The organism is Streptomyces sp. NBC_01669 (assembly GCF_026339735.1).
Taxonomy (GTDB): Bacteria; Actinomycetota; Actinomycetes; order Streptomycetales; family Streptomycetaceae; genus Streptomyces; species Streptomyces yanii.
Map to the genome: position 1 here is coordinate 343,959 of NZ_JAPEQG010000001.1, position 115,343 is coordinate 459,301.

Here is a 115,343-nt window from a genome sequence, read left to right on the forward strand (position 1 = left end):
AGGTGCACTGGCCCAAGGAGCTCTCCCGTACCCTCACCGCACGCGCGGTGATCGGCCCGCCGGACGACGAGAACGGCGGCGACGGCGAATCCCGAAACGGGCGGTCCGCGTCGGACACCCCGTCGTTCCTGTCCGCCGACGCGCTGCTGGCGTTCAACTGGCGGTTCGCACTCGGCGACCAGAAGCTGAGCCGCGCCGAACTGGACTGCCTGGCCGAGGCCAGCAGGCCGATCGTCCGGCTGCGCGACCAGTGGGTGCTCGTCGACCCCGAGGAGGGGCGCCGCGCCCGCGAGGCGCAGGACCGCAAGGTCACCCCGATCGACGCACTCGGCGCCGTACTGACCGGTTCCGCCGAGGTCGACGGCCGCAGGGTCGACGTACAGGCGACGGGCTGGCTCGCCCAGCTGCGCTCCAGGCTCGCCGATCCCGAGTCGGGCGAGCAGCAGACGATCGGTCAGCCCGCCGCGCTCGCCGCGACGCTGCGGGACTATCAGCTGCGCGGTCTGAACTGGCTGCACACGATGACCTCGCTCGGCCTCGGTGGCTGTCTGGCCGACGACATGGGGCTGGGCAAGACCATCACGCTCATCGCCCTGCATCTGCACCGGCAGAGCGTCGACGAGGCGGCCGGACCGACCCTGGTGGTCTGCCCGGCCTCGCTGATGGGCAACTGGCAACGGGAGATCGAGAAGTTCGCCCCCGGCACACCGGTGCGCCGCTTCCACGGCGCGTCCCGCAGCCTGGAGGACCTGGGGGACGGCGAGTTCGTCCTCACCACGTACGGCACGATGCGGCTCGACGCGGCAAGGCTCGCCGAGGCCGGGTGGTCCATGGTGGTCGCCGACGAGGCGCAGCACGTCAAGAACCCGTACTCGGCCACCGCGAAGCAGCTGCGGACGATCGGCGCGCGAGCGCGGGTGGCACTCACCGGCACCCCGGTGGAGAACAACCTCTCCGAACTGTGGGCGATCCTCGACTGGACGACACCCGGGCTGCTGGGCCGGCTCGGCACGTTCCGCACCCGGTACGCGCGGGCCGTGGAGGGCGGCAGCGACCCGGCGGCGGCCGATCGGCTCGCCGCGCTGGTCCGGCCGTTCCTGCTACGGCGGCGCAAGTCCGATCCGGGCATCGCTCCGGAACTGCCGCCGAAGACGGAGACGGACCGCGCGGTGTCGCTGACGGCGGAGCAGACCGGCCTGTACGAGGCGGTGGTACGGGAAACCCTGGCCGAGATCTCCGGCGCAGACGGGTTCGCCCGGCGCGGCCTGGTGATGAAACTGCTGACGGCGCTGAAGCAGATCTGCAACCACCCGGCGCACTACCTCAAGGAGGAGCGGCCCCGGATCGCGGACCGTTCGGGGAAGCTGGAGCTCCTGGACGAACTGCTCGACACGATCCTCGCGGAGGATGCGAGCGTTCTCGTGTTCACCCAGTACGTGCAGATGGCGCGGCTGCTCGAACAGCATCTGGCAGCGCGCGGAGTGCGTACCCAGTTCCTGCACGGGGGCACGCCGATCACCGAACGCGAGGCCATGGTGGACCGGTTCCAAGCCGGCGAGGCCCCCGTCTTCCTGCTGTCGCTGAAAGCGGCGGGCACGGGGCTCAACCTCACCCGGGCCGGCCATGTCGTGCACTTCGACCGCTGGTGGAACCCAGCGGTGGAAGCACAGGCCACCGACCGTGCGTACCGCATCGGGCAGACCCAGCCGGTGCAGGTGCACCGACTGATCGCCGAGGGAACGATCGAGGACCGGATCGCCGACATGCTGGCCCGCAAAAAGAGTCTCGCGGATGCCGTGCTCGGTTCCGGCGAGTCGGCGCTGACAGAACTCACCGATGCGGAACTGGCGGATCTGGTGGAGTTGCGAGGGGGCGCGCGATGAGTGACGGCTACGGGAACGACGCATACGGGATCGACGGGTACGCATCCGACGACGTCGCCGATGAGGAGTCGGCACCGGCGCAGGAACGCACCTTTGCCGCCCTGCCGCCGGCGCGGGGCCGCGGTTTCGCCGAGTCCTGGTGGGGCCGCGCATGGGTGAAGGCCCTCGAGGACACGGCGCTGGACGGCGAGCAGGTCAAGCAGGGGCGCCGGTTCGCCCGCGAGGGGCGGGTCGGCGCGGTCTCCGTGCGGCCCGGTCGGATCACCGCGGTCGTCCAGGACCGGGACTCGACCGCATACCGCAGTGATGTGCTGCTTCAGCAGCTGAACGAGGAGGAGTGGGACCGGTTCCTGGACATGGCGGTCGACCGGGCCGGGCACATCGCCGCGCTGCTCGACCGGGAGATGCCACCGCACCTGGTGGAGGACGCGGCAGCCGCCGGAGTGGATCTGCTGCCGGGTATCGGAGATCTGGATCCTGAGTGCACGTGCGAGACGTGGGACCACTGTCCGCACTCCGCCGCCCTCTGCTACCAGGTCGCGCGGCTGCTGGACCAGGACCCGTTCGTACTCCTGCTGATGCGCGGGCGCGGCGAGCGGCGGCTGCTCGACGAGCTCCAGGTGCGGATCGCGGTCCGTGCCGCGGAGCGGGAACCCGCTGAGCCCTCCGCTGCGGAGAACCGTCGGGCGCGCGGTGTACGGGCGGACGAGACGTTCGCCGCGCGGGACATCCTGCCCCCGCTGCCCGCTCCCCCGCCGCTGCCCGCGGAGCCCGGTCCCACCCCGTCGCTGCACACGGAGACCGAACCGGAGCCAGGTCTCGACCCGGCGGCACTGGAGGTCCTGGTGACGGACAGTGCGGTACGCGCCTACCGGATGCTGGCGGATGCCCTTGCCCCGGGTCACGAACAGCAGCCGGTGCAGCACGAGTTGACGCCTGAGCAGGACGCGGTGAGGCTGGTCGCCGACGCTCGTCCCGAGCCCTGGATCGTGACCCGGCTGAGCACCGGATCCGGGCGGCAGCGGGCCGAACTCGACGCGGCGGTGCGAGCTTGGGGTTATGGCGGGGCGGCCGCGCTTGCGGTGCTCGACGAGGAATGGGCGCCCGATCCGGGGTCCCTCGCCAGGGCCCGTGCGCGGCTCGCCGAGGCATGGGAGGACGGCGAGCGCCCGCAGTTGCGGGCGGCGGGCAACCGCTGGACCGTTGCGGGTGGCGGCGTACAGCTGCGGTACGGGCGGGACGGGCGCTGGTGGCCGTACCGCAAGGAGCGCGGTCGCTGGAACCCTGCGGGACCGGCGGACGACGATCCGGCGGCGGTGCTGGCGGGCGCGCTCGGCGACGGTCTCGCGCAGGTGGGCGACGGAGGATGTGCCGGGGATGAGGGCAGTGGTCGGCGAGCGTTGCAGCAGCCAGGCCAGGGCGACCTGCTGCGGTGAGGCGTCCAGGCGGGCGGCGACCGTGGTGGGTGCCCCGGACTGGAGCGGACCGAAGCCGCCGAGTGGGAAGAACGAGGCGAAAGCGAAGCTCTCGGCGGCACACCGGTCGCCGAGGGCGTCGTCCTGCACGGTTGGCGAGGTGTAGAGGTTCTGCACGGTGGCGACGGGGGCGATGGCCTGCGCCTCGGTGAGCTGGGCGACGGAGACACCGCCGAGGCCGAGGTGACGGATCAGGCCCTGCTGCCGAAGTTCGGTCGGAGCGCCGAATTGTTCGGCGATGGACTCGTCGTTGCTGCCTTCGGGCGAGGCCCCCAACTTCCGTTCCCCCTAACGATTTTCGGCGCCCTACTGTCTTCCGCCACCCGCGCGACGCCCGTACGGTAGGGCGCGCGAGACGCTCGGCCGTACATCGGACAACGCATTCCGGTCAGCGGACCAGAGGGGGTCACGGGGTGTCGGGGGAATCGGGTTCGGTGCTGTTGCGCGACGCCGTAGGGCTGCGCGAAGTTCTTTTCCAGAGCATCACGGCGATGGCGCCCGCCGCAGCCATCGCCGCATCCATCCCGTCGGGAGCCGCGTTCGCCGGCGGCAGTCTGCCGTTGTCCGTGCTGGTGGCGCTGGTGGCCTGTCTGTTCACCGCGTCGTGCGTCGCGGAGCTGGCCCGCCATCTGCCCGCGGCCGGTTCGGTCGCCACATACTCCGCGCAGGGCCTGCATCCGGCCGTCGGCTTCCTCGTCGGCTGGGGCTATGTCTTCGTCGAGGCGCTGGTGCCCGCGCTGCTGTTGCTGCAGCTCGGCTTCACGACGGCGGGCACGCTGCACCAGGAGTGGTCGTCCTACCCGGCGGACCTGTGGTGGCCGTGGTCGCTGCTGGGCGCAGTGATCATCGCACTCGCCGGCTACTTCGGGGTACGGGCGTCCGCGCGATTCGGCACCGTCCTCGGCATCTTCGAAGTGCTGGTCTTCGTCGCATTCGCGGTGCTGCTGATCGGGCAGGCCGGCTCGGACAACACGCTGTCGGTGTTCGGTACGTCGCACACCGCGGACGGCTTCGACGGGATCAGCGGCATCTTTGCCGGCTCGGTCTACACCGTGCTGGCGTTCGCGGGCTTCGAGGCGGCGGCGCCGCTCGCCGAGGAGACGAAGAACCCGCGGCGCACCATGCGACGGGCGGTGCTCGGTGCCGCGCTGTCGATCGGCCTGGTGTACGTCCTCACCACGTACGCCATGTCCGTGTACTTCGGGCCCGACCGGTTCGCCGGGTTCGGCTCCTCGGGGGCGGCGTCATGGGAAGGCGTGGCGCGCGCCTCGTTCGGGCTGTTCTGGGTCCTTCTCTTCCTCGCCGTCGTCAACTCGACCGTGGCCAATGCCAATGCGTGCGCGAACGTGTCGACGCGCACGGCCTTCGCCCTCGGCCGAATCGGCGTGTTCCCGCACGCGTTCGCGCGGCTTCATCCGCGCCGCCGCTCGCCCGTCACCGGTGTGGCCGTGCAGTTCGTGATCGCTGTCGGCGCGGCGCTCGGGCTCGGCTTCGGCTATGACCCGGTGACCGCGTTCATCCTCCTGGCGACCGTCATCGTCACCGTGATCATCGGCGTGTACATCGTCGTCAACCTGGCCTGCGCCGGGTACTTCCTGCGCCGGCGTCGCGAGGCGTTCAATCCCGTACTTCATCTTCTCTTCCCGGTACTGGGCATCGCGGCGTTCGTACCGGCGCTGCTGACGGCCGCCGGGATTCCGGCCTTCGACTTCGTCTCGGAGCTCAGCGCCCCCGTTTCGTACGCGGGGCCGGTCGTCGGTATCTGGATGCTCATCGGCGTCGTTGTACTGGTGGTGCTGGTGCGCAGACATCCGGAGCGGGTGGCCCAGACCGGACGGATCCATCTGGACGAGGCCCCGGAGGCCGTCGTCGACATCGGAACAGGAGCAGAACAGCGATGAGCGACCCGCGGATCCTGACCGTGCGCCCCAAGGAGGGCGAGTACGCATGGACCTTCGGCGGTGCGGCGCCGGTGGCCCGGATCGAGCCCGGCACCTTCCTCGATATGTACACGGAGGACTGCTTCGCAGGCCGGGTGCGCTCCGAGAAGGACCTGGTCTCCGCCGTCTGCGAGTTCCCGTTCCTCAACCCGCAGACCGGTCCCTTCCATGTGGTCGGGGCGGAGCAGGGCGACACCGTCGCGGTGCACTTCGTGTCGATCGAACCGGCCAGGGACTGGGCGGCGTCCACGACCGTGCCGCTGTTCGGGGCCCTGACCTCCACCCATACGACAGCGTCGTTGCAGGCCCCGCTGCCGGAGGTGGTGTGGATGTGGCAGCTGGACCGGGCTCGCCGCACCTGCCTGTTCAGCGCCCGGGACAGCGACATCCAGGTCGAGCTGCCGATGGATCCGATGCACGGCACCGTGGGGGTGGCTCCCGCCAATCTGGAGGTGCGGTCCGCGCTGGTTCCCGACGCGCACGGCGGGAACATGGACACGCCCGAGATGCGGGCCGGGGTCACCTGCTATCTGGGCGTCAATGTCGAGGGCGCGCTGCTGAGTCTGGGCGACGGACACGCCCGTCAGGGCGAGGGCGAGACCTGCGGGGTCGCGGTGGAGTGCGCGATGAACACCGTGGTCCTCGTCGAGCTGCTGAAGGGAGTGTCGACGCCGTGGCCGCGGATCGAATCGGACACCCATCTCATCTCCACCGGCTCCGCTCGCCCTCTCGAAGACGCCTTTCGCATCTCGCAGTTGGACCTGGTGCAGTGGCTGGCACGCGACTACGGGCTTTCCGAGCTCGACGCGTACCAACTGGTCAGCCAGGCCGGTGAAGCGCCGCTGGCGAACGTCTGCGACACCAACTACACCTGCGTGGCGAAGATTCGCAAGGAGTGGCTGCCCGCGGGCGATCCTCATCGTGGACTGCACCGACACCTCCGCGAGACCGCCGCCCTGCTCCCCACCCCCTGACTCCGCACCCCGTACACCGTCTCCCTACCCCTCCCCCCACAGGAGCGTTGATGCACCGCAGAAGAATTCTCCAGGGCGCCGCGGTGACCGCCGCGGCGGCACTGCTGCCGGCTTCCACCCGCGCCATGGCTTCAGCTGCGGCGGGCAGCACCGACTACCCGCTCGCGCACTGGACGCCCGCGTCCACGTCGAACTACACGGCGTCGACGCGCCCCTCGGCCTATCCGGTGCAGTACGTGATCATCCATGTCACGCAGGAGACGTTCTCGGACACGGTCGGCATCTTCCAGAATCCGGCGAAGCAGGTCTCCGCGCACTATGTGGTGCGTTCGGCGGACGGGTACGTCGCGCAGTGCGTACGGGAGCAGAACATCGCCTGGCATGCGGGCAACTGGGACTACAACACCCGCAGCGTCGGCATCGAGCACGAGGGCTGGGTCGACCAGCCGTCGTACTTCACCAACGCCCTGTACGAGCAGTCGGCTCTGCTGACCGCATCGGTGTGCGACCGCTACGGCATCCCCAAGGACCGCGCGCACATCCTCGGCCACGCCCAGGTCCCGGGCACCGATCACACCGACCCCGGCCCCCACTGGGACTGGGTGCGCTACATCCGCCTCGTCAACCTCTACAGCACCGGCTGACCCGCTGCCGGTCCGATGACTCCCCGCACCGAGGTTGTCGCAGAGCCCGGCTGCGACGACGATGGGGATGCACGAGCCCCCCGGACGGGAGAGTGAGTTGACGGACCCCTGGGTGGCGCTGACAGCCGACACCGACCCCGGCGAACGGCTGGGCGAAATGCGCCACGCACACGAGGTATTCACCACCGCCGGACGGCTGGAACGGCCGGTACGTTCCGTGGTCGGCGAGTCGTGGCGGCGCTCCGCGCGGGCCCGGGTCAGCCCGGACGGTGCGGCCCTGGTCGAGCTGGGCCCGGACGAACTCGGACCGTACCGGGAGGGACATCCCCTCGCCCGCGCCATGCCGGTGATCCGTGAACTGATGGGTGCGTACGCGACGGACGGCGAACATCTTCTTGCGGTGTGCGACGCGCACGGCCGACTGCTCTGGGTCGAGGGGCACGCGACGACCCGCCGACGCGCCGGCCGGATGAACTTCGTGGAGGGTGCCCGCTGGTCCGAGTCCGTGGCCGGGACGAATGCTCCGGGGACCGCGATCGCCGTGGACCGTCCGGTCCAGGTGTTCGCCGCCGAGCACTTCCTGCGCCCGGTCCAGCAGTGGACGTGCGCCGCGGCGCCGCTGCACGACCCGCACACGGGACGGGTGCTGGGCGCCGTCGACATCACCGGCGGCAATCGGCTCGCCCATCCGCACAGCCTGGCGTTCGTCCAGGCAGTGGCACGCGCCGCCGAGTCCCAGCTCGCCCTGCTCGCGCCCGAGCCAGCCAGGGAGTCCGTACAGCTGAGCGCGCTCGGCCGGGACGAGGCTCTGCTCGTCGCGGGCGGCCGCAAGATCCGGCTCAGCAGGCGGCACAGCGAGATCCTGGTGGCACTCGCGCGTCACCCGGAGGGCCTCGGAGGCGACGAACTGCTGGTCGAGCTGTACGAGGACGAGACGGTGACCCCGGTGACGCTGCGGGCCGAACTCTCCCGGCTGCGCAGGCTGCTCGGCCCCGAACTGCTGCTTTCCCGCCCCTACCGGTTCGCCGCTCCGGTCGACGCCGACTTCGACGGCGTGGCCCGCAGACTGGCGTCCGGTGCGTTGGCGGCGGCGCTCAGCGCGTACGCGGGGCCGCTGCTGCCGGGCTCGCAGGCGCCGTCCGTCGTCCGGCTGCGACGCCGTCTCGACGATCAGCTGCGGGCCTCGCTGATCGCGCGCGGCGACCCGGGGCTGCTGGCGGACTGGGCATACAGTCCCTGGGGCGAGGACGACCTGCCCGTGTGGCAGGCGCTCGCCGCGGCGGCACCTCCCGGGCAGCGGCCGGCGCTGCTGGCACGGGCCCGCACGCTCGACGCCGAACAGCGCTGACACCTCTGCCGTCCGGCGCAACGAGGTTGCAACGTTCCCGTCCCTAGCCTCGCGCCGAGGGCCGTCCAACGGCGGGCGGCACCGGATCCGGGAGGCCACAGAGATGACCCGTTACGCTGCGCCGGGCACCGAGGACGCCATCGTCTCGTACGAGTCCCGCTACGACCACTGGATCGGCGGCGCGTACGTCCCGCCGGCCCTCGGCCAGTACTTCGAGAACCCGAGCCCCGTCAACGGGCGCCCGTTCACCGAGGTCGCCCGCGGCACCGCCGAGGACGTCGAGCGCGCCCTGGACGCGGCCCACGCCGCCGCCCCCGCCTGGGGCGCCACCGCGGCCGGTGAGCGCGCCTCCGTCCTCAACCGGATCGCGGACCGGATGGAGGCGCACCTCGAGGAGTTGGCCGTCGCCGAGAGCTGGGACAACGGCAAGCCGGTACGGGAGACCCTGGCTGCCGACATCCCGCTCGCGATCGACCACTTCCGTTACTTCGCGGGCGCGTTGCGCGCCCAGGAGGGCTCGCTCAGCGAGATCGACGACGACACCGTCGCATATCACTTCCACGAGCCGCTCGGCGTGGTCGCCCAGATCATCCCGTGGAACTTCCCGATCCTGATGGCGACGTGGAAACTCGCCCCGGCGCTCGCCGCGGGCAACGCGGTGGTCCTCAAGCCCGCGGAGCAGACCCCGGCCTCGATCCATGTGTGGCTGAGCCTGGTCGCCGATCTGCTGCCGCCGGGTGTCGTCAACATCGTCAACGGCTTCGGCGCGGAGGCGGGCAAGCCCCTCGCCTCCAGCCCGCGCGTCGCGAAGATCGCCTTCACCGGCGAGACCACGACGGGGCGGCTGATCATGCAGTACGCCTCCGAGAACATCAAGCCGGTGACGCTGGAACTGGGCGGCAAGTCCCCGAACATCTTCTTCGACGACGTCTGGTCGGCCGACGACGACTTCCGTGACAAGGCCCTCGAAGGGTTCACCATGTTCGCCCTCAACCAGGGCGAGGTCTGCACCTGTCCGTCGCGGGCGCTCATCCAGCGCGGACACTACAGCGAGTTCCTGGAGGCGGGCATCGCCCGCACCGAGAAGATCGTGCCCGGCCACCCGCTGGACACGGACACGATGATCGGCGCCCAGGCCTCCAACGACCAGTTGCAGAAGATCCTTTCGTATCTGGACATCGGTCAGCAGGAGGGTGCGAAGGTTCTGTCGGGCGGACAGCGGATCGAGTACGACGGAGAACTGGCGGGCGGCTACTACGTCCAGCCGACGATCTTCGAGGGCGACAACCGGATGCGGGTCTTCCAGGAGGAGATCTTCGGCCCGGTCGTCGCTGTGACCTCCTTCTCGGACTTCGACGACGCGATCAAGACGGCGAACGACACGCTGTACGGGCTCGGGGCGGGTGTCTGGACCCGGGACATCAACACCGCGTACCGGGCGGGCCGGTCGATCCAGGCGGGCCGGGTCTGGACGAACTGCTACCACGCGTACCCGGCTCACGCCGCCTTCGGCGGCTACAAGCAGTCCGGTATCGGCAGGGAGAACCACAAGATGATGCTTGAGCACTATCAGCAGACGAAGAACATTCTTTGTTCTTACAGCCCCAAGAAACTTGGGTTCTTCTAGAGCCTGAAGTCGGTTGCCTGGAGGCATCGTTGCGCTCCAGGCAACCCGACACGGTAGCTACCCACTGTAATCAATGAGGTTCTTCGCGTTACTGTCTGGCATCCAAGGCAGTTGAGGCGAAGGATTTCGACCTGGAGCCACTGGAGTCCTACCCGGGACCGAGCGGGCTGTGGCACTGCCGCCACCTCGCGTGCGGCCGCGACGTCGAAATCAGGTTGAGCAACCTCAGGCGCGGCCTTCGGGCCTGCCCGTACTGCTCTCCTCCCCAGGTGGCCGACGCCGCTGGCCCGCGGACGAAGCCGAGGCCTTCATGCGCGCCGCCGACCTGGAACCGCTCGAACCGTACGCCGGGCGTCGCGACAAGGCGTGGCGGTGTCGCTGCAACGGCTGTGGGCTGGAGACGTCACACCGAGTCTGGGCGGCATTCTGGCGGGCCAGGGCGGCTGTCGGCACTGTGCCGACGTGAGGGCGGCAGCGGGCAGAAAGACCGGCCCGGACACATGCGCGCGGCTGGGCTGGAGCCGCTGGAGCCCTATGCCACCTCGGTGACTGCGTGGCGGTGCCGTTGCACAACCTGCGGCAACGAGGTCTCCCCGACGCTCGTGAAGATCCGTGCTGGTGGAGGCTGGAGGCGACTCCGCCGTTGGTGGGTCACCGCGGTTAGCTCAGCCGGCCTCGTCGAGCAGTTGCTGGAACGCCTTGTTGACGCGTAGTGCCTTTTGGATGTCTTTGACCGTTGCGTCGGGGGCGGCGCGGAGGTAATTGCACGCTGTGGCCTGGTGGGCGACGACGAAATCCTTGATGCTGGGGTCCTTGATCCCCGGGTAGTCCTCGGTGTGTTGCAGGACAGCGTCGAAGGTGTCGGGGATCAGCGCGGCGAAGTCGTCGATGTACGCGTCCCAGTTGCCGTCGAAGTTGCTGGCGAACAGGAGGCGGGTGTCGTCGTCGAAGAGCACCCACCGTAGGTCGTGGAGGGTGCCGATGCGGTCGGTCAGCACCCTTCGCTTGTCGTGGTCTACCCCTTTGAAGAAGTCGCGGATTTGCTGTGCGTGGCCGGGCTTGACGTTGAAGAAGAGGGTGAACTCGTTGGTTTTGCCTTCCTTCAGGCCGGGGCGGCTGGGGGTCTGTGTGTTCGCGGTCATGTCGGGAATCCCTTCTCGGAGCACCTCAGGAGTGTTGGTCGCTGCCACGGATGGAATCGGCTGTTCGGCCCGCGGCGTGGCTCAGGTGTCACGTTCGGCAATCCACTTCAGAGCGCGGATGCTGGGCATGAAGAGGTATTCGCCTCCTTTGGTCACGGCGAAGCGGGGCAGTTGCTGGAGGCGGCGGCGAACGGGCCGTTTGGGGATCGTGAAGGTGCCTGTGCCGTCGTTGCTTCCCACGATCGGGTCTTTCTCGTCGCCGAGGCCGACGAAGTCGCCGTCGTTGGCCCACTGGGTTTTGAGGAACTCGAACTGCCGGACGAGGTCGGTTCCCATGAAGATGAACACGATGCCGCGCTCGGCGCCGTCGTCGTCCAGCTCTCCCTCGGGGAGCATGGGGCCGTAGGGGGTGCCCCGGCGCAGGGCTCGGTGCAGTTTCACGTCCACCAGGGAGTCGGCCAGGGCGTCGCGCGGGTTCATCCGCCGGATGTGGGCGCCGAGCGGACAGCGCAGGCCGGCCGGATCCTGCTCGTGGTAGGTGAAGTCGTTGACGCGGTGCGGATCGGTGGCGATGGCCGGCTCGTCGTGGTCGGGAGCGAGTACCAGGGGTGCCCCGCTGGGCCAGCGACCGACCATCTTGGCTGCGAGGAGCTCTTCTTCTTCGGGGGAGGAGGCGTTGTCCTTGAGATAGCGGCGGTACTCGGCGACCCGCAGATGGAGTTTGCGGAAGGCCACGTAGGTACCGTTGCGGCTCAGGACGTCGGGCTGGGGCATGAGCGTGATCCGCCCCATCTCGTTGGCATAGCCCAGGAGGAACTCGCCGGCCTTGATGGTGGGGCCGAAGCCTGGCAGGTAGCCGTAGTCACCGCCGCCCATTCGCTGGGCGAGGCTGGCCACGCCGGAGCCCTCGATATCGGGCTCGCCGATCCCGTCCACGAAGCCCAGGTGGGTGCGTTTGGTCGGCAGCGCCGAGGCGTCCAGTCGGTAGATGACCGACACGCCGGGCAGGTCCCTGAGTGTCTCGCGGGCCGTCTCCAGCAGGGACTCCATCGCGGTGGCGTCCGGGGCGAACACGGATACCGCGACATGGACGTCCGCGCTGCCCAGCGGAGCATCCCAATGCTCGGGACTGCTGTCACCGGTGTCTCCCAGCCGTTCGGCACGGGCAGCCATGCCCTCGCAGAAGGCGTCGGGGAAGCTGTCCAGCGATTCCTGCGGCACGCCGAGAGCCCGCAGCCCGGAGTAGCTCAGCGCGACGCTCAGCCACGCGCGGTTGGGAGGGTCCCACCATTGGGTCGCCGAGGCGACGTGGGGTACCAGGCGGGCCAGCATCTGCCGGCCGTCGTCGGGATCATCGATACGTAGCAGGAAGTACGCGCCCGTGAAGGGCGTAGGGCGCAGCCTGAGCAGAGTGCCCTGGATGTCGTCCAGCTCCAGCACCTGCTCCTCGGCCTGGCCTGCGCTGTCTGCCATCGTGTTCCGTCTCCGTGTCGTGGTGGAACCGGGCCGTGCCCGGCGGTGGCTACGGGCCGAGGCTCAGTGGTGAGGGACCGCGTTCTTCAGTGGCAGCACCTCGTCCGCGCTGCGGGGCTCACGCCGTTCTTGCTGGTTGAGGCGGTGGCGCAGGAGGGAGGAGTGGCGGTAGACCTCCTTGCGGGCCCGCATGATGCTGCCCAGCGGCCGGTGCGCGTCCGGCACTCGCCAGGGAGTGAAGGACAGGGCGTCCATGCGCCGGAGGTTGTCCTCCCCGGAGATGTCCTGCTGGGGGAAGTGGAGCTTGGCCACCGTGACGTACGGGGACAGATGCTCGGGCCACTCGACCGTGAGGTCCTCCACCGGCATCCGCTCCAGGTCGGCACACAGCTGCACCTGGATGTCGAACGCGTAGGGCCTCTCACGAAGCTCGGCCACCAGGGCCGGCCGGAAGACCTCTTCCGCGGAGGTGAGGTCCATGCGGCGCTCGGCCACCGTGGCCGCGCAGTCGGGGTCGGGGGCAACGCGCACCTTGGCGATGTAGTCGCCGTGCCGGACCGCACCCATCGTCGTGTAGGTCGACAGCAGCACGTTCACCAAGGGCCGCTGCGAGACGATGAGGAAGGTCAGGAACTCCTCCCACACCCAGTCGTCCTCGCCGAGTGTTCCCTTTCCGGTGACATAGTCGCGGTAGAAACGGTACCGGCCGCGCTTGCCTTCCGCGAAATACTCCCCGGCCCTGAGGAACAGGTCCTGAATAAACAGGTAGTGCTGCACGCTGTTGCAGAAGAAGACCGGCGCGTTGATGGTGTTGTAGTCGAACGTCCGGCTGCCGGGCTCGTCCTCCAACAGCGTCGGACCCTCGATGTCGAAGATCTTCAGCGCCAGCCCTGTCGCACGTCCCAAACGCGCGTCGGCCCCGGCGTGAGGGGACCCGTTGGAGAACCGCACGAGCGCATCGTGCCTGCCCGGGTTAGCGTAGATGCCCTGGGCGTACTCCTCGGGCAGCCCATCGAGGATCTCCACCTCCCCCCTCACCAGCCCGTAGCCCTTGGCATGCGCGTCGCGGACCGCCTGCCCGGTACCTCCGGTCGTGACCGACCCGGTGATGTAGCCCTCCGTCTTGGCGATCACTTTCTGCACGTTCTCGTCAAAGCCGGGCTCGTCGATCTCCACATCTGGCGTGTAAGGGATGAACCGCAGAGACATGACTCGACCGTCTCCATTCTTTTCACCGAAGTACACTCGGGGCGCGCAGTGCTTTTGTGCAGTGCCTTTGCTCGGGCTCGGGCTCCCGGCAGTCTCCTGCCGAATACTGCCTCTCCAGACCGTTGGCGCACGTCTGGGACGCGGTCATGCGCGGAATTCTGGGCGCCGCGACAATCTCGCCGACCGGCGTGCTCACGCGGCGGAAGACAACGCCCGGTCCGCCAGGCGGCCTGACATGCTTCATCGTAGGCACGTCGGAAATACAGGCGCGCGTTGAACACGTCCGTCGGCGAGCAGTGCTGAATCACCCGGAACGCGCACCCTCAGCTGGGCATAACGAACATTCTCGCAGCCCCTCACGGCGCCGGTCACTCACCCGTTCGTCTCCGCCACCGTGCTTCGGGGCCGACGCCACCTGACGATGTGCGTGAGGGCCAAGCCGGGTACACGGGACGGTCACCTGGGCTCGCGATCAGGCATCCCTGACGTGGCCCCGGCCACCGGTCCCCGTCAGACCGATCCCTACGACCACGCGCGGAGGCCGCCTTGGGACACGCTGTTGGTGATGTGCTGGGCCTGGCAGCCGCTGTCGCGGTCAGCCCACTTCCCATCGTGGCCATGATCCTCATCCTGGCCACACCGGGCGGACGCCTCAACGGATCATTATTCGCCCTCGGCTGGGTCCTGGGACTTGCGGCACTGGGTGCGATCATGCTGGTGATCGGCGGCTCCGCCGGAGCCTCCGCTCACAAGCAGCCGGCCACCTGGGTGGGCGGCCTCAAGCTCGCCCTGGGTGTACTGCTGCTGCTCTTGGGTGCCTGGCAGTGGCGGCGCCGCCCCGCCGACCCCTCCCAGGCTCAGCTGCCGAAATGGATGGCCGCGATCGACCGCTTCACCCCGATCAAGATCCTGGGACTGGGACTGGCTCTCTCGGCCGCCAATCTCAAGAACGCCCCACTCACCATCGCTGCCGGTGCCTCGATCAGCTCAGCCGGGATTCCCGTCCCGCAGCAGATCGGGACGCTCGCCGTGTTCGTGATCATCGCGTCCCTCGGGGTGCTCGCGCCGCTGACCGTCTACCTGATCATGGGAGAGCGGGCAAAGAGCATGCTTAGCTCCTGGCGGGACTGGGCCGTACAGCACAACGTCGCCGTGATGGCCGTCCTGTTCTTCGTCCTCGGCCTGAAACTGTTCGGGGACGGCATCAGCATCCTCGCCACCTGAGTACGGCTGATTGTCCTGGTGGGCGTGCTCTGGCTTGCTTGTGCTGTTCTCGGCCTCCATGCCTTGCTCCTCGGACGCGTGCTGGGCCGATGGCTACAGCGGCATGTTCGGCAACCGAGACTCTGGGAGCGGGTGCCCTGCTCGTTGCGTGCAGCGGGTTTGAGCGTCCGTCGCTTCTCGTAGTCGGAATCGGCCTCATCGCCTTGGGGCACGTAGTGAAGCCAGCCTCATGATCGACCGTCAGCTCTCAACGTGTCCGTGTCTTGTGCGGCGCGGCGGACGATGCCGAAGGCTGACCCGGCTGTCGGCACGTGCCAGAGCCGTGCCACATCGTGCGGTCAACCATGGTCAACGGCGGTTTGCCGCAGTCGAGATGTACCGCTGGCCGGGCCCTCGCCGAACCCGGGGTGACCTGCGCGCCTTCCACGAAAAACCCCAGCCGATCATGTCTGGGGGTCTTTGACACCAGATCTGACATCAGCGCCGGGACTACGTGTCGGGCGTCATGCAGTCGGATTACCCGTAGGTCCGCGTTCTTGGCCGCGACTTCGACGCCCCGTCCCTGGGGGTGCCGGTTTCGGGCGTCAGTAGCCGGTGCCGCGCTTGACCTGGGCCCGCTCGATCTCGGTGGTCGCACCCTTGTGGTCCAAGGTGCTGCACGCGTCGGCGATATCCCGGCTCAGGCGCTCGATCTGCTCACGGCTCAGGGTCTCCTTGACCAGTGCACGAAGGATCTTCACCCGCTCCGCGTTGGGCGGGAGCGTGTACGCCGGCACCATCCAGCCGCGCTCGGCCGAGAGCTGCCAGGCGATGTCGGACTCGTCGTAGGCGTGCTTGCCGGCAAGGCGGAAAGCGACCAGCGGCAACTGCTCGAGGCCGCTGCCGATCACTTCGAAGCGGCCACTGCTACGCAGGTTATCCGCCAACGCGTGGGCGTTCTTCTGCATCGTCTCCATGACGTAGGTGTAGCCCTGGCGCCCCAGCCGCACGAAGTTGTAGTACTGGGCGAGCACCATCGCCGCGCCGGTCGAGAAGTTCAGCGTGAACGTCGCGTCGGTCTTTCCCAGGTAGTTCTCGTGGAACACGAGGTCCTTGGCCAGGTCGGACTCCTCGCGGAAGACCAGCCAGCCGATGCCGGGGTAGACCAGGCCGTACTTGTGTCCCGATACGTTGATCGAGCGGACCTGCTCGAGCCGGAAGTCCCATTTCGAGTCGGGGTAGAGGAAGGGCCACACGAAGCCGCCGCTGGCGCCGTCAACGTGGATCGGGATGTCGAGGTCCCGCTCCTTGCGGATGCCCCGCAGGAGCTTGTCGATCCCGACGACGTCGTCCTTGTGGCCGGTGAACGTGGTGCCGAGGACGGCGACGACGCCGATCGTGTTCTCGTCGAGGTGGGGTTCCACGTCCTCCGGGCCGATCGTGTACTTGCCCTCGGCAAGCGGCACGATCCGCGGCTCGACGTCGAAGTAGCGGCAGAACTTCTCCCACACGACGTGGACGTCGCCGCCGAAGACCAGGTTGGGCCGGTCGGCCGACAGGTTGGCCGCCTGGCGGCGCTCCCGCCACTTCCACCTCAGCGACAGCGCGCCGAGCATGATCGCCTCGGACGATCCCTGAGTCCGACATCCGGTGGTCTTGCCCGGCGCGTGGAAGAGGTCGGCGAGCATGCGCACGCAGCGCTGCTCGATCTCGGCGGAGATGGGATACTCCGCGTGGTCGATGAAGTTGCGGTGGAGGTTCTCGGCGATGATCCGTTGCGCCTCCGGCTCCATCCAGGTGGTAACGAACGTGGCGAGGTTGCGCTGTGGGTCGCCCTCCATGGCGAGGTCCTCATCCAGCAGCCTCATGGCGTCCGTCGCGGTCATGCCCTCCTCGGGGAAGGTCTCCGAGGGAGCAGGCGCGGTCAGGAAACGGTTGCCGAACAGAGCCGCGGCGTCGCTCTTGGTCATACCGGCGACTCAACCACGTCCGGAGCGGGAGCCATTCCGAGGACTTGTAGATGGGGCTCGGGATGCACGCGAACGGCGTACCTTCCCGAGTGATCGACGACGCTCGCCAGCCGCACGGAAGTCCGCGTTCCGGTGGTTGGACGGTGGAGGAAGCCGCAGGAGCCACCTCTTGAGACTCTAAGCAACAGGTCAGAGTCGTGGTCGCAGATTCGGTTTACGCAGCCAAGTGCCGGACCAGTCCGACCAGTGTGAGCACCCAGGCGGCGACGGCGATCCAGAGCAGTACCTGGCCCGGCGTCCGCAGCCAGCCGACGGCCGCGGCGTCAGTGACGGCGACGGACAGCGTGGCGACGGCCGTCGTGCCCATCGGGAAGACCGTCGCCCAGCGCCCCATGTCGTAGTGCGGACGCAGCCAGCGCACCTCGGCAAAGCCGAGGACGACGTACCAGCACACGGACAGCGCGAGCATGGCCAGCATGAGCGGACGCAGCGCGTCGTGCAGAGCGGTGCTGCGCCAGGCGGGCACGGCCAGCAATTTCGCCCCGGCGAGCGCGGAGATCGCCAGCGTCCCGCCCGCCACCCACTGGTCGCCCGTGCCGGACCGCACCTGGCCGCGATCGAAGCGGAGGCAGGCGAGCGCGTAGAGCGCCAGCCCGAGCACGAAGCAGCCCAGCGTCGGCCAGGCGAGCCACCCGGACGGCAGCGATACGACCAGCGTTCCGCTCAGCACGGCCAGGCCCTGCGTCGCCACACACACCAGGAACACCGTGCCCGGCAAGTGCCGCCGCCAGTGCCGCAGCACCGACGTCAGCAGCACCGGCCACATCAGTACCGCGACGACCAGCGCGGCGACGGCGACACCCGACCATCCCTGTAGTGCGGTATCACGTCACGTTGCGTGCTTCGGATGTCGTCAGGGGCGGGTGTCTTCAGGGACCGCACGGGGAATCTCGCGCTTGAGGATCTTGCCGGTGGCGCCCTTGGGGAGAGCATCGAGGATCCAGACTTCACGGGGGTACTTGTAGGGAGCGACGCGTGCCCGTACGAACTCACGTAGCTCGTCCGCCGTGGCCTCGTTGCCGGGGTGCAGGGCGATGGCGGCGACGATCTCCTCGCCGAGGGTGGGGTGGGGGATGCCGATCACGGCGGCTTCGGCGACTGCGGGGTGCTCGTAGAGGACTTCCTCGATCTCGCGGGGGTAGACGTTGTAACCGCCGCGGATGATCAGGTCCTTCTTGCGGTCGACGATGAAGTAGTAGCCGTCCTCGTCGACGGTGGCGAGGTCGCCGGTGCGCAGCCAGCCATCGACGATGGTCTCGGCGGTGGCCTCGGGGCGGCCCCAGTAACCCTTCATGGTGTTGTGGCCGCGGACGCAGAGTTCGCCGACGCCGTCCTTCTCGTCGATCAGGCACAGCTCGACGCCCTCGATCGGGGTGCCGATGGAACCTGCCTTGCGCGGGCGTTCCGGGTGGTTGAAGGAGGCGACGGGCGAGGTCTCGGACATGCCGAAGCCCTCGAGTACGGGGCAGTCGAAGGCTGCCTCGAACGCGTGCAGGACCTCGACGGGCAGCGAGGCGCCACCGGAGGCGCACAGCCGCAGGGTGGAGGCGTCGTGGGCGCCGGGCTGTTGTGCGTCTGCGGCGAGCATGGCGGCGTACATCGTCGGCACGCCCTCGAAGACGGTGACCTCCCGCTGCTGGATGGTCTGCAGGGCCAGGGCGGGGTCGAAGCGGGGCGTCAGGGTGAGGCGGGCGCCGCTGGTCACTGCGGCGTTCATGGCGCAGGTCTGGCCGAAGGCGTGGAAGAGCGGCAGGCAGCCCAGCAGGACGTCCTCCGGGCTGAGCCGGAGCAATGGCGTCGCGATGATCTCAGAGTTGCGGACCAGGTTGGCGTGGGTGAGCTCGGCGCCCTTGGGAACTCCGGTGGTGCCGGAGGTGTAGAGGATGACCGCGGTGTCCTGCTCCTCGCGGCTCCGCTCGGGCGCGGGCACCGGGTGGGTGGCGAGCAGCTGGGTGAGCGAGCCGGGCCCGACAGGCACTACGTCGGCGGCAGTTCCCTGAGCCCCCGCAGTGGCCTCCTCCACGACCGGAGCGAAGGCGAACAGCAGCACGGCGCCCGAGTCACCCAGGTAGTGGGCGACTTCGCGCGACTTGAGGAGCGGGTTCATCGGTACGACGACGGCGCCGGCGCGCAGCGTGCCGTAGTACAGGGCGGGGAACTCCAGCAGGTTAGGCAGCATCAGACCGACCCGGTCGCCGGGGGTGACGCCGCGGTCGGCGAGCAGCGCGGCCACCCGGCCGGCGAGCGTGTCGAGTTCGGTGTAGGTGAGCGAGTGGTCGCCGAGTTCGACGGCGATACGGTGGCCGTGCGCTGTGGCGGTACGGCTGAGGAGGTCGGCGAGGTTCATCTTCGGCCTCTCGTCTGATGGTGGCGGTTTGGGGGTGGTGGGGTGCGGGCGGGGTCAGCCGCGCAGCGCGGAGGCGAAGATGGCGGGGAGTTTGGCGATCGTCGGTGCGGTGGTGAAGCGGGTGACGCGTTCGATGGTGGTCCGGGCGGTGCGGTTGGTGACGAAGTACGGGGGGCGCGGGGACAGCGACGGGGAGCCGGTGAACAGACCGCGCGGGGCGGGGGCGAAGGGCGCGCGCAGCACGGTCTTCTCGATGTCCTCGAGCATGAAGGCGTTGTGGACGAAGCCGATGCCGCTGCCGATGTCCTGGCGGGTGTGGCCGGGGTGGGCGCCCCAGGGGGTGTAGCCGAGCAGGAATCCGATCGCGGACCAGCAGTTGACGCCGAGGGTTCCGTAGCGCAGGTCGGCGACGGCTGCCTGCACGGCGGTGCGGTGGTCCTTCTCGGTCCTGGGGTGGACGATGAGGGTCGCGCCGAGTGTCCCGGGGAGTTTGTCGTTGGCGAAGTCGACGGCGTGGCGCAGGAATTCGCTCGCGGTCGCGCCGGGCACGCGGACCACGCCCAGTGCGCTGCCGAAGACCTCGTCGGTGATCAGCATGTCGTCGTGGTCGGTGATGTCCGGGACCAGGATGCGGCAGTCTCCGTCGCCGTGGGTCTCGGCCTTGGGGTGGGCCTTGAGGACCGCGCCGAGGCGGTGGGCGGCGCCGGGGTAGTAGTCGGTGCGGGGCGGTAGTTCGCGCAGCACCTTCCGGATCTCCTCGAGCAGTCGCTCGGTGCCGTCCCACTCCGCCGGCAGGACCAGGATCTGGCTGGCGATGCAGTTGTGGCCGGAGTTGTTCATCTTGCTGGTGACGATGTGCTCGGCCTGGAAGCGGAAGTCCGCCGCGCTCCAGGGGCCGGGGGCCACAATGCAGGGGCTGACCCCGCCCAGCTCGCTGGAGAACGGCTTGCCGATCAGCGGCCTGTCTTCGCGGCGGCGCTCGGCCGCCTGTTCGTCGGTGCCCCACACGATGGCGTCGTGGGTGCGGTCGCTGCCGGTGACGTGGATGGCGTCGACGCCCTCGTGCGCGGCGAGGTAGCCGCCCTCGGCCGCACCGCCGTCGATGAAGCGCACCCAGCCGCGTTCGACGAACTCGGCGAAGACGTGCTCGAAGTGCGGGCGGAGATAGGCGTTGACCGGGTTCATCTTCGCGACGACGACCTGGCCCTCGGCGTAGAGCTTGTGGAGGATGTCGAGCGCGGTGATGGCGGCGACGTTGCCCGCACCCAGGACCAGGGCGACGGCAGGGCGTCCGGGCCGGCCGCGGTACTCGCCGGCGGCCCGGTCCCGTACCCGCTGTGCGGTGATGCCTGAGCGCATCCACACCTGGGCGGTGAACCCGTTGAGCAGCAGGGTGTCCCAGCCGGTGGCGGGGAAGACGTCGACCCGGGTGCGGCCGTCGCGCACGTGCACGGCCCCGGCCTCGACCGGCTCCTTGCCCGCCGCGATCCGGCGCAGCACATGCAAGCAGGCACTGACGTTCTGGGCGAGTGCCCACGGGGCGCCGGCCCAGTCCTCGGCCACCCATGGGGAGTCGGGTCCGTATCCCTTGGCGCGGGCGCCGGCTGCGGCCATGTCCGCGGCGCCGTCGACGATCCGCGGCATCAACCGCTCCAGCAGCGCGATCCGTTCGGCGATCGTGGTGGTGGTCCACGACGCGGCGCCTTCGCGCAGTTCGGCGAGGGCCTGGTCCAGCAGTTCGGTGTCGATGGCAGGGGTGGTCACAGGTGCGCTCCTGGGGCAGCAGGGGTGGAGGGGTAGCCGGGCGGGTACCGGCGGATCAGGCGCCCAGACGAGCGGCGTCGTGAGACGGGTCGATCAGGGTGAAGGCCACGAGCGCTCCCACCAGCAGCAGGACACCGGAGAGCAGAACGGCGCTCTGCTACCCCGTCACGCCCCGGCCGTCGTCGGACAGCTGGTCGACGGCGGGGGCGATGAGGCCCGCGGTAGTGACCACGGCGTTCACATACCGAAGGCGACGGTGGTGACCGCGACGGTCGGGAACGCTCCGCCCAGGCCGAAGCCCACCACCAGCAGCGCGGTCTTCGCCCCGGCACCGTCCACCAGCGGCAGGGCCAGGCAGGCGGCCGCACCGAGCAGCAGCAGGCTGCCGCCGACCCGGCCACGCGCCCAGCGGCTGCTGACTCCGCGGCGTATCAGCCAGCCGGTGAGCCCGGCCTGGCCGAGCAGCACGAGTGCGCTCAGCGCCCAGGGCCGGGCCAACGGTGCCAGTGCGGAAGCAACCCGCGCTCGTACGTCAGTCCAAAATCCGCCCGGCCCGTTGGCCGTTGGCCGTTGGAACAACCGTGCGGTGCGGATCAGCGTCGGGGCGTGATCGTAGGCGGTTATCTACTCCGTAGGCGGGAGAATGCCGAGCTGCCGGGCGAAGTCTGCGCCGTCCCAGTAGATCGTGTTCTGGCGGATGCGCAGCTGGTCGTCCCACTCGGCGACCGAGACAGCCCGCAGCCCCTCAAACCGTCGGCCCGTCGCTTCGATGCCGAGGAAAGGCGCCCCTGTGAAGGTCCCGCTGGCATGCCACTGGACCGTGGTCCACGAGCCGTCGGACAGGATGCGTTCGGTCTCGACCTCCATGTCGGGGAACGCGGCCAGGAGCTCGGTGAAGAAGCCTACGATCGCGTCCAGGCCGCGGAACTCTCCGACCGCGACGAATGTGTCTACGGCGTCGGGGCTCCACATCTGCTCAGCGTTATCGAGTTCGTGGCGGCCGATCCCCTCGAACAAGGAGCGTGCCGCCTCCGCGGGTGTGGTGGGCTGGGTGATGCTGCTCGACTCCATCGCCTGCTCCTTCTCAATCTCAATATCGATCGGGGTCTCTTCGCGCTCACGCGATCCCGATTTCGTCATGCCGATAACGGTGCCAGCGCCGACGTGACCTGCGCTCGTACGTCAGTCCAAAATCCGCCCGGACCGTTGGCCGTTGGATCAACGCGGCGCCGGGGCATGCTTGTGCACAAGCCAGAACAGCTGTCCCCTGAGCGGACATGGGCCGACGTCCTGGCCCTGCGCAACGGCTCCGGTTTCAGGGCGGTCGCCAGGTTCGGGCGCGCCTACCAGTGCCGCGCCAAACCCACGGACCCTGTCACCATCGGCTGGAGCGAGCGCGACCGCATCCTGCCCCTGCACGTGGCTGACCTGGCCCGCGAGCGGATTGCCCAGGCCGAACACGTGACACTGCCCGGCTGCGGGCACATGTCCATGAGTGACGACCCGGCACTCATCACTTCCGTCACCCTGGACACCATCGCAGCAGCAGCAAAGCCGTGACGTCACGCGCTGCCGACGTCAGGGGTCGCCGAGCAATCCGAGGCGAGGCGTGACTGCGGCCGTGCGGTGCCGGTGAGCCGGCCGCGGTTGGCCTGCCCACCGGCACCGCACGGCCGGCCCGTCACTGCCGGGACATGGCGATCCGCCAGCGCTCCTCGACCGGGATCAGGTGCTCGGGGTTGTCCGCGGCAGCGTCCACGTCTATCTGCACCCACCGGATCTGGCCGGTGAAGTCGTTGCCGCGCGCCGGGTACTCCGGCGTGACGGGCGAGCCCGACTCGCGGCCCACGTGGGTCGTCTCGTCCAGGGAGAACACCAACGCCTGGGTCACCGGCAGCTGCCCGCGGCCCACCTCGGCACCGTCGACGTGGAGCGTGACGGTGCCGCCCTTGGCCAGCCCGGGGCCGTCGTAGTCGAACTCCATCCGCACCTGGTGCTCGCCGGCCGGAAGCTTGTCCTGCGAGCCGACGTAGAAGTGCTGCAGACCCACCAGGTTGTAGCAGTAGCGCAGTCGGCCGTCGCGGACGTAGAGGCTCCAGCCGCCGGCCAGACCGCCCTGGGACAGGATGACGCCCTCAGCGCCATCCTCGGGGACCACGACCTGCGCGGTAACGGCGTGGCTCCTGTTCTTGATGTTGATGACCGAGCTCTCGTTGAGGTGCCCCATGCCCGGGAAGAGCACCTGGGTGTTCCCGCGGACGAGCTGCGGCCGGCCGGCCAGGTCGGGGTTGAACCGCTCGGCGGCCCGGTCGTCCAGCGGCAGCACTCCGTGCTTGGTCGCCTCGATGAGCCACAGCCGCTGCAGCTTGTGGAGCATCTCGGGCTGCTCGGCTGCCAGATTGCGGGACTGCGTCCAGTCGTCGGGGCCGTACAGCTCCCACACGTCGTCGTCGAAGGCCACCAACTGCGCTCCCAGCAGCTCCCAGGGGGTGCGGTGCTTGGTGACCGCGGTCCAGCCACGGTGGTAGATACCGCGATTGCCGCCGATCTCGAAGTACTGCGTCTGGTGCCGCTCGGGCTCGCCGGCATCGTCGAAGGAGTAGCCCATGCTCACGCCCTCGATGGGGGCCTGGGTGACCCCGTGCACCGTGGTGGGCTCGGGCAGCCCGGCCGCCTCCAGGATGGTCGGCGCGACGTCGATGACGTGGGAGAACTGGTCGCGAACCTCGCCGGAGGCGGTGATGCGGGCGGGCCAGTGCACGATGGTGCCGTTGCGGGTGCCGCCCCAGTGCGAGGCCGCCTGCTTGGTCCACTGGTAGGGCGTGCACATCGCGTGCGCCCAGCCGACCGCGTAGTGGTTGTAGGCGCTGGGGGTGCCGAACTCGTCCATCTTGGCGCGCAGGAACTCCGTCGACTCCAGTGCACTGAGGCCGTTGAAGTTGATCGTCTCGTTGAAGCTGCCGTGATGGGTGCCCTCGGCCGAGGCGCCGTTGTCGCCGATGATGTAGTAGATCAGCGTGTCGTCGAGCAGTTCCAGATCGTCGAGGGTCTGCACCAGTCGCCCGATCTGGGCGTCGGTGTGGGCCAGGAACCCGGCGTACACCTCCATCTGACGGGTCAGCACCGGCTTGAGGTCCTCGGGCATCTCGTCCCAGTGCGGGATCTCCGGGTTGAACGCGGTCAGTTCGGCGTCGGCCGGGATCACGCCGAGCTGCTTCTGCCGCTCGAAGATCTCCTCGCGCAGCGCGTCCCAGCCCGCGTCGAAACGGCCCGCGTACCGGTCGGACCACTCCTTGGGGGCATGGTGCGGGGCGTGGGTCGCGCCGGGCGCGAAGTACAGGAAGAACGGCCGGTCGGGCTGCAGCGCGTGCTGGCGGCGGATCCAGTCCACGCTGCGGTCGGCCAGATCCTTGGTCAGGTGGTAGCCCTCCTCCGGGGTGCGCGCGGGCTCCACCGGGGTGGTGCCCTCGTACAGCGCGGGGTAGTACTGGTTGGTCTCCCCGCCGACGAACCCGTAGAAGTACTCGAAGCCGCTGCCGGTCGGCCAGCGGTCGAACGGGCCGGCCGGGCTGGTCTCCCACACCGGCACCTCGTGGCACTTGCCGAACTGCGCGGTGGCGTAGCCGTTGAGCCGCAGCGTCTCGGCCAGCGGCGCCTTGGTGTTGGGCCGCATCGTGTTGTATCCGGGCGCGGAGGTGGCCAGTTCGGTGATGGCGCCCATGCCGACCGAGTGGTGGTTGCGGCCGGTCAGCAACGCCTGCCGGGTCGGCGAGCACAGCGCGGTGGTGTGGAACCGGTTGTAGCGCAGCCCGCCGTCGGCCAGCCGCTGCGCCGCGGGGGTGTCGATCGGGCCGCCGAACACGCTGGAGGCGCCGAAGCCCACATCGTCGAGCAGGATCACCAGCACGTTCGGCGCGCCCGCCGGCGGCCGCAACGGCGTGATCGGTGCAAACGACGTCTCCGGATCCCGGGCGTCATACGTGGTCAGCCCGGGCCGGGGCCGGTCGGGCATGGGCAGGGCGGTGCGAGGGAGATCGTCTTGCGAGGGCACGGGGCCCCTCCTGTTCCGGGGGTGGATGAGGCGACGGCGCCGACTGTCCGGGCGTGTAGTCCCCGGCTCCGGCACCGTGGTGGTGGGTGAGCAGGGACACGGCGGCTCCCGGCGTGCCGCCAGACGAGGCGGGCCGAGCGAGGGGCTCATGTCCCGGGTACGGGTGGTGTGGTGTGCGCCGTCCGATGAGGAACCGGGCGGTGGGGAGGTCACGGCCGCAGCGCGGCTGCCAGTTCGGTGGTGAGTGCAACGCAGCCGTGGCGGATCATAGCTGCCGCGACCTGCGGGGTCTTGACGACTCCTGGCGTGGATGGGACTTTAACGGAACTCGAAGTAATGCATCTAGAGGGTCCGCATGTGACCGCAGTAACGGTCACGTCGCACATCGCCAACTAAGCCCGGCGGCTCGGCACCGCCGCCTGCCGATGGCAGAAAAGTCAGGCGACGGCCCGATCCTCGTACTCCGCAAGTCCCGCACAGCTAGGTAATACCGATGAGTGAAGTGCCCACCGCGACCACGACTCCCCCGGGCCACGCCCCGCAGCAGCAGACTGACGACATGGTGTGGATTCCCGGTGGCCGGTTCACCATGGGGTCGGACCACCACTACCCCGAGGAGGCACCGGCCCACGCCGTAAGCGTCGACGGTTTCTGGATCGACCCGCATCCGGTCACCAACGCTCAGTTCCGGGCCTTCGTCGAGGCCACCGGGTACCGGACGATCGCCGAGCGCCCTGCGGACCCGTCGATGTATCCGGGCGCCGACCCGGCCGCGCTGGCGCCGGCTTCGGCGGTGTTCACGCCGCCTTCGCATCCGGTGGACCTGCGGTACCCGTATCAGTGGTGGTCCTACGTGCCCGGCGCGAACTGGCGGCACCCGGGTGGGCCGGAGACGTCGCTGCACGACCGCCTCGATCATCCGGTCACCCACGTGGCATGGGAGGATGCGCTCGCCTACGCGCAGTGGGCCGGCAAGCAGATCCCCACCGAGGCCGAGTGGGAATACGCCGCGCGCGGCGGCCTCCCCGACAGCGAGTTCGCCTGGGGCGACGAGCTCAACCCGGGCGGCCGGTACCTGGCCAACACCTGGCAGGGCGAGTTCCCGCACGAGAACCTGGAGCTGGACGGCTACACCGGCACCTCACCGGTCGGGGCGTTCCCGGCCAACGCCTACGGCCTGTACGACATGATCGGCAACGTGTGGGAATGGACGTCCGACTGGTACGCCGATCACCGGCGCCTCGCGACCAACACGCCGACCTGCTGCGGAACACCACGGCCACGCGTCAACCCGGCCGGCGGCGAGGAGGCGGACAGCGCCGAACCCGGCCAACCCCACCTGCGCATCCCCCGCAAGGTGATGAAGGGCGGCTCGCACCTGTGCGCGCCGAACTACTGCCGCCGCTACCGACCCTCCGCACGACTGCCCCAGCCGATAGACACCTCCACGTGCCACCTGGGCTTCCGCTGCATCGTCCGCCCTGCAGACTTTCCCGCTCGACAAGGGAGTGTCATGAATGAGCTTGATCTGTGACGCTTGCATGATCGGGAAGACCTGACGGCGTCCTGCACGGCGTCCTGCCAGATGAACGTCCACCCTCAGGCCGAGACGCTGATTCGCACCGCGCAGTTGTTTCAGAGGCCAACGGGCCGGCCGGATTTCGGACTGCCGTACAAGCGCAGGTCACGTCGGCTCTGGCACCGTTGTCGGCCTGACGACACCAGCGGCGCTTACGCGCGAAGAGGCACCAATCGAGATCGAGAGTGACGGCATCGAATTCCGCATGCAGGAGATCGGCAACGCCATGACGGCGGCATTCGTTCGGCTGCCGGCCGCGGGGCGGACCTGGGTTGAGCGCTGATCGGACAGCCCGACGATCTTTGTCAGTGTCCTCACCGGGGGTACATTCAAAAAGGGCGGGTCGCGTCGAGGACCAGGGACGGCGACGAGGTCTACGAGGCGGGACCGGCCTTCTATTGGGCGCCGGGACACACGCCGCATGCGCTCGAGGACGCTGAGTACGCGGAATTCTCGCCGACCAGCGAGTTCAACGCGCTCATCGATCACTTCAAGGCGCAGGCCGGCTGAGATCGCAGCGGCGGAGTGCAGCATTGTTCGGACGCCCAAGAAGCGTGGCCACCCACCGTCACAGCGAGAGTCAGAGGCGTCGAATTGTCGGAGAACCGGTCGGAAGCGTTGACTGCCTGGGCACAGGACTTCAGCAAGATGGCCGCGCAGGACGCCCTGGTGGACTCCTTCACAGAGCAGGTCGACGCCGTCATCACCAAGCAGATCCCCGAGATCGCCGACGATCCCATCCTCGTCCAGGACTTGCACCGCAGCACCCGCGCGGAGTGGCGCGAGTTCGTTGCGAGCCTCAGCGAGGACCACCGCCTCGTGCGGCCCGGCCAGGGCGCCGACCTGGCCCGGTCCCTGGCCCGGCGCGGCTTGGACCTCGGGATCCTGTTGAAGGTGTACCGGGTCGCCCAGCAGAGCGTCTTCCAGTTCCTCACCGAGATCATCGACGGGGCGAGCGAAGACGCTCCCGCGCGTGACGAGATCCTCGTCTTCCTTTGGGGTCTCGGCGGGCAGTGGATGGCCGACGCCGTGGAAAGCCTGATCGAGACGTACTACGAGGAGCGTCGGCGACTGCGCGACGACGCCGCCGTACGCCGCGCCGAGACCATCGAAGCGCTGCTCGGTGACGCGCCGCCCAGTGCGGACGATGCAACGCGCCAACTGGACCACCCCCTGTCGCACTGGCAGACGGCCTACGTCGTCTGGGCGCCCGAGGCCGGCTCGTCCACGACCGAGGCCATGCTGGACGTCGCGAATGCCGTCGCCCAGGCGCTCGGCGCCTCACGACCACTGACGATGGTCGCCGGCAGCCGCGACCTCTGGTGCTGGGTCGCCACGCCCCACGAGCCGGACCTCGCCCAGCTCCCCGGCCTCGCGTCGGCACTCCAGCAAGCCGGCATGCAGGCGGCGATCGGCCGGCCTGGTCCGGGGATCCAGGGTTTCCGAACGAGCCACGCGGAAGCCCGTGCCGCCGAGAGCCTGGCCCTCAAGGCTGCACACGGTCGAGCCCTGGTGCGCTTTGACGAGGAGGAGTTGCTCATCCTCGTTTCAGCACAGGAAACGCTGATGCGACGGGTGGTGGCCCGGGAGGTCGGTCCACTCTGCGGTGCCGACAAGAACCTCGCACTGCTCCGCGAGACCGTCCTGGCATACCTGACAACCTTGAGCATTGAGGCGACGGCCGAACAGCTGTTCGTGCACAAGAACACGGTGCGCTACCGCATCGCCCGGGCCGAGGAGTTGCTCGGGCACCCGCTGTCGCAGCGCTCGACTCAAGTCGAGCTCGCACTGCGATGGGTCTCGCTCTTCGGTGCTCCTTCCGACGCGACCTGATCCGCACCCCGAGTTGTTCCAGCGGCCAATGGACAGTGTCTGTTTCGGACGGAGGCACGAGCGCACGTGACGTCGGCGCTGGCACCGTTGCGGGTACGACAAGACCCGGACTGGCCGGCCGGGTCTTCCTCGTGCAACACCTCCCGACTCGCCACCTAGAACCGTGACCCATGGACTCAGTGATCGCCTCTGTCTTCCTGCCGGCAGCCCTTGCGGTCGTCATGCTCGGCCTCGGACTGTCTTTGACCGTCGACGACTTCGCCCGCACCGCCCGCCAGCCGCGCGCGGTGGCGGTGGCGCTCACGCTGCAGCTGCTCGTCCTGCCCGCACTGTGCTTCGGGCTGGTCGTGGCGTTTGACCTCCCCCCAGTGCTGGCGGTCGGGATGATGCTGCTCGCGGCTTCTCCGGGAGGCACCGTCGCCAACCTGTTCAGCCACCTGTTCCACGGCGACGTTGCCCTCAACATCACGCTCACCGCCATCAACTCGGTGATCGCCGTGGTGACCGTCCCGCTGGTGACCAACTTCGCGCTGGCGTACTTCGCACCCGACCTCGGTGCGGGGCAGCTCACGCTGCAATTCGGAAAGATGCTCCAAGTGTTCGTGATCGTGCTGGTTCCCGTCGGGATCGGCATGATCCTGCGTTGGTCCAGCCCCGCCTTCGCCGACCGCATGGACCGTCCTGTGCGGATCGCCTCGGCCCTGGTGCTGGCCCTGGCCGTCCTCGGCACCGCGTACAACGAGCGAGCCCACGTCCTCGGCTACGTCACCTCGGTCGGCGTGGTGGCGTTGATCTTCTGCCTGGCCAGTCTGACGCTCGGCTTCGTCGTGCCGCAAGCGATGGGGGTGGAGCCCGGCCAAGCCGTCGCGGCCGCCTTCGAGATCGGAGCGCACAACGCGGCCCTCGCCATCACCATCGCCGTCGGCGTCCTGAACAGCGTCCCGCTCGCTGTTCCCGCAGCGGTCTACGGATTGGCGATGTTCCCTTGCACCGCCGCTGTCGGCTGGCTGATCACCCGCGGCAGCTCAAGGCCGTCGGCCGTCAAGTCCGCCTCGGCGGCCGACACTTACCCCTGAGATGCTGCACCGAGCGGAACCGAAACGCCCGCGGAGACACACGGTGTGCGTGGCCCTGCCGAAGCGCACCTTCACACTCCCCATTGCCGAGCGGTTCCACGCGCTGATCGAGATTCAGGCCGCGCCGACTGTGCCGCACGCGGTCAGGTGCGGCCACCATGCCAGGGCGTCAGCGCCGGCCCGGATGGCCTACAACAACAGCCCCGCGCCCGGCCGCCGGCACCTGCCGACCAATGACCGATGCTGCCGTTCCCTGACCGCCTACTGTGAGGCATTCGCCGAGGCCGCGGCTCGCGCCGTTCTGACGGCAGTCGGCGCACTGGCTGCGGGGGTGTAACTGAATCTGCCGATGACTGCCCTGAGCGCGATGCGCGAGGAACCTTGTCGTTGGCTCGAAAATGACTTCGAGAAGGGCTGCCGATGGAAACGCACGTCTCCGAATCCATAGAGATCGCTGTACCGCCGAGCGTCGTGTACACAGCGGTGACGGACGTGGCCGACATGGGCCGCTGGAGCCCCGAATGCATCGGCGCCGACGTCAAGGGCGACGGCCTGCAGGAGGTCCGGCCCGGGATGAAGTTCACCGGCCACAACCGCTCCGCCAAGCGCCCCTGGTCGACCCAGTGCACCGTGATGGCAGCGGAGCCAGGCGAGCGGTTCGCCTTCCTCGCCCGTGGGGTAGGGCTGCGGGTCGCGATCTGGACCTACCGGTTCGAGCCGCTCGACTTCGGCCAGGCGACCAAGGTCACCGAGACCTGGACCGACCAGCGCGGCTGGTTCATGCACTTCATCAGCCCCAGGGTCAGCGGCATCCGCGACCGGGCCACCCACAACCGCCAGACCATGAAGGTCACCCTCCAGCGCCTCAAGGAGACGCTGGAGGAGGAGCACCAGCCCACCTGATAGCCGCTGCCACTTGCGCCAGAGGGGCGTGCGTCCACAACGGGCCGCACGCCCCTGCCGCCCTAACTGTTCGCCACGCCCAACGCACGGACGTGTATTGGCGAATGCTCTCGTGCGCCTACGTTGCCGACAGCTACTGCCGTCACCATCGAGCCCCAACGAGCAACGACCCGATCTCGGGAATCACGAGCCGTTAGACCCTTCTTGGGGTTCTGACCAGCAATGACGTGACTAGCCATTGGGGTGGGAGGCGTCCCGTCGTGCCCGGCGTTGACCGCTGCTGTCCGGTCCAACTGGCACGGATGTGGCACGTTTCTCGGGCTGCGCGACAACCCCGACCTTGCGCCGTTGTGGGCCGTCGCGGCGACGTCCGCTGGACTGACGCCCGCTCGCCCGTCGGGCAGCGCGTTGCAGTTGCAGCTCGCTCCACTGCTGCACAGTGTGGGGGGATGGGTGATAGTGCGCCGTCCGAGGGCGGGCTAGCCGGCTGGTGGGTGGAGCTGCCCCCGGGAGCAGGAACAGCGGTGATGGCGACCGGGATCATCTCCATCGGGCTGCACCTGGTCGGACAGGAAGCGCTCTCATGGATCCTGCTCGTCCTCGCCTCCATCGCGTGGCTCGCGCTCGCCGTCGACTTCGCGCGGCAGCTGCTGCGCGATCGGGACCGGTGGAAGGCCGAGGCGGAAACGCCGGCCGCGCTGACCGCAGTGGCCGCGACGACCATCCTCGGGACCTGGGTCGCACTACAGGGATGGTCGGGTCTCGCCGTCGCCGCGCTGGTCGTCGCGGTACTGATCTGGCCGGTGCTACTGACGTCGGTGCTGCGGCACTGGCGGCGGCACTTGCCGGGCACGGTGTTCCTGGTGTGTGTGGCGACGCAGGGCCTGGCCGTGCTGAGCGGAACGCTGGTCGTATCGCTGCCGTCCGGGTGGCTCGCCTGGCCGACACTGGGCTGCTTCGTGCTCGGGCTGGCGCTCTACGCGCTCGCCTGCCTCCGCTTCGATCGCGGCCAGGTGCGGTCCGGCACGGGCGACCAGTGGGTGGCGGGCGGGACGCTGGCGATCTCCGCGCTCGCCGGGGCGAAATTGCTGGCCGTGCCCGCCTGGCGCAGCACCGCTCTGCACGACGCGCTGCGTCCGCTCATGCTGGCCATGCTCGCGCTGTCCGTGTGCTGGTACGCCGTCCTCGGCTTTGCCGAGGTGCGCTGGCTGCGTCCGCACTACGACATGGGGCGCTGGGCGACGGTCTTCCCGATGGGCACGACGGCCGTCGCCACCCTGTCCGTCGCCGTCACTGACGCCGCGGCCGTCGGCTGGCTGCGGACGCCGGGCCAGGTACTGCTCTGGATCGCCGTCGCCGCCTGGGTGCTCACACTGGTCGGACTGATCCGGCACTTGGCCGCGTACTCCCGGTGACCTGTGCCGGGACGGCGGCAGGGGGTCTGTCTGGGCACCCCTGGAGCGGCGGTACACACTCTGTTCGTCTGGTGCCACGCCCGCGCTTCTGCTGGCCGGCGCGGTTGTCCACGATGCCCTGCCGCTCTTGGCCGCGCCCGACGGGGTGGTGCACCGGTGTGAGGGGTGGTCCGGCAAGTCAGCTCCGACACACGCCTGAACGGCTCATCCGACCGGGCACGTGGCCGCCTTACGCGCCAGGATCGGTACAACATTCGGACCAGAGACGAGGATGGTCATGCTGCAGCGCACCCGACACAAGAACCGGACCGAGATCACCTTCGTCCTTTCGCCTGACCACCCCTCCCAGGAAGTGAGTGTGGTCGGCGACTTCAACGATTGGCGCCCGGGGGCACACCCCTTGACTCGCCGACCCGACGGCACTCGGGCCGTGACTGTCTCACTACCCAGGGCCACACGCTTCGGCTTCCGCTACCTCGGCCACGGCGACTACTGGTTCGACGAGGAAGGCGCGGACGGGCACGACGGCACCAACAACTACGTACAGACCTGATTGCACCCGCGTGAGGGCGGTTCCCATGAACCCGCGGGTACTGAAGGCACCAGCCGCACTGTCCCGGCACAGCACCAGACGGTGTGCAGCAACCCTGGACTGAAGCACGTTGCTGCTGCTCGGGCGAAGAGAACAGTATTTGCCCCAGCGTCGACCGCCGTCGGGCGGTGGTCCCACGGGCAGGCTCGACATGTATGGACCAGCAGCAGCTCCGGAAACTGGCGCAGCAGCTGCAGGTGCTCGCCATCCCCACCACACCTGCCGGCCCGTTCGATCTGCTGCTGGGGAGGTGCCGGCCCAAACGGGCCCGTCTGCCGTGACACTGGTTCTGTGGGGCCCGATCACTCCAGGGCAGCGAGCGGGAGACGCCTGGATGGAGTCGACCATGAACGCACGGAAGGACACCACAGCGCGCCGAGGCGGGCCGGACACTGACCGCGGCGCTCGGTTGGTGCTGGATGAGCAGGGCCTGATTGCTGAGTGGAATCAGGCGGCACGGGAGCTGCTCGGGTATCCGGCGGAGGAGGTTCTGGGCCGCCCGGTGGCGAGGCTGCTGGCCCGAGAGCAGCCGGCCTCCCCAGCCGCAACAGCGGGAGCGACTGTGACCGCACGGCACCGGGACGGACACCGGCTCGATATCCGCGCCAGTGTGTCTGCCCTGCCGGGCGAGGGCGCGGCCGTGCGCTGGTGCGTACTGCTCGACCCAGCAGAGGGAACCGATGCCGAGATGGTCGACGCGGCGCTGCTCACAGCGCTGCTGACCGAGTCCCCCCTCGGGGTGCAGGTCCTGGACCCCGAACTGCGGTTCGTCCGGCTGAACCTTGCCGGGCCGGGACTGCGGGGGGCGGTGAGCCACGAGGCCATCGGGCGCCGCGCTCGCGAAGTGGCTCCGGGCATGGTCGACGACGAAACGGAGCGCAGACTCCGGTCGGTGGTGGAGACGGGCCGGCCGATGACCTTCGGCCACGTCGGCCGCCCTCCGGCCGACCCCGACCACGATCACGCCTACGACGTGAGCTTCCTGCCCCTGAAGGACCCGACCGGCACCATCCACGGGGTGGTCGTCGCCTCACAGGACGTGACCGAGCGGCAACAGGCACAGGCCCGTTTGAATCTGCTGGTGGAGGCGGGCACACGGATAGGCACGACGCTGGACGTGATGACAACGGCCGAGGAACTGGCCGAGGTCGCGGCACCGGCCCTTGCCGACATCGCGGCGGTGGAGGTCCTCGACGACGTACTCGAGGGCGAGGCACCGCCGCCCGGCCCGGTGAGCTCCGAGGCGCTGCTGCGGCGGGCCGGCTTCCGTGCCGCCGCAGGGCTGGACGCGACGCCCGCCTACAGTCCCGGCGAGGTGATCCCCGGCTACCCGCCGTCCTTCACCGCGTGCCTGGCCGACCTGCAACCCCGTCTGATTCGTGAACTACAGGTCGACCACGAGTGGATCGTCCACGACCCCCGTCGCGCAGAGCTGCTGCGCCGGGCCGGCGCGCATTCGACGATGGTGGTACCGCTCACCGCCCGCGGGGTGGTGCTCGGCCTGGCCAGCTTCTACCGAACGCAGACACCCGACCCGTTCGAAGAGGACGACCTCGCCCTCGCCGTCGAAATCGGTGCCCGGGCGGCCGTGTGCCTGGACAACGCCCGCCAGTACACCCGCGAGCGTAACGCCGCCCTCACCCTGCAACGCAGCCTGCTCCCACAGACCGTCCCCGTCCAGAACGCCGTCGAGGTGGCCTGGCGCCACGAGTCCACCCGCGGCAGCGGGGACTGGTTCGACGTCATCCCGCTGTCCGGGGCACGGGTGGCCCTGGTAGTGGGACACCTGGTCGGGCACGGCATGCAAGCAGCAGCAGACATGGGCCGGCTGCGCACCGCCATCAATACCCTGGCCGCGCAGGACCCGACCCCCGACGACCTGCTCGCCCAACTCCACGACCTGGCGTCCGGACCGACCGGCGAACACGCCCACCTGGCCGATGGCGATTGTGCCGGCGCACACCTGGCAGGAGTCACCTGCGTGTATGCGGTCTACGACCCCATCTCCCGCCGCTGCACCTTCGCTCGGGCCGGCCACCCCGCACCAGTGATCGTTCACCCCAACGGCTCTGTCGAGGTCCCCGACGTCCCTGTCGGTCCACCCCTGGGAAGCGACCATCCGCCGTACGAGACCACCGAGGTGGAACTTCCGGTGGGCAGCACTATCGCCCTGTCGACCAGCAGCCTCGCCCAATCCGACCAATCACCCGAGGGGGCGGCCCGTCTGTGGCGGATCCTCGGCAACCCCCACCGGTCTCTCAAGGACACCTGCGACGCCATAGTCCGAGAACACCAAGGCCGCGGCGAGGAGAGCACAGTGCTGCTGCTGGCACGCACCCGGAGCCTGGGCGCCGACCAGGTCTCGACCTGGACTCTGCCCAACGACCCCGCACTCGTCACCACCGCCCGCACCCTGGCCGTACGCCAACTGACCCACTGGGACCTCCAGGAACTCGAGTTCACCACCGAACTGATCGTCAGTGAACTGGTCACCAACGCCATCCGCTACGCCACCGGCCCCATCCAGCTGCGCCTGATCCACGACCTCACCCTCATCTGCGAAGTCACCGACGACAGCAGCACCGCCCCGCACCTGCGCCACGCGTACGAAACCGACGAGGGCGGCCGCGGCCTCTTCCTCATCGCCCAACTCACCCGCCGCTGGGGCACCCGCTACACCGCCCGAGGCAAGACCATCTGGGCCGAACAGGCCCTCCCATCGGGACTGTAAATCGCTCCGGCGTAACTCCTGATCAAGGAACCATGCTGCGCCGCACCTCGGGGCGACCGATTGGCTTCCCCTCGCCCTCGCGGAGGCACCCGTAGTCGGCTGCGATACCCACGTGACGGTTCGAGTCCGGCCTCAGACGGGACCCATCAAGGTACGTCGTCTCGTGCAGCCGCAGTCTGAGGATCCCGAAGGAGCCGACCCGCATTTACCACGGTCTTCGACAGCTCACTACGACTGCCGGACGGCCGCATCGCCGTCGGCGACGTTGAGCAACTGCCCCGCATACCGGGTGGGCGACCGTGGCGAGTTCAAGGTGCATGTCGCAGTGGACTCCCCAGGCGCCGACGCTCGCGTCACGACGTCACGATCATCCGAAGCATCATCTGACGAGGCGGGACCGCCCGTGGTCGCAAGCCGGCGACTCAGCGTTCACTCATCTCCAACAGCAAGATCGCGATCTACAGCTGGAGTATTTCCCGGCGAGGAGCACGCTTCGTCGTGCGCTTGTGGCACTCCGCACTCGTCGCCGAACGCCCTGGCGGCGAGCGGGCGGATTATGACCACGGCTTCGGCGAGCAGGCCGGGCGGTCCCTACCCGGGCTGGGTTGCATCCGACCAGAACCCTCAGTCGCCCCAAGATCCGGGCCATTCCCGGGCCAAGTCTCGCCCCAAGACCACCAAGGAAGCCGTTTTCGCTGGTCAACAGCGGTGCGAATCGTGTACCACCAGCAGACGAAGAACCTCCTGGTGTCGTACTCGCCGAAGAAGCTCGGCTTCTTCTAGACACAGAAAAAGGGCGCCTGACCAGGCAAGATGCCCGTCAGGCGCCCTCCGCAGCGCACGACTGAGCGGTAAGTCGAGATGCGCCCTTACTCCCAATATCTCCCACTGGTATCCCAGCTCTGACCAGCAGTTCCGGGGCATTTCCGGGCCAAGGTCCCGCTAAGTCGCCCTCCGCGTCGCCCATCGGCGCCTCCCACCAGCGCCGTCATCCGTCCACTCCTTACATGCAGTCACCACACCACCCTTCAGGTCCAGAAGTCCCCAGCCGCTCGTTGGCAGGCGGCACTGAGATTTCTGCAGGTGGATGACCTCCGCCGGACGCATGGCGGCGTAGTACATGCAGCCGAAGAAGGCGTACAGGTGAGGGCCACGGCCCGGTAGGGCCTTGACGGCGGCAAGAAGTCGGGCGACCTGAGCCGGGTTCGGTACGCAGTCGGGATCGACTTCGTCAGCGACTTCCAGTCCCGTCCAGCGAAGGCCGTTCAGCGGGTTCTGTGCGAAGTATCCGCGTTCGACGGCTACTCCGAACACCTCGTTGACCGCTGCCCTCTTTCGGTTCACAGTCTTGGCGGCGGCAGCCGCCCCGTCGACCTTCCGGCACAGGGCGTCGAGCCCCCGCCGCAGTACGTCCGGCTCCTCCAACTCGCTGACAGGCAGCGAGTGGCGCTGCAGCCAGTCCAGGGCGGCCTGCCACTCCCCCGGGCATCGGCGTTCCAGGCATTCCTGTTGAAGGCCCACGAGTACAGCGCGCGTCGCAGTAGGCGAGGCGCCCGGTAGACGGCCCCTGGTTCAACGGAGGCCGGAGTGATAGTCGCCAAGGCGTCTGCAAGGGTGCGGCGCGTATTTCCTGGGGTGCGGTCCCACCATTGCTCGATGTACTCCCGGGCCAGAACGTACCAAGTGGTCCGCTGCTTCAACGCCCGGATTTCGGAGGCCGGCAGACCTGACTGGGTGTCGAAGGGTTCACCGTCGCGAGCGGCGGTCATCAGCTCGGAGCGCCGACTCTCCGCGAGCCCTTCGGTGAGGAAGGACTCGGACTTCTCACGTCCACTAACCGTCCAACGGACCTCAAATCCCTTGCGCCGATCCGGCCGCTCGCGGATCTCCCAGAACCGGACCTTGTAACTCATCGCCATGCAGGCGTATCCCTTTCACACGCCTCCCACCACGCGTCCAGGTCGGCGCGGCGACAGCGCAATTCACCATTGGGCAGCTTGATCATTCGGGGTGCCTGACCGCGAGCGCGTAGGCGGTAGAAGGCCGACGGACTCATCCCGATTTCCGCTAGGACCTCGGCGAGCTTGAGCGCAGGTGGACGAGCCATTGATGTTTCCTCGGGCATTCCAGATTTGTCGGCCGCCCAAGCGGCAGCGCGCGACTCGCACCCACCGTTGTGTCCGCCGCGCAATGATCGGCGGTCGTCGGCCGGCGACGGCAGGGAGGTAGAACCCTCTTCCTCCTTTCTCCGGGTAGCAGAAAGCCCGTTCGAGGCCGGTCGAGCGACGGCTGTTACAGAATTCCGTGCCGGTCTCGCAAGGGTGAGCCGTGGTGCGCGCGGGTTGACGTGGCGCGCGCTGTGCCGGGTGTGCCGGTATCGAGCGGGTGGATGCAGTGGTCAGTGATTGACGGGCACCCGGGTAGTTGAATGCGTGCCAAATACATGCGTGCGTGACGGAAATGTCTGCATTTCGTAACACGTAATGAGGCGCGTGCCACAAATCGGGCGATCGGGCCAAAGTGTGCGCTCTCGGCGTCACGCCGGGACCGATCAACGCTCGGGCCGCACGGTCCGGGCCTAGCCGGGATGTCATGCGGCCGGCGTGGGCCTCCCGAGGGGAGGAACAGTGCGGGGGGCGTGGGCCTCCCGGGAGGAGGAACAGTGTTGGGCGAACACGTCGAGCCACTGGGGACCTGGGGGGTTCGGTGCGGCAAGGGGGACTAGTCAGCCCGTTTTCGTCGGCGCGCGAGCGTCTGGCGAACGGCGCGATCAGACAGCCCGCTATCGAATGGGAGCAGCGGTACCGCCGTGCCGTGATCACCAGCGATACCGTGGCCACCGCCTTCGTGGTGGCGGCCATCGGCAACTTCTTCGGGGCCCGGGACGCGGCCAACTGGCATGAGAAGTGGGGAATTCTCGCATTCGGCACCGAGCTGCTGGTACTGGGGGCGCTTGCGGTGAGCCGGTCGTGGGCTCCGGCCGTACTCGGCCAGGGCGCCGAGGAATTCCGCCGGCTCGGACGCTCACTGTTCGCGGCGACCGTCGTACTGGCGCTCGGCGGGATCGCCCTCACCTCGCGCAACATCAAGCTCTGGATCTTCGTCGCAATCCCCGCGATCGCGCTCATCACCGTGACGGAGCGGTATCTGCTGCGCCTCTGGCTGCACAAACAGCGGAAGGAAGGACGGTGCCTGCGACCGGTGCTCGCTGCCGGGAGCCTGGCCACCGTCAGCGACCTGGTCACCCGAACCCGCAAGTTCCCGCACCTCGGCTGGCGGGTGGATGCGGTGTGCACGACGGACGGTCTCGGGCTCGACGGTGACCAACTGGACGGAGTGCCGGTCGTCGGCCGACTGGCGGATGTCGCGGGCCACGTCCACCGCGACGGCTACCGTGTCGTCGCGGTCACACCGGACCCGCACTGGTCACCGGACCGGCTGCAGCGGCTTGCTTGGAACCTCGAAGGCAGCGACGCCGAGATGGTCGTGGCCCCCGTGCTGATGGAGGTGGCCGGCCCGCGGCTGCGCATCGACGCGGTGCTCGGGATCCCGCTGCTGCGGGTCAGCATGCCGACCTTCACCGGGGGCCGCCGGGCGGTCAAAGGGGTCGTCGACCGGATGGGCGCGGCGATCCTGCTGATCCTTTTCGCGCCGCTGATGGTGTTCGTCGGGCTGCTCGTGCTGGTGGACAGTCGGGGTGGGGTGTTCTACCGCCAGCGCAGGGTCGGCAAGGACGGCCGCGAGTTCACCATTCTCAAGTTCCGCACCATGGTCGCCGGGGCTGACGGGGCACGCGCCGAGCTGGCCGACCGCAACGAGGGCGCCGGCCTGCTGTTCAAGCTCCGCCGGGATCCGCGGGTGACCCGGGTGGGAGCAGTGCTGCGCCGGTACTCGATGGACGAGCTCCCGCAGCTTTTCAACGTGCTCACCGGATCGATGTCGCTCGTCGGTCCGCGGCCTCCGTTGCCGGGGGAGTCCGCTGCGTACGGCCCGGACATCCGGCGGCGGCTGCTGGTCAAGCCCGGACTCACCGGCCTGTGGCAGATCAGCGGACGCAGCGACCTGGCGTGGGAGGAGGCGGTCAGGCTGGATCTGCGGTACGTGGAGGACTGGTCGCTCGCCCTGGACACAGTGATCTTGTGGAAGACGCTGCGTGCGGTGCTCTACGGGCAGGGGGCCTACTGATGCGCGGGGGTCGCCGTCCGGCCGACGCCCGGACCGCAGGCCGGGAGGGCCTGCCTGGGGAGAGGAACGGGTCATGAGAGTCAGCGTTTTCGGGCTCGGCTACGTGGGCTGCGTGTCGGCCGCGTGCCTGGCCAGCATGGGTCACGAGGTCATCGGGGTGGACGTGAACCAGGTGAAGGTCGACCTGGTCAACGACGGCAAGGCCCCGGTGGTCGAGGAGCGTATCGGCGAGCTCATCGCCGAGGTCGTGCGGACCGGAGCGTTGCGCGCTACCCGCGACGTCCGCGAGGCGATCATGGGCAGCGAGGTGTCGCTGGTCTGCGTGGGCACGCCGTCGGAGCCCAACGGGAGCCTGTGCACCACGTACTTGGAGCGGGTCACCGAGCAGATCGGCGCCGCGCTGGCCGAGCGGAGTGGGCGGCACACCGTCGTGTTCCGCAGCACCATGATCCCGGGCACCTGCCTGAACCTGCTGGTACCGATCCTGGAGAAGTACGTCGGCGGCACGGCCGGGGTGGACATCGGGGTCGCGGTCAACCCGGAGTTCCTGCGCGAGGGCACGAGCGTGCGGGACTTCTTCGACCCGCCCAAGACCGTCATCGGCGAGCTCGACCCGGCAAGCGGCGATGCGGTGTTGGCGCTGTACGACGGCCTGCCCGGCGAGGTGTTCCGGGTACCGGTCCCGACGGCCGAGGCGATCAAATACGCGGACAACGCGTTCCACGGCCTCAAGATCGGCTTCGCGAACGAGCTGGGCGCGGTGTGCCAGGCGCTCGGGGTGGACTCGCACCAGGTGATGGACGTGTTCCTGGCCGACCGCAAGCTGAACATCAGCCCCGCCTACCTACGGCCCGGCTTCGCCTTCGGCGGCTCCTGCCTGCCCAAGGACCTGCGCAGCCTGGTCCACACGGCGCAGCGGGCCAACGTCTCGGTGCCCATCCTCTCCCACGTGCTGCCCTCCAACTCCGACCATCTGCAGCGCGCGGTGGAGCTGGTCGAGCGCACCGGCAAGCGCCGGGCGGGCCTGTTCGGGTTGTCCTTCAAACCCGGCACCGACGACCTCCGCGAGAGCCCGCTCGTCGAGCTGGCCGAGAGGCTCTTCGGCAAGGGTTACGACCTGCGGATCTACGACGCCAACGTGAGCCTCTCCCGGCTGCTCGGCGCGAACCGCGAGTACATCGAGACCCGGCTGCCGCACCTCGCGCAGCTGCTCGCGGATTCCGTCGACGAGGTGCTTGAGCACGCCGAGGTGTGCCTCGTCGGGACCAGGGATCCGGCCGTGCTGTCGGCGCTGCCCCATGGCGCCGACGGCCCGGTGATTGTCGACCTCATCCACCTTCCCGACGCCGAGACGCGCCGGGCCGAACCGGGGTACATGGGCCTTGCTTGGTAACACGACCAGCGGCGACCGGGCGGACCGGCGCGCGCTGATCCTGGTGGAGAACCTGTCGGTGCCGTTCGACCGGCGGGTGTGGCAGGAGTGCACGACACTGCGCGACGCGGGCTGGAAGGTGCACGTCATTTGTCCCCAGGGGAGTAAGCGGGACACGGAGCCGGAGGCGGAGATCGACGAGGTGCGGATCCACCGCTACCCGTTGCGCGCGGCCACCGGAGGGCCGGCCGGCTACCTGCGGGAGTACGGAACGGCGTTGTGGCACACGGTCCGGCTGGCCCGCAAGGTCGGCCCGGTCGACGTGGTGCACGCCTGCAACCCGCCGGACCTGCTGTTCCTACCCTCGCTGTGGATGAAGCGGCGCGGGGCGCGGTTCGTCTTCGACCAGCACGACCTGGTACCCGAGCTGTACCTCTCCCGGTTCGACCGCGGCGAGGATCTGCTCTATCGCGCCGTGTGCGCGCTGGAACGGCTGACCTACCGGGCCGCGGACGTCGTGCTCGCCACGAACGAGAGCTACCGGGACGTCGCGATGCGCCGTGGCGGTCGACGCCCTGAGGACGTCTTCGTGGTACGCAGCGCGCCCGCGGTCGAGCGGTTCCAACCGGTGCCGCCCGAGCCGGAGTTGAAGCGCGGCAAGCCTCATCTGCTCTGCTACCTCGGCGTCATGGGCCCTCAGGACGGCGTCGACTACGCCTTGCGGGCCCTCGCGAAGCTGCGTGACGAGTTCGGGCGGACCGACTGGCATGCGGTGTTCGTCGGCGCCGGCGACACCTTCGACGCGATGGTGGAGCTGTCCCGGCGGCTCGGGCTCGTCGAGCAGGTGCAGTTCACCGGGCGCATTCCGGACGCCGACCTGGTGCGCTACCTGTCCACCGCGGACGTGTGCCTTTCCCCCGACCCGCACAATCCGCTCAACGACGTATCGACCATGAACAAGGTCCTGGAGTACATGGCCATGAGCCGGCCGATCGTCTCGTTCGACCTCCGGGAGGCGCGAGTCTCCGCCGGTGACGCCGCCGTCTACGCGCCCGCCAACGACGAAGCTGCATTCGCTGAGCTCATCGCGCTGCTCCTTGACGATCCGGAGAAGCGGGCCCGGATGGGCAAGATCGGCCAGGAGCGGGTCGGCGGACCGCTTTCCTGGCGGAACTCGCAAGCGTCGCTGCTCGCCGCCTACGCCGCTGCCTGCGGTGACCACACTCCGGTGTCGGCGGGCAAGACGGTCCGAACAGGGAAGAGGACGCGGCGTTGAACGATGACACGATCCGCCTGGTCACCATCGGGCGGATTCTCCGCCGGCGCTGGCGGCTTCTCGCCGTCCTCACCGTGGTGGGCGCGCTCGTCGGCTACGGCGCCTCGGTGCTGCTGTTTCCGCCGCGATACACGGCGTCGGCATCGGTACTGTTGCCTGGGCAGTGGGAAGAGCGCGAGCTGCTGACCCAGGTGGACATCGCGACCAGTTCCTCGGTGGCCGACCGCGCGGCCGCCACGCTCGGCTGGCAGGGCGTCAGCGGCGCCGACCTGCGGGACCGAGTGAGCGCCAAGGCCGCTGACGGGAACATCATCAAGATCTCGGGCACGGCTGACACCCCCGAGCGCGCGCAGCAGCTCTCCGACCGGATGGCCCAGCAGTTCGTCAGCTACGCCGCGCGGATCGCAGGCGGCAGCACCGACTCCGACGCGGCGTCGGGGACCGAGGCGCTGCGGAAGCAGGTGGCGGAGACCAATCGCCGCATCACCGACCTGGCCAATGCGGCCGATCCGGGGCAGACCGTGGAGAGCGTGCAGACCCGCACCGAGCTCGAGAAGCTGCGCACCTCGCTGCAGGAGGCCATGAACAAGCTGGACCAGGTCGACCCGGCCGCCACCAAGGTCAACATGGTCGTCATGGGACCGGCGGCCCGGCCGACCGGCGAGGCGCCGCCGACGCGGATGCAGCTCATCGTCGCCGGGGCGCTGCTGTTCTTCCTGGTCGCGGTCATCGGCCATCTCACCGCCTCACGGATGAATCGCCGATTGCGCACCGAACCGGAGATCGCCGCGGCGCTGGGCTCGGCGCTGCTGGGTACCGTCGACGTACCCGGTGAACGGCCCGCGCACCGACCGGAAGACCGTGGCCCGCGGGCCCGGATCCGCCGGCTGCTGGGCGTCGACATCCGGTGGGACCTACCGACCCCGCAGACGTCCGGCGACGAGGCCAGCAGGCAGATCCGCTACCGGCGGGTGTGCGCCCGCCTCCGGGACCAGCTGCCGGCCCCCCGGCGGCTGCTGGTTGTCGTCCCGGACGGCGACGAGATCGCCCGCCGGGCCGCCGGGCAGCTCGTCGCCGAGGCCGAGAGCGATCCTTCCCCAAGCTCTTCGAGCAGGGGATACCCCATGCTGCGGGTGGCGGGGGTTTCGGTGTCCCAGCCGATGGTCCCGGACCGCGACAACGAGTCCGGCGTCCTGATCGTGCTCAGCGCGGGCAGCTGGACCGCAGGGGACCTCGCCGGCATCGCCGAGGCGTGTGCGGACGCCGAGCACGAGATCGTCGGCATCGTCCTCGCCGGCACGGTCCGGGTCAGTTCGACGCGGTCCGCCGGCCATCCATGGGATGCCGCCGTGCCGGCGCTCGCGATTGGCGACGCAACGGGAGGTTCAAGGTGACGACGAATACATCTTCGGAGTCGTCTGCCGCCGCTCCGCTGCTGGACCTGCAGGCGCTGGTGGTGGCGGTGCGGAGGCGCCGCCGCCTCTGGTGCTCCATGGCGCTGCTGGGACTGCTCGTCGGCGCCGCGGTGGCGGTCCTGCTGCCATCGCCGCCGACCGCGGTGACCAAGGTGCTGGTCGCGCATCAGGAGGACCAGCCGAACGACCCCGGAACGCTGATCCGCACCGACGTCGCGCTGCTGCAAACCACGCGGATCGCCGACAAGGCCCTGAAGTCCCTCGACTCCCCGGAAAAACCAGAGAACTTCATGCAGGACTACGGGGCCATCGGCTTGACCAACAACCTGCTGCAGATCACTGTGACAGGTGACAGCGACGCGGAAACGGTGACCCGCGCCAAGGCGCTGGCCGATGCGTTCGTCGCGGACCATGTGAGGCGGATGCAGGAAGCCGCGAACGCCGAGTCCAAGGCCCTGCTCGACCAGCGTGACCGAATGCGGGACGAACTCGCCAAGGTCAACAAGGCCATCGGAAACGGATCGCCGGAGAGTGGGCCGACGGCGTCGTCCGACCTGGAGTCGCTCTTCACCCGCCGGGCCGAACTCACTTCGCGGATCACCGATTTCGGCCAGCGCGCCGCGGAGGCACGCATCGGCACGCCCCAGCTCATCGCCGGCACACAGATCGTGGACGCCCCGCGCGCGGTGCGGCACTCCCTGCCCAGGGCCGCTGCCACCAACGCCGCGATCGGGCTCGTCCTCGGGCTCGTCCTCGGGCTCGCGGTGGCCGCGGTCGGCACGGTGGTGGCGGACCGCCCCGTGCTGCGCAGGGAGATCGCGGCGAACCTGGGCGCCTCGGTCATCGCGGAGCTGCCCCGCCGGTCGGGCAGGCTGTGGCAGCGCCGACGGATCCGGGCGGCACGCGAACGGCTCACCGCGTCACTGGCCCGCACCGTGCGCGGCTCCGCGGAACCGGTATCGCTGCTGGAACTGGGCTGTGCGCGCAGCACGAGCGTGATCGCGCTGGACCTCGCCAGGGCACTGGTGGCGGAGGGGCCAGTGGTCATCATCGATGGTCTGCCCGGCCCGCAGCTCGCCAAGCGCCGCCCGAAGCCGGGAGATCCGACGGTGGTCAGCGGCGAGCGTGCCGCGGCCGTGCCGCATCAGGAGCGCCGGCTCGGCGTCGGCTCGGTGGCGCCCGGCGCGGCGTGGACCGACCTCCAGTACCTCGGCACGCAGACCGTGCTCGTCGTGCGTGCCGGGCACAGCAGCGCCGCATGGCTGCACACCGTGGCGCGGCAGCTCGCGGACCAACGCATTCCGGTGATCGGTGTGGTGCTGATCGACCCCGATCCGCGTGACCGAACCGACGGCACGCTGTGGGACGGGCTGCACACCGCGCTGCGCGGCCAGAACGAGCGGCTGGCCCGACAGAACGGGACGGGCCGACGGCGGGCTGAGCGGCCGCCGATGTGGGCGGCACGGGTCCCGGACAGCGACCAGGAGGCGCGATAGACATGTGTGGCATCGCAGGCACTTACCGATGGCCGGACGGGAAGGTCGTGGCCGACCGGCTCACCGAGACCCTCGCCCACCGCGGTCCGGACGGAGCGGGCCGGTACAGCCACCCCGTCGGTGACGGCGAAGTGCACCTCGGGCACCGCCGGCTGGCCATCATCGACCTGTCAGAGACCGGCGCCCAGCCGATGGTCTCGGGCGGCCTCGTCCTGACGTACAACGGCGAGCTGTACAACGCGCCCGAGCTGCGTGCCGAGCTGGCAGCCGCTGGGGTGCGCTTCCGCGGTACCTCCGACACCGAGGTGCTGCTGGAGGCCTGGCGGCGCTGGGGCACGGACTGCCTGCCCCGGCTGCGCGGCATGTTCGCGTTCGGGATCTTCGACGAGCGCACCGGTGAACTGGTGCTCGCCCGCGACCAGCTCGGCATCAAGCCGCTGTTCCTGCTCCGGCGCGGCGAGGGGCTGGTGTTCGCCTCCGAGCTCAAGGCGCTCGCCGCCGTGACCGGTAGGTCGCTGCAGGTGGACCATGCGGCGCTGGTGGCCTCACTGCTGTACTACTGGGTGCCGGACTCACGGTGTGCGTTCCGCGAAGCGGAGAAGCTGCCGCCGGGGAGCTGGCTCCGGTGCCGGCCCGACGGCCGGGTGGAGCTCGGCCGGTACTGGCATCTGAGGGACGTCGCCGCCGAGGGCCGGGAGCGGGCCCGGAGCGGCGAACAGCCGGACCTGGCTGCCATCGTCGAGGAGTCGACTCGGCGCCACCTGCTCTCCGACGTACCGGTGGCGACCTTCCTCTCCGGCGGTCTTGACTCCAGCTACCTGACCGCGCTGGCGGCCCGCGACCGCCCCGGGATCTCCGCTTACACGATCGGGTTCCGCGCCGAGGACGCCAAGTTCGAGGCGATGCCGGACGACCTGCGCTATGCCCGGCAGGTGGCCGAGCGGTTCGGCGTCGACCTGCATGAGATCGAGATCGCTCCGAATGTGCTCGACCTGCTGCCGCAGATGACGTACGACCTGGACGAGCCGATCGGCGACCCCGCCGCGATCAACACGTTCCTGATCTGCTCGGCCGCACGAGAGGCCGGGGTCAAGGTGATGCTCTCGGGGATGGGTGCCGACGAGCTGTTCGCCGGTTACCGCAAGCACCTGGCCAACCTGCTTGCGCTGCGCTACCAGCGCATCCCGCGACCCCTGCGGCGCGGCTTGTCCGCGACCGTGGACCGGCTGCCGGTCGCCACGGCCCGCCGGGGGTACCGGTCGGTGCGCTTCGCGAAGCGGTTCCTCTCCTTCGCCGACCTGCCGGAGGAGACCGCGTTCCGGCGCAGCTACACCATGTACGACCAGGAGGAGCTGCTCGCCCTGGTCAATCCGGACTTGGCCGGGACGGTCGAGGACGTGCTGACCGAGCATGCGGACATCTACCAGGACAACGACCTCGACGACTTCGTCAACCGCATGTGCCTGGGCGACGCCCGGATGTTCCTGCCGGGCCTGAACCTCACGTACACCGACCGGTCGAGCATGGCCGCGTCGACCGAGGTGCGGGTGCCGTACGTGGACGTCGAGGTGGTCAAGGCGGCGTTCGCCGTGCCCGGCGATCGCAAGATCGTCGGACGACAGGGCAAGGCCGTCCTCAAGGAGGCGGCCACCTCGATTCTGCCCCGGGAGATCGTGTACCGGCCGAAGGGCCTGTTCAGCGCCCCGCTGCGCGCCTGGATGAGCCGGGATCTGGCACCGCTGGTGCGCGAGGTGGTGCACGACGGCGTGCTCGTCAATTCCGGGTTCCTGCGCCGCGACGCGCTGGCGCGCATGGTCGCCGAGGACGCCGCCGGGCAGCGGGACTTCTCCAAGCATCTGTGGCACGTGCTGACCCTGGAGTACTGGTATCGCGGCGCGACCTCTGGCTCCGGCCAGAGCCAGACGGCTTGACGGCATAGAAACAAGAGGAGCTCGGGTGAAACAGGTTGTGCAGAACTACAAGAGCGGCGAGTTGGCGGTGCTCGACGTGCCGGTGCCGGGGTGCAAGCCGGGCGGGGTGCTGGTCCGCAGCGCCTACTCGCTGATTTCCACCGGGACCGAGCTCATGAAGGTGTCCGAGGCCGGCATGTCGATGGTGGGCAAGGCCCGTTCCCGTCCGGACCAGGTCGCCAAGGTCATGCAGAGCGTGGCCACCAACGGGGTGCCCGCCACTTACCGCAAGGTGATGGGCAAGCTGGACTCCTACACGCCGCTGGGCTACTCGCTGTGCGGGGTGGTCGAGCAGGTCGGCACCGGGATCGACGACGTGGCGGTCGGCGACCTCGTGGCCTGCGCCGGCAATGAGCACGCGTTGCATGCCGAGCTGAACTGGGTGCCGAAGAACCTCTACGCCCGGGTGCCGGACGGCCTCGCGCCGCGGCACGCGGCCTTCGGCACCGTCGGGTCGATCGCGATGCAGGGCGTCCGCCGCGGCGAGCCGCAACTCGGCGACGTGGCGCTGGTCATCGGCCTCGGGCTGATCGGGCAGCTGGTGGTGCAGCTCCTTGCGGCCTCAGGGGTCCGCGTCGTCGGGGTCGACCCCGACCCGGTGCGCTGCGAGCTCGCCGAGCGCCTGGGTGGTGCGGCCTGCGGCGATCCCGCGTCCGCGGCCGTGGAAGCCGTTGTCGCCGAACTCACCGGCGGTCACGGCGTGGACCAGGTGTACCTGGCCGCCGGCGGCGGCAGCAACCAGCCCGTCGAGCTGGCCGCCCGGCTCTGCCGGGACCGCGGCCGGGTCGTCGACATCGGCAAGTGCCGCCTGGACCTGCCGTGGAACGCGTACTACGAGAAGGAGCTCGACGTCCGGTTCTCCCGCAGTTACGGCCCCGGGCGCTACGACCCGGAGTACGAGCTCGAGGGGCGGGACTACCCGATCGGCTACGTGCGCTGGACCGAGCGCCGCAACCTGGCGTGCTTCCTCGATCTCCTCGCCCGCGGCCGCGTCGACGTGGAGCCCCTGGTCTCCCACATCGCCGACTTCGATGACGCCGTCGAGACGTACCAGCGCCTGAAGGACGGCGACCTCAAGGCCGTGGCTGTGCTGTTCCGGTACCCCGAACACGCGGGGGAACCGGAGGCCCCGGCGGTGGCCGTGCCCGCGGTGCGACGCAGCGGCGGAGCGCCCACCCCAGCCCGGTCCGCCAAGACGCCGGTGCGCCTCGCGTTCGTCGGCGCGGGAAACTACGCGACGTCGATGCTGCTGCCGCACCTGGCACAACGCGACGGTGTCGAGTTGTCCACGGTCGTCACCACGACGGCGCTGTCCGCGGCCAACGCGAAGCGGAAGTTCGGCTTCGCCGAGGCGACCACTGATCTCGACGCCGTGCTCGGCGACAAGTCCATCGACGCGGTGTTCGTCGTCACCCGGCACAGCTCGCACGCCGAACTGACCCGAAGGGCGCTGCTGGCCGGCAAGACGGTGTTCGTGGAGAAGCCGTTGGCGCTCACCGAGGACGAGCTGGCCGGTGTGCTCGCGGCGGTGGAGGAGTCCGGCAACGACCGGCTGCAGGTGGGCTTCAACCGTCGGTTCGCGCCGCTGTTGCAGGAGGCCAGGAAGCGGTTCGGCGCCCGGACCGGTCCGGCGAGCCTCCGCTACCTGGTCAACGCGGGCCGGCTGCAGCACGGCAGCTGGTACCTCCAACAGGGCACCGAGGGCTCGCGCTTCGCCGGTGAGGGCGGACACTTCATCGACACGGCGAGCTGGCTGCTCGGGGCCGACCCGGTCTCGGTGTACGCGGTCGCCACGTCCGGCAACGAGGACCTGCAGGTCGTGCTGCACTACCCGGACGGGTCCACCGCCACCATCAGCTACGTCACCACCGGCGCGCCCAGCTTCCCCAAGGAGACGCTGGACCTCGTCGCGTACAACAAAGCGCTGCGGCTCGACGACTTCGTCCGTGCCTCGGTGTACGGCCGCAAGCGGTGGGTCAGTTCGCGGCTGCCCAAGGCCCGGGACAAGGGCCAGTCCGCCGAGCTGGCCGCGTTCATCAAGGCCGTGCGGACCGGCGGGCCGATGCCGGTGCCGCTGGAGTCGCTGGCCGCCACCACAGCGGCCACCCTCGCCGTGCAGGCCGGCCTGGCCGGCGGCGCGCCGGTGACGTTGGAGAGGCCGCGATGACCATGAGCGCGGGCTGGTACCTGCGGCGCCTTTCCCGGATGGGGCCGCAGGAGGTCGGCGGCCGGGCGGGCGACGCAGTGCGCAGACGGCGGTGGCGGTCGGCGCGGCCGGACTGCCCGAGCGTGACGGGCGCCCGGTTCACCGCGGTCCTGCCTGCCGGGACGATCGCCGCAGTGCCTCCGGACGCGGCGAAACGGCTCATCGCCGAGGCGGACCGGCTGATGTACGGGCACGCCGAGTATTTCGGGGTGGTCCGCGACGACCTGGCCGACCCGGACTGGTGGTGCGACCCGAAGACCGGGCGCCGGGCTCCGTGGGGCTACGCCTTCGACGTGCCGTACCGGAACGAGGACGCGGTCGGGGACATCAAGCAGATCTGGGAGCTGTCCCGGCATCAGTACCTCACCGTGCTCGCCGCCGCCTACGCGATCACCGGGGACGAGCGGTACGCCGAGCGAGTGGCCGCGCATCTGCGGTCGTGGTGGGCGGCCAATCCACCGCTGCGCGGGGTGCACTGGATCAGCGGCATCGAGCTGGGCATCCGGCTGCTGTCCTGGGTGTGGATTCGCCGGCTGCTCGACGGCTGGCCGGGCGCGGCCGGGCTGTTCGAGGGCAACCCGGTGGCGGTGAACCAGATCTGGCACCACCAGCGCTGGCTGGCCGCCTTCCCCAGCCGGGGGTCTTCGGCGAACAACCACGTCATCGCCGAGGCCGCCGGGCAGTTCGCCGCAGCCTGCGCGTTCGGGTGGTTCCCCTCCTCGGCGCGTTGGCGAGCCGACGCGCTGCGGTCGCTGGAGCGGCATCTGCGAGGCAACACCTTCGACTCGGGCCTCAACCGCGAGCTGGCCACCGAGTATCACGGACTGGTGCTGGAACTCGGCCTGGCCGCGGTGGCCGAGGCGGATGCCGCAGGCAGGCCGGTCCCCGCGTCGATCCGGCTGGTGCTGCTGCGGATGACCGACGCGCTCGCGGCCATCGTGGACAGCCGGCTACGGCCGCCGCGCCAGGGGGACGCGGACGACGGGCACGGGCTGGTCGTGGACGGCGCGGGCACCGACCGCTGGGCCTCGCTGCTGGCTACCGGGAACGCGGTGTTCGGTCGGCTCGACTGGTGGCCGGCGGTGACCGGCACCGATGTGCGCACCCCGCTGCTGGCCGCGCTCATCCGGCCCACCGCACCGGCCGTGTCCCGCCCGGCAAGCCGACCGGCCCATTTCGCCGACGCGGGCATGACCATCCTGCGTGGTCCGGCGGAGATCTGGTGCCGCTGCGACGGTGGTCCGCACGGATTCCTGTCCATCGCCGCGCATGCTCACGCGGACGCGCTGTCCGTGGAGGTCCGGCACGACGGGGTCGACGTGCTCGCCGACCCGGGGACGTTCTGCTACCACGGGCAGCCCGAGTGGCGGCAGTACTTCCGGTCGACCCTCGGCCACAACACCCTGCAACTGGATGGCGGTGACCAGTCCGTCTCCGGCGGCCCGTTCCTGTGGACCCGGCATGCCCGCAGCAACGTCCTGGTCGCGGACACATCCGGCGCCTCCGATGGGGGGACGGCCCGATGGTGCGCCGAGCACGACGGTTACCAGCGCTCCGTGCACCGCCGCCGGGTGGATCTAACGGCCGCGAGCCAGGAGCTGAGGGTGGTTGACGAGGTGCGCGGCCCGCGCCGGGCCGTGCACCTGGCGTTCCACCTCGGCCCGGCGATCGCCGCGGACCTGGTGGGGAACCGGGCAGTGCTCACCTGGACCCGGGACGGCGAGGACCGCTCCGCGGCGCTCGACCTGCCCGGGCAGCTGTGCTGGCGGGCGCATCGCGGCGAGAGTGACCCGCCGCTGGGCTGGTACTCCGCCGGCTTCGGGCGCAAGGAACCCACCACAACGCTGGTCGGCACCGGCTTCGCCGACGGCGCGGAGGGGTTCACCACCGTACTCAGGTTCCGCGGCTAGGGGGGCGCATGGGGATCAACAGGCAGCACTGGGCGTTGGCGGCGGTACCGCTGGCGCTGGCCCTGCTGGCGGCGACCGGCTGTGAGAGCACGCCGGGCGCCCGGGCAAAGCCGGCCGCTGCGCCATCCACGTCCGTGGCCCGGGTGTGCGCCAAGCCCGCGGCCGGGCCGGCGAAGGCGCCGGCGGGCGCGGTGACCGTCGACCCCGCGGTGGTCGGTGACCTGGCAGCGAAGACCAAGAGCAGCCCCCCGAACACCACGTTCTGGCTTCGACCGGGCAAGCACAGGCTCGACCCGGACCGCTACGCCCAGGTCATCCCCAAGGAGGGGAACCGCTACCTCGGTGCGCCGGGCGCGGTGCTCGACGGCCGGAAGAAGAACCAGTACGCGTTCGGCGGTACCGCCCGCAACGTCACCATCCGCTACCTGACCGTGCAACGTTTCGTGGCGCCGCGCGACGAGGGCGTGGTCAACCATGACTCGGCCGACGAGTGGGTGATCGAGCACGCGACGATCCAGCACAACTCCGGCGCCGGGCTGATGGCCGGTGCCCGCCAGCGGGTCCGCGCCAGCTGCCTGCGCGACAACGGTCAGTACGGCATGAACGCGTACAAGGCCACCGGCCCTATCAGCGGCCTGGTGGTCGAGGGCAACGAGATCGTGGGCAACAACACCGACGACTGGGAGCAGCGGCGGAAGGGCTGCGGCTGCACCGGAGGCATCAAGTTCTGGGCCGTCAACGGCGCCGACGTACGCGGCAACTGGGTGCACGACAACCGCGGAACCGGGTTGTGGGCGGACACCAACAACAACGACTTCCGCATCGAGAACAACGTGCTCGAGGCCAACGACGGTGCCGCGCTGATCTACGAGACCAGCTACAACGCGGTCATCCGGAACAACACGATCCGGAGGAACAACTGGGTCGAGGGCCGCAGGGAAGCCGACCGCGGCGACACCTTCCCGTACGCGACCATCTACCTGTCCGAGTCCGGCGGCGAACCACGGATCCGAGCCCGCACCAACAAGATCGAGGTCTATCGGAACGTGCTGGAGAACAACTGGTCCGGGATCACCCTGTGGGAAAACGCCGACCGGTTCTGCAACAGTCCGGCCAACACCTCGACCGGTGACTGCACCTTGCTGGTGCGGGACACCGACCGCTGCGCGAAGCCGGCGATCGCCACCGCACCGCTCTACGCGGACTGCCGGTGGAAGACCCAGCGGGTGGACATCCACGACAACCGCTTCGTGCTGGACAAGTCCGTCGTCAAGTGCACGGTGAAGTGCGACCGAATGGCGGTGCTGGCCAACTACGGCACCTATCCGGACTGGTCGCCGTACAAGGGCAAGCTTGTGGCTGACGCGATCACCCACAAGCAGCACAACCGCTGGCACGACAACGTCTACCTCGGACCATGGAAATTCGTCGCCCACGACCCGAGCCGGATCCTCAACTCCGGGCAGTGGCAGGGCGCGCCGTACCAGCAGGACGCGGGCAGCACCTTCCGCGCAGGGGACGGTGGTTGAGATGAGCACGGACCACACACCGAAGATCGTCGGTACAGTCTGGGGGCTGCTGATCCTCAACACGCTCGGCTCCGCCGGGGCGAAGACCATCATTCCGCTGCCCCGCTCCCTCATCCAGATGCTCACCATGGGCTCGCTGGTCGCCGCGTTCTCGCTGGTGCTCGCAGTCAATCTCCGGCTGCGCATCCGAGCCAGCGCCTTCGTGTTCCTGCTCACCCTGCTGCTGGTGCTGAGCGTGATCTCCAGCGCGAGCCTGGAGTCCGGGTTCGGCGCGCTGTTCCGCTGCGCCCGGCTGGCTCTCTTCGTCGGCACGCTGTGGCTGCTCAGCCGCTGGTGGGACGGCGGCCTGACGTTCGTCCGGCACCACATGCGGATGTACTTCGCGGTGCTCGGGTGTGTGGCCGCCGGCCTGGTCATCTCACCGGGCGCGGCCATGCCCGAGACTTACGGCGGGCGGCTGGTCGGCGCGTTGTGGCCGCTCACCCCGCCGCAGATCGGACAGTACGCCGCGGTGATCATCGGGCTTACCGTGCTGCTCGTTCTGGGGCGCCGGACCACCAGGGGCAGCGCGGCCCTCGTCATCGTGCCGTCACTCGTCCTGCTCGCGCTGACCCATACCCGGACGGCCACGGTCGGCCTGCTCATCGGGCTGGTGCTGGCGATCGGCTCGCTCGTCCTGACCAGCGCCGCCGCCCGCCGCTTCTTTGCCTGGGCGGTGCTGGTGTCCGCGGTGGCGGCGGTGGGGTTCGCCTCCGCGCTGCAGGCGTGGTTCCTGCGCGGACAGAGCCAGGAGTACTTCACCAGCCTCACCGGTCGGGCCAAGGTCTGGCACGCCCTGCTGACAGCACCCCGGACGACCTCGGAGTACCTGTTCGGCGCGGGCCTGGGCGACAAGTCGTTCGGCGGGCTGCCGATCGACAACAGCTGGCTGGCCGTTTACAACGAGCAGGGTATGACCGGCGTCGCCTTGGTGGCGGCGATCATCATCGTGTTGGGCGGCGTCGCGTTGCTGCGGCCACCGTCGCTGTCGAGAGCCTGCGCGATCTTCCTGATCAGCTACTGCGCGATCGCGTCGTACACCGAGGCCGGGCTGGGCGACGCCTCGCCGTATCTGCTGCATCTGGCGGTGGCCGCTTCACTGCTGGCGGCACCTGCCGCGGCCACTCCCCTCGCGACGCCCGAAGTCCCTCGACGACGCGTCCCGCGATGGGCCCAGAGATCGGAGGTGACCTGAGCATGCACGTCCTCGTGGTGCACAACCGCTACGCCTCGGCGCAGCCGAGCGGGGAGAACAAGGTCGTCGACCAGGAGGTGGCACTGCTGCGCGGGGCCGGCCACCGGGTCGAAGTGTTCGAGCGGCGCAGCGACGACATCGCTGCCCGATCCCTGCTGAGCAAGGTCGCGGTACCGCTGCTGGTGCCGTGGAACCCGGCGGTCCGCAAGGAGCTCGCCGCCCGGCTTCGCACCGAGCGGCCGGACGTGGTGCACGTCCACAACGTCTTCCCGCTCCTGTCGCCGGCGGTGCTGGCCGCCTGCGCCGACGCCGGTGTGCCCGCCGTCGCCACGCTGCACAACTACACCCAGGTCTGCCCGCCCGGCACGCTGCAGCGGGACGGCCGGCCGTGCACCGAGTGCGTCGGGTCCGCTCCGCTGCCCGCCGTCCGGCACGGCTGCTACCGGAGCTCCCGGCTGGCTACGGTGCCGCTCGCGGTCAGCCTGTCGGTCAACCGACGGCGGTGGTGGTCCGGCGTGGAGCGGTTCTTCTGCATCTCCGCGGCGCAGCGCGACGTCCTGGTGCGGGCCGGCATGCCGGCCGAGCGGCTGGCGGTGAAGCACAACTTCGTGCCCGAACCGGGCGCCCGCCGAGATGGCGATGGCGAGCATCTGCTCTATCTCGGCCGGCTCGCGGAGGCCAAGGGCGTGCGGCTGCTCATGGCCGCGTGGGACGAGATCGCCGTCGGCGGCGGTGTGGGCGTGCCGCTCGTGGTCGCCGGCGCGGGGCCGCTGGAGCGAGAGGTGACCGCCTGGGCGGCGGGCCGGGACGACGTGCGGTACGTCGGCCTGTACGACCAGGCGGAGTGCCGGCAGGCCATCGCGCGGTCGATCGCCGTGGTGGCTCCCTCCACGTGGCTGGAGGCGTTCGGCCTGGTGGTCGTGGAGGCGATGGCGGCGGGGGTCCCGGCCGTCGCCGCCGGTCACGGCGCCTTCGTCGAACTCGTCGAGGACGGGGTGACCGGGCTGCTGCACCGGCCGGGCGAGCCCGCCTCGCTCGCGTCCTGCCTGCGCCGGATCACGGCCGAGACGGCCCGCAACCGGGAGATGGGCCAGGCGACCCGGCGCCGTTACGAGCAGCACTTCAGCCCGGCCGTCGGGCTGGAGCGCCTGGTGGAGGGATACCGCACCGCGATCGCGGGTCGGTCCGGCGGCGGGGACAGCGCGCCGCCGGTAGGGAACGAAAACGCTGGCTCGCGGCGGGGCACCCGCGCGAGCAGAGATGGGGGCAGTAAATGACACGATGCCGACTCTGCGGCTCGGCGGCGATGGGGAGCGTCGTCGATCTGGGGACGACCCCGCCGTGTGAAAGCTTTCTCGCCGCGGACCAACTGGACCTGCCGGAGCCGGCGTACCCGCTGCATCTGCGGGTCTGCACCGACTGCTGGCTCGCGCAGATCCCTCCGCTGATCACGCCGGAGGAGACGTTCACGCAGTATGCCTACTTCTCCTCCTACTCGACCTCCTGGGTGGAGCACGCGCGCACGTTCGTCGCCGACGCCGTACAGCGGCTGGGTCTCGGCCCCGACGCCTTCGTGGTCGAGGTCGCGAGCAACGACGGGTACCTGTTGAGGCATGTGGTGGACCGCGGGATCCGCTGCCTCGGCATCGAGCCGTCGGTGAACGTCGGTGCCGCGGCGCGGGACGCGGGTGTGCCCACGCTCACGGAGTTCCTGGACCCGGAAACCGGCGCCAACGTCCGCGCCGAGCACGGCCCGGCGGACCTGGTCGTGGCCAACAACGTGTACGCGCACATCCCCGACGTGGTCGGGTTCACCCGGGGGCTGCGCGCCCTGGTCGCCGACGACGGCTGGGTCTCCATCGAGGTGCAGCACCTGCTGACCCTGATCGAAGAGAACCAGTACGACACGATCTACCACGAGCACTTCCAGTACTACACGGTCGCGTCCGCGATCCGGGCGCTGGCGAGCGGCGGACTCGCGCTCGTGGACGTCGAGTTGCTGCCCACGCACGGCGGATCCATCCGGCTGTGGGCCCGGCCGGCCGAGGTGGCCGGCGAGCCGACCCGTCGGGTGGCCGACGTGCTGAACCGGGAGAAGGCCGCCGGGCTGCAGGAGCTGTCCGGGTACACCGAGTTCTCCGCTCGGGTGGCCAAGGTGCGCCGGGACCTCCTGCGGTTCCTCATCGAGGCGGCCGAGCGCGGCGAGACGGTCGTCGGCTACGGCGCCCCGGGCAAGGGCAACACCCTGCTCAACCACTGCGGCATCCGGCCCGACCTGCTCCCGTACACGGTCGACCGCAACCCCTACAAGCACGGCAGGTTCACCCCGGGCACCCGCATCCCGATCCTGCCGCCCGAGCAGATCAGCACCGACAAACCCGACTACGTCCTCGTCCTCCCGTGGAACCTGCGGGCCGAGCTGGTCGAGCAGCTGTCCTTCGTGCACGAGTGGGGCGGCCGGCTGGTCTTTCCCATTCCGGAACTGAGCATTGTCGAGGTCAAGCCATGAAGGTCGTTCTGTTCTGCGGCGGTTACGGGCTGCGTATGCGCAACGGAGCCTCCGACGACACGCCCAAGCCGATGGCGATGGTCGGCCCGCGGCCGCTGATCTGGCACGTCATGCGCTACTACGCACACTTCGGGCACACGGAGTTCATCCTGTGTCTCGGGTACGGGGCTCACCACATCAAGAACTTCTTCCTCAACTACGAGGAGACGACGTCCAACGACTTCGTGCTGCGGGGCGGGCGGACCGAGCTGCTGTCCACCGACATCGCCAACTGGACGATCACGTTCGCGCAGACCGGCATCGAGTCACCGATCGGGGAGCGGCTGCGCCGGGTGCGGCACCACCTGGACGGCGACGAGATGTTCCTCGCCAACTACGCCGACGTGCTCACCGATGCCCCGCTGCCGGAGATGATCGACCGGTTCGCCCGGCGCGACGCCGGTGCGTCGATGATGGTGGTGCCGCCGCAGTCCTCGTTCCATTGCGTGGAACTGGGCGAGGACGGCCTGGTGGGAGGCATCACCGCGGTGAGTGACATGCCGCTGTGGGAGAACGGCGGCTACTTCGTGCTCCGTCAGGAGGTCTTCGACCACATCCCGGAGAACGGGGACCTGGTCGCTGACGGTTGCGCCCAACTGGCCAAGCGCGGACGGCTGGTGGCGCACCAGCACCGCGGCTTCTGGAAGCCGACCGACACCGTGAAGGAGCGGGCCGCGCTCGACGCTGCCTACGCCCAAGGCGACCGCCCGTGGACCGTGTGGGAACGGGACGGCGCGGGGGCGAGCGCGACCGGCAGCAGGCACGGTGCCGGAGCGAGGGCGTGATCCGGCTCGGGGCCCGGCGCCTGGACAGGATCGTCGCGGTGGGCGCGCACTGCGACGACATCGCCATCGGCGCCGGCGGCACGCTGCTGACGATGTGCCTCGCGCGGCCGGGTATCCGCGTCGACGCGCTGGTGCTCTCCGGCGGTGGCAGCGAGCGGGAGCAGGAGGAGCAGGCCGCGCTCGCCGCCTTCTGCCCGGGCGCCGACCTGCGGCTGACCGTGCACAAGCTGCCGGACGGCCGGCTGCCCGCGCGCTGGGACGAGGCCAAGGCCGCGGTCGAGGAGCTGCGCGCGGGAACAGAGCCGGATCTCGTGCTGGCCCCGCGCACCGATGACGCGCACCAGGATCACCGCGGTCTGGCGAAGCTGATGACCACCGCGTTCCGCGACCACCTGGTGCTCGGCTACGAGATCGTCAAGTGGGACGGCGACCTCGGCCGTCCGGCGGCGTACCAGCCGCTGTCGCCGGAGATCGCCGAACAAAAGGTGCGGCTGCTGCAGGAGCACTACCCCTCGCAGCAGCACCGGCCCTGGTACGACCGGGAAGCCTTCCTCGGGCTGGCCCGGATCCGTGGTATCGAAAGCAACGCGCGCTACGCCGAGGCGTTCGCCGTCACCAAACTCACTCTCGACCTGGAGGAATGAACCTTGCGCGTACTGCTGACCGGGCACCAGGGCTACCTGGGAACCGTGATGGCCCCGGTCCTCACGGCCGCCGGGCACGAGGTCGTCGGGCTGGACGCCGGCCTGTTCGCCGACTGCGTGCTGGGCCCGCCGCCCGCGGACCCGCCGGGGCCGCGGGCGGACCTGCGCGACGTCACGGCCGAACACGTGGCCGGGGTGGACGCCGTGATCCACCTGGCCGCCCTGTCCAACGACCCGCTGGGATCGCTGGCGCCGGAACTCACCTACGACATCAACCACCACGCGTCCGTACGGCTGGCCCGGCTGGCCCGCGAGGCCGGAGTGCGGCGCTTCCTGTACGCGTCGACCTGCTCGGTCTACGGCGCCGCCGGCGGCGACGACCTGGTGGCCGAGGACGCCCCGCTGCGCCCAGTGACGCCGTACGCGGAGTCCAAGGTGCGGGTGGAGGACGACCTGCACGCGCTCTGCGACGGCGACTTCAGCCCGGTATTCATGCGCAACGCCACCGCCTTCGGCTACTCACCCCGGCTGCGCGCCGACATCGTGCTGAACAACCTGGTGGGCCACGCGCTCCTGTCCGGCGAGGTGCTGGTGCTCTCCGACGGCACCCCCTGGCGCCCGCTGGTGCACGCCGCCGACATCGCACGGGCCTTCGCGGCCGCGCTGGTCGCGCCGCGGGAATCGGTGCACGACCGGGCGTTCAACATCGGCAGCGAGATCAACAACGTCACGGTCGCCGAGATCGCCGAGCAGGTCGCCGAGGCGGTATCCGGCTCGAAGGTGGTGATCACCGGGGAGACCGGTGCCGATCCGCGGTCGTACCGGGTGGACTTCTCCCGGTTCCGCGCCGCGGTGCCCGGCTTCGACTGCGAGTGGACGGTGAAGCAGGGCGCGCTCGAACTCGCCGACAACTACCGGAAATACGGGCTGACCCGGGAAGACTTCGAGCGACGCTTCACCCGGCTGGCCGTGCTGCGCGCGGCGTCCGACGCCGGCGCCGTCGACGACACCCTGCGGTGGCGCCGATGACCGCGGCCGGTGAAGAGATGCACGCGCTGGTGGAGCGGTTGTACCCGCTGTGCCGGAGCATCACCGGCGACGGTGTGCGCGCCACCCTGGAGATCGTCGGCGAGTACGTCCCGCTGCAGGTGCACGAGGTGCCGACCGGGACGCAAGTGCTCGACTGGACGGTGCCGCAGGAGTGGAACATCCGGGACGCGTACGTCGCCGACACCGCGGGCAATCGGGTCGTCGACTTCGCCGCGTCCAGCCTGCACGTGCTCGGCTACAGCGTGCCGGTGTCGGCGACCATGCCGCTGGCCGAGCTTCGCGCGCACCTGCACACCCTGCCGGACCACCCGGCCTGGGTGCCGTACCGCACCAGCTACTACAAGCCGGAATGGGGGTTCTGCCTGGCCCAGGAGACCTTGGACGCGCTGCCGGACGGCGAGTACGAGGTGCGCATCGACTCCACGTTCGCGGACGGCCACCTCACCTACGCCGAGCACGTGGTCCCCGGGCAGGTCACCGACGAGGTGATCGTCTCCTGCCACGTCTGCCACCCGTCGCTGGCCAACGACAACCTGGCCGGCATCGCGGTGGCGACGTTCCTGGCCCGGGCGCTGGCGCAGGCACAGGAAACGCCATACTACACCTACCGGTTCATCTACGCGCCCGGCACCATCGGGGCGATCACCTGGCTAGCCCGCAACGCGGAGCGGGTGGAACGGGTCAAGCACGGCCTTGTGCTGGCCTGCGCCGGCGACCCGGGCCAACTGACGTACAAACAGAGCAGACGCGGCGACGCGGAGATCGACCGGGTGATGCGGCACGTGCTTGCCGCCTCCGAACGCCCGCACCGCGTCGCCGAGTTCACTCCGTACGGCTACGACGAGCGGCAGTTCTGCTCGCCCGGGTTCGATCTCGGCGTGGGCTCGCTCAGCCGGACCCCGTACGCCGGGTACCCCGAGTACCACACCTCGGCGGACAACCTGGACTTCGTCTCCCCGGAGGCGATGGCGGACACTCTCGCCGTCTGCCGCGAGGCATTCGCCGTCCTTGACCGCAACCGGCAGTACGTCAACCTCAGCCCCTACGGCGAGCCACAGCTGGGCCGGCGCGGGTTGTACGACTCGCTCGGCGGCCGCAGCGACGCGAAGCAGGCCCAGATGGCCATGCTCTGGGTGCTCAGCCTCTCCGACGGCGAGCACAGTCTGCTGGACGTCGCCGAGCGGTCCGGGCTGCCGTTCGATACCGTCGCCGCCGCGGCCGGCGCCCTGCACGGCGCCGGGCTGATCAAGGGATGACGCCGATGACCATCGAGGGGGAGAAGGCGACGGCATCGGCCGGATCCGCCAGGCGGGCCCTCGTCGGTCGGCTGTCCTGGGGACTGGCCGACCAGGCGGCCTCCAGCGTGAGCAACTTCGTGGTGGGCATCTATGTGGCCCGCTCGCTGGGGGTGACCGCGTTCGGCGTGTTCAGCCTCGCCTGGGTGACGTACGGCGTGGTGCTCAACGTCTCCCGCGGGCTGGCCACCGATCCGCTCGTGGTGCGCTTCAGCGGCGTTCCGGACGCGTCCTGGCGCGGGGCGGTGGCCTGGTCGACGGGTACCGCACTCGGCATCGGGGCGGCCCTCGGCGCGGCGTGTCTGGTGGCCGGGCTCGGCCTAGGCGGCCGCGTGGGGCCTACGTTCGCCGCCCTTGGTGTCATGTTGCCGGGGCTACTGCTCCAGGACGCCTGGCGGTTCTCGTTCTTCGCCGCCGGCGCCGGGCGGAAGGCGTTCGTCAACGACGTCGTGTGGGGTGTCGCGCTCGTCCCGGCCATAGTGGTGGCGGTTCGTGTGGGCAGCGTGGCCGCTTTCGTGCTCGCCTGGGGCGCGTCCGCCACGGTGGCGGCGGGGTACGGCTACATCCAGTCCGGCATCCGGCCCCGGATGACCGAGGCGCGCGGGTGGCTTCGCGAGCAGCGCGATCTCGGCTACCGGTACCTGGTCGAGAACGTCAGCCTCAGTGGCGCGAGCCAGCTGCGGGCGTACGGGCTCGGCGCGATCGTCGGGATCGGCGCGGTGGGTGCGGTGCGGGGCGCCGAGCTCCTGCTCGGCCCGTTCCTGGCGGTGCTCATGGGGCTTTCGCTGGTCACGGTCCCGGAGGCGGCACGGGTGCTACGGCAGGCCCCGCACCGGCTCGGCACGTTCTGCATCCTGCTGGGCGGGGGGCAGGCCGCCGGCGCGCTGCTCTGGGGCGCGGCGCTCCTGCTGATGCCTGGCCGGCTCGGCGAGCTGGTGCTCGGCGGCGTCTGGCACTCCGCCTCGGAGCTCATCGTGCCGGTCACCCTCGGCGTCGCGGGCACGGGCCTCGGCACCGGCGCGGCGGCCGGGCTGCGCGCGCTCGGCACGGCCTGGCGCAGCCTGCGCTGCCAGTTGTTCGCCTCCGCCTGCTATGTCAGCGGCGGGCTCGGCGGGGCGGCCGCCGCCGGCACGGTCGGCTCGGCCTGGGGGGTCGCCGCCGCGACCGTCAGCGGCTCGGCCGTGTGGTGGCTGCAACTGCGGTCCGCCCTGCGCGAGCGCCACCGCAATCCCATCCCCGAAGTGAGGACCTCATGACTGCCCAACCCAGGCTGAGCATCGGCCTGCCCGTGTACAACGGCGAGGAGTACTTGGCCGAGTCGCTCGACGCCCTGCTCGGCCAGACCTACGAGGACTTCGAGCTGGTCATCTCCGACAACGCCTCGACCGACGGGACCCAGGAGATCTGCCGCAAGTACGCCGCGCGGGACTCGCGCATCCGGTACCTCCGGCTGCCCCGGAACATCGGCGCCACGCCGAACCACAACCATGTGTTCGCCGAGTCCCGCGGCGAGCTGTTCAAGTGGGCCTCGCACGACGACCTGTACGGCCGGGACCTGCTGCGGCGCTGCGTCCAGGCGCTGGACGAGCGGCCAGACATGATCCTCGCACACACCGGCCAGGCGGTCATCGACTGCGACGGCCAGGTGAGGGTCCCCTACGAGTACGGGCTCGCCACCGCCTCGCCGCACGCGCCGGAGCGCTTCCGCAGTCTGTTGTTCGAGCCGGGTGGCGACGACTTCTACGGGGTGATGCGGGCCGACGTGCTGCGCCGGGTGAAGCCGATGGACAGCTACCACCACGCGGACCGCACGTTCGTCGCCGAGATCGGCCTGCACGGGCCCTTCCACCAGGTGCCGGAACTGCTGTACTTCCGCCGCGACCATCCCACCCGCGCCGAACGGGCGAACCCGTCCAAGCGCTCCCGGTGCGTCAACCTGGACCCGCGCCGGGCGGGCCCGCTGCACCCCACGCCCCGGCTGCTCGCCGAGTACGTCTGGGGCTTCGTCGCGGCGATCCGGCGGGCGCCGTTGTCCCCGGCCGACCGGCGCGCGTGCTACCGCCGCCTGGCCGCATGGATGACCAGCCGGGTCCGGCCCGGCGCCGGCGAGCGGGTCGAGGACCGCGCCCCGGTCTCCCCGGACCGGCTCACCGTCTCCGTCGACGCCCTCGTCGCCGGTCGTGAGGGGAGGCAGGCATGACGCCCGCGAACGAAACCCCGGTGCGCGTCGGGGTGTTCGGTCTGCTCGGCTCCGGCAACCTCGGCAACGACGGATCGCTCGAGGCCGTGCTCGGGTACCTCCGCGCCGAACACCCGGAGGTGGTCGTGGACGCGCTGTGCGGCGGACCCGAGGCCGTGACGACCCGGTTCGGGATCCCCGCGACGCGGCTGCACTGGTACCGCGGGGAGTACCGGACCGCGTCGCGTGCGAGCGCGATCGCGGCGAAGGGGCTGGGCAAACTCGTCGATGTCTTCCGCACCGCTGCCTGGGTGCGCCGGCACGACGTGGTGATCGTCCCGGGCATGGGCGTCCTGGAGGCCACGCTGCCGCTGCGGCCGTGGGGCTTCCCGTACTCGCTGTTCCTGCTCTGCGCGAGCGGCCGGCTGCTGCGCACCCGGGTGGCGCTGGTCAGCGTAGGCGCCGCGACGATCGGCAACCGGCCAACCCGGGCCCTGGTGCGCTGGTCGGCGCGGCTGGCCGCATACCGGTCGTACCGGGACGCGCAGTCTCGCGACGCGATGCGGGCGATGGGCGTGGACACCGCGCGCGACGAGGTCTACCCGGACCTCGCGTTCGCCCTGCCGACGCCGCGGGCGAGCGCGCCCTCGGACCCGTCGGCCCCGCCGGGCCCGGTCTGCGTCGGCGTTATGGACTTCCACGGCGGCAACGACGATCGCGCTCGGGCCTATGAGATATACCGGCGCTACCTCGACGGGACGATCCGGTTCGTCCGCGCGCTGGTCGAGGAGGGCAGGGCTGTCCGGCTGCTCACCGGTGACGAGTGCGACGCGTCGGTGGTCGCCGCGATCCTCGACGCTGTGGACTCGCCGCTGGTCACCGCTGCCGAGCCGTCCTCACTGGCCGACCTGATGAAGGAGATGGCGGCTGCCGACACCGTGGTGGCGATCCGGTACCACAACCTGATCTGCGCGCTGAAGACCGGTACGCCGGTGCTCGCTCTCTGCTATGCAGCGAAGAGCGACGCGCTCATGGCGGAGATGGGCCTTGGCGCGTACTGCCACCCGGCGCGCGAGGTCGACGCCGACCGGCTGCTCGAGCAGTTCCGTGCGCTGGAGAAGCGTTCGGCCGAGCTGCGGCAGACCCTCACCGAGCGGAACCTGGCCGCCGCCCGGCGACTCGAGCACCAGTTCAACTCCTTGACCGCGGCCCTGTTCCCTGCGGCCGACCACGCCCACACCTTGCGGAAGGCTCCATGAAGGCGACCCAAGTCCCGGAGATCACCGGCGCGTACCTGTTCGAGCCGACGCCGTACGCCGACGAGCGCGGCTTCTTCTGCCGCACCTTCGACGCCGACGTGGTCCGCTCGGTGGGCCTCGACCCGGACGCCTTCGTTCAGGACAGCCTGTCCCGCTCGGTCCGGGGCGTGCTGCGCGGCCTGCACCTGCGCTCCGGCGCCGGCGAGGCCAAGCTGGTGCGGTGCTCGTACGGGAGGATCTTCGACGTCGTCGTGGATCTGCGGACGGACTCGCCGACATACCGCAGCCGGGCCTTCTTCGAGCTGTCCGACGAGACGCAGGTGACCCTGTACATCCCGGCGGGGTGCGCGCACGGCTTCCAGGCTCTGACCGAAACCGCCGACGTCTCGTACCGGATCGACCGCCCGCACGATCCGGCCGAGGACGTGACGATCGCCTTCGACGACCCGGAGCTCACCATTCCCTGGCCGCTACCGGTCACATCGATGTCCCAGCGGGACCGGGAGGCGCCGAGCCTCGCCGAAGCCCTGCAGCAAAAAGAGAGTTGAGGTTGGCGTGGAAACCGAAGGCACCGAAGAGTTCCTCCTGCCCCGGTCGCGGATGGCGAACGAGCGGCTGCACGCCATGATCCCCGGGGGCGCGCACACCTACGCCAAGGGCGACGACCAGTACCCCGAGAACCTGGCCCCGGTCATCAGCCACGGCCGCGGTGCCCACGTGTGGGACATCGACGACAACCGCTACGTCGAGTACGGCTCCGGCCTGCGGTCGGTCAGCCTCGGCCACGCCCACCCACGCGTGATCGAGGCGGTGCGGCGGGAACTCGACCGCGGCAGCAACTTCGTCCGGCCGTCCATCGTGGAGGTCGAGGCCGCGGAACGCTTCCTGGCCACGGTGCCGACCGCCGAGATGGTGAAGTTCGCGAAGAACGGCTCCGACGTCACCACCGCCGCGGTGCGACTCGCCCGCGCCGTCACCGGGCGCCCGCGGGTGGCCATCTGCGGCGACCATCCGTTCTTCTCCGTCGACGACTGGTTCATCGGCACCACGCCGATGTCCGCCGGTATTCCGGCGGCGACCACCGAACTCACCGTGGCGTTCCCTTACGGGGACCTGGCCGCCACGGAGGAGCTGCTCACCCGGTACCAGGACGAGGTCGCCTGTCTGATCCTCGAACCTGCCGGTCACACCGAGCCGCCGCCCGGGTACCTCGCCGGCCTGCGCGAGCTGGCCGACCGGCACGGCTGCGTACTGATCTTCGATGAGATGATCACCGGCCTGCGCTGGTCCGAGGCGGGCGCCCAGGGCCTGTACGGCGTCGTCCCCGACCTCTCCACGTTCGGCAAGGCACTGGGCAACGGGTTCGCCATCTCCGCGCTGGCCGGGCGCCGCGATCTGATGGAGCGGGGCGGGCTGCGTCACTCCGGCGACCGGGTGTTCCTGCTGTCCACCACGCACGGTGCGGAAACGCACTCGCTGGCCGCCGCGATGGCCGTGCTCACCACCTACGTCGAAGAGGGCGTCACCGCGCGGCTCCACACCCTCGGCGAGCGGTTGGCCGCCGGTGTCCGCGACGCCGCGGCCGGCATGGGCGTCGGCGACCACATCGTCGTCCGAGGCCGGGCCAGCAACCTGGTCTTCGCCACCCTCGACGAGAACCGGCAGCCGTCGCAGCAGTACCGCACCCTGTTCCTGCACAGGCTCCTCGCGGGCGGGGTGCTGGCCCCGTCGTTCGTGGTGAGCAGCGCGCTCAGCGACGCCGACATCGATCACACCGTCGACGTGGTGGCCCAGGCATGTGCGGTGTACCGGAAGGCACTGGACGCCGCAGACCCCACCCCCTGGCTGGCCGGACGACCGGTGAAGCCCGTATTCCGCCGCCTGGCGTGACGTGACGTCAGCGACGCTCCCGCCGAACGGCGTCGGCCATCCCATCGACCAGCCGGTCAGCCATCCGGTCGACCAGCCACGCGGTCGCCGGAATCACCGCCAGCGCGGTGCACCAGCCGCCGAGGACGTCGGTCGGGTAGTGCGCGCCCAGGGCGACCTGCGCCCAGCCCATGGCGGCGCCGGCAACCAGCGCCGCGGCGAGGACGAGTAACGTGCCGGCCGTCCTGCCGAGGCCGAGCAGGCCGGTCGCGAGCAGCGCCACCACGAGGGCGAGCGCGGTGAGGAAGGCGGTGTGCCCGCTCGGGTAGGACAGATTGCCGCCGTGGATGGTGCGTCCCACCAGGTACTTCAGCAGCGTCGCCGCCCCCACGGCCATGGCGACGCCGGCAACGATGAGCACCGCTGCGCGAGGACGCCGAAGCAGCAGGCAGCCCGTCACGGTGGCCACGACCAGCGTCGCCGCTCCCACGGGCTCCCCCAAGAAGTCCATGGCCAGGGCGATGTTCCGCCACGGCGACCGCACACCGTCCACCGCCGACTGGATCCACACGTCCACGCTGCCGGGCTCGCTGTGGCCGGCGTACAGGACCCCGAGCACGACGACCACCAGCGCGGCGAGGGCCGCGATCAGCCCGAGCCACGCGCGCAGCGATGGGGGCAGCACCGCGGGCGCCGGCCGGCCGGTCACATGCCCACCGCGTCCGGTCGACCTGCGGTGGTTTGCCGTGATCGGTGGATGGTGTTCCGGGTCTTGACTTCTTGAGGCAGGGTGAAGGTGCGGCCCTTCATCGGACCGGTGGGCAGCCATGAATCAGCGCCTTCCTGTTTCCGACCGCGCCCCACGACGGCGGGGCGTTGTTCCCGGACGACTCCGGTGACCGTAAGTCCGGGCACGCCACGGCCTTTGTGTCCCGTCAGTACCCCGGCTCCCGCGGGCAGATCCGAAACGGCATGGTCGCGACCACCACCGCGCGGGCCGATGAGCGCGTGCACTACCCGCCGCACACCGTCGCAGACCATCCGACAGATGCGATGCACCTGGCCCCGTCGGGACCTACGCCATGTCGCCCCCGCCGCTACCGCGATGCCGCGCCCACGAGAACTGACAATACAATGCGGTCGCGGCAAACCGCCGTTGGATAGTCCGCGGGTCAACACTCCGCGAATTTCGGTTCCGGATCGATTTTCCGTACCGGAGCCACGGAGTGTCGCCGAAACCGCGATCGTGATACGTCGTGGATGACGCCTTCCTGCAGGACTCCGGCTGCGCAGCGGCCGCTGTCTTGGCTTCAGGGACGCTACGAAACGGGATGCGGCCAACCTCGTCTGGGCTCGACTCCACGAACCTTCCCTCTCCAAGCCCGCGCAAGGCGAACGTCCTTGACTTCTTCCTGCCAGCGGTGCACGGCGCTCACCTCCGGGCGCCGAGACTCCACCGATTCCGGCTTACCCGCAAGCGTCATGAGAGCGTCAAGAATCGTGAACAAACCCCGCCACCGACGCCGTCCCCATCGTGGGTCTGACCGCGAATCCCCAGGTCGGAACGGGTTCTCGGGCCGAACTGGCCGCTCGATCGCAGGTCTCGATCGCATGTACGGACGGAAACAGGTCGCACGACTACCACACGTCGCGAAACCGCAGGTCAGGCACCCTTGTTCGCAGGTTCGAGGATGGCCACGCACTCCACGTGCGAGGTCATCGGAAACAGATCGACCATCACGGCGTCCCACTCCCCCTCAAGCTCACTCAACGGGCCCCAGCCGCTGTCTGCCGGCGTCCGCGTCTCATCGCGCCGCCTCCTCCCTCAACCGTTGTCAGAGGTATGGGCAAGATCAGCCCACCGAACAACGCTGTACAACGACAAGGGGGCGCCTTGGACGACGATGTCATCCTGCGAGGACCGCTCGGGAAGATGGCGGTAGCCGAAGCCGCCCCGGCGGGGTTGGCCCCGGCGGACCTCTATGTGGGAGCGATCAGCTGGTGGTCCACAGCCGTCTCCCCCGCGGTTTCGATCGTCTCCTGGCCCAGCGCCCCGCTGACGGTCTGGATGTCACACGTACATGACGACGCGTCTGACGGGTCCCGGCTCGTCGATGTCCTGCGCCGCCACCTCGGAGGCCCTGCTCCGCTGGCGACCCATCACAACGTCACGAACGGCAAGGTGTACAGCGCAGCGGTTCATTCCACCCGCCGGGCGGAGAACACTGGTACGGGCACCTCCGCGCTTCTGCTGACCGGCTCTCCGTTCACGACCGGTCCCGGCAGTTCCTGGAGGAGTCCCCTCCAGGAACTCCATACGCGCACGGCGTGGGACGGTCGGCACTTCATCCCTACCCGGGGCTTCAGGCGCTACCGAGCCGCCGGGCGAACCGCTCCCCCGTATGTCGGCGCCCTGTGGACGCCCGCCCTCCGGGCGAGGCGCGGCTTTCTGTCCACGGATGCCGCCACCTGGTCTCGTGTCCTGCACTTTGCCCAGCGCAGCGCGCCTGCCCCGCAGGAGACAGTGTCGTCGGACAGTTGGAAGCGCGGCGTGGCAGAGGCATACCGCTGGGCCTTCCACACCCGGCCGTGCCTTACCTACACCCCTCCCGCAGGCAAGATGCGGGACATGATCAGACATGCGGAGGTCAGGTGCGACGCCATGCTCCTCGTCAATGCGCCGCCCTGGACGGCGCCGCTCCCCACCGGGCGACGCTTCATGACCGACCCTGCAGAGCCCCGACGGGTTCGCGTCACCAGTCCCCGATAAAATGGGCGAGTCGGGAATGTCCGCTTCAAGCAAGGGTGCGGAGCCATCCACCCGCTCAAGGCCGAGGCGGCCGACCGATCTGGAAGGGCACCGTTATGGCCAAACAGATCACGTACCGCCGAGTTTACGAGCAAGCTGCGCCGAAGGACGGCAAGCGCGTGCTGGTCGACCGGGTCTGGCCCCGGGGCATGCGCAAGGAGGACGCGCATCCGGGCGAGTGGCTGCGTGATGTCGCCCCGTCCAGCGAACTGCGCAAGTGGTATGGCCATGAGCCCAGCCGCTTCACCGAATTCCGTCGCCGCTACCTGGCAGAACGGCACGACACCGGGCATCACGAGGCGGCCGAGCATCTGCGTGACCTGGCAACACACAACAAGCTCATGCCGCTGACCGCCACCAAGGATGCGGACCATATCCAGGCCGCTGTTCTCGCCGAGTGGCTGGCCAAGAGCCGGTGACCATCACGCGGGACACCAGCGGTGACGGTCTCCGTCATCCGCGCCAACCGGTCCGTGGCAGACCGCGATCGGGATGTGGGTTGATCGTCCAGGCCTCATCGTGCTGGCGGATCCTGCGCCGTCCAAAGAAGTGAAGAGGGATGGCCATGCGAACGAACATCGTCCGGCACGAGAGCATGATCGTGAGCTATGACGTGGTCGACGGCTGGACCGTTGTGGAGGTCGACGGTGAGGTGGACGCCCATACCGCGCCCATGATCCGCGAAGCGGTGATCAAGCTTCTCGATGAGGGACACCGCCACTTCGTCCTGGACCTGGGCTTCGTCGCCTTCATGGATTCGATGGGGTTGGGCGTGATCGTGGCGATCACGAAACGCATCCGTGAACACGAGGGCTCGCTGCATATCGCGTCCGTGTCGAGCCGGGTGCTCAGGATCTTCGACCTCAGCGGCATGCGCGAGAGCTACGAAATCTACCCCTCGGTGGCGGAAGCGGCGCAGTCAGTCCCCTCGCCCGGCAGCCTCGCGCACTGGCCGCATCCCACCTCGGACTGAGGAACGCGCGGCGTCGCCGAGCCGGGTGTCCAGATGGCGGCCGACCCCGTGGGAGGTTCACGGCTGCGTGTGGGGTGCGGTCTCCTTCATAGCGTGCAGGGCGAGGGTGGAGTGGGCGTACGCGCCGCCTGCGCGCATCTCGGCCGCGACCCCGATCGCTTCCATGATCTCCTGCGGGTCGGCACCCTTGCGCTGGGCCGGGCGGGTGTGCCCCTGGATGCAGTACGGGCACGGGGTCACATGGGCGACGGCGATCAGCTGCTTGGTCTTCTCCCGCAGCGCGCCCTCCGCGAAGACGGCACGGCTGAAGTTGTCGAACGCCTCGTTGATGGCCGGGGCGGGCTCGGCGCGTCGCTGTCCGATCTCGGAAAGCGGTGCTGGTGGCGGGCGCGTGTCTCTCACTGCGCCGGGCTGTCCGAGGGGGTGCGCAGGGCCAGCAGGGCCACGTCGTCGTCGAACACCTGCCGGCTTCGGCTGATCAGAGCGTCGCACAGCTCCTCCAGCGGTGCCGTGGCCAGGCGGGCGGCCTGTTCGGCCAGGTCATCCAGTCCGGTGTCGATGTCCTGGTCGCGGCGCTCGACCAGCCCATCGGTGAACAGCAGCAGCGTGCTGCCGGGCGGGAGGGGGTGGTCGTGGCTGAACCGGGGGACGGACGCGTCGATGCCCACCGGGATTCCGTGACGGGCGGGCGCCAGGTAGCGCGTGCTGCCATCCGCGCCGACCAGCAGCGGCGGCAGATGCCCGGCGTTGCTCCAGCCGAAGGTGTACCCCCCGCCCACTGCACGGCCATGCTCGATGCGGCCGAGTATCAGGGTGGCTGTGGGCGGGTCGTCGAACATCGTCAGCGCGTGGTCCAGTTTTGACATGATCAGGCCGGGCGGCCCGCATCGGTCGAGGGCGATCGCCCGCAGCATGTTGCGGATCTGTCCCATCAGCGGGGCGGCCTCCACGTCGTGACCGGTCACGTCACCCACCACGACGCAGGTGGCGCCATCGGGCAGGACCATGGCGTCGTACCAGTCCCCGCCCAGCCTCGGCAGTTCGGACGCGGGTTCATAGCGGGCCGCGGCCTCGAGTGGCGAAAGGTCGGGAAGGACAGGCAGCATGCGGCGCTGAAAGTGCTCGGCGGCGCGTTTGAGCTGTTGATACAGGTGGGCGTTTTCGAGGCTGACGCCCGCGGCACTGGCCAACGCCGTCAGCAGGCCCTCGTCATCGTCATCGAAGGGCGTGCCATCCAGCTTGTCGGCGACATAGAGGTCGCCGTAGACCGTGCCGCGCACCACGAGCGGAACGCCCAACAGGGTCCGCATGACCGGATGCCCGGGCGGGAAGCCGACCGAACGAGGGTGCGCGGCCACATCCGCCACCCGCAACGGTTCCCGGTCGTCCACCATCGTGCGCAGCAGCCCATGGCCCTGCGGCAGGCCCAGGGCAGCGCACAGGTGCAGATCGTCGACGCCCACGGTGATCAGGTCGATGACCTTGCCGCTCTCCGAGAGCACCCCCAGTGCCCCATAGCGCGCGGCAACCAGGTCGGTGGCAGCCTCCACGATGCGGTGCAGCACGGTGTGGGTGTCCATGTCGGCGCTGACCGCCCCGACCGCGCCCAGCAGGCGCCGCAGTCGGTCCCGGTCCAGAGCACGCTGCGGCGGCCGCACGGCCACGCCGTCCCGGGCCTGGCCCCGCCCCCGCTTCTGCCACGGGCTGTGCGCCATGGCGCTTCCTCCTGGCGCCGTCGGGCGCCGTCATCATGTCGCCTGCCTTGTCACACTACGCGCTCACCCGACCGGGAGCAGACCCAAGCGGCGCGCCGTCCCTGTGCCCGCCCCAGGAGACCCGATCCATGCCCTTGACCTGTTCGGAACGATCAATTCACCCAGGGTCGGAGACCGTCTCACTGAGCTGCACGACGAAGCACTGCCATCCGCCGGAGTGCTACTGCTATCGATCTTCGCGAACGCATCGTGCACGCGGTTGGATGAGCACTGGTCCCTCGCCGAGGAAAGCGAACACAGCCAGACCTTCGCCGGCCCCGGCTGCCTCAAGCCGAACGGTAACCGGCCGGGCTACCGCAAGGTCCTGGAAAGAATCCACCGTTCGGCGCCGACGCTGACATCACCGCGTGGCGACGCAGCCTCGGCCTACGAGAGGGAGCGCTCAGCGAGTGTGCGTGTCCAAGGCGTCGATGATCTCGCGCCAGAGTTCGCGGGGGCGGTCGTGTCCCATTCCTGGAAGCAGCAAGAGCCTCGCTCCGGGCACCAGGTCGGCGGTGCGCTTCCCGCCACTGGGGTCGATCAGCGTGTCATCCAGACCATGAATCACCAAGGTCGGTACTCGAAGCCTGCGGAGTGCGTCAGCGCGTGAGCCACCGAGGATCATTGCTCCGAGTTGCCGCCCGACTCCGGCTGGATAGTAAGCGCGGTCGTAACTTTCGGCAGCCATCTCACGAAGGAGTGCGGGGTTGCCATAACGCTTGGAAGACCACACCAGTTCGCTTTCCGCCACTGCGATGTACCCCTCGCGATCTGGCGGCTTCGGGCTGAAGAGCACTGCTTGGGCCTCGGCGCTGGGCCGGCCATAGTCGGGCTCGCCGGTCGAGGACATCATCGACGTCAGGGTCAGCACTCGCGTCGGCTGGCTGATAGCCATCGTCTGGGCGATCATGCCGCCCATCGAGGATCCGACCACGTGAGCTCGTTCAATTCCGAGCGCGGTGAGCAACCCGAGGCCGTCGTCGGCCATGTCCTGCAGTGTGTAGGGCACCATCGCGAGGGCGGACGAGATATCTCTCGAGCTCACAGCGTTGATGAACCGGCCCATGTCGACAGGGTGATCGTCGAACTTGGTGGACAGCCCGCAGTCGCGGTTGTCGTACCGGATAACGTAGCGTCCACGTTCTGCGAGTGCACGACAGAAGTTCTTGTGCCAGGCGATCATCTGGGCACTGAAGCCCATCACGAGCAGGACGGCCGGATCAGAGGGATCACCGAAAGTCTCGTACTCGATGGACACTGCGGGCGAGGCTTCAACATTCGGCATGCTGGGAGTGTCCCAGCATCGCCCGTTTGAGCGCACCCGGTATTAGCAACGCTTGGCCTGCCCGTTCCGCAGCGGCTGGTGCAATGCGAGAGGTGCTCCGGTTGGAAGAGCTTCTGTTCCCGTCGGTCCGGGACATCGCGGTGCTGTCGGTCGGCGTGAGCAATGAGGCGATACGGATCGAGCCCAGTGCACGATGGCCGGGGCCGACCGCGCTGGGTGCGCGGGCTGGTCGGAGCGGGTTCACAGCTCCCATCTGCGGTTTCCCGCTGACGTGCCCAGTGCAGGCAAGCGGGTTCGGCTGTGCCTGCGGGTTCGCCGGTTCGTCTGCGAGAATGCGTTGTGCGAACGGCGGACGTCGGCCGCCAGCCGGACGCCCGCGTAGTTGGGGGCGGCCGGACCGAACCTGCGGCAGGTCACCAGCTCCTCACGCCACCCGGCGAACAGCGCCACTTGTCCGACCAAGACGCGGCGTCGTCCTGCACCTGCTGATTCAGGTCGGGATGACGGCACGTCAACAGCTTCTGGTGTCATCCAGTTAGGCGAGAGCATCATCGATGTCGCCAAGCGCTGTGTCCTGTAAGGCTGTTGTCTTTCCGATCTCGGAGCTTGACGGTCGAACGAGAGTTCAACGGGATTCGTGATCGTGGTTCTTACACTGACCGGCCTCGTGGTCGTCCTCTTCTTCGCATCCACCTCCCGCTACCTTCCTCTGAAGCGCAGCCCACGACCGGACTGGGTCACGAATAGCTGCCGCGCCCCCGGAGGATCCGGGCCACCGACTCCTCGGGATCCACCGTGGTCGCCCGCCTCAGATGGATCTCCAGCGTCTCGTACGGCACCCGGGCAACATGCGCGGCGTGCAGCGCCCGCAGCCCGCCACTGACGGCGCGTCGGGAGCCGCGACACCCAGTGGCTCCGGATAGCGGCCGGCATCCACCTTCGACACGCCCTGGACTCTAGTGCCCCCCGGCAAGCTTTACCCCGTCGCACCGCCCAACACGCACTCCCCCAAGGCTTAAGGGCCAGGGGGGACCCCCTTCCGCGTCGGCCAAAAGCCCTGGAAGCTCCTTCCCCAAGCTCTCAACTCCGCTCGAGCGGGGGAGACCCCATCCAAGGACGTCCGGCCGCCTTGCGATCGCACGCCCTGGACGACGCTCCTCATGGGGCAAACATGGCCGGTCACGGCACTGGTCAGCACCGGTGACTTCCAGTCAACTCCGGTTGAATCAGCAGCCGATCGGTGCGCTGGCACCCGCGCACGGGTGGCGTCGGCGCGGAAGATTCCCGTCAACCCATTACCAAGCGTTTACTGAGCAGATACCTTTCTCCTTGCCGGTGGCAGGGGGCGGAGCGATCCGGCCGTCCCTGCCTGCCCCGGAGTACCGCCGTATGTCGTTCGGCCAGTTTTCGGCAATTACGCCTATGTCTCATGGACCGCCGGAAGGAAGCGCTTTGAACGCTCGGAACCGCCGCACCACGGTAGCCGCCGTATCTGTCGCAGGGCTCATAGCGCCGCTGCTGCTGATCGGATCGGGCACCGCCTCCGCCCACAGCGACCCTGCCAAGGAGGCTGCCAAGCTCGCAAAGAAGCTCGTCAAGAAGAGCAACGCCGGGGATGCCTACGAGCATCTGAAGCAGTTCCAGCGGATCGCCGACAAGAACGGGAACACCCGGGTGGCCGGGTCGGAGGGGCACCGGCAGTCGGCCGAGTACGTCGAAGGCCTACTGAGGAAGGCCGGGTACTTGGTGACCCGGAACGAGTTCGACTACCCGTTCGCCCAGACGCTGGCGCAGAGCCTGCGGGTGGTGTCGCCGCAGCAACAGGACGTCCCGGTGATCGCCATGACGTACTCCGCCAGCAGCCCGGTCGGCGGCATCACCGCCCCGGTCTCGGTGGTGCCGGTCGACGCCACCACCGGCTGCGAGCCGGAGGACTACGCCCCCGGGACGTTCACCGGCAAGATCGCGCTGATCAAGCGCGGCGGCTGCACCTTTGCGCAGAAGCAGGAGACCGCCGCCGGTGCGGGCGCGGTCGGCGCGATCATCTACAACAACACCGAGGGCGCGCTCAACGGCACCCTGGGAGACCCGTCCGTCGCCAAGATCCCGACCGGCGGCGTCACGCAGGCGGACGGCGAGGCGCTCGCAGCCAAGGCCGCCGCCGGCGCAGTGACCGTCAACCTGGAGATCCGCACCTTCGCGGAGACCCGGCACACCTACAACGTGATCGCCGAGACCAAGGGCGGCGACGCCGACAACGTGGTGATGTTCGGCGCCCACCTGGACTCGGTGGCGGCCGGCCCGGGCATCAATGACAACGGCTCCGGCTCCGCGGGCATTCTCGACGTGGCCCTGAACCTTGCCCACAAGAACGTCAAGAACAAGGTGCGCTTCTCCTGGTGGTCGGCTGAGGAGTTCGGCCTGCTGGGCTCGGAGGCGTACGTCAACAGCCTCTCGGCGGCGGACCTTGCGAAGGTCAAGCTGTACCTGAACTTCGACATGATCGCCTCGCCGAACTACGCCCAGTTCGTCTACGACGGCGACGACTCCGACCAAGTCGGTGCCGGCCCCGGCCCGGAGGGCTCGGCGCAGCTGGAGAGGCAGATCACCGACTACCTGGACAGCCGGGGCACCCCGCACGAGGGCACCGACTTCACCGGCCGGTCGGACTACGGGCCGTTCATCGAGGTGGGCATCCCCTCGGGCGGCACCTTCACCGGCGCCGAGGGCATCAAGACGGCCGAGCAGGCAAAGGTGTACGGCGGTAAGGCCGGTGTCGCGTACGACGCCTGCTACCACGCCGCTTGCGACACCTTGAAGAACATCAACATGAAGGCGTTCGACGTCAACGTCGACGTCATCGCCAACGCGGTGGGCCAGTACGCCTGGGACACCAGCCTTCTGAGCAAGCCGGTGGCACCGCAGAACACCAAGGGTTCGGCGGGCAGCGGCGGTGGCCTGCACGAGGGCCACGACCACGAGGTCACCGAGTAACTCCCGGTACACACGGGAGGGGAGGGCCGGACTGTCCGGCCCTCCCCTTCGATGCTGCGGCGGGATGCGCGGTCGCTACGGTTCCTTGCGGAGGGAGACCCTGGCAGGTGGGCTTGATCCAAGGCCGGGTAGTCAGGGCTTGCCGGGAACAAGCCGTCGCTTCCGGGATCGTGCCTCGTTGTTGTGGTGTGGGGATTCCAGAGGGGGCCGATTCGATGCTGACGGCGAAGTTCCAGGCGTTGTCCCCGCACTTGGACGAGTGCCAGCGTCGGCTGGTCATAGGGGCAGAGGCCCGGTCGCTGGGACACGGCGGGATCAGGCTTGTCGCCCGTGCGGCCGGGGTGCGTGAGGGCACCGTCTCGCACGGGGTAGCTGAACTGGAATCCGGGGAGGCGCCGTTGGGACGGGTCCGCCGGGTGGGCGGGGGCCGCAAGCGGGCGGTGGACCTGGATCCGGGGCTGCGGCCCGCGCTACTGGCGCTGGTCGAGCCGGACGTGCGCGGGGATCCGATCTCGCCGCTGCGGTGGACGGTGAAGTCGACCCGGCAGTTGGCCGGCGATCTGACCCGGCAGGGCCACCGGGTCTCGGCGGACACCGTCGCCGTCCTGCTGCGCGAGGAGGGCTTCAGCCTGCAGGGCAACGCCACCCGTTGAAGGTGCACAACATCACGACAGGGATGCACAGTTCCGCTATATCAACGAGCAAGGCCAAGGAGTTCCAGGCCGCGGGAGACCCGGTGGTGAGCGTCGACACGAAAAAGAAGGAGATGGTCGGGAACTACAAGAACGCCGGACGTGAGTGGCATCGCGAGGGCGTTCCGGTCCAGGTCCGCACTCACGACTTCCCCGACGCCGATCTCGGCAAGGCGATCCCGTACGGAATCTATGACCTGACGGCGGAGTCTGGCTGGGTCAGCGTCGGTACCGACCACGACACCGCCGCCTTCGCCGTCGCCTCGATCCGCCGCTGGTGGCATGCGGCCGGCCGCATCGCGTACCCCGCCTCCCGGCACCTTCTGATCACCGCGGATGCGGGCGGGTCCAACGGATACCGCACCCGCGCCTGGAAGTTCGAGCTGGCTGCCCCGGCCGTCGAGACAGGCCTGGAGATCACCGTATGTCACTTTCCTCCAGGCACTTCAAATAGGGTCGGGGACTGGCGCGGTGACACAGCACGTGCGTTCCGTTTCCAGCCCCCGCCACCTCGATTCCGTGCATGCGGTTCTCCCGCACACGGCTCACCGACGCCGTTCACCACCGGCATTCGGCTTCCCCCGCCAGTCCCGGAAGGGCCTGGGGGCGACGACGTTCCCAGAGAGGCTGACCAGGCCCAGATGGTCCGGGGAGGCATACGACACCACGTACCGTCCAAAGCCACGGGAGCGTTTGTGGCGTTTGCCGATGAACAGCGCCATCCGCATCCGCACGTACTCCCTGATCACCCCGAAGCGGTGTGCTGAGTTGCCGTACTTGAAGTATGCGGCCCAGCCGGTCAGGAACCGGTTGAGGTCCTGAACCACCACCTCGGTGGGCAGCAGCAGCCGGGAGCGGTCCGTCAGTTCCCGGATTCGCTCCCGTGCGTGCCGCACCGCCTTGTCCGCGGGCCAGCGGGCGAGGAAGGGGAACGGCCGTCTCCCTTTGAGAGCGGGCGCGTTCACCATCCGATGATGAAAGCCGAGGAAGTCCACTCCCTCGCCTCCCACCTTCAGCTGCACGATCCTGGTTTTGGCTTCCTTCGGCTCCAGGCCGAGCTCGGCCAGCAGTTCCCGAAGCCGCGCCAGCGCGGCTTCGGCCTGCTTCCGGGATCTGCACATCACCACGGCATCGTCGGCGTAACGCACCAGAACCCCGTGCTCCCGCTCGTCCCATGCCCGGTCAATCCGGTGCAGGTAGACATTGCAGAGCAAGGCGGATGCAACCCCGCCTTGTGGGGTTCCGGTTACCGGCCGACGGACCTGCCCCTCCTCCATGACCCCCGCGCGCAGCATCACACGCAGCAGCTTCAGGAACGACTGGTCACAGACGCGTTCCTCGACCGCCTGTATCAACTTCTCGATCGGAATCGCCTCGAAGCAGTTGGCGATGTCCGTCTCCACCACCCAGTTGCGCCCCCGCCAGGACTCATCAATGAGTACCTGGAGCGCATCATGGGCACCGCGCCGGGGACGGAACCCGAACGAGCACGGAAGGAAATCCGCCTCGAACACCGGCTCCGCCACCAGTTTCCACGCGGCCTGGACGATCCGGTCGCGCACCGAAGGGATCGACAGCGGCCTTTGCTCCAGCGTGCCGGGCTTGGGTATGAACACCCGACGCGCCGGAAGCGGACGATAGCTGCCCGTCTTCAGCTCCACGGCCAGTTCATCGAGGAGCCGGGCCACCCCGTACTCCTCAACCTCCTCCACGGTGATCCGGTCGATACCCGGAGCGCCGTTGTTCCGGCGCACCGCCACCCACCCACGCCATAGGACGTCCCTGCGCGAGACTTTGTCCATCAGCGCGTGAAACCGCCGTCCGGGATCAGCCTTGGCCGCCCGGTAGAGCGCATGCTGCAAGGCACGGACCGGATCCGAGGGAGAACGTCCCCCGTCGGCGGGACTAGCCACCTGGGCACTCACCGGGCCCCTCCTCCACATCTCTACGCATCGACGAAGCAGCGGCCCTTCCCTCACCGGCGGTTATGTTGTCCGCTCGGCTCCAGCAGTACTACGGCCGCCTCTGACGCCCACCCGACCAGCACCCACTTCCCGAGGTCATCGGTTATAGGGCACCCAGCTTCCGGCGGCATCTGCGCGCAGGCCACCGGGCCGGGGAGGGCCTCTCCAGTTCCCGCCGTCACTATCCGAACGTTCCGCGCCCCTTACGCCGGGGAGTTCCTCACGGCTGCGATTCCAGGATCTTCGCCGTTTCCATGGCCTTCGCCCTGACACTCCGGGCTCGGCTCTCCCTTGTCCCACCTCACGATGGGGATTTTCACGACGCGGCAGGCTTCGCTTGATGCTACGGACCGTACGGTTGCTCCCCCTGAAGGGCTTTTGACGCTGGGCTTCGACACCGGGCGTTTCCCCCCGATGCCGCCAGCCTGCTACCGGGCCTCCTGGCAGCTACCCGGACCGGACTCGCACCGGCAAGCGACGACGAGCTTACGACTGGCGATCAACCGCCTACATGATCAACCTCCAGCCTTCTGGACGCACAATGGAACAAGGTCGAACACCGGCTGTTCTCCCACATCCTTGAACGGGTCGGTGATGGTCAGGTGGGCCAGGTCAGCTGGCCGACCGGCGAGGGGCCGAACAGCCACAGTGTGGACACACCTGAGACCGCAAGCGGGCGAATGAGGAAGCGCGGGACCTCGCCTGCGTGCTCGGGCCCTGACGGACCTGACGCCGACATCAGGTGACACCAGGACAGCCTTACCAGGTGTCACCTCGGTAAGCGCGCCTCAGTTCAGTGGTAGCCGCTCAGGGAACCGCCGCTCCACGGTAGCCCCGCCGAGGCGGGAGTCCAGGCAACACCGTGGACGGGGCCCGCGGCCGCGTGTCGGCGGGTTCCTTCTGCGCCGGACGACCGGCGAGGGCCGCGACGATGTCGGCTGCGGTCAGCACCCCGGCGAGACGCCCGTCTTCCTCCAGCACCGGCAGGGCGTCGGCTTCGGAATAGCTCATGAGGTCGGCTGCGTGGCGTACGGTCTGCTCGACATGTACGAGCGCCAACCTGCGGGCGGGCAGGAGGTCGCCCACGCGCAGGCCGGACAGCGAGGCGGCCGGTGCCGCACAGACGACCGCCACGTCGGCCCTGTCCAGCAGGCCGGCACAGCGACCATCCGGATGCACGACCGGAAGGTGACGGAAGCCGGAACGCTCCAGCAACTCCCAGGCCACGAGCACGGTTTCGTCGACATCGATCGTGACCACACCGGTGCGCATCACGACAGCGACCGTCCGCGCCAAGACCTCCTGCTCACCGTGGACCGCCCCCGGCTTCTGCTCCTCCATGGTCGCCTCCTTCTTCTTTGCGAGCGTCGCCGCGGCGTCACGGCGAGGGCGTCGGCTTCCCATTCGCCGCGGTGTGGTGGCCGTCCGACCGCTGTTGCTGTTGGAGTACGTCGAGGACCACGGATCCGTCGACGGTCTCGCGGGTGGTGAGCAGTCCGGCAAGGGTGTCCAGCGCCTCCCGGTGGTCGCGCAGCAGAACCACCGCGCGTTCCTCGGCCTCCCGCAGCAGGCGGGCGGTCTCCTCGTCGACGATGCGCTGGGTCTGCTCGGAATAGGGCCGGTGCAGTGTCTCTTCGGTGCTCTCGCCGCCAAGGTAGCGAGAGGCTCCGGAGCCGTATCCGATGGGGCCGAGGGCCGGGGACAGGCCGAACTCGCGAACCATGCGGGCGGCGAGCTGGGTGGCGCCGGCCAGGTCGTCGGCGGCACCGGTCGAGCCCTCGCCGAAGACGACCAGCTCGGCCGCACGGCCGCCGAGCCGGACGGTCAGCAGGTCGGTCAGATAGCCCTCGCTGTACAGGTGCCGTTCGGCCTCCGGGAGCTGCTCAGTGGCACCCAGCGAAGGCCCGGCGGGCAGGATGGTGACCTTGGCGACCGGGTCAGCGTGCTCGCACAGGGCCGCCATGAGCGCGTGTCCGGATTCGTGGACGGCCACAGAGTGCCGTTCCGCGGGCAGCAGGGCGTTGGTGGACTCCCGCCGCCCCAGGAGCAGCCGGTCGCGGGCGTCGCCGAGACCCCGGGCGTCGATGACGGAACCCCCTGCACGGACCGCATTGATGGCGGCCTCGTTGACCAGATTGGCGAGGTCAGCGCCGGAGAAGCCGGGCGTGGCCCGGGCGACGGTGTCCCAGTCGACGTCCGGCGCCAGGGTCTTGCCGCGGGCGTGGACGGCCAGGATGGACCCCCGTTCGGCCTGGTTGGGCAGTGGCACGGTCACGTGCCGGTCGAAGCGGCCGGGGCGCAGCAGCGCCGGGTCGAGAGCCTCGGGCCGGTTGGTCGCGGCCAGGACAACGATGCCGCTGGCCTGGTCGAAGCCGTCCATCTCGGCGAGGAGCTGGTTGAGGGTCTGCTCGCGTTCGTCGTTGCCGCCCAGCCGGGCAGCCCCGCCGCGACGGCTGCCGACGGCGTCGATCTCGTCGATGAAGATGATCGAGGGGGCCCGTTTGCGCGCCTCGGCGAACAGGTCGCGCACCCGGGAGGCCCCGACACCGACGAACATCTCCACGAACGCCGAGCCGGTCACCGACAGGAACGGGACCTCCGCCTCACCGGCCACCGCGCGGGCGATGAGGGTCTTACCAGTGCCCGGCGGGCCCACCATGATCACACCACGTGGTCCCTTGGCTCCCGCGACCGCGTAGCGCTCAGGGCTGCGCAGGAAGTCGACGATCTCGCTGATCTCCTGCTTGACGCCCCCGTAGCCCGCGACGTCCTCGAAGCGGGTGGTCGGCCGCTCGGTCTCGATGATCTTGGCGCGGGCCCGCCCGATGGCGCTGAGCCCCCCGCCCAGTGTCCTTCCTGCCTGGCGGCCGGCCCACACGAACAGAGCGACGATGAACAGAAGCGGCAGAAACAGCACCAGCAGTGTCCCGAGGGGGCTGCCGCTGCTGCTCCGGGACGCGGTGATCTCCACGTTCTTGGACTGCAACTGCTGCTCCAGGCGACTGTTGTCCAAAGCGGTGGGTATCCGCGTGGTGAATTTCTTACCGTCCTTGAGGGTTCCCTTGATGGCGCCCTTGTCGTCGATATCGACTGTCTTGACCTGACCGACGCTCACCTTGCCGACGAACTCGCTGTACGACAGCGACGCGCCCCCCTGGGGGGAGGGAGTTCGCATCAGCACCACGAGCAGCAAGACCAACGCAGCGACGGGTAGCAGCCAGCGAGACCAGGAAGGCCCCGGCGAAGGCGCCGGCGGCTTGGATGCCTCGCGCGGGGGCCCCGGTTTGGCCGAGCGTGACAGATGCCGGCCTGACAGACGAACTGATGTGATCACCGGACGGCTCCCTTGGCGAAAGGACGAACCTCGGCGAGACCGTTCCCGCAACTCGAAGAGACATCGCAGGTGGGCGTCCCACTTCCAGGATCAACGCCTTCTCCGGCAGGAGCGAACGCACCGTGTCGGGGCCTGGTCACCGCGCGGTCCCGACCGGAGAAACCGGCCGACCAGGACCAGGAGTCCTCCCGCACCCCAGCAGGCCCCCAAGGTCCAGGTGGAGACCCTCGAGCAGCTGCCACCGGACGCGGCGGGGTACGCGCGGGACAAGGTACAGGCCGTCCTCGGTGCCAGACGCGGGAACCGGTTCTGTTCGCCCGGCAAAACTGACCCGCACAGCGAACCCGACGGCGGAGCGGCCGGTGATCCCCCAGGCCAACGTGGACGTCAACGGTCCACCTGCCCGCGCGCACGTTGCGGGGCAGACCGTCACCCAGGCTGTCGACCTGCTCCAGGACCGGCTGGCTTAGCGGCTGGCCCAGCACTGGGAGGCCCGCCGCGGCCGGATGCCCGTCCCGGCCACGGCACGGCAGCGAACCCACCCACCACCCCGACAACTATCGCGACCGTCAACAGTCTGCACGGCCTGGGCGGAAACCTGGCTGATCGTCTCGATCGTCCTGACGGCGATCGCGGCCGACAGCTGGCTGAGGTTCCCCCGAGATGCGGAGGGGGTCCACGTCGGCGAGTGGAACGAAACCCCCTGCCTGCTGTTCAGCACGAAGCTTCCGACAGATGGCACAGTGACCGTGCACACACTCCAGGCCCCGGGAAGAGGGGGATGGCTGATCAGTCCAACAGGAGGGCGGGCAGCAAACCTGTACGCGGCCCCGGCAGGAGAACATCATGCCCGGCATCCAGCCCCCGGCCGAGGGCGACCTGACGCCCGAGCCGGTATCTGGCTGCCACATACCGCCAGAACGCTACGCATGGTTCGGACAGGTGCTCGCCGGCACGACAGCCGCCGGACTCATGGCGTTCACCGGTTCCGACAAGGCAACCGCCCACCACCGGACTGATCGGCAGGGCCAAAAGCACTTCACGGGCTACGAACACGCCACCAGTACCAGCGTCCAGGACATCAGCCACGAGCTGCTCGGCAAGGACTGCTCCGGCACCGACCACGTCTTCCGGCTGGACGGACCGCGCATGGAGGCGTTCTCCGGAGTGGACTCGAAGCTCTTCGGCCTCCTCGCCAAGGGACACGTCGAGGAGTACCGCGCCATCGTTCACGCCACCCGCCACGACCGCCCTCAAGTCGCCCAGGAAGACGAGGAGCACACGGCGGTGGCCGGCCCGGAGCTCCGGGCCGGCCACCGCCGCTCGTCGGGACGGCGCTACTCCTCGTACACGGTGGTGCGTGTCAGCGGCAGGCGCAGCGTCTCCCGGAAGGAGAAGAGCACCACCAGAACAGACACCAGCGCCAGCCCCATCAGGTAGAAGCCGGGGGCCAGGGGAGTTCCGCCCAGGGAGACCAGACCGGTCGCGACGAAGGGGGCGGTGCCGCCGAAGAGAACGTACGCGGCGGTGTAGCCGATGGCCGAACCACTCGCCCGCAGCTGGCCGGGGAACATCTCGACCATCGCGGGCACATTGGAGGTGCCGATCACCGCGACCAGTACGGCAAGCACCATCGTGCCCGCGATCGCGCCCGCCAGCCCCTTACCGATCAGCCAGAAAGCGGGCAGGGTGGCCACGGTGAAGCCGCCGCACGCGACGAGCAGCATCGGTTTACGGCCGAACCGGTCACTGGCCGCGGCCATCAGCGGGCAGGCCAGGCTGTACGCGAGCATGGCCACCATGCTGGTGAGCATGGCCTCCGACTTGGTGTACCCGACCTCTTCGGACATGTAGGTGATCATGTAGCTGCTCATCAGGTAGTACCCGACGGCGTTGGTGATGCTGTAGCCGAACAGGGTCAGTACCTGCCGGCGGCAGACCCGCCATGCCTCGCGCAGCGGCGCCTCCTGCACCACGTCGCCCTTCTCCAGGGCCCGGAAGACCGGGGTGTCCTGAATACGACTGCGAAGGTACAGGCCGATGAGACCGAGCGGCCCGGCGAGCAGGAACGGAATGCGCCAGCCCCAGCTGTTCAGCGCCGCCTCGTCGAGCGACGAGGTGATCAGCAGGCCGGTCAACGCACCGGCGACGGAGGCGAATCCGACGGTGAGCGGCACCACGCTGGCATAGCGTGCCCGGCGGCCCTCGGGGGCGTACTCCATGATGAACGCCGAGGCCCCGGTGTACTCGCCGCCCGTGGAGAAGCCCTGCATGGCCCTCAGCAGGAAGAGCAGCACGGGGGCCGCGGTGCCAAGCGTCGCGTAGCTGGGCAGCAGACCGATGAGCAGGGTCGAACCGCTCATGCACAGCACACTCAGCGCGAGCATGCGGTTGCGTCCGATGCGGTCGCCGTAGCGGCCGAAGAACGCGGCGCCGAGGGGGCGGGCGATGAAGCCGCCGGCGAAGACGGCCCAGGTGGCGAGGAGGGCCGCGGTCTTGTCGTACTGAGGGAAGAAGAGCCCGGCGATGGTCGCGGACATGATGGCGTACGCGCCCGAGTCGAACCACTCCACGAAGTTGCCGATGGCCGTCGCGGTGGCCACCTTGCGGCGCACGCCCGGGGTGTTGGCGGTCTCGGGGACCGCGGACGTCGCAGGCAGGGGAGGAGACACCGGGGCACCACTGTCGGTCGTCATGTCCGTCCGTCCTTCCGGGGTGGCGCCGCGGCGTCGGGGCCGACGGGGCTGAGGTCACGGGCGCGAAGAGCGGCTCGCTGGATCTTTCCCGTGGCTGAGCGGGGAAGTTCTCCGACGAACTCGATCAGGCGCGGATAGGCGAAGTGCGAGTGCGCGGCGCGGGCGAAGCGGGTGATGTCCCGCGCCAGGGCTTCGTCCGGTTCGTAACCGGAGCTGAGCTCGATCCAGGCCTTGACGGCCTGTCCGCGCACCGGGTCCGGGACGCCGACGACTCCGGCGTCGGCGACCGCGGGGTGACCGCGCAGCACAGCCTCCACCTCATACGGCCCCACACGGTAGCCGGACGTCTTGATGACGTCGTCGGTCCGGCCGAGGAACCAGAAGTACCCGTCCTCGTCCATGACGGCCTGGTCCTTCGTGTGGTACCAGGTGCCGCCGAACGACTCGGCCGATGCTTCGGGACGGTTCCAGTAGCCCAGCGGGAACTGAGGGTTGGATCCCGCACGCAGGCAGATCTCGCCCGGCTGCCCGACCGGCACCTCGTGGCCGTCGACGTCCATCAACGCCACGTCCCAGCCGGGAAGCGGACGGCCCATCGAGCCGGGCTTGACCGGTACGCCGGGGAAGTTCCCGAGCAGCGGGTAGGACTCGGTGGACCCGTAGTAGTCCAGCAGGGTGACGTCGAACTGGGCACGGAACCACTCGATGAGATCAGGGGTGAGCGGCTCGTTCGAAGAACACACCACCCGCAGTGACTGGGGGTGACGACTGCCCGCATCCGGGACATCCTGCATCATCTTACGCAGGAAGGTCGGGTTGACCAGGGCCGTTGTGACCTTGTTACGGGACATGGCGGCCAGCAGCCCGGCGGGGTCGAAGCCGCCGGCCGGCCGGTACACGAGGTGCACGGCGCCCGCGCGGAGGGGGCCCATCAGCTTGGCCATGGACCAGGCCCAGTCCCCGGCTCCGTAGAACACGTCGCCCGGTCGCAGATCGTGGCAGTGACGGAATTCGTTGTGCCCCAGCAGGGTCCGGTGGGCATGCACGATGCCCTTGGCGGCACCCGTGGTGCCCGAGGTGTAGAAGATCAGCGCCGGGTCGTCCGGGGCAGTGTCGGCCGTGATGTACACCGGGGGCAGTGCACTGATCGCCGGGTCGTCGACGTTGACGACCGTGCCGCCGAAACCGGCGGCGCGATCGACGGCGGAGGTCTCGGTGACCAGAACGGCGGCACCGGAATCGGCCAGCCGGTAGCGGATGGGTTCGTCGGCCCACAGCAGCGACATCGTCACCAGGACGGCGCCGGTGCGCAGGACGCCGAGGTACGTCGCCGGGGTGTCGGGGCGCTGCGGGAGCAGCACCGCGACCCGGTCTCCCTTGCGTACGCCGAGCGCGTGCAGATGGGCGGCGACCTGCCGGGAGCGGTCCTGGATCTGCTGCCAGACGACCTCTTCGCGGTGACCGGTGTGGTCTTCGAAGACGAGCGCGAGCCGGTCGCCGGGATGACGGTCGGCGACATCGGCGGCCATGTTGTACCGGTCGGGGACGGTCCACCGGTGTTCTTCGACGAGACGGCGGTAGGCGCTCTCGCCGTCGGAGGCCGCGCCGGTATGCGGCGTGACGCTGGTGGTCATGGGGGTTCCTCTCCTGCGGATGAGGGGCGGGGACGCGGGTACGGCGGACTCAGCGGCGGCGGCCGGCCAGGAAACGGGCCATCTCGCGCTGGGGCTCACCCGTTGCGTAGGCGGCGGTATGCACCTTCTTGGCCGCCTCGATCGCGTCGTCGAGGCCCGCGTCGTCCAGCTCGCGGAGCCGGCCCTTGGTGAGGGCGACCGCGCCGGGCGGGAGTGCGGCGAGCCGGGCCGCCTCGGCCAGCGCTTCCGGCTTGACCTCGTCCTGTGCGACGAGACGGGTGAGGAGACCGAGCCGCTCAGCCTCGGTGCCGTCGACGAGGCGGCCGCCGAGCGCGAACTCGGCGGTCTTCGCCCGGCCGAGGATGCCCCGCATGGCCCAGATCCCGGTGATGCTGGGGATGCCCGACAGCACCTCCGGCTGCCCCATCCGGACGGCGGCGTGGCCGATGCGGAAGTCGGCGAGCAGGGCGAACTGGAAACCCGAGCCCGCTGCCACACCGTTGACTGCGGCGACGACCGGCTTGTCCAGGCCGCGTACGGCGCGGAAGAGGCGGCCGAAGTCGTCGATCCATGCCTCGGCGGCCGCGTGGTCGTCGGGGTCGATCGCCGCGGTCTCGGCGAGGTCCTGACCGGCGCAGAACGCGCGCCCGGCGCCGGTGAGAACGACCGCGCGACAGCGCTCGTCGTCCCCCAGCGCGTCGAGCGCCGCGACCAGTCGGCTCCGCATCCCGCCGGTCCAGGCGTTGAGCTTGTCAGGACGGTTGAGAGTGACCTCGGCAACGTAGGCATGGGCGGCTGTGTCCGTCACCGGGTGGTGGGTGACGACGACGGTGCTGTTCTCGGTCATGACGGCTTGCCTTTCTCGCGATGGGCAGGGGAAGAAGGCGGCGAGGCCGCCGGGGAGCCGGAGTTACTGGCGGGTGTCCGCGAGCGGGCTTCCCGTGAGCAGTCATGCAAACAGGGAGGGATGTGATCCGGCCAACACCAATTGGGACTGGCGGTGATATCGGAGCGATATGGTCCGCTCATGGAGCTCCGTCACCTGCGCTACTTCGCCGTCCTTGCCGAGGAACTGCATTTCGGCCGGGCGGCGGAACGTCTGCACATGGCCCAGCCGCCGCTGTCGCAGCGCATCCGCGACCTGGAGCGCGAACTCGGGGTACGGCTGTTCGACCGGACGCGGCACCGCGTCCAGCTGACCGAGGCCGGGGCGCTGCTCCTGGAGCATGTGCGGCCGGTACTCGCAGGGGTGGACACCGCGCGCGAGGCGATGCGCAGGATTCGTCCCGGCGAGGCAGGTGTGCTGCGTGTCGGCGTACCGCCCGACACCGGCCCGACAGTGCTGCGGACCCTCACCGCCGGTTTCGCCGACCGGGTGCCCGATGTGCTGATCGACCTCCATGAGCTCACCACCGACGAACAACTGGCCCGGCTGCGCGAGGGTGAGCTGGATGCCGGGGTGGTACGGCACCCGTCGGACACGGTGGGCCTGGAATCGGGACCTGTGGCGCGGCGCGAACTGGGCGTCGTACTGCCGGCGGACCATGCCGCGGCGGCGGGCGGCGGCGCAGTCCGGCTGAGGGACCTCGACGGGGCACCACTGGTCATCTTCCCGCGCGCGATGGCGCCGCGCCTCTACGACCACATGCTCACCATCTGCCGGGACGAGGGTTTCCTGCCCGGATCGATCAGGCACGCGCGCAATCCCAACTTCGTGCACGGGCTGGTGCTCGCGGGGCGCGGCATCCACCTCAATGAGGCCCCGGCGACACCGCTCATCGACGGGCTTGTGTGGCGGCCGCTGGAGAGGGACACGCTGGCGTGGCTGACCTCGGTGGTGTGGGTGCCGAGCCGCCACAACGAGACGATCGCCTCGTTCGCCGAAGCAGTCTCGGAGAGCCTCGCCGAGGCCGGCCACCACATCGCGGACACGGCCCTGGGCGGATGACACACCGCAACGGCTGCCCGGCCGAAGGGGGCTGGGGCCGCCACCGGACACGTGGCGGCAGACCGGGCAGCGGGCGCCCCCGTCGGCAGGCACCCGATGGTCTCCGGGCTTTCATGGGTGCGGCCACGTGCTTCTCCTCCGTCCGGTGACTTTGACTGCAGTGCGCCACGGACCTCACCTCCGACGACTCGACCAACACATATGCACGAGACCGCCGCAACGTGTCGAGTGCCACTCCCCCGCAGCCCAGGGGTTTGTCATGCTGTGTTGTCGGCCACGGGCCGGCATCCCACAACGGCGGTGCGTGGGTCGGAGCTGACGGCAAGGTGGATGGCCAACTGACTCTGAACCGAGTTCGATCCGTCGTCGCCAGTCCGAAGCAGGACGGACGCATGGCACCGGCCGGGGCTCTCAATTCGGAACAAGGTCTCGACACTCTGGCCCGCGTGGCATGCACATTTTCCCGTTCGGGGGCCTCATCCGCAGGGATTCGGACCCGTACAGATTTCGATGGTCAGGCATGAATAGCTTCATCATCTTCCATTCACCCGGGCGCGACTGCCAGCATCGGCGCACCGCCACCCCGTGAGGGAGAAATCCGATGAATCGTCCCCGTTCTCTGCGCTGTCTGGCAGCCCTGGCCGTGGTGGCTCTCGCGGCCACCGCATGTGGACGCTCCGGCCAGGGCGACGCCCCGTCCGGCAGTTCCTCGCAGGCCGCCACTGGGCGGACTGCAGCCGAGCTGCTCCCCGCGCAGTACCGGCAGAAGGGTGTGCTGCGGGTGGCTACCGCGGTGGGATATCCGCCGATGGAGATGTACGAGCCCGGGACCACCCGGCTGACGGGTGTCGACCCCGACCTGGCCAAGGCCATCGCCGAGCGGCTGAAGCTGAAGCTCGAACTCACCAACGCCGCCTTCGACGGGCTGATCCCCGGTCTGGAGTCCGGTCGCTTCGACCTGGTCATGTCGTCCATGACAGACAGTGCTCAGCGGCGCCAGGCGGTCGACTTCGTCGACTACTTCCGTACCGGCGGCGTCATCATGACGAAGAACGGCAACCCGCAGGGCATCAAGTCCCTCACGGACCTGTGCGGAAAGACCGTCGTTCTCGCCAAGGGCAGCTCGAACCTCCACATCGGCGAGGAGCAGAACGCCAAGTGCAAGCAGAAGATGCGGATATCGCAGAGCGAGGACGCGCCGACCGGGCTGCTGCAACTGGACAGCGGCCGCGCGGTCGCGACCATCGTCGACTATCCCGTTGCCAGGACGTTCACAAAGAAGAGCAGCGCGTACGAGGTTCTGCCGACGCAGTACGGCACCGCCCCCTGGGGCATCGCGGCCGCGAAGAGCCAGGGCGGACTGCGCGACGCCGTCCGAAAGGCCCTGCAGGAACTGATCGACAACGGCGGCTACCGGAAGATCCTCGACACCTGGGGAGTCGGCGACAGCGCCGTGCCCGAGGCCACCGTCAACGACGGGCAGTGAGTACGGACATGACCGACCGGAAGATGCCGGGCGCCGCCCTCGGCGCGGCACCGACAGCCCCCACCGCCGTTACGCCACCGGAGGACGACCTCTCCCTCCAGGTGACCCGGCGCCCCCGTCCCGGACGCTGGCTGGCGGTCCTCGCCGCCGCACTGTTCGCGGTGTGGCTCGCCTACACCGTCATCGTCAATCCCAACCTGCACTGGGACATCGTCGCCAAGTACCAGTTCGACGGCGTGATCCTCAAGGGCCTCGGGGTGACCATTCAGCTCACGCTCGTCTCGATGGCTCTCGGCATCGTCATCGGGGTACTCGTCGCGGTGATGCAGCTCTCCGACAGTCCGGTTCTGCGTCTCACCGCCGGTGCCTACACCTGGTTCTTCCGGGGCACCCCGCTGCTGGTCCAGCTCATCTTCTGGTTCAACCTGGCCCTGTTGTTCCCGGTGATCAGCATCGGTGTCCCGTTCGACGGCCCGAAACTCGTCAGCTGGCAGTCCAACCAGGTCATCACCGGCTTCGTGGCGGCCCTGCTCGGCCTCTCCATCAACGAGGGGGCCTACACGGCCGAGATCGTTCGGGCAGGCATTCAGAGCGTGGACCCCGGCCAGCGCGAGGCGGGTGCTTCCATCGGCATGTCGAACCGTCAGATCCTGTCCCGCATCATCCTTCCGCAGGCGATGAGGGTCATCATCCCGCCGTTCGGCAACCAGTTCATCTCCATGCTCAAGACGACCTCACTGGTCTCTGTCATCGCGGGCGCCGATCTGATGACCGTCTCCCAGCACCTCTACCTCGCCAATTTCGAGGTGGTGGCGCTGCTGCTGGTGGCTTCCCTCTGGTACCTGGTGCTCACCACGCTCGCCAGCATCGGCCAGCATGCCGTCGAACGCCGCTACAGCCCGGGCGCCGCCCCGCCGCTGCGGCGCAGAATCCTGACGAATCTCGTACCCGGGCGTGACAGGAAGGAGGCGGCGACATGAACGAGGTGATCCTCAGGGCCCGTGGGGTCCGTAAGCGATTCGGTGACACCGAGGTGTTGAGGGGCATCGATCTCGATGTCCGCAGCGGTGAGGTGCTGTGCGTCATAGGCCCTTCCGGGTCCGGGAAGTCGACGCTGCTGCGCTGCTTCAATCACCTTGAGCAGATCGACGCGGGGCGGGTGTGGATGCACGGTGAGCTGATCGGCTACGAGCAGCACGGCCCGTCCGGGCGCGTCCTGCGCGAGCGGCGCCCCCGTGACATCCGACGCCAGCGCGAGCGGATCGGCATGGTGTTCCAGCGGTTCCACCTGTTCCCGCACCGCACGGCGGTGCAGAACGTGATGGAGGGGCCCGTCGCCGTCAAGGGTCTCTCCCGTGCGCAGGCCGAGAAGCAGGCCCGGGAGCTGCTGGACCGTGTCGGTCTTGCGGACCGGGCGGGCCACTACCCGGGGCAGCTGTCCGGCGGGCAGCAGCAGCGTGTGGCGATCGCCCGTGCATTGGCCATGGAGCCGGCACTCATGCTCTTCGACGAACCCACCTCCGCTCTCGATCCCGAACTCGTCGGCGAGGTGCTGGGCGTCATGCGCGACCTGGCCCGCAGCGGTATGACGATGGTCGTGGTCACCCACGAGATGGGCTTCGCCCGCGAGGTCGCCGACCGTGTCCTGTTCATGGATCAGGGTGCCGTCGTCGAAGCCGGGAGCCCGAAGCTTCTGTTCACCGAGCCGCGGCACGAGCGCACGCGTGCCTTCCTGTCGACGGTGCTGTGATGGGCCGCCCTGTGGATCTGTTGCTGCGCGGCGGCACACTGGTCGACGGAACCGGCGCGCCCTCCAGGAAGGCGGATATCGCGATCGTGGACGGACGGGTCGCCGTGCTTCCCGCGGGCACCCCGGCCGCGGCGACCGAGACGCTGCATGTGACCGGCCAGGTCATCGCGCCCGGCTTCATCGATGTGCACACGCACTCCGACGCCCTCGCGGCACCCCACGGCGCCGACGGCGCCGCGAAGCCGGTCGACGACCTTCGCCTCGCACCACTGCTCCAGGGCGTCACCACGGAGATCTGCGGCAACTGCGGGACGAGCCTGTTCCCTTCGCTACCGGAACGGCTGCCTTCACTCACCGACCATCTCAGGGTGACGTTCGGGCTCGGAACTGTCCGGCCCGCAGCGGACTTCGACTCATTCGCCGCCGGACAGGATCCTGCCCTGCGCCGCACCCACATCGCCTCGCTCGTCGGCCACGGCACGCTGCGCGCCGGGGTCATGGGCTTCGAGGCCCGCCCACCCCGGCCCGACGAGCTGGACACCATGTGTGCGCTGCTCGACCGGGCGCTCAGCCAGGGTGCGGCCGGCCTGTCCACCGGGCTGATCTACCCGCCCGGCATCTACGCCGACACCGAGGAGATCGTCGCGCTGGCCAGAGTCGCCGCGCGTCACGGCAAGCCATACGTCACCCATCTGCGCGACGAGATGTCACAGGTGGAGACCGCCCTGGAGGAAGCCCTGGAGATCGCGGTGCGCTCCGGCGCCCCGCTGCAGATCTCCCACCACAAAACCGCGGGCCGGTACGCCTGGGGCGCCACGCTGCGCACCCTTCCTCGGCTGGAACAGGCCCGAGCCGAAGGGGTGGACGTGCTGTGCGACGTCTACCCGTACACCGCGGGCAGCACCGTCCTGCACGCCATGCTGCCACCATGGACGAGCGAGGGCGGCGTCGGCGCCCTGCTGGAACGACTGCGCCGGGCCGATACGCGCCACCGGATCCGGACGGACATCGCTCAGGGCGTCAAGGGGTGGGAGAACACGGTGGGCAACGGTGGCTGGGACCTCATCAGCGTGGCCGCCGCGCAGGCGCACCCGGAGGCCGAGGGCCGCACCATCGCCGACCTCGCCGCCGGGCGCGGCGTCCACCCGGTCGACTACGCGTGCGACCTGCTGCTGGCCGAGCAGGGCGAGGTGACCATCATCAGTCACTCCATGCGCGAGGACGACGTGCGGCGGGTGCTCGCCAGCCCGCTGTCGATGATCGGCTCGGACGGCGTCCCCAAACCCGGTCGCCCGCACCCTCGTTGGGCGGGAAGTTTCGCCCGCGTACTCGGCCACTACGGCCGCGACCAGCAGCTGATGCCGCTGGAGGACGCGGTGCACAAGATGACCGGTCTGCCGGCCCGGCGGTTCGGGCTCACCGGCCGCGGTGTGGTCCGCGACGGCGCCCTCGCCGATCTGGTAGTCCTCGACCCGGCGTCGGTACGTGACACCGCCACCTCCGACCGACCGCTGCTGGCGCCCGAAGGCATCGATACCGTCGTGGTGGCGGGACAGGTCGCGGTGAGGGGCGGTTGCCCGACCGCGGCGCGGGCGGGGGAAGTGGTGAGGATCCGATGAGTCTGGCCCAAGTGGCCGCGGCGGTGCGGCGTTCGGCCGCGCTACCGCTCACCCTGGCCGTCGCCGCCGTCGACATCGACGGCGGCGAGACGGCGGGGGCCGACGAGTGCACCGTGCTGCCGGTCGCGTCCGCCTCGAAGCTGCTGCTGCTCGCCGAGGTCTCGCGTCGGCTGGACACGGGGGAGCTGCTCGCCGACCGGCCCGTCGAGGTCCTCGACGAGGACATGGCGGCCGGGAGCGGGGTGCTGCGCCGGATGAGCAGGCGCGGCTGGACCGTCGAGGATCTGGCCTGGCTGACCGCTTCGGTCAGCGACAACACCGCCACCAACGCGCTGCTCCGTCTGGTGGGGCGTGAGTCCACGGCCCGGCTGGCGGAGGAACTCGGGCTCGACCGCCTCACACTGCACGACAAGGTCCGTGACATCCGGGGCCCTGATGTGCCGCCCGTCTTCGCCACCGGCACCGCACGGGGCCTGGCACGGCTGGTGACTCATGCGATGCGCGGCACGCTGAGCTCCCCGGCAGCCTCCACACGGCTCCTGCAATGGATGCGCGCCAACACCGACCACGGCCTGGTCCCCGCCCTGGTGGACCACGACCCGTACGCCCCCGGCTTCCCGAATCCCCTGCCCGACAGGCTTCTGGTGGCCAACAAGACCGGCACCGACACCGGGGTCCGCGCCGATGCCGGAGTCATCGTCGGTGCGCGCCGGCTGGCGTACGCGGTGGTGGCGCACTGGGACCCGGTGCTGGGCCCCAGCACGGAGAGCGCCGCGGTGCGTGCCATCCGGGACGTCGGCCGCACCCTCGCGGCGTGTGCCCGACGCCGCGCGGGCGAATGAGAGCGGTAGGCCCCACCGGTCAGGCCCACTGCGTATCCAGCAGCGACCGGATCTCCTCGGCGGCCGACCGCAGCTCCGCGAGGAAGATCCGCAGCAGCGGGTTGCGGTTGGTGGGCCGGGTAGCGACCCCGATCCGCCGGTGCAGTCGGGGATGGTCCAGGCGGCAGACGTGCACACCCGTGGTGTCGCCGAGCCCGAGGGCCGGGACCAGCGCTATACCCATGCCCGCGCGCGCCAGGTTGATCGTGACCTGGTAGTGATCGCTGCGGCAGCGGACCCGCGGCCGGAACCCCTCGGCCGCACACGCACGTTCCAGGACCGGTTCGCCGGTGTGGCCGCCGCGCGTACCGATCCAGCTCTCCCCCTCCAGAGCGGCGAGCCGGACCGCGGTGCGCCGCCCGAGGCGGTGCCGCAAAGGAAGGACCACCAGCTGCGGCTCGTCGAAGAACATCTCCACGTCCACGGCCGCCTGCCGGCACCACGGGTCCAGCGGATGCTCGAAGACGACCGCCGCATCCAGCCGGCCCGCCTCCAGATCGGGCACCAGCTCGTGCGGCTGCCCCAGGATCAGCTCCAACTCGATCTGGGGCCGCTCGGCAGCGAAGACCGACAGCGCCCGGGGAAGCAGCTCCAGGCCCGATGAAGCGAAGAAGCCCAGCCGCAGTACCCCGGCGTCGCCTTCGGAGTGCGCCCGCAGATCGTCCTGTGCGATGGCCATCAGGTCGGCGACAGCCTGTGCGTGCTCGGCCAGTCGCACACCGGCCGCCGTCAGCCGCAGGCTCTGCGGCTGACGTTCCACCAACGCCACCGCGAGCTCCTGCTCCAGCCGGGCGAGTTGATGGGAGACGGCGGACGGGCTCAGATGCAGCGCCTGGGCCGCGGCCACGATGGTGCCCGTGCGGGCTATTTCCAGCAGGACGAGCAGTCGAGCACTGTTCAGCATCGGGTCAGGTTAGGCCCTGCCGACGCACCGCGCCGCCCCGGCACCCGACCCTACCGTCGCCGGCGGCGCGACGGGCCCGGCGGGCTCGTCCACGTCCAGGCGCAGCAGGTCCTCCTCGGTCTCCCGGCGCACCACGGTGCGGGCACGGCCATCGGACACGAAGACGACAGCGGAACGCGGCAACTTGTTGTAGTTGGACGCCATGGCATATCCGTATGCGCCCGTGACCGGCGTGGCCAGGAGATCACCTACCGCGAGCTCGGCCGGCAGGGCGGCGTCGTCGACAATCACATCGCCGCTCTCGCAGTGTTTGCCGACCAGCCGTGCCCGCAGCGGTCGCGGTGCGCGGGGGCGGCGCGGCAGGAACACCTCGTAGCGGCTGCCGTACAGGGCGGGGCGCAGATTGTCGCTCATGCCGCCGTCGATGCTGACGTATGTCCGCACGCCCTCGATGCGCTTGATGGTGCCCACCCGGTAGAGGGTCAGCCCCGCGCGGGCGGCGATGGACCTGCCCGGCTCCACTGTCACGTCGCCGCCCCAGCCCGCATCGAGCACCGCGGTGCGCACCCCGGCCGCCCAGTCGGCGAACGAGGGTACGGTCTGCCCCGCCTCGTACGCGACACCGAGGCCGCCACCGACGGTGAGCCGGTGTACCCGGGCCTCCACGGCGAACCGCGCAACGGCCGCGGCTCCTGCCGCGAGCTCCGACGTGTCCAGCACCTGGGAGCCCACATGCGCGTGGACGCCCTCCAGGATCATCGCCGGGGAACCGGCGGCCCGCCGCACTGCGGCCGCGGCGGTTCCGCCGACGAGGCCGAAGCCGAACTTCGAGTCGTTGCCACCGGTGCGGATCGCCTCGTGTGCGCCTGCGGCGACACCGGGCGCCACCCGCAACTGTACCCGGGTGGGCGGCAGTTGCTCCTCGGCGTGCAGGCGCTCGATGCGGTCCATCTCGTCGAAGCTGTCGACCACCACGTGGTGCACCCCGGCTGACATCGCCGTGCGCAGCTCCGCCTCGTCCTTGTTGTTGCCGTGCAGCACGATCCGTCCGGCCGGAACATCCGCGTGCAGCGCCACCCGCAGCTCGCCGCCGGAGGCCACATCGAGCAACAGCCCCTCCTCGTGGGCCAGTCGGGCCATGGCCGTGCACAGGAATGCCTTGGAGGCGTACGCGACGTTGCCCTGGCCGAAGGCAGCGACCGCCTCCCGGCAGCGTCGGCGAAGGTGCTCCTCGTCGTACACGAAGAGCGGTGTTCCCAAACGCCGCGCCAGTTCGGTGAGCAGGACGCCTCCGACGGCGAGCCCTTCAGAGCGGATCTCGGAAGTGAAGGGCAGCAGACCCGTTTCGATGGCTGACGACATGGTTCCTCCCCGCAGGCCGGTTCTCCGCCATCCTGCGGCCTGCAGAAGGGGTCACAAAAGCGCATTCTTCTGTGGCTGAGCCTCATGAGTTTCGACGCTCAGGCCGCGTCGAGGGTCGTGGGAAGGGCCTCGTGCCGGGCCGGGGAAGTTCCGTCACAAGGTTGTGATCAGTCCTCCGTCGATGACGAAGTCCGATCCGGTGACGTTGATTCAGGGGGCACGGAAGCGAGCAGGCGAGAACCATGGACTCCACTCCGCGAACCATCACCCCATTGTCCCCACGATCCTTCCGTCCGCGGGGGCGCGGACCGGCCGGCAGGGGGCGCGGGCTCCGCCGGTACGCCCTCGTCCCGGTGGCGGTCGCGTCCCTCGCCGTGGGCGCCACCGGCTGCGCCGACGGCGCCTCCCCCTCGGCCGAGCCCGCGGGATCGAGCAGGTCCGCCCCCGGCAGCACCGCCCCGGATGCGCCCATCGCCCCGGGCGAGCCCGCTCCCACCAGGGCCGCCACTCCGAGCGCCTCGGCTGCCACGTCCGCCCCGGCCACCGGCAGCGGTCCGGGGCGCTGCACGACCGAGGAGCTGACCATGAGCCTGAGGCAGGGCGACGCGGGTGCGGGCCAGATCCACTACCGGCTCACGCTGGTGAACAAGTCCTCGGACTCCTGCACCCTGACCGGCTTCCCCGGGGTCTCCCTGATCAGGCGCGACGGCAGCGTGATCGGCGCACCCGCCGACCGCGAGGGCGCCGCGGGCCGGGCCACCGTCATCGGGGCCGGCGGCTCGGCCGAAGTCACCCTGCACACCCTCAACCGCGGGATCAACGGCTCGGAGTGCTGGGACCGGCCCGACTTTCTCCGGGTCTACCCGCCCGGTTCCCGGGAAGCCCTGACCCTGCGCACCACCCAGCCCCTCATCTGCGGCGGCCTCTTCAGGACGACAGCGGTGAGCGGCTGACGGAAGGGCGACCGGCCGGGGTGGCCCTCGTGGGGACGGGCCGCGTTCCGGCATGCCCCGGCACCCTCGGCGCCGCATCCGCCCCACAGGTACTTCGACGCGGGGTCGGCCTCAACTGTCGGCCGACCCCTGTTCTTGCCTGCGATGGAGATGGCTGCGATCGAGCAGGCCTGTACCGTCCGCGGCGCGGACCTGCGCTCGATGGACTTGAACGGCGTCGATCTCGACAGCCGAGTTCCGGAGGCCGTTCCCACGTCGGCGAACCAGCCGTCGAATCGCCCTCGCTCACCTTCACAGCAGACTGCTTCTCCCACCCCACGAGGGAATGTGGCCGATGGCGCCGGGGAGAGCTGATGCCCCTCCCGGCACAAGAGGTGTGCCTCTCCCCGGTCGACGGGTTCACGCCGATGACGGGGAATCGCTCGCCGACGGCACTTCCGTCTCGGGGCGACGGAGAACACTGGTGATGTAGTCCGCCACGGCCGCCTCCAGACCGATGTCCAGCTGTGCGCGCTCGGACATGTACCACCGGTGTTCCAACAGTTCGTGATAGAGCTCGGCCGGGTCCATGGAGCTCCGGAGTTCCCGCGGAACAGCACGTACCGTAGGTCTGAACACCTCGCGGACCCAGCGGTGCGCAAGCACCTCCGCACGGGCGCCGAGCGGGTCGCCCGGCGCGTAGTCCTCCTGTGTCGCCATCCAGCTCTCAAGGTCGTTGAGGAGTCGTCGGGCCTGGTTCTCCTCGGCGTCGAGCCCGGTGAGGCGCAGCAGTTGGCGTTGATGATGGCCTGCGTCGACCACCTTGGGGACGAACGTGATCGTGTCGCCGTTCGGGGAGTTGGCGATCTGCATCTCGGCGACGTCGAAGCCGAGGTCGTTGAGCCGACGCATGCGACGTTCGATGTAGTGATACTGGCCGGCCGGATAGACCGAAGTACGAGTCAGCTCACTCCACAGCTCCTCGTACCGCTGGCAGATCTCGGCGCCGAAAGCGATCGGATCCACCGAGGGATGGAGCGCACCCGCGGCCTCCAGGTCCAGCATCTCTCCGCTGATGTTCACCCGGGCCAGATCGATGTCGTATTCACGCTGCCCTGTGCTGAGTTGGCTGTGTACCTCGCCGGTCTCCGCATCCACAAGGTAGGCGGCGTAGGCGCCGGCGTCCCGGCGGAAGAGTGTGTTGGACAGAGAGCAGTCGCCCCAGGCGAAGCCCGCCAGGTGCAGCCGGACCAGCAGTACGGCGAGTGCGTCCATGAGCCGGTGCACGGTGGTCGGGCGCATCGTCGTCTCGAACATCGAGCGGTAGGGCAGGGACCCGTTGAGATGACGAGTAATCAGCACCGGCTCCAGCGGTCCCCCGTCGGTGCCGGTGCGCCCGGTAACCACCGCGAGTGGGTCCACCGCGGGTATCCCGAGCCGGGCCAGGGTGCGCAACAGCTCGTACTCGCGTACCGCCGGCCGTTCGGCAAGCTCCTTGACGGCCACCACGTCGGCCCCCGCTCGTGCGTAGCGCACGACGTGGCGGGAGATGCCGCGCGGCAGCGTCACCAGATGCTTCTCCGCCCATTCTTCGAGCGGTAGGTGCCAGGGCAGTTCGAGGAGGAACGCGGGGTGTTCGGGGTTGGTGGCGCTGAACTGCAAAGCCATCGGTCGCCTCGCTGGTTCGGTGACGGGACCACCAGTGTGACGTAGCGAGTCGCGCGCCCCGTGACCAAGGGGGACGGAAGCGTACGCACTCTGGTCGGGAGCGGTCACTGCACCCCGTGCGGCCGGAACTGGATGCTGATGCGCCCTCCCACGGCCCGAGCGGTCTTGGGGATGGCGTGCTCCCAGGTCCGCTGACAGGAACCGCCCATCACGATCAGGTCGCCGTGTCCGAGCGACCACCGGACGACATCGCCGCCGCGGCACGGGCGCAGCAGCAGGTCGCGGGGCGCCCCCACGGACAGGATGGCGACCATCGTGTCCTCGCGTGCACCCCTGCCGATGCGGTCGCCGTGCCAGGCCACGCTGTCGCGCCCGTCGCGGTAGTGGCACAGGCCGGCTGTTGTGAAGGGTTCGCCGAGCTCGGCGGCGTAGTGCGTGGAGAGCGCCTGCCGCGCCTCGTCGAGGACGGGGTGCGGCAGCGGTTCGCCGGCACGGTAGAAGGCGAGCAGGCGCGGGACGTCCACGACCCGCTCGTACATCTGCCGTCGCTCGGCCTTCCAGGGAACGTCCGCGGCCAGCTGTTCGAACAGGGCGTCGGCGCCACACAGCCAGCCCGGCAGGAGGTCGATCCAGGCGCCGTCGTCGAGCCCTGTTCTGCGGAGCCCGTCCAGTGGGCGCAAAAACGCCTCGTCGCCCTGATCGAACAGGGACCCCTGGAGCTGGTGCGGTGCCATGTGTGCAGCTTACCCACATTCGAACATGTGCGCTATTAGAGAAGATTCCGTACGCACCGGGAACAGCGGATGAATGCGCAGCGCACACCCCTCGACCCCGCTGCCCCTTGGTCCCGATTACAGACACATAGCGCCTATATCGTCTAAATTGGGTCAAGTGGGGTTGCGGCTGTCTGCGGTCACGCCGGACTTGCGGGACCGCGTCAACACGGCTGCACGTGCACTGAGACAGCGTGACCCGGTCCGGCCGGGCCACGGGGACGGATACCCATGACCGACGGCCATCAGGGTCCCGAGGACCACGGTCCGGACCCCCTCGGAGACTTCCTCTCGCACTTTCTCGGCACCGGACAGGGTGGGGAGCCGCCCGACCCTCGGCGCATCGACTTCAGCCGTCTGTTGAGCGGTCCCGCACGGCAGCTCGTCACCGTTGCAGCGTCCTATGCCGCCCAGCACGGGAGTACCGACCTCGACACGGAGCACCTCCTGCGGGCCGCGCTCACCACCGAGCCGACTCGCCGCATGGTCACGCGAGCGGGCGCCGATCCCGACGCGCTCGCTGCTGAGATCGACCGGCAGGCCGGGGAAGGGCCGCGAAGCCAATCCATCGCCGTCACGCCGGCGGTCAAGCGCGCTCTGCTCGACGCCCATGAGATCGCGCGCTCCACCGGCGCCTCCTACATCGGCCCGGAACACGTGCTGGTGGCACTCGCCGCCAACCGCGACTCCGCAGCGGGACAGATGCTCAACGCCGCGCACTTCTCGCCGCCCGCCGGTGCCCGGGACGGTCTCGGGCCCGTGCCCAGCAGCGCCGGCCAGCGTACCGGCCCCGGCGAGCGAAACACCCCCAACCTGGACAAGTTCGGCCGCGACCTCACCGACCTGGCCCGGGAGGGCCGTATTGACCCGGTCATCGGCCGTGACGTGGAGATCGAGCAGACCATTGAGGTCCTCGCCCGCCGAGGCAAGAACAATCCCGTCATGATCGGCGAAGCCGGAGTGGGCAAGACCGCCATCGTCGAGGGACTGGCCCAGCGCATCGCGGACGGCGACGTGCCGGACATCCTGCACGATCGGCGCGTCATCCAGCTCGACCTCTCAGGAGTCGTTGCCGGTACCCGCTTCCGTGGGGACTTCGAGGAACGACTCACCGGCCTCATCGACGAAATCCGCGCCCATTCGGGCGAGCTGATCGTCTTCATTGACGAACTGCACACCGTCGTCGGGGCGGGCGGCGGCTCCGAGGGCGGCCCGATGGACGCGAGCAATATGCTCAAGCCCGCGCTCGCCCGCGGCGAACTCCATGTCGTGGGAGCCAGCACGCTCGAGGAGTACCGCCGCTACATCGAGAAGGACGCCGCGCTTGCCCGCCGGTTCCAGCCGGTTCTGGTGCCCGAGCCCAGCCCGGCGGACGCCGTCGAGATCCTGCGGGGTCTCCAGGACCGGTACGAAGCCCATCACCAGGTCCGCTACACCGACGAGGCGCTGCTCGCCGCCGTCGAGCTGTCCGACCGCTACCTCACCGACCGCTATCTGCCCGACAAGGCGATCGACCTCATGGACCAGGCCGGCGCACGGATCCGGCTGCGCGCCTCCACCCGCGGCACCGACATCCGCGCCCTGGAACGCGAAGTCGAGCAACTCACACGGGACAAGGACCAGGCCGTCGCCGCCGAGCAGTACGAGCGGGCGACCGAGCTGCGTGACCGGCTCGCCGACCTCGAACAGCGGATCGGCAAGGCAGACCACACGCCGCAGCCGCGCAGCCATGTCGCGGAGGTCACCGTCGAAGACATCGCCGACATCGTGTCCCGCCAGACCGGAATTCCCGTCAGCAGCCTCACCCAGGAGGAGCGGGACCGGCTGCTGAACCTGGAGCAACATCTGCACCAGCGCGTCATCGGCCAGGACGAGGCGGTGACCGCCGTCGCCGACGCCGTCCTGCGCTCGCGGGCCGGCCTGTCCGACCCCGGCCGCCCGATCGGAAGCTTCCTCTTCCTCGGCCCCACCGGCGTCGGCAAGACCGAACTCGCTCGCGCGCTCGCGGAGGCACTCTTCGGGAGCGAGGACCGGATGATCCGCCTCGATATGAGCGAGTACCAGGAACGGCACACCGTCAGCCGCCTGGTCGGCGCTCCCCCCGGCTACGTCGGCCACGAGGAGGCCGGACAGTTCACCGAAGCGGTACGCAGGAACCCCTACTCGCTGCTGCTCATGGACGAGGTCGAGAAGGCGCACCCCGACGTCTTCAACATCCTGCTGCAGGTGCTCGACGACGGGCGGCTCACCGACTCCCAGGGCCGCACCATCGACTTCAAGAACACCGTCATCGTCATGACCAGCAACCTCGGTTCGCAGGCCATCACCGGGAGCGGCGGCGCGATGGGCTTCGGCGCCGGCTCCGCGGACGCCGACGAGCAGGCCCGCCGCGAGCGGGTGATGCGCCCACTGCGCGAACACTTCCGTCCGGAGTTCCTCAACCGCATCGACGAGATCGTGATCTTCCGCCAACTCGCCGACCAGCAGCTACGGCAGATCACCAACATGCTGCTGGACGACTCCAGGCGTCGGCTCCGCGCCCAGGACGTCACCGTCGAGGTCACCCTGGACGCCGTCGAATGGCTCGCCCAACGCGGCTACCAGCCCGAATACGGCGCCCGCCCGTTGCGCCGCACGATCCAGCGCGAGGTCGACAACCGGCTCTCCCGCATGCTGCTCGACGGCAGCCTGCAGCCCCACAGCCGCCTCCGGATCGATGTCGCCGACGGCGAGCTGGCCATCCGCAAAGAGGAAGAACCACAACGCCCCGCAAGCTGACCCCGAGCGGCGTCCTGGACAACTCAACCCTGGCCCGCCACCTCACGACACGTGCGTCGTCGGTACAGCGCTGCCCCCACGCACAACGGCCGCAACGGCGCCCGGCGAAGCGGCCGGTCGCACCTCCGTGCTGAAACCGTACGCGCCTGACGTTGTGGCGGGCCATCGTCGCGAAGGTCTCGTCCCTCCGTCGTCTGCGTCGACGGCGACTTGGCAGCGACGGAGTCACCGATGAGGCGGTACCGCGGAGAAGATCGCGAGTGTGCTGAGGGGATCGGCCGAGGTGAACCGGCGTGCCGGGGCGTGGCCGGACATCCGGCCCTGTTCCGCACCGGCTCGTCCTGATCGATGATGACGTACCGGGCTGCCGTCCTCGGTACGCCACCGGCTGTCCCAGGAAGGGGTTTCCTATGCGGGAAACAACGCCAGCGCAGTCCCCGCCGGACGACCGCTCCGTCCACGGCTCGGACGAAGAAGCCGATGTGATCGTGGTGGGGGCGGGACCTGCGGGCTCGTCCGCAGCCTTCCACCTCGCCAAGGCAGGCATCGATGTCCTGCTTCTGGAGAAGGCCCACTTTCCCCGGGAAAAAGTGTGCGGAGACGGCTTGACCCCGCGAGCGGTGCACCAGCTCATCCGAATGGGCATCGACATCAAGGCTCCGGGGTGGACGCCTTCACGCGGTATGCGATGGGTGGCCGGTGAGCATCAGGTGCACATCGACTGGCCCGCCCTGGGGCGCTACCCGGACTTCGGCCTCTCGCGCAGCCGGCATGACTTCGACGACATCCTGGCCCGCCATGCCGTTGCTGCCGGAGCACGGTTGCGCAACGGGGTGAAGGTGACTCAGCCCGTGACCGACCGCGCCGGCCGCATCACCGGCGTCACCGCCACGGCCGGAGCGAAGGAGCCGATGGTCTTCCATGCACCGATCGTCATCGCCGCCGACGGCGCCTCCGCCCGCCTCGCCCTCGCCATGGGCCTGCAGCGGGACAGGAGCAGGCAGATCGCGACAGCCGCACGCCGCTACTACCGCAGCCCAGAACGGTCTCAAGAGGAGTACCTGGAGTTGTGGGCCGATCTCCGCTTCCCGGGGAGCGATCACTACCTGCCGGGATACGGTTGGATCTTTCCCATGGGAGACGGCCGCGTCAACGTCGGGCTCGGTGCGCTGCCTCACCGGCGGCACGGAATCGCGGACCTGCGGACCACGTTGGACCAATGGCTGGCCCGTACTCCTCACGCCTGGGGGCTGCATGAGGAGAACGCCGAGGGCCCTGTCCGGAGCGCGGCACTGCCCCTGGGTTTCAACCGTCACCCCCTCTACACCCGGGGGCTCCTCCTGGTCGGCGACTCCGGAGGCATGATCAGCCCCTGGAACGGGGAGGGCATCGGCCAGGCCATGGAAGCCGGCGAAGTCGCAGCCGAGAGCGCCGCGCTCGCCCTCGCCCTTCCCCGGGGCCCCCGGCGGGAGCGAGTGCTGCACAGCTACCCCGTCGAGATGAACCGCCGCTGGGGGCGCTACTACCGTCTCGGCAACGCGGCCGCCGACATCGTCTTCAGCCGTTCGGGCTTCCAACCGATCCTCAATCGGTACGTCATGGGATCGCCGTTTCTGCTCAACGCCCTGGCCCGGATGCTCACCAACCTCACGGACAAGCCCTCGCACGACGTGGTCGACCATGTACTCAACACCGTCGTCCGCCTGGTCCCGGCACCGCATGTGCGCAGACGCTGAACGGCCCGCCGACGGTGCCTCTCCCCGCGTGGTCGTCCCGGCCCCACGCCGCCACGCCGGAGGAAGACCGCGGCCGCCCTACCGCGGTGGTCGTGGCCGGTGACGCCGAGGACAGTTCTGGCCGACTCCGCGTGGAGGACGCACCACGCATCACACTGTGGTCAAGAGCATCGAGGACGCGGTCGGAGCGGCGCTCGCCGCCCACAGCGTCAAGGGCACGGAGCAGCTGCACGGTACGGCCCGGTCCGACCGGCCCACGACCGATGCGCCGGCTGCAAGGGATGAGCAGTCCGGGCGCGCCGACCTCGAGTGCTCCTGGATGAAGCCTGCGAGCTGCTGAGCGACGATCGGGGATCCAGGACAGTGCACGGAACCGCAAGGCAGTGATTCCAGCCGGAGGTCGACCGGATCGGTGAGGGGCGGGGACCGACCCCGCCCCTCACGCCACGCGGGCAAGACCCGGAGAAGCGGCATCAGCGTCGTCAGAGGTCGCGTCGTATGTGCGGATCCAGAATCTGATGACGCTCGCGGGGGCTGCCACCCGTATGAACTGGCCCGGCAGGGGACCCGTCATGGGCGTGTGGTCCGGATGACCCGTCAACCCACGCCGTCGAGTGCTCGGTGAGCTCAGGCGTTGGGGCGCTTGCCGTGATTGGCCTTCTTCTTCTTGCGGGCGCGTCGCTTGTTCCCTCGCTTGGCCATAGTCCACTTCTCCCAGATTCGGCATATTTCGGGCGATCGTCAGTCTAGGTTCGGCCGGATGTGTCTGCATCAGGAGCGTGGCCAGGGCGTCGGAATCCCGCCCGCTCAGGGCACCCACTTGTACTTGCCTCCGCCGACCCATCTCACGACCGCGGGATCGTCGAAGTCGATCTCGGACACGCCCGCTTGGCGCGCCAGCCTGATCACATCCACCATGTCGTGGGCAGGCCCGGCCAACACTCCGTTGACCTCCACCATGCGGTACGGCGGATCGCCCGGCACGACACCGAGGACGACGACGGGTGTGGGGTGGAACGCCTCTCCAGCATCGTTGGTCATGCCTACAGCGTGTGGCAGGGGCGCGCCGCGCACATGTCCAGCGGGGCCGATCATCTCCGGTGACGACCCCGTCCTACCTACCGGCTCGCGGGCCTCATGTGCCGGGGCCATCCATGTCGTCCTGCAGCAGGCGACCGGCTACCAGGCCCCCGTTCGGCCGCCCGCCGACAGGGAACGGCGCCCGATGATGCACTGCGACTTCCAGGTCGGCGGTCTCGATTCCGCGGCGACCCAGCCGGCCCTCTGTTGCACCTGTGCCGAAACGACGGCTGATCGCACGAGCGCTCCACGGCGGCGGCGAATGCACCGCCCGACCATTACCGGCACCACCACCGGTCACTGAAAGTTACCCAAGCGTGGCAGAAGCGTAAGCGGCCGGCCTCTGCTGACTGCCTTGCCGGCAGTTGGAGCCTTGCCCGTGCCCCTCCGAGTGCACGTGCGGGCCGCCGCCCATCGCATGCGGATGGGCGCCCGTCACCGGATGGTGGCGGGTACCCATGGTTCGCCGGTCAGCTGTGAGCAGGGCACGTCATGTCGGTCATCGACGGCTCGGACAAGCCGGCGTGTGTCTCCCAGGCGGTGTACCGCTTCTCCTCCTCCGCGCGGTCCGGCTGATCCACCGATACCGGGAGGGGTGGCTGCTTCGAGCAGCCACACCTCCCGTGCGGTGTTACAACGTCAGTTCTCCTTGAACCCCACGTAGTTCTCCGCGAGGGAGGCCGAAGCGGCCTCGGAGCGGGCGACATAGCGCAGGTGCGAGAGGCGAAGCGCACGGTCGAAGTCGGAGTCGGCGGGGTCACTGTGCAGCAGGGTCGTCATCGTGTACGAGAAGTGCTCGGCCCGCCAGACGCGGCGCAGCGCGTTCTCCGAGTAGGCGTCGAGCAGCGACTCGTCCCGGTGGGCGTGGTAGCGGGTCAGGGCCTGGGCGAGCAGGGTGACGTCGGCGACGGCGAGGTTGAGGCCCTTGGCCCCGGTGGGCGGGACGATGTGGGCCGCGTCGCCGGCCAGGAAGAGGCGCCCGTGGCGCATGGGTTCGGCGACGAAGCTGCGCATCGGGGTGATGCTCTTCTCGGTGATCGGGCCCCGCCGCAGCGTCCAGTCGCCGTCGACGGCGAAGCGGGTCTCCAGCTCGTCCCAGATGCGCTCGTCCGGCCAGTTGTCGGTGCTGTCGTCCGGGGCGACCTGGAGGTAGAGCCGGCTGACCTCGGGCGAGCGCATGCTGTGCAGGGCGAAGCCGCGCTCGTGGTGGGCGTAGATCAGTTCCTCGCACGAGGGCGGAACGTCGGCGAGGATGCCGAGCCAGGAGAAGGGGTACGTCCGTTCCGTCACGGTCAGCAGGTCGTCCGGAACGGAGCGGCGACCGATGCCGTGGAAGCCGTCGCAGGCGACGACGATCTCGCAGTCCAGGGTGTGTTCGGCGCCTTCGTGACGGTAGCGGATGCTCGGGCGGTCGGTCTCGATGCCGTCGACTGACAGCGCCTCCGCCTCGAACAGGACGGTTCCGCCGTCCTGTTGGCGCCGGGCGATGAGGTCCTTCACCACTTCGGTCTGCGCGTAGACCATGACCGACCGGCCGCCGGTGAGGGACGGGAAGTCGATGCGGTGGGAGCGCCGGTCGAAGCGCAGTTCGATGCCGTGGTGCTCCAGGCCCTGGCGGTCCATCCGCTCGCCGGCCCCGGATTCGCGCAGCACGTCGACGGTGTCCTGTTCGAGGATGCCGGCGCGCTGCCGGCGTTCGACGTAGTCGCGGCTGCGCAGTTCGAGGACGACGTTGTCGATGCCCTGCCGGTGGAGCAGGTGGGAGAGCAGGAGTCCGGCGGGGCCGGCTCCGATGATGCCGACGGTGGTGCGGGGCATGAGAGTCTCCGTGGGAGGTCAGAGGTGAAGGACGTAGTCGGAAAGCGGCCGCGGCCCGGGGCGCGGCGGCGACGGAAGGAGGACGGAACGTCGTCCTCGGCCAGGACGGGCTGGGTCGTGACGGAGGCTGAATTGTCCTCCGGCGCACCGCAGTTGAAGGCAGAGTGCAGCAGGGCCTCCTCGAAGCCCTCCGGCTCTGACGCCCGCGGGGCTGCCGGTCACAGGGCCTTCCCTGTCTTCACCGACGCGGCAGTCCGGCGCAGGACCTCGTCGGCGGTCACGCCAGGGGCGGTCTCGATGAGTCGCAGTCCCTCGTCGGTGATGTCGAGGACGGCCAGGTCGGTGATGACGCGGTGGACGCAGTTCCGGCCGGTGAGCGGCAGCGTGCAGGTGTCGACGATCTTGGGGGTGCCGTCCTTGGCCGTGTGCTCCATGAGAACGATCACCCGGCGGGCGCCGTGGACGAGGTCCATCGCCCCGCCCATGCCCTTGACCATCCTGCCGGGGATCGCCCAGTTGGCGAGGTCACCGCGGGCGGAGACCTGCATGGCGCCCAGGATCGCGGTGTCGATGTGACCGCCGCGGATCATGCCGAAGGAGAGCGCGGAGTCGAAGAAGGCGGCGCCCGGTACGACGGTCACCGTCTCCTTGCCCGCGTTGATCAGGTCGGGGTCGACCTCGTCCTCGTACGGGTACGGGCCGACGCCGAGGAGTCCGTTCTCCGAGTGGAGGACGACGTCGACGCCCTCGGGGAGAAAGCTCGGCACGCGAGTGGGCAGTCCGATCCCGAGGTTGACGTACGAGCCGTCGGTGAGCTCCCGGGCGGCTCGGGCCGCCATCTCGTCCCTGGTCCAGCTCATCGGGTGCGTACCGTCCTTCGCTCGATGCCCTTGTCGGCAGCCTGTTCGGGGGTCAGTTCCAGCACCCGCTGCACGAATACACCGGGGAGGTGGACCTGGTCGGGGTCCAGTTCGCCGGGCTCCACGAGCTCCTCGACCTCGGCGACGGTGATCCGGCCGGCCATGGCGGCGAGAGGGTTGAAGTTGCGGGCCGCGCGGGCGAAGACGAGGTTGCCGTGGCGGTCGCCCCGGGCGGCGCGCACCAGGGCGAAGTCGGTGGTGATGCCGTGTTCGAGGACGTACACCCTGCCGTCGTACTCGCATGTCTCCTTGGGCGGCGAGGCGACCGCCACGCCGCCGTCGGGAGCGTACCGCCAGGGCAGTCCGCCCTCGGCGGCCTGGGTGCCGACGCCTGCTGGGGTGAAGAACGCGGGGATGCCGGTGCCGCCGGCCCGCAGCCGCTCGGCCAGGGTGCCCTGCGGGGTGAGTTCCAGCTCCAGTTCGCCACCCAGGTAGCGGCGGGCGAACTCCTTGTTGTCGCCGATGTAGGAGCCGGTGACCCGGCTGATCCGTCCGGCCGCGAGCAGGATGCCCAGGCCGCCGCCGTCGACGCCGCAGTTGTTGGAGACGACGCTCAGCCGGCCGGAGCCGTGGGCGTGCAGGGCGCGGATCAGGACGTCCGGTACCCCGCTCAGTCCGAAACCTCCGACGGCGAGCGAGGCCCCCTCTCCGATGTCCGCCACCGCTTCGGCAGCCGTCGCTATGATTTTGTCCATATAACGACCCTTTTCACTCAGACCTTACCGTAAGGTTGTTCGCCTGGTGAACTTTCGTTCATACTTGGCGCGGGCTGAGTGTCCACCCACGCTTCGGGCCGTGTCAACGGCAGCGGGTACGGTTTCCGCACGGTGATCAGCCCGCGACGCTCCGAGGAGGTCAGACGATGTCCCAGCTCACCGAGGTGACGACGGCGCCCGAGGCGACGGTGGCACCCGACGAGTTGGTCGGACCGCTGGAGCGCGGACTGGCCGTGCTCCGCGCCGTGGCCGCGGGACCGGGGACGCGCCATCGCCCCGGAGATCTCGTCCGCGCCACCGGGCTCGCCCGATCGACGGTCGACCGGGTCGCCACCACGCTCGTCCGCCTCGGGTTCCTGCGGACCGAGGACCGCGATCTGCTGCTGGCCCCGCGCTCGGCGGAGTTGGGCAATGCCTATCTGGCCGGCTGCGCCCTCCTCGAAGCCCTCCGCCCACACGCCGTCACACTCGCCGACGAGCTCGACGAGTCGGTGTCGTTGGCCGTCCCGGACGGTGACGGGGTCCGCTTCATCGCGCAGGCCGCCCGCCGGCGCGCCATGGCGATCTCGTTCCGGGTCGGCGATCTGCTGCCCGCCGAACGCTGCGCGCCCGGCGCCGTGTTCGCCGCCGACTGGGACGACACACAGCACGACCAGTGGCGCGCGCGGCGTCGGCGCGACCCGCTGGACACCGGCTTCCCGGCCCTGCCACCCCGCCCGGCCGGGGCGGAGTCCACGTCCTCAGCGGTGGAGGCCGACTTCCTCGACCGGGTACGGCAGGCACGCGAGGACGGCTTCTCGATGGACAGCCAGCTGATCGAGCCCGGTCTGATCGCCGTCGCCCTCCCCGTCCGCGACTCGGCGGGCGCGGTGGTCTGCGCCGTCAGCGTGGTCAGTCACGCCAGCCGGCACAGCATCGAGTCCCTGACGGCGCGGGTCCTGCCCCCGGTACGCGCGGCCGTCGCCGCCATGGAGGCTGCCCTGCGCACACCGTCGGCCACCGAAACGCCGGCCACCGCAGCGGCGGTCCGCCCGCCCCACTCGGGCAACGCGCTCAAGGAGGAACTCGGCGCCGGCTTCCTCCAGTCGCTCGCCCGGGGTCTCGACGTGCTGTGCGCCTTCGGCTCGGTCGACGGCCCCGCCCGCCTGGCCGACCTCGCCCGCCTCACCGGGCTGCCCCGCGCCACCGCCCGCCGGTCGCTCATCACGCTGCACCACCTGGGGTACGTACGGGAGGACGCGGACGGTTTCCGGGTGCTGCCGCGGGTCATGGAACTCGGCTACGCCCGACTCTCGGGCCTGACGCTCGCCGGGATCGCTACCCCGCACCTCGCCGAACTGGTCGGCAGGGTCCACGAGTCCGCGTCCGTGGCCGTGCTCGACGACGACGACATCCGCTACGTCGCCCGGGTCGCGAGCACCCGGATCATGCACATCGACATCACGGTGGGCACCCGGCTGCCCGCGTACGCCACATCGATGGGCCGGGTGCTCCTCGCGGCCCTCCCCGACGGCGAGCGCGCGGCGCGGTTGGCCCGGGTGGCACCCGAGGCGCTGACGCCCCGCACGGTGACCACGCCCGAGGCCCTCACCGACGTGGTGGCGGCCACCTCCCGGCGCGGCCACGCCTGGGTGGAACAGGAGTTGGAGGAGGGGCTGCGTTCGATCGCGGCGCCGGTCAGGAACGGCGGCGGGCACGTGGTGGCCGCGGTCAACGTGGCGCTCCACGCCGGCCGCGCCACCTGCGAGGAGAGCCTGGCCACGCTCCTCCCCCCTCTGCTGGAGACCGCCGCGCGGATCAGCGCCGACCTCGCCGCGGTGGGCCGCTTCTCCCCCGTGCCCACCGGCTGATCCTCACGGCCGTCGGGCCCGGGCGCGACGGTCCCGGGAGCCGTCCGCCGGAACGCTTGTGGAGGGCAGGCGCGCCGCCATCGCGTCCAGCATCAGGTCCAGGGCGAAGGGACAGCCGCTCTCGCTCCTGTCGGCGGCGAGCAGGGGGCAGGCAGCGGCGATGTTCGGGTACGTGTCGGCCGGCGGATTGCCGTACACCGCGTGCCAGACCTCCGCGTCCGCCTTGTGAGCCGCCGCGGCAGCGCGAGGGCGGCGCCCTGGGCCGCGAAGGCGAAGGCCTGGTCGACGAAGACGTGGTACATCCGCTCCTCGACGGGGTTCGGGAGCCCACCGAGCGCAGGACGCCGAGGATCACCTCGACGGCCCCGGTCTCGTGGGCCCGCCCGATCGCACGGTACGCGGCCGGCAGTCCACGCAGTTGCCGGCCTCGTTCCGCAACAGCCGACCGACCGTCGTCACCCCACAGCGCTCGATGTGTGTACGGAGCATGCGCACGGACTGCGGCGGAATTGGCACAGGTCGCGTGGCTGTAGCAGCTCGCCGCTTCAGCGCGTGCACCTCGTGGACTGCGCCGTCATCCGTCCACTCCTGCCACGCGCGTTCGCCCGCCGTTCCCTCGCGCTTTGCCCGTGTGCCAGCCCAAGGGGCTCCCCTTGTTGTGGATCAAGGCCATACGATGCGCTTGCGAAGCGCGCGCCGCGTACAGGAAGACGGGGGAGGCGCGATGTCCGGGATACCGCATGACGGCATATCCGACGCCATGCCGAGCGGAGCATGGGGCACGCTCCCCGCCGCTGTGGAGCTGTACCACCTGAGGCCGGACGGAGGCATCGGGCTGGCCGACCGCGAGGGCGTGCGCGAGCTGGGACCCGAGCGGGAGTTTCTCCGCTTCATCGATGACGGGCAGTTCGCCCACTACCTGGTGGGCGACGCGGCGACCTCCCCCGAGCGCCCCTCGAACGCCACGGTCAAACTCGGTGTCGTGGAGCCGCGCAGCGCCTTCACCCCGCACGCCCACGGCGGTGAACACTTCGTCCTCAGCCTCGGCCACGCGGCGTGCGGCCTCTACGACGCGGACCGCGACCTGGTGACCGAAGTCCCGCTGGCTCCCGGGATGTTGATACGAATTCCGGAGATGATGCCCCACTCCTTCGCGAACCGGGGCACCGATCCGCTGACGATCCTCGCGGCCAACACCGGTTACGGGATCGACCACGAGGACTACGCGATCACCGCCGGGGAGGCCGAGCGCCGCGCCGCGGGCGACACCCGGATGGCCGGCCAGGTGGCCGTAGCCGCAGCCACCACCGACTATCGCGCCCTCGCCGCCGCCCTGCGCGACATCGAGCGCCATCAGCAGGACCGCGGCATCGCCACCACCACCGTCCGCGAGCGCTTGGCCGCACGACTGCGCCGTGTGGCCACCGCACTGGAGGTCCGCCGGTGATCTGTCCGCACTGCGAGAAGAACCTGCTCCGCAAGGAACGCCCCAACAACACCTGCTCCCACTGCAGGCGCACGTATGCACTCGACCCCAAGACCAACTCCCTCGGCCTGAGCGACCTGCGGGTGCGCAGGATCGTCGCCAAGGTGACGGAGGAGGGCAGGATCTCAGTGGTGCCGGACCAGTTGTGGTACGCGCTCTCGCGCAGGCGCCTCAAGGAGGGCACCTTCGCGCCGGGGTGTGCGGGTACCTCGCTCTTCGCGGGCCTGGTCGTCGGCGTCTTCGGCATCTTCACCGAGACCGCCTACCTCTTCCTCACCTCGGGCGCCCTGCTGCTCGTCTCCGCGGGCTTCGCCCTCGCACGAGCCGCCGGAGCCGGCCGGGGCTTCCCGGTGATGAGCCGTACGGCATTCCGTTCGGAGGCGCTCGCGCCCTGGCAGAACGTGTACGGCGGGCTGCCGCCCGGGGTGGTCGACGACGCCCCTCCCCTTCCCTCTCGGGCCGGAACCCGTGCGCCCTCGGGCGCTCAGACCGGGGCCGTACTCCTGTGCCCCGACCGCTCCACCACGGCGTTCCTGATCGCCAACGGGCTGCCCGCCCGTTACGGGATCGCGCTCGCCAAGGATCTCGACGCGGTCCACGCCCTGCCCGCGCGGGGCCCGGTGATCGTGCTGCACGATGCCGACGCGCACGGGGAACTCCTCGTCCGGCACGTCCGCGCGAGCCTGGGGCAACGCACAGTGATCGACGCCGGGTTGCCGCTGCGCACCGTCCGTCGTCTGGCGCAGGCCGTGCCCTACCGCGAAAAGCAGGAGAAGCCCGACAGGGAGACCATGGCGCGGCTCACCGCGCTGGGCGAGTTCACCGAGGAGGAGCTGAAGTGGCTGGGAAAGGGCTGGCGCTTCCCGCTCGTCGGCATGCCCCCCGCCCGTCTGCTCGCCGCCGTCACCCGGGTCGCCGAACAGGTCTCGGGGAGCGTCGACCCGGAACGGCGTCGTGCCGCGTCCGTGGGGTTCATGACCTGGCCGGGTTCGGCAGCCCAGGACCACGCGGGTGAGCGATGATCTGCCCCCGCTGCGCCGCCTCGCTGACGGGCAAGCAGCGCAGCGGCAGAATCTGCGCGCACTGCGGGAAGCGCTTCGCGCTCGACCCCGCGGTGCACGGCACGGGCATGCACGACATCCGCATCCGGGGCATCGCGGAACGCGCCACCGATCACGGCCGCCTGAAGATCACCCTCACCCAGCTCTGGTACCTGTCCCGCAGCCGTAACTACGCCTGGGCCGGGCGGGATCCGGAGGGTGTGCCGGCGAAGATCCGCTGGCTCATGGCGCTGCCGGTGGCCGCCGCCCTCGTCGTGTGCGCCGCCCTGACCGGCGGACTGCTCGCGTTCCTCGCCGGCGCCGCCGCGTGCGCCGCCCTCGTCGTCGCGTCGTCCATGCGGCACCACCCTGGCCAGTTGCCCCATGGGCAGATCATTCCTGCCGAACGGACCTTCCGTGCCCTGATGAACGGCTCCTGGTCGGCGGCGTACGGGGGCCTGCCGAAAGGCGTCGTCGACGACGCGCGCCCCGTGCCCCGGCCGCGCGGGGCGAACCGTTCCGGTGCGTCCCTTCCGGTGTCCCGGCCCAAGGTCGCGATCCTCTGCACGGACCGCGTGGTCGCCCTCTTCCTCACGGCCAACGGCATCCCCGCCCGTCTGGAGGCCGACCTCGTGGAGGTTGCCGACGCCGACGGAATCGGGGGGCGCCCCACCGTCCTGGCGGCGGCGCTCAGCGCGCTCGCGCAGTATCGCAGCGGGCTCCCGGTGGTCGTCCTGCACGACGCCGATCCGCAGGGCGTCCTGTTGGCGCCGCTCATCCGTGGCGCACAGCCCGACCGCGTCGTGGTGGACGCGGGCCTCCCCGTCTCCGCGGCCAGGGGCAAACAGGGCGTCGTGCGGCTCGGCCGGCACGATCCGCTCGCCGACGCGGAACAGCTCCGCACGGTCGCAGGTCTGCCCGAGGCCGACGCGCAGTGGCTCGGCGAGGGCTTCTGGAGTCCGCTCGCCGCCGTGCCGCCGCGCGTCCTCGAATCGATCGTCGTCCGGGCGGTGGAACGGGCGCTGGCCGCCCCGCGGCCCACCCCCCACGAGGACCTCACCCACGGCTTCCTCACCTGGCCGCAGGCTCCGCGGACCCGGAGGACCTCGGAGGCACCTGGCACCCGCCCACCCGGCACCGGCACGTACGAGAAGAAGGGCACCAGCTCCGCATGACGCCGCGACGCCTCCAGGCTCCCGGAATCGGGACCTCCATGGCCCGGGACCCCCGTACCGGCCGCGGGCCGGGCGCCCGTTTCCTCGACCTCGCGATCACCGGCGCCGCCGCGCGCGCCGCAGGCCCGGGCGGCATCAGATTCACGGAACGGCAGCTCTACTACGAGACCTGCCGTGTCCTGAGCCCGACCGCGACCCTGCTCCCCCGCATCCCACGCACCCCGGCCCCTCCCCTGCGGCTGCCCACGTTCACGCGTGCGCTGGAGGCACGGGGCCGGGCGACCGTGGACGGCCTGCTCCCACCGGTCCCGTCCCCGCCGCCGACTACGCCACGGCCTCCGTCGGTGCCTGATGCCGCCGAACCCGACCTCCACGCCTACGGGTTGCCCCGTCTCCTCGTCTGCCAGGACCGCTCGATCGCCCGGATGCTGCTCGCCAACCATGTGCACCTGGAGGCGGCCTGCCCCGTCCTCGCGGCGCCCGACGCCCTGCCGCTCGACCCGCGCCTCGTCGCGGCGCTGGAGCGGGCCGAGGGCGCGACGGTCCATGTGCTGCACGACGCGAGCCCGGAGGGCATCGGGCTCCCGGCGCGGGTCAGGGCCGCTCTGGGCCCGGTCCCCGGCGTACGGGTCACGTCGATCGGGCTCGTGCCCCGGCATGCGGCAACCCTGCGCCTTCCGACCGGCCGCGGCCCGGCACCGGCTCCGCCGCCGGCCCCCTGGCCGCCCGGGCTGCGGCCCGAGGAGGCTTCATGGCTGGCGCGGGGACGGTTCACGCAGGTCGCGGCCGTGTCACCGCCCCGCCTGGTGCGTACGGTGCTGCGCCTCACACGGGGACCGCGACCGCCCCGGAACTCCATGTGGACCGAACTGCGCGGGCTGCGCACCACGGGTTTCCTGACCTGGCCCGCCTCGTGATCCGCCGCGTCACCCGCCCATGAACCGCGCGGTGACCCGTCCGAGCGAGGTCTCCTTCACGCGGCCACGACCGCCCCACAGACCCGAGGAACGCACACGATGATCCGACCTCAAGAGATCGGCTACTTCGACGAGCTGCTCGCCGACGGCAGCGTCCACCGGCGTTACGAGGACGGCCGGGAGGAGTGGCGCCACCGCGAGAGCTCCCCCAGTGGCCTCGTGCGCTGGCACGACAACCGGAATGCCTCCGGCACCGACGAACTCCTCGGCAACCGCATCATCAAGCGGGTCCTCGCCGACGGCGCGGTGACCTACGCCCGGGACATCGGATACGGCCGCACCCTGTGGGGCCGCGGCGAGACGGTGATGGTCAACCGGACGTCGTTCGGCGGCAGGATGGGCGTCATGCTCGCGGGCCTGGGCGTAGCGGGTCTCGCCATCACCGCCGCCCAGCTGCCGCCGCTGAGCATGAGCCCGGAAGAGGAGGAGGAGCTCCGCCAGCAGCAGGCGCAGAGCCAGTCGTCGTCCTCGGGCGACTCGGGCGGGGGCGGCGATTCCAGTGGCGGCGGGGCGGACGACTGGGACGCGGGCTGGGACGACGGCGAGGACGCCTGGAGCGACGACGACTTCGGCTGAGCCGGCCGCGTCGGCACCACCGCAAGCCGTCGGAGCGGCGATAGCAGTAGGGAACACGGAACACCGAGGAGAGGAGCCGCCCATGGCACGCTTCTGCGTCTGCCTGTCCCCGACGACCCGGCAGGCCCGGGCCCATGTCGAGGCGATGGGTGCAGCCGGGAACGGCCGGACACCCGTGGACGTCCCCGGGGCCGACCTGGGACTGATCGCGGACGAACCCGGGCGCGCCGACGGCCCGTTCACGGCATCCGGCCTGACGGCGGTGGGTGAGG

92 protein-coding genes and 3 pseudogenes (2 of these 95 cut by a window edge) are annotated in these 115,343 nt (G+C 69.7%); 62 read left to right on the forward strand and 33 right to left on the reverse strand.

Annotated elements, in window-relative coordinates; genetic code table 11:
- Positions 1-1,883, forward strand: partial view of a DEAD/DEAH box helicase gene (locus OG972_RS01660; protein WP_266977897.1) — the 3' portion only. The gene continues 1,006 nt to the left of window position 1, outside the view; 1,883 of the gene's 2,889 nt are visible here — the last part of the coding sequence; the start codon falls outside the window, past its left edge; the stop codon is at positions 1,881-1,883.
- On the forward strand, positions 1,880-3,319 hold the full coding sequence (locus tag OG972_RS01665; protein WP_266977898.1) for an SWF or SNF family helicase: 1,440 nt from the start codon (positions 1,880-1,882) through the stop codon (positions 3,317-3,319). Before OG972_RS01660 ends, OG972_RS01665 begins: the two co-directional genes overlap by 4 nt.
- Here the strand turns inward: OG972_RS01665 and OG972_RS01670 are convergent.
- Positions 3,218-3,601, reverse strand: a pseudogene (locus tag OG972_RS01670) (aldo/keto reductase); the annotation flags it as partial. The gene OG972_RS01665 and the pseudogene OG972_RS01670 sit on opposite strands and share 102 nt — an antisense overlap.
- 170 nt (positions 3,602-3,771) lie before the next feature.
- Here OG972_RS01670 and OG972_RS01675 point away from each other — a divergent pair.
- The 5 genes from OG972_RS01675 to OG972_RS01695 all read left to right on the forward strand — a co-directional run bounded on the left by OG972_RS01675 (position 3,772) and on the right by OG972_RS01695 (position 9,891).
- A complete protein-coding gene (locus OG972_RS01675) occupies positions 3,772-5,259 on the forward strand; it encodes an APC family permease (RefSeq protein ID WP_266977899.1) in 1,488 nt (495 codons plus the stop codon).
- Positions 5,256-6,272, forward strand: a complete 1,017-nt coding sequence (locus OG972_RS01680; protein ID WP_266977900.1) for an acetamidase/formamidase family protein — start codon at positions 5,256-5,258, stop codon at positions 6,270-6,272. The genes OG972_RS01675 and OG972_RS01680 overlap by 4 nt, the downstream gene beginning before the upstream one ends.
- Positions 6,273-6,322: 50 nt before the next feature.
- Positions 6,323-6,916: an N-acetylmuramoyl-L-alanine amidase gene (locus OG972_RS01685; RefSeq protein ID WP_266977901.1), complete on the forward strand. Its 594-nt coding sequence runs from the start codon at positions 6,323-6,325 to the stop codon at positions 6,914-6,916.
- A 97-nt stretch (positions 6,917-7,013) separates the two neighbouring features.
- Positions 7,014-8,264 carry a GAF domain-containing protein gene (locus OG972_RS01690; protein WP_266977902.1) on the forward strand — a complete coding sequence of 417 codons (1,251 nt, stop codon included), beginning with the start codon at positions 7,014-7,016 and terminating at the stop codon, positions 8,262-8,264.
- A 103-nt stretch (positions 8,265-8,367) separates the two neighbouring features.
- Positions 8,368-9,891 (forward strand): aldehyde dehydrogenase family protein, encoded by a 1,524-nt coding sequence (locus tag OG972_RS01695; protein ID WP_266977903.1) that lies wholly within the window; start codon positions 8,368-8,370, stop codon positions 9,889-9,891.
- 665 nt (positions 9,892-10,556) lie between these two features.
- Here the strand turns inward: OG972_RS01695 and OG972_RS01700 are convergent.
- The 3 genes from OG972_RS01700 to OG972_RS01710 form a co-directional block, all read right to left on the reverse strand.
- Positions 10,557-11,033 (reverse strand): hypothetical protein, encoded by a 477-nt coding sequence (locus OG972_RS01700; protein WP_266977904.1) that lies wholly within the window; start codon positions 11,031-11,033, stop codon positions 10,557-10,559.
- An 81-nt stretch (positions 11,034-11,114) separates the two neighbouring features.
- On the reverse strand, positions 11,115-12,506 hold the full coding sequence (locus tag OG972_RS01705) for a Dyp-type peroxidase (RefSeq protein WP_266977905.1): 1,392 nt from the start codon (positions 12,504-12,506) through the stop codon (positions 11,115-11,117).
- A 63-nt stretch (positions 12,507-12,569) separates the two neighbouring features.
- Positions 12,570-13,715, reverse strand: a complete 1,146-nt coding sequence (locus tag OG972_RS01710) for a catalase family protein (RefSeq protein WP_266977906.1) — start codon at positions 13,713-13,715, stop codon at positions 12,570-12,572.
- 546 nt (positions 13,716-14,261) lie between these two features.
- Here OG972_RS01710 and OG972_RS01715 point away from each other — a divergent pair.
- Entirely contained in the window at positions 14,262-14,939 is a 678-nt protein-coding gene (locus OG972_RS01715; RefSeq protein ID WP_266977907.1) for a GAP family protein, read from the forward strand.
- A gap of 584 nt (positions 14,940-15,523) precedes the next feature.
- Here the strand turns inward: OG972_RS01715 and OG972_RS01720 are convergent.
- The 6 genes and pseudogenes from OG972_RS01720 to OG972_RS01745 form a co-directional block, all read right to left on the reverse strand.
- Positions 15,524-16,888 (reverse strand): glutamate decarboxylase, encoded by a 1,365-nt coding sequence (locus tag OG972_RS01720; protein WP_266977908.1) that lies wholly within the window; start codon positions 16,886-16,888, stop codon positions 15,524-15,526.
- Positions 16,889-17,102: 214 nt separating this feature from the next.
- Positions 17,103-17,744: pseudogene (locus tag OG972_RS01725) on the reverse strand (hypothetical protein); the annotation flags it as partial.
- A gap of 57 nt (positions 17,745-17,801) precedes the next feature.
- Positions 17,802-19,295, reverse strand: coding sequence for a long-chain fatty acid--CoA ligase (locus tag OG972_RS01730; protein WP_266977909.1), 1,494 nt, complete (start codon positions 19,293-19,295; stop codon positions 17,802-17,804).
- A 54-nt stretch (positions 19,296-19,349) separates the two neighbouring features.
- On the reverse strand, positions 19,350-21,059 hold the full coding sequence (locus tag OG972_RS01735; protein ID WP_266977910.1) for an aldehyde dehydrogenase family protein: 1,710 nt from the start codon (positions 21,057-21,059) through the stop codon (positions 19,350-19,352).
- 237 nt (positions 21,060-21,296) lie between these two features.
- Positions 21,297-21,557: a hypothetical protein gene (locus OG972_RS01740; RefSeq protein ID WP_266977911.1), complete on the reverse strand. Its 261-nt coding sequence runs from the start codon at positions 21,555-21,557 to the stop codon at positions 21,297-21,299.
- Between the two features lie 126 nt (positions 21,558-21,683).
- Positions 21,684-22,199: an ester cyclase gene (locus OG972_RS01745; RefSeq protein WP_266977912.1), complete on the reverse strand. Its 516-nt coding sequence runs from the start codon at positions 22,197-22,199 to the stop codon at positions 21,684-21,686.
- Positions 22,200-22,295: 96 nt separating this feature from the next.
- Between OG972_RS01745 and OG972_RS01750 the strand changes: the two genes are divergently transcribed.
- Positions 22,296-22,619: an alpha/beta fold hydrolase gene (locus OG972_RS01750; RefSeq protein ID WP_266977913.1), complete on the forward strand. Its 324-nt coding sequence runs from the start codon at positions 22,296-22,298 to the stop codon at positions 22,617-22,619.
- A gap of 121 nt (positions 22,620-22,740) precedes the next feature.
- Here OG972_RS01750 and OG972_RS01755 read toward each other — a convergent pair whose 3' ends face one another.
- Positions 22,741-25,110 (reverse strand): arylsulfatase, encoded by a 2,370-nt coding sequence (locus OG972_RS01755; protein WP_323135838.1) that lies wholly within the window; start codon positions 25,108-25,110, stop codon positions 22,741-22,743.
- A gap of 493 nt (positions 25,111-25,603) precedes the next feature.
- Here OG972_RS01755 and OG972_RS01760 point away from each other — a divergent pair, with 493 nt between their 5' ends.
- From OG972_RS01760 to OG972_RS01800, 8 genes are all read left to right on the forward strand, one after another.
- The gene (locus OG972_RS01760; protein ID WP_266977914.1) at positions 25,604-26,644 is read left to right on the forward strand and encodes a formylglycine-generating enzyme family protein; all 1,041 of its coding nucleotides are present in this window, start codon (positions 25,604-25,606) and stop codon (positions 26,642-26,644) included.
- A gap of 663 nt (positions 26,645-27,307) precedes the next feature.
- Complete coding sequence (locus OG972_RS01770) at positions 27,308-28,522, forward strand: CdaR family transcriptional regulator (protein ID WP_266977915.1); 1,215 nt, start codon at positions 27,308-27,310, stop codon at positions 28,520-28,522.
- 170 nt (positions 28,523-28,692) lie between these two features.
- Positions 28,693-29,598, forward strand: coding sequence for a bile acid:sodium symporter family protein (locus OG972_RS01775; RefSeq protein WP_266977916.1), 906 nt, complete (start codon positions 28,693-28,695; stop codon positions 29,596-29,598).
- Positions 29,599-30,018: 420 nt separating this feature from the next.
- Complete coding sequence (locus OG972_RS01780) at positions 30,019-30,501, forward strand: SRPBCC family protein (protein ID WP_266977917.1); 483 nt, start codon at positions 30,019-30,021, stop codon at positions 30,499-30,501.
- Positions 30,502-30,950: 449 nt separating this feature from the next.
- Positions 30,951-31,916 carry a tellurite resistance/C4-dicarboxylate transporter family protein gene (locus OG972_RS01785; protein ID WP_266977918.1) on the forward strand — a complete coding sequence of 322 codons (966 nt, stop codon included), beginning with the start codon at positions 30,951-30,953 and terminating at the stop codon, positions 31,914-31,916.
- A 277-nt stretch (positions 31,917-32,193) separates the two neighbouring features.
- Positions 32,194-32,469 carry an isoamylase early set domain-containing protein gene (locus tag OG972_RS01790; protein WP_266977919.1) on the forward strand — a complete coding sequence of 92 codons (276 nt, stop codon included), beginning with the start codon at positions 32,194-32,196 and terminating at the stop codon, positions 32,467-32,469.
- 194 nt (positions 32,470-32,663) lie between these two features.
- On the forward strand, positions 32,664-32,789 hold the full coding sequence (locus tag OG972_RS01795; protein WP_266977920.1) for a hypothetical protein: 126 nt from the start codon (positions 32,664-32,666) through the stop codon (positions 32,787-32,789).
- A gap of 65 nt (positions 32,790-32,854) precedes the next feature.
- On the forward strand, positions 32,855-35,239 hold the full coding sequence (locus OG972_RS01800; RefSeq protein ID WP_266977921.1) for a SpoIIE family protein phosphatase: 2,385 nt from the start codon (positions 32,855-32,857) through the stop codon (positions 35,237-35,239).
- A 942-nt stretch (positions 35,240-36,181) separates the two neighbouring features.
- Here the strand turns inward: OG972_RS01800 and OG972_RS01805 are convergent.
- Together OG972_RS01805 and OG972_RS01810 are read right to left on the reverse strand one after the other, a co-directional pair.
- Positions 36,182-36,760: a hypothetical protein gene (locus OG972_RS01805; RefSeq protein WP_266977922.1), complete on the reverse strand. Its 579-nt coding sequence runs from the start codon at positions 36,758-36,760 to the stop codon at positions 36,182-36,184.
- 388 nt (positions 36,761-37,148) lie between these two features.
- Complete coding sequence (locus OG972_RS01810) at positions 37,149-37,346, reverse strand: AlpA family transcriptional regulator (protein ID WP_266977923.1); 198 nt, start codon at positions 37,344-37,346, stop codon at positions 37,149-37,151.
- 599 nt (positions 37,347-37,945) lie between these two features.
- On the opposite strand from OG972_RS01810, the gene OG972_RS01815 reads away from it, so the two are divergent.
- From OG972_RS01815 to OG972_RS01915, 21 genes are all read left to right on the forward strand, one after another.
- Entirely contained in the window at positions 37,946-39,424 is a 1,479-nt protein-coding gene (locus OG972_RS01815) for a sugar transferase (RefSeq protein ID WP_266977924.1), read from the forward strand.
- Between the two features lie 73 nt (positions 39,425-39,497).
- Entirely contained in the window at positions 39,498-40,817 is a 1,320-nt protein-coding gene (locus OG972_RS01820) for a nucleotide sugar dehydrogenase (RefSeq protein WP_266977925.1), read from the forward strand.
- A complete protein-coding gene (locus OG972_RS01825; protein ID WP_266977926.1) occupies positions 40,807-42,072 on the forward strand; it encodes a glycosyltransferase family 4 protein in 1,266 nt (421 codons plus the stop codon). Before OG972_RS01820 ends, OG972_RS01825 begins: the two co-directional genes overlap by 11 nt.
- Positions 42,069-43,466: a Wzz/FepE/Etk N-terminal domain-containing protein gene (locus OG972_RS01830; protein WP_266977927.1), complete on the forward strand. Its 1,398-nt coding sequence runs from the start codon at positions 42,069-42,071 to the stop codon at positions 43,464-43,466. Before OG972_RS01825 ends, OG972_RS01830 begins: the two co-directional genes overlap by 4 nt.
- Positions 43,463-44,983 carry a Wzz/FepE/Etk N-terminal domain-containing protein gene (locus OG972_RS01835; protein WP_266977928.1) on the forward strand — a complete coding sequence of 507 codons (1,521 nt, stop codon included), beginning with the start codon at positions 43,463-43,465 and terminating at the stop codon, positions 44,981-44,983. The genes OG972_RS01830 and OG972_RS01835 overlap by 4 nt, the downstream gene beginning before the upstream one ends.
- A 2-nt stretch (positions 44,984-44,985) precedes the next feature.
- The gene (asnB, locus tag OG972_RS01840) at positions 44,986-46,914 is read left to right on the forward strand and encodes an asparagine synthase (glutamine-hydrolyzing) (protein WP_266977929.1); all 1,929 of its coding nucleotides are present in this window, start codon (positions 44,986-44,988) and stop codon (positions 46,912-46,914) included.
- A gap of 25 nt (positions 46,915-46,939) precedes the next feature.
- A complete protein-coding gene (locus tag OG972_RS01845) occupies positions 46,940-49,120 on the forward strand; it encodes a bi-domain-containing oxidoreductase (protein ID WP_266977930.1) in 2,181 nt (726 codons plus the stop codon).
- The gene (locus tag OG972_RS01850) at positions 49,117-51,069 is read left to right on the forward strand and encodes an alginate lyase family protein (RefSeq protein WP_266977931.1); all 1,953 of its coding nucleotides are present in this window, start codon (positions 49,117-49,119) and stop codon (positions 51,067-51,069) included. The genes OG972_RS01845 and OG972_RS01850 overlap by 4 nt, the downstream gene beginning before the upstream one ends.
- A gap of 8 nt (positions 51,070-51,077) precedes the next feature.
- On the forward strand, positions 51,078-52,598 hold the full coding sequence (locus OG972_RS01855) for a right-handed parallel beta-helix repeat-containing protein (protein ID WP_266977932.1): 1,521 nt from the start codon (positions 51,078-51,080) through the stop codon (positions 52,596-52,598).
- Position 52,599: 1 nt separating this feature from the next.
- The gene (locus OG972_RS01860; protein WP_266977933.1) at positions 52,600-53,832 is read left to right on the forward strand and encodes an O-antigen ligase domain-containing protein; all 1,233 of its coding nucleotides are present in this window, start codon (positions 52,600-52,602) and stop codon (positions 53,830-53,832) included.
- 2 nt (positions 53,833-53,834) lie between these two features.
- Positions 53,835-55,109 carry a glycosyltransferase gene (locus OG972_RS01865; RefSeq protein WP_266977934.1) on the forward strand — a complete coding sequence of 425 codons (1,275 nt, stop codon included), beginning with the start codon at positions 53,835-53,837 and terminating at the stop codon, positions 55,107-55,109.
- On the forward strand, positions 55,106-56,341 hold the full coding sequence (locus OG972_RS01870) for a class I SAM-dependent methyltransferase (RefSeq protein WP_266977935.1): 1,236 nt from the start codon (positions 55,106-55,108) through the stop codon (positions 56,339-56,341). The genes OG972_RS01865 and OG972_RS01870 overlap by 4 nt, the downstream gene beginning before the upstream one ends.
- On the forward strand, positions 56,338-57,165 hold the full coding sequence (locus OG972_RS01875) for a glucose-1-phosphate cytidylyltransferase (RefSeq protein ID WP_266977936.1): 828 nt from the start codon (positions 56,338-56,340) through the stop codon (positions 57,163-57,165). The genes OG972_RS01870 and OG972_RS01875 overlap by 4 nt, the downstream gene beginning before the upstream one ends.
- Positions 57,162-57,809 carry a PIG-L deacetylase family protein gene (locus OG972_RS01880; RefSeq protein ID WP_266977937.1) on the forward strand — a complete coding sequence of 216 codons (648 nt, stop codon included), beginning with the start codon at positions 57,162-57,164 and terminating at the stop codon, positions 57,807-57,809. Before OG972_RS01875 ends, OG972_RS01880 begins: the two co-directional genes overlap by 4 nt.
- A 3-nt stretch (positions 57,810-57,812) precedes the next feature.
- Entirely contained in the window at positions 57,813-58,838 is a 1,026-nt protein-coding gene (locus tag OG972_RS01885; protein WP_266977938.1) for an NAD(P)-dependent oxidoreductase, read from the forward strand.
- The gene (locus tag OG972_RS01890; RefSeq protein ID WP_266977939.1) at positions 58,826-60,115 is read left to right on the forward strand and encodes a DUF4910 domain-containing protein; all 1,290 of its coding nucleotides are present in this window, start codon (positions 58,826-58,828) and stop codon (positions 60,113-60,115) included. The genes OG972_RS01885 and OG972_RS01890 overlap by 13 nt, the downstream gene beginning before the upstream one ends.
- Before the next feature lie 5 nt (positions 60,116-60,120).
- Positions 60,121-61,410, forward strand: a complete 1,290-nt coding sequence (locus tag OG972_RS01895) for a hypothetical protein (RefSeq protein ID WP_266977940.1) — start codon at positions 60,121-60,123, stop codon at positions 61,408-61,410.
- Positions 61,407-62,354 carry a glycosyltransferase family 2 protein gene (locus tag OG972_RS01900; RefSeq protein WP_266977941.1) on the forward strand — a complete coding sequence of 316 codons (948 nt, stop codon included), beginning with the start codon at positions 61,407-61,409 and terminating at the stop codon, positions 62,352-62,354. The genes OG972_RS01895 and OG972_RS01900 overlap by 4 nt, the downstream gene beginning before the upstream one ends.
- Complete coding sequence (locus OG972_RS01905; RefSeq protein ID WP_266977942.1) at positions 62,351-63,592, forward strand: polysaccharide pyruvyl transferase family protein; 1,242 nt, start codon at positions 62,351-62,353, stop codon at positions 63,590-63,592. Before OG972_RS01900 ends, OG972_RS01905 begins: the two co-directional genes overlap by 4 nt.
- Positions 63,589-64,140, forward strand: coding sequence for a dTDP-4-dehydrorhamnose 3,5-epimerase (rfbC, locus tag OG972_RS01910; protein WP_266977943.1), 552 nt, complete (start codon positions 63,589-63,591; stop codon positions 64,138-64,140). The genes OG972_RS01905 and rfbC overlap by 4 nt, the downstream gene beginning before the upstream one ends.
- A gap of 7 nt (positions 64,141-64,147) precedes the next feature.
- Positions 64,148-65,482, forward strand: coding sequence for a glutamate-1-semialdehyde 2,1-aminomutase (locus OG972_RS01915; protein ID WP_266977944.1), 1,335 nt, complete (start codon positions 64,148-64,150; stop codon positions 65,480-65,482).
- 7 nt (positions 65,483-65,489) lie between these two features.
- Here OG972_RS01915 and OG972_RS01920 read toward each other — a convergent pair whose 3' ends face one another.
- Entirely contained in the window at positions 65,490-66,170 is a 681-nt protein-coding gene (locus OG972_RS01920) for a phosphatase PAP2 family protein (RefSeq protein ID WP_266977945.1), read from the reverse strand.
- 134 nt (positions 66,171-66,304) lie between these two features.
- Here OG972_RS01920 and OG972_RS01925 point away from each other — a divergent pair, with 134 nt between their 5' ends.
- The 4 genes from OG972_RS01925 to OG972_RS01940 all read left to right on the forward strand — a co-directional run bounded on the left by OG972_RS01925 (position 66,305) and on the right by OG972_RS01940 (position 69,243).
- On the forward strand, positions 66,305-66,625 hold the full coding sequence (locus OG972_RS01925) for a transposase (protein WP_266990221.1): 321 nt from the start codon (positions 66,305-66,307) through the stop codon (positions 66,623-66,625).
- Between the two features lie 730 nt (positions 66,626-67,355).
- The gene (locus tag OG972_RS01930; protein WP_266977946.1) at positions 67,356-68,231 is read left to right on the forward strand and encodes a hypothetical protein; all 876 of its coding nucleotides are present in this window, start codon (positions 67,356-67,358) and stop codon (positions 68,229-68,231) included.
- A 95-nt stretch (positions 68,232-68,326) separates the two neighbouring features.
- Entirely contained in the window at positions 68,327-68,689 is a 363-nt protein-coding gene (locus OG972_RS01935; protein WP_266977947.1) for a DUF488 domain-containing protein, read from the forward strand.
- Between the two features lie 140 nt (positions 68,690-68,829).
- Positions 68,830-69,243 (forward strand): STAS domain-containing protein, encoded by a 414-nt coding sequence (locus tag OG972_RS01940; protein WP_266977948.1) that lies wholly within the window; start codon positions 68,830-68,832, stop codon positions 69,241-69,243.
- A gap of 57 nt (positions 69,244-69,300) precedes the next feature.
- Here OG972_RS01940 and OG972_RS01945 read toward each other — a convergent pair whose 3' ends face one another.
- From OG972_RS01945 to OG972_RS01960, 4 genes are all read right to left on the reverse strand, one after another.
- Positions 69,301-69,645, reverse strand: coding sequence for a carboxymuconolactone decarboxylase family protein (locus OG972_RS01945; protein WP_266977949.1), 345 nt, complete (start codon positions 69,643-69,645; stop codon positions 69,301-69,303).
- Complete coding sequence (locus OG972_RS01950; protein ID WP_266977950.1) at positions 69,642-70,823, reverse strand: PP2C family protein-serine/threonine phosphatase; 1,182 nt, start codon at positions 70,821-70,823, stop codon at positions 69,642-69,644. The genes OG972_RS01945 and OG972_RS01950 overlap by 4 nt, the downstream gene beginning before the upstream one ends.
- A gap of 577 nt (positions 70,824-71,400) precedes the next feature.
- Positions 71,401-72,282: an alpha/beta fold hydrolase gene (locus tag OG972_RS01955; protein WP_266977951.1), complete on the reverse strand. Its 882-nt coding sequence runs from the start codon at positions 72,280-72,282 to the stop codon at positions 71,401-71,403.
- A gap of 737 nt (positions 72,283-73,019) precedes the next feature.
- Positions 73,020-73,154 (reverse strand): arylamine N-acetyltransferase, encoded by a 135-nt coding sequence (locus OG972_RS01960; protein ID WP_323135943.1) that lies wholly within the window; start codon positions 73,152-73,154, stop codon positions 73,020-73,022.
- Positions 73,155-73,734: 580 nt separating this feature from the next.
- On the opposite strand from OG972_RS01960, the gene OG972_RS01965 reads away from it, so the two are divergent.
- Both OG972_RS01965 and OG972_RS01970 read left to right on the forward strand, forming a co-directional pair.
- The gene (locus tag OG972_RS01965; protein ID WP_266977952.1) at positions 73,735-75,276 is read left to right on the forward strand and encodes a M28 family metallopeptidase; all 1,542 of its coding nucleotides are present in this window, start codon (positions 73,735-73,737) and stop codon (positions 75,274-75,276) included.
- Positions 75,277-75,491: 215 nt separating this feature from the next.
- Positions 75,492-76,417 (forward strand): annotated as a pseudogene (locus OG972_RS01970) (ISAzo13 family transposase); the annotation flags it as partial.
- Between the two features lie 96 nt (positions 76,418-76,513).
- On the opposite strand, the gene ltrA reads toward OG972_RS01970, so the two are convergent.
- The 3 genes from ltrA to ftsH all read right to left on the reverse strand — a co-directional run bounded on the left by ltrA (position 76,514) and on the right by ftsH (position 81,266).
- Positions 76,514-77,830 carry a group II intron reverse transcriptase/maturase gene (gene ltrA, locus OG972_RS01975; RefSeq protein WP_266990225.1) on the reverse strand — a complete coding sequence of 439 codons (1,317 nt, stop codon included), beginning with the start codon at positions 77,828-77,830 and terminating at the stop codon, positions 76,514-76,516.
- A 909-nt stretch (positions 77,831-78,739) separates the two neighbouring features.
- Complete coding sequence (locus OG972_RS01980; protein ID WP_266977953.1) at positions 78,740-79,273, reverse strand: HPP family protein; 534 nt, start codon at positions 79,271-79,273, stop codon at positions 78,740-78,742.
- 37 nt (positions 79,274-79,310) lie between these two features.
- Positions 79,311-81,266 (reverse strand): ATP-dependent zinc metalloprotease FtsH, encoded by a 1,956-nt coding sequence (ftsH, locus tag OG972_RS01985; protein ID WP_266977954.1) that lies wholly within the window; start codon positions 81,264-81,266, stop codon positions 79,311-79,313.
- A gap of 846 nt (positions 81,267-82,112) precedes the next feature.
- Between ftsH and OG972_RS01990 the strand changes: the two genes are divergently transcribed.
- A complete protein-coding gene (locus tag OG972_RS01990; RefSeq protein WP_266977955.1) occupies positions 82,113-82,706 on the forward strand; it encodes a hypothetical protein in 594 nt (197 codons plus the stop codon).
- Here OG972_RS01990 and OG972_RS01995 read toward each other — a convergent pair.
- The 3 genes from OG972_RS01995 to OG972_RS02005 are packed head-to-tail and all read right to left on the reverse strand — an operon-like array spanning position 82,604 to position 86,443.
- Positions 82,604-83,962: an MFS transporter gene (locus OG972_RS01995; protein ID WP_266977956.1), complete on the reverse strand. Its 1,359-nt coding sequence runs from the start codon at positions 83,960-83,962 to the stop codon at positions 82,604-82,606. The two genes, OG972_RS01990 and OG972_RS01995, sit on opposite strands and share 103 nt — an antisense overlap.
- The gene (locus OG972_RS02000) at positions 83,959-85,596 is read right to left on the reverse strand and encodes an acyl-CoA synthetase (protein ID WP_266977957.1); all 1,638 of its coding nucleotides are present in this window, start codon (positions 85,594-85,596) and stop codon (positions 83,959-83,961) included. Before OG972_RS02000 ends, OG972_RS01995 begins: the two co-directional genes overlap by 4 nt.
- A gap of 49 nt (positions 85,597-85,645) precedes the next feature.
- Positions 85,646-86,443 (reverse strand): enoyl-CoA hydratase/isomerase family protein, encoded by a 798-nt coding sequence (locus tag OG972_RS02005; RefSeq protein ID WP_266977958.1) that lies wholly within the window; start codon positions 86,441-86,443, stop codon positions 85,646-85,648.
- Between the two features lie 180 nt (positions 86,444-86,623).
- Between OG972_RS02005 and OG972_RS02010 the strand changes: the two genes are divergently transcribed.
- The 6 genes from OG972_RS02010 to OG972_RS02035 all read left to right on the forward strand — a co-directional run bounded on the left by OG972_RS02010 (position 86,624) and on the right by OG972_RS02035 (position 93,241).
- The gene (locus OG972_RS02010; protein ID WP_266977959.1) at positions 86,624-87,544 is read left to right on the forward strand and encodes a LysR family transcriptional regulator; all 921 of its coding nucleotides are present in this window, start codon (positions 86,624-86,626) and stop codon (positions 87,542-87,544) included.
- 601 nt (positions 87,545-88,145) lie between these two features.
- Entirely contained in the window at positions 88,146-89,030 is an 885-nt protein-coding gene (locus OG972_RS02015; RefSeq protein ID WP_266977960.1) for an ABC transporter substrate-binding protein, read from the forward strand.
- An 8-nt stretch (positions 89,031-89,038) separates the two neighbouring features.
- The gene (locus OG972_RS02020) at positions 89,039-90,010 is read left to right on the forward strand and encodes an amino acid ABC transporter permease (RefSeq protein ID WP_266977961.1); all 972 of its coding nucleotides are present in this window, start codon (positions 89,039-89,041) and stop codon (positions 90,008-90,010) included.
- On the forward strand, positions 90,007-90,780 hold the full coding sequence (locus OG972_RS02025; RefSeq protein WP_266977962.1) for an amino acid ABC transporter ATP-binding protein: 774 nt from the start codon (positions 90,007-90,009) through the stop codon (positions 90,778-90,780). The genes OG972_RS02020 and OG972_RS02025 overlap by 4 nt, the downstream gene beginning before the upstream one ends.
- Entirely contained in the window at positions 90,780-92,399 is a 1,620-nt protein-coding gene (locus OG972_RS02030; protein WP_266977963.1) for an amidohydrolase family protein, read from the forward strand. Before OG972_RS02025 ends, OG972_RS02030 begins: the two co-directional genes overlap by 1 nt.
- On the forward strand, positions 92,396-93,241 hold the full coding sequence (locus tag OG972_RS02035; RefSeq protein ID WP_266977964.1) for a serine hydrolase: 846 nt from the start codon (positions 92,396-92,398) through the stop codon (positions 93,239-93,241). Before OG972_RS02030 ends, OG972_RS02035 begins: the two co-directional genes overlap by 4 nt.
- A 19-nt stretch (positions 93,242-93,260) precedes the next feature.
- On the opposite strand, the gene OG972_RS02040 is transcribed toward OG972_RS02035, so the two are convergent.
- Entirely contained in the window at positions 93,261-94,184 is a 924-nt protein-coding gene (locus OG972_RS02040) for a LysR family transcriptional regulator (RefSeq protein WP_266977965.1), read from the reverse strand.
- A gap of 9 nt (positions 94,185-94,193) precedes the next feature.
- Positions 94,194-95,546 carry a diaminopimelate decarboxylase gene (gene lysA, locus OG972_RS02045; protein ID WP_266977966.1) on the reverse strand — a complete coding sequence of 451 codons (1,353 nt, stop codon included), beginning with the start codon at positions 95,544-95,546 and terminating at the stop codon, positions 94,194-94,196.
- A gap of 353 nt (positions 95,547-95,899) precedes the next feature.
- Between lysA and OG972_RS02050 the strand changes: the two genes are divergently transcribed.
- A complete protein-coding gene (locus OG972_RS02050) occupies positions 95,900-96,499 on the forward strand; it encodes a DUF4232 domain-containing protein (protein ID WP_266977967.1) in 600 nt (199 codons plus the stop codon).
- A gap of 399 nt (positions 96,500-96,898) precedes the next feature.
- On the opposite strand, the gene OG972_RS02055 is transcribed toward OG972_RS02050, so the two are convergent.
- Entirely contained in the window at positions 96,899-98,146 is a 1,248-nt protein-coding gene (locus OG972_RS02055) for a DUF4032 domain-containing protein (protein WP_266977968.1), read from the reverse strand.
- 104 nt (positions 98,147-98,250) lie between these two features.
- Positions 98,251-98,880, reverse strand: a complete 630-nt coding sequence (locus OG972_RS02060; RefSeq protein WP_266977969.1) for an alpha-ketoglutarate-dependent dioxygenase AlkB — start codon at positions 98,878-98,880, stop codon at positions 98,251-98,253.
- 270 nt (positions 98,881-99,150) lie between these two features.
- Here OG972_RS02060 and OG972_RS02065 point away from each other — a divergent pair, with 270 nt between their 5' ends.
- The 3 genes from OG972_RS02065 (at position 99,151) to OG972_RS02075 (ending at position 103,773) form a co-directional block, all read left to right on the forward strand.
- Positions 99,151-101,697: an ATP-dependent Clp protease ATP-binding subunit gene (locus OG972_RS02065; RefSeq protein WP_266977970.1), complete on the forward strand. Its 2,547-nt coding sequence runs from the start codon at positions 99,151-99,153 to the stop codon at positions 101,695-101,697.
- A gap of 410 nt (positions 101,698-102,107) precedes the next feature.
- A complete protein-coding gene (locus OG972_RS02070) occupies positions 102,108-103,433 on the forward strand; it encodes a geranylgeranyl reductase family protein (RefSeq protein ID WP_266977971.1) in 1,326 nt (441 codons plus the stop codon).
- A 157-nt stretch (positions 103,434-103,590) separates the two neighbouring features.
- Positions 103,591-103,773, forward strand: coding sequence for a hypothetical protein (locus OG972_RS02075; protein WP_266977972.1), 183 nt, complete (start codon positions 103,591-103,593; stop codon positions 103,771-103,773).
- 467 nt (positions 103,774-104,240) lie between these two features.
- Here OG972_RS02075 and OG972_RS02080 read toward each other — a convergent pair whose 3' ends face one another.
- From OG972_RS02080 to OG972_RS02095, 4 genes are all read right to left on the reverse strand, one after another.
- Entirely contained in the window at positions 104,241-104,474 is a 234-nt protein-coding gene (locus OG972_RS02080; protein ID WP_266977973.1) for a hypothetical protein, read from the reverse strand.
- A 678-nt stretch (positions 104,475-105,152) separates the two neighbouring features.
- Positions 105,153-106,331: a 4-hydroxybenzoate 3-monooxygenase gene (locus OG972_RS02085; RefSeq protein ID WP_266977974.1), complete on the reverse strand. Its 1,179-nt coding sequence runs from the start codon at positions 106,329-106,331 to the stop codon at positions 105,153-105,155.
- Between the two features lie 218 nt (positions 106,332-106,549).
- Positions 106,550-107,191, reverse strand: a complete 642-nt coding sequence (locus OG972_RS02090; RefSeq protein WP_266977975.1) for a CoA transferase subunit B — start codon at positions 107,189-107,191, stop codon at positions 106,550-106,552.
- Positions 107,188-107,946, reverse strand: coding sequence for a CoA transferase subunit A (locus OG972_RS02095; protein ID WP_266977976.1), 759 nt, complete (start codon positions 107,944-107,946; stop codon positions 107,188-107,190). The genes OG972_RS02090 and OG972_RS02095 overlap by 4 nt, the downstream gene beginning before the upstream one ends.
- Before the next feature lie 167 nt (positions 107,947-108,113).
- Between OG972_RS02095 and OG972_RS02100 the strand changes: the two genes are divergently transcribed.
- Positions 108,114-109,817: an IclR family transcriptional regulator C-terminal domain-containing protein gene (locus OG972_RS02100; RefSeq protein WP_266977977.1), complete on the forward strand. Its 1,704-nt coding sequence runs from the start codon at positions 108,114-108,116 to the stop codon at positions 109,815-109,817.
- 3 nt (positions 109,818-109,820) lie between these two features.
- Here the strand turns inward: OG972_RS02100 and OG972_RS02105 are convergent, their stop codons facing one another.
- Entirely contained in the window at positions 109,821-110,015 is a 195-nt protein-coding gene (locus OG972_RS02105) for a hypothetical protein (RefSeq protein ID WP_266977978.1), read from the reverse strand.
- 526 nt (positions 110,016-110,541) lie between these two features.
- Here OG972_RS02105 and OG972_RS02110 point away from each other — a divergent pair.
- The 6 genes from OG972_RS02110 to OG972_RS02135 form a co-directional block, all read left to right on the forward strand.
- Positions 110,542-111,264, forward strand: coding sequence for a cupin domain-containing protein (locus tag OG972_RS02110; protein WP_266977979.1), 723 nt, complete (start codon positions 110,542-110,544; stop codon positions 111,262-111,264).
- Positions 111,261-112,325, forward strand: a complete 1,065-nt coding sequence (locus OG972_RS02115) for a hypothetical protein (protein WP_266977980.1) — start codon at positions 111,261-111,263, stop codon at positions 112,323-112,325. The genes OG972_RS02110 and OG972_RS02115 overlap by 4 nt, the downstream gene beginning before the upstream one ends.
- A complete protein-coding gene (locus OG972_RS02120; RefSeq protein ID WP_266977981.1) occupies positions 112,322-113,518 on the forward strand; it encodes a hypothetical protein in 1,197 nt (398 codons plus the stop codon). Before OG972_RS02115 ends, OG972_RS02120 begins: the two co-directional genes overlap by 4 nt.
- A complete protein-coding gene (locus OG972_RS02125; RefSeq protein ID WP_266977982.1) occupies positions 113,515-114,435 on the forward strand; it encodes a hypothetical protein in 921 nt (306 codons plus the stop codon). Before OG972_RS02120 ends, OG972_RS02125 begins: the two co-directional genes overlap by 4 nt.
- Positions 114,436-114,534: 99 nt before the next feature.
- Positions 114,535-115,071 (forward strand): hypothetical protein, encoded by a 537-nt coding sequence (locus tag OG972_RS02130; RefSeq protein WP_266977983.1) that lies wholly within the window; start codon positions 114,535-114,537, stop codon positions 115,069-115,071.
- Between the two features lie 82 nt (positions 115,072-115,153).
- Positions 115,154-115,343, forward strand: the 5' end (the start) of a protein-coding gene (locus OG972_RS02135; RefSeq protein WP_266977984.1) for an asparagine synthetase B. 1,586 nt of this gene lie beyond the right edge of the window; only the first 190 of its 1,776 coding nucleotides appear in the window; its start codon is at positions 115,154-115,156; the stop codon falls past the right edge of the window.

Excerpts from the sequence above, each read along its gene's own strand:
- asnB (WP_266977929.1), top strand. The coding sequence starts at position 44,986 with ATGTGTGGCATCGCAGGCACTTACCGATGGCCGGACGGGAAGGTCGTG.
- OG972_RS02070 (WP_266977971.1), top strand. The coding sequence starts at position 102,108 with ATGCGGGAAACAACGCCAGCGCAGTCCCCGCCGGACGACCGCTCCGTC.
- OG972_RS01680 (WP_266977900.1), top strand. The coding sequence starts at position 5,256 with ATGAGCGACCCGCGGATCCTGACCGTGCGCCCCAAGGAGGGCGAGTAC.
- OG972_RS01935 (WP_266977947.1), top strand. The coding sequence starts at position 68,327 with ATGGCCAAACAGATCACGTACCGCCGAGTTTACGAGCAAGCTGCGCCG.
- OG972_RS01780 (WP_266977917.1), top strand. The coding sequence starts at position 30,019 with ATGGAAACGCACGTCTCCGAATCCATAGAGATCGCTGTACCGCCGAGC.
- OG972_RS01850 (WP_266977931.1), top strand. The coding sequence starts at position 49,117 with ATGACCATGAGCGCGGGCTGGTACCTGCGGCGCCTTTCCCGGATGGGG.
- OG972_RS02010 (WP_266977959.1), top strand. The coding sequence starts at position 86,624 with ATGGAGCTCCGTCACCTGCGCTACTTCGCCGTCCTTGCCGAGGAACTG.
- OG972_RS01995 (WP_266977956.1), bottom strand. The coding sequence starts at position 83,962 with ATGACGACCGACAGTGGTGCCCCGGTGTCTCCTCCCCTGCCTGCGACG.
- OG972_RS01790 (WP_266977919.1), top strand. The coding sequence starts at position 32,194 with ATGCTGCAGCGCACCCGACACAAGAACCGGACCGAGATCACCTTCGTC.
- OG972_RS01730 (WP_266977909.1), bottom strand. The coding sequence starts at position 19,295 with ATGAACCTCGCCGACCTCCTCAGCCGTACCGCCACAGCGCACGGCCAC.
- OG972_RS02085 (WP_266977974.1), bottom strand. The coding sequence starts at position 106,331 with ATGCCCCGCACCACCGTCGGCATCATCGGAGCCGGCCCCGCCGGACTC.
- OG972_RS01900 (WP_266977941.1), top strand. The coding sequence starts at position 61,407 with ATGACTGCCCAACCCAGGCTGAGCATCGGCCTGCCCGTGTACAACGGC.
- OG972_RS01760 (WP_266977914.1), top strand. The coding sequence starts at position 25,604 with ATGAGTGAAGTGCCCACCGCGACCACGACTCCCCCGGGCCACGCCCCG.
- OG972_RS02060 (WP_266977969.1), bottom strand. The coding sequence starts at position 98,880 with ATGGCACCGCACCAGCTCCAGGGGTCCCTGTTCGATCAGGGCGACGAG.
- OG972_RS02005 (WP_266977958.1), bottom strand. The coding sequence starts at position 86,443 with ATGACCGAGAACAGCACCGTCGTCGTCACCCACCACCCGGTGACGGAC.
- OG972_RS01870 (WP_266977935.1), top strand. The coding sequence starts at position 55,106 with ATGACACGATGCCGACTCTGCGGCTCGGCGGCGATGGGGAGCGTCGTC.
- OG972_RS01800 (WP_266977921.1), top strand. The coding sequence starts at position 32,855 with ATGAACGCACGGAAGGACACCACAGCGCGCCGAGGCGGGCCGGACACT.
- OG972_RS02120 (WP_266977981.1), top strand. The coding sequence starts at position 112,322 with ATGATCTGCCCCCGCTGCGCCGCCTCGCTGACGGGCAAGCAGCGCAGC.
- OG972_RS01820 (WP_266977925.1), top strand. The coding sequence starts at position 39,498 with ATGAGAGTCAGCGTTTTCGGGCTCGGCTACGTGGGCTGCGTGTCGGCC.
- OG972_RS02110 (WP_266977979.1), top strand. The coding sequence starts at position 110,542 with ATGTCCGGGATACCGCATGACGGCATATCCGACGCCATGCCGAGCGGA.
- OG972_RS02065 (WP_266977970.1), top strand. The coding sequence starts at position 99,151 with ATGACCGACGGCCATCAGGGTCCCGAGGACCACGGTCCGGACCCCCTC.
- OG972_RS01940 (WP_266977948.1), top strand. The coding sequence starts at position 68,830 with ATGGCCATGCGAACGAACATCGTCCGGCACGAGAGCATGATCGTGAGC.
- OG972_RS02030 (WP_266977963.1), top strand. The coding sequence starts at position 90,780 with ATGGGCCGCCCTGTGGATCTGTTGCTGCGCGGCGGCACACTGGTCGAC.
- lysA (WP_266977966.1), bottom strand. The coding sequence starts at position 95,546 with ATGTCGTCAGCCATCGAAACGGGTCTGCTGCCCTTCACTTCCGAGATC.
- OG972_RS02130 (WP_266977983.1), top strand. The coding sequence starts at position 114,535 with ATGATCCGACCTCAAGAGATCGGCTACTTCGACGAGCTGCTCGCCGAC.
- OG972_RS01905 (WP_266977942.1), top strand. The coding sequence starts at position 62,351 with ATGACGCCCGCGAACGAAACCCCGGTGCGCGTCGGGGTGTTCGGTCTG.
- OG972_RS01875 (WP_266977936.1), top strand. The coding sequence starts at position 56,338 with ATGAAGGTCGTTCTGTTCTGCGGCGGTTACGGGCTGCGTATGCGCAAC.
- OG972_RS01705 (WP_266977905.1), bottom strand. The coding sequence starts at position 12,506 with ATGGCAGACAGCGCAGGCCAGGCCGAGGAGCAGGTGCTGGAGCTGGAC.
- OG972_RS01750 (WP_266977913.1), top strand. The coding sequence starts at position 22,296 with ATGCTTGTGCACAAGCCAGAACAGCTGTCCCCTGAGCGGACATGGGCC.
- OG972_RS01980 (WP_266977953.1), bottom strand. The coding sequence starts at position 79,273 with ATGGAGGAGCAGAAGCCGGGGGCGGTCCACGGTGAGCAGGAGGTCTTG.
- OG972_RS02040 (WP_266977965.1), bottom strand. The coding sequence starts at position 94,184 with ATGCTGAACAGTGCTCGACTGCTCGTCCTGCTGGAAATAGCCCGCACG.
- OG972_RS01855 (WP_266977932.1), top strand. The coding sequence starts at position 51,078 with ATGGGGATCAACAGGCAGCACTGGGCGTTGGCGGCGGTACCGCTGGCG.
- OG972_RS01990 (WP_266977955.1), top strand. The coding sequence starts at position 82,113 with ATGCCCGGCATCCAGCCCCCGGCCGAGGGCGACCTGACGCCCGAGCCG.
- OG972_RS01700 (WP_266977904.1), bottom strand. The coding sequence starts at position 11,033 with ATGACCGCGAACACACAGACCCCCAGCCGCCCCGGCCTGAAGGAAGGC.
- OG972_RS01685 (WP_266977901.1), top strand. The coding sequence starts at position 6,323 with ATGCACCGCAGAAGAATTCTCCAGGGCGCCGCGGTGACCGCCGCGGCG.
- OG972_RS02000 (WP_266977957.1), bottom strand. The coding sequence starts at position 85,596 with ATGACCACCAGCGTCACGCCGCATACCGGCGCGGCCTCCGACGGCGAG.
- OG972_RS02100 (WP_266977977.1), top strand. The coding sequence starts at position 108,114 with ATGTCCCAGCTCACCGAGGTGACGACGGCGCCCGAGGCGACGGTGGCA.
- OG972_RS01710 (WP_266977906.1), bottom strand. The coding sequence starts at position 13,715 with ATGTCTCTGCGGTTCATCCCTTACACGCCAGATGTGGAGATCGACGAG.
- OG972_RS01775 (WP_266977916.1), top strand. The coding sequence starts at position 28,693 with ATGGACTCAGTGATCGCCTCTGTCTTCCTGCCGGCAGCCCTTGCGGTC.
- OG972_RS02095 (WP_266977976.1), bottom strand. The coding sequence starts at position 107,946 with ATGGACAAAATCATAGCGACGGCTGCCGAAGCGGTGGCGGACATCGGA.
- OG972_RS02020 (WP_266977961.1), top strand. The coding sequence starts at position 89,039 with ATGACCGACCGGAAGATGCCGGGCGCCGCCCTCGGCGCGGCACCGACA.
- rfbC (WP_266977943.1), top strand. The coding sequence starts at position 63,589 with ATGAAGGCGACCCAAGTCCCGGAGATCACCGGCGCGTACCTGTTCGAG.
- OG972_RS02055 (WP_266977968.1), bottom strand. The coding sequence starts at position 98,146 with ATGGCTTTGCAGTTCAGCGCCACCAACCCCGAACACCCCGCGTTCCTC.
- OG972_RS01695 (WP_266977903.1), top strand. The coding sequence starts at position 8,368 with ATGACCCGTTACGCTGCGCCGGGCACCGAGGACGCCATCGTCTCGTAC.
- OG972_RS01785 (WP_266977918.1), top strand. The coding sequence starts at position 30,951 with ATGGGTGATAGTGCGCCGTCCGAGGGCGGGCTAGCCGGCTGGTGGGTG.
- OG972_RS01745 (WP_266977912.1), bottom strand. The coding sequence starts at position 22,199 with ATGACGAAATCGGGATCGCGTGAGCGCGAAGAGACCCCGATCGATATT.
- OG972_RS01895 (WP_266977940.1), top strand. The coding sequence starts at position 60,121 with ATGACCATCGAGGGGGAGAAGGCGACGGCATCGGCCGGATCCGCCAGG.
- OG972_RS02125 (WP_266977982.1), top strand. The coding sequence starts at position 113,515 with ATGACGCCGCGACGCCTCCAGGCTCCCGGAATCGGGACCTCCATGGCC.
- OG972_RS01950 (WP_266977950.1), bottom strand. The coding sequence starts at position 70,823 with ATGGACACCCACACCGTGCTGCACCGCATCGTGGAGGCTGCCACCGAC.
- OG972_RS02090 (WP_266977975.1), bottom strand. The coding sequence starts at position 107,191 with ATGAGCTGGACCAGGGACGAGATGGCGGCCCGAGCCGCCCGGGAGCTC.
- OG972_RS01720 (WP_266977908.1), bottom strand. The coding sequence starts at position 16,888 with ATGACCAAGAGCGACGCCGCGGCTCTGTTCGGCAACCGTTTCCTGACC.
- OG972_RS01665 (WP_266977898.1), top strand. The coding sequence starts at position 1,880 with ATGAGTGACGGCTACGGGAACGACGCATACGGGATCGACGGGTACGCA.
- OG972_RS01795 (WP_266977920.1), top strand. The coding sequence starts at position 32,664 with ATGGACCAGCAGCAGCTCCGGAAACTGGCGCAGCAGCTGCAGGTGCTC.
- OG972_RS01865 (WP_266977934.1), top strand. The coding sequence starts at position 53,835 with ATGCACGTCCTCGTGGTGCACAACCGCTACGCCTCGGCGCAGCCGAGC.
- OG972_RS02035 (WP_266977964.1), top strand. The coding sequence starts at position 92,396 with ATGAGTCTGGCCCAAGTGGCCGCGGCGGTGCGGCGTTCGGCCGCGCTA.
- OG972_RS02015 (WP_266977960.1), top strand. The coding sequence starts at position 88,146 with ATGAATCGTCCCCGTTCTCTGCGCTGTCTGGCAGCCCTGGCCGTGGTG.
- OG972_RS02025 (WP_266977962.1), top strand. The coding sequence starts at position 90,007 with ATGAACGAGGTGATCCTCAGGGCCCGTGGGGTCCGTAAGCGATTCGGT.
- OG972_RS02080 (WP_266977973.1), bottom strand. The coding sequence starts at position 104,474 with ATGACCAACGATGCTGGAGAGGCGTTCCACCCCACACCCGTCGTCGTC.
- OG972_RS01860 (WP_266977933.1), top strand. The coding sequence starts at position 52,600 with ATGAGCACGGACCACACACCGAAGATCGTCGGTACAGTCTGGGGGCTG.
- OG972_RS01810 (WP_266977923.1), bottom strand. The coding sequence starts at position 37,346 with ATGGCTCGTCCACCTGCGCTCAAGCTCGCCGAGGTCCTAGCGGAAATC.
- OG972_RS01955 (WP_266977951.1), bottom strand. The coding sequence starts at position 72,282 with ATGCCGAATGTTGAAGCCTCGCCCGCAGTGTCCATCGAGTACGAGACT.